Genomic DNA, 111,448 nt, shown 5'->3' on the forward strand with positions numbered 1-111,448 from the left:
TCGGGGTCGCGGAAGCAGGAGGGGTCGCGGTTGCCGGAGGCGAGCACGAGCGTGATCCGCGAGCCCTTCGGGATGACGGTGCCCGCGACCGTGAGGTCGCTGTACGCGGCCCGCCAGGGGATGAGCTGCACCGGGGGCTCGTAGCGCAGCAGTTCCTCGACCGTCCGGATGATCATTCCGGGGTCGTGGCGCAGGCGCTCCAGGACGTCGGGATGGCGCAGCAGCGTCAGCACGCCGTTGGTGATCAGGTTGACGGTCGTCTCGTGGCCCGCGATGAGCAGCAGGTTGGCGGTGCTGACGATCTCCTCGTCCGTCATGCGCCCGTCGGGCCCGTCGTCGTTCGCCAGCCGCGACAGCAGGTCCTCGCCCGCCGGACGGCCGCGGCGGCTCTCCAGGAGCCCGGCGAGGTACGCCCTGAGGTCGTCGCGGGCCCGGACCCCCTCCCGTACACGCTCCTCGGAGCCCGTCGCGGAGTCGACGTCGAGCATGGCGACGATCGCCTCGACCCACCCGTGGAACCGCGGCTCGTCCTCGCGGGGCACGCCGAGCAGGTGGCAGATCACGGTGACGGGGAAGGGATAGGCGAAGTCGTCGACGACGTCGATCTCGTCCTTGCTCACCAGGTCGTCGATCAGGCGCGTGACGATGGCGTTCAGGGCGGGCCGCATGTCGTCCACCAGCGTGGGCGAGTGCGGGGGACCGAAGTGCCGCATCGCCATGCGGCGCAGCCGGTCGTGGTCCGGGGGGTCGAGGCCGATGAACGCCGGCACCTCCCCGCGCATCGCGAGGGTGGGCCCCGGCTGGTCGAGGTTGTGCGCGTCGGAACTGAGGTGCGGGTCGTGCAGCAGCGCGGTGATCTCCCGGTAGGTGCTGACGACGTAGCCGCCGTCCTCCTGCCGGGCCACCGGCGTCCTGCGCAGCTCGGCGTAGAGCGGGTACGGATCGGCCCGGCTGGAGTGGTCGAGGATCCGCTGGAAGGTGCTGGACGCCTGGGTGACTGTCATGGCCGCTTCTCCCGTTTCTCCTAGGACGCGCCGCTTCTGGTTCGCGCTGTTTCCCGGCCTGTGCTGCTTCCTGGCTTGTGCTGCTTCTGACCTGTGCTGCTTCTGACCTGTGCTGTTTCCGGCTAGTGCCGCTTCCGGCTTGCGCTGTTTCCGGCCTATAGCGCCTCCGGCCTATGTCGCTTCCGATCGCCCGGAGTTCCACCGCCCCCGGTCGAGCCTTGTTGGGCCCTTCCGTACCTGGTCAGCCGCCCGGCCGTGCGAACGCCACGCGCCGCTCGCTCGGCTCGTGGCCGGTGACCACCACCGTGGCTCCCTGGGTGATGATCACCGGATCGGGGAAGTGGGCGGGGACGGGCCTCATGCCGGAGGGCCCGTCGGGGGTGGGGCAGGAGGGCGGGAAGGGCGCCGCCGTCTCGATCAGGTGCCGGTAGTGGTCGAGCCACTTGGCGTTGTCGAAGCTGACCGCCGCCGTGACCCGGCCTCGGTAGCCGTACGCGGCGACGAACCGGTACTCCTCCACCGAGCCCTGCGTCACGACCACCTCGTCCGACAGGACCGGGACACCGACGGACTTGATGTTGACGCCGAACTGCGTCGACCAGAACGTCGGCATGGACAGATGCGGCCAGCGGTCCGTCGGCGAACTGACCATGTTGTGTGCCGCGACCTGGGCCTGCTCCACCGCGTTGGCCCAGTGTTCCAGCGACAGGAACCGGTACTCGTAGACCGGGTGCGGGCAGCGGGCCACGTCCCCGGCGACGAAGACGTCGTCGGTGACCAGGCCGTTGACGTCGAACGCCCGGCAGCCCGAGTCGCAGGCCACCCCCCAGACACCGGCGGCCAGCCCCGAGTCCCGCAGCCACTCGGTGTTGCGCACGCCGCCGAGCGCGACCACCACCACGTCGGCGTCGACCGTGCCGCCGTCGGAGAGGTGGGCGCGGCGCACCCGCCCCCGCTCGTCCCCTTCCAGCCGGGTGACCTTGACACCGCAGCGCAGGTCGACGCCGTGGGCGCGCTGGAGGTTCGCGGCGACCGAGCCGATCATGTTTCCGAGCGCCCCCACCAGCGGGGCCTCGCCGACCTCGGCGACGGTCACCGGTATGCCGCGCTCGCGGCACACGGAGGCGATCTCGGAACCGGCGAAACCGGCCCCGATGACGAGCACCCGGCCGGGCCCGGCTGCCAGGCGCTCCCACAGGCGGCGGGAGTCGTCGCACGTGCGTACCACGAACACGCCGTCCAGGGCGGCCTCCGCCTCGTCGGCCCACCGTCTGGCGCGCACGCCGGTGGCGATCAGCAGTCTGTCGAATGGGATCTCCCGCCCGTCCGCGAGTTCCACCCGCTTGCCCGCGAGGTCCAGCCCGGAGGCGGGCACGCCGAGCAGCCACTCCGCGTCGATCTCGCGACGCCGGGGCAGCGCGGTGCCGTCCGCGGGCACCCAGCCGGTCAGGACCTGCTTGGACAGCGGGGGCCGGTCGTAGGGTTCGCGCGCCTCGTCCCCGACCAGGGTGAGCGAGCCGGTGAAGCCCTCGTCGCGCAGCGCCTCCGCGGCCCGCAGCCCCGCGAGGGAGGCGCCGACGATGACGACGCGGCCGTCGCGCCTGAACGTCTCCTCGCTCCGCTCGCTGGTCACACCGCCGCCGTTCCGGCCCTCGTCGCGGGCGTGGGCGGGGCCGCGTCCATCCGGTCGACGAGGATCGCCTGGACCGGGCAGGCGGCCGCCGCGCGCAGGACCTGGTCCCGTTGCGTCTCGTCCGGGCTGGAGTGGAAAATGAGCGCCTCCTCGCCCCGCATCCGGAACGTGTCCGGAGCCAGGAAGGCGCACTGCGCGTACCCCTGGCATCGCGCCAGGTCGACGACAACCCTCATACGGACCATCCCTTCCGAACCTTCGTACGGCTGAGTGAGACGGAGAACCGGGACGGCAGGGGCGGTTCCGGAGGCGGGCGGCTCGGGTTCTTGGGACTCGAACGGTCTCAGGGCTCCGGAAGGGTCCCGGAAGAAGCGGCGGATGAGCGGACACCGGGGGCCGGGTGTGATTCCGGGGCGAGACGATGCCTCGGTCAATCTCCGGAAAACATCAAACGGCCTCCCGAGACACCACCTCTAAGGCGCTGACCTGCCTAAATAAGCCTATCCCGGACATTTGGCCGGTACATCGTCCTTGCGCCAGCGGACGGTCAAGGATTGCGGACGGAGAGGTGGGAGTGGTGACGGAAAGATGACGCGTGGCGCTCTTCGCCATGACGAGGCCGGATGGCCGGGCACCACGGGCACCACGGGTATGCGTCACTCACGCCTCAGGACCGATCCCACGTCCGCCAGGTCCCAAGTGATCGGCATCGCCGAGGACGCCCGGAATCTTCCGATCTCTCAGAACGAGACCTGGAGCTCCCCCTGGCCGGGATCCTCCCGCGCGGAATCGACGGCACTCCTTACGGGATCGGCACCGCTCCGTACGGAATCAGGGGCATCTCGCACGGGATCGACAGTGCTCCGTACGGAATCAGGAGTGCTGCGTACGGAATCCGGGGTGCTTCGCACGGGATCGGGGGTGCCCCGCGTGGCGTCGGGCGTGTCGAGGTCGTCCTGCTCGGAGTCGGTCGAGCCTCCGGCCCCGCTCCGGGGCGCCGGGCGGCCGAGCCGCATGCGCAGGCGGACGCGAGACCCCTCCTCCACCTGCTTGATGGTGAACTCGTCACACAGCTGGTTCATCAGCCACAGGCCGAACCCCCGCACGGTGCCCGTGGGACGCTCGCTGGGGACGTGCCAGAGGGTCAGGAGGCCCATGGTGTCGGTGACGTCGACGGTCAGGAAGGCCTCGTTCTGCCAGATGGCCAGCGTTCCCTTGCCCCCGCCGTGCTCCAGGATGTTGATGACCGCCTCGTTCGTGACGAGAAGGAGGTCGTCCAGCCGTTCGCCCCGCATGCCGGCTCTGACGGCATGGCGTTGGAGACGATCCCGCAGAGCGCTGAGATCCTCGTCGATCGGCCATTGCTGGCCGTGGTCGCCGGTCACGACACCCCCTTGAGGTCGCCTTGTCTGGCAGTCACCGGGGGGCGAGCCGACTTGCTCCAGAATCAGGGCGTTGCTGACGAGTTACACGATGCTAGACACCTGCCCGCTCATTGCCAACTTACGACCGCCCGAGCCAACAGATGTTCGCTCGGTCGTCCCGGAGAGCGAAGGCGGATCGAGGGCCGGAATCGGCTACGACGGCCGGCTCGGCCGCAGCACCTTGAGGGCGTCGGCCACGGTGGGCTGGACGCCGAAGGCCTGGGCGAGACCGGTCAGGTGGAAGAGCCTTTCGAGGCGGGGGTGCAGGTTGACCAGGACGATGCTGCCGCCGCGGTCCTGGACGGTCTGCCGGGTGTTCAGGAAGCTCTGGATTCCCGTGGAGTCGCAGAAGGTCAGCTCGGTCAGATCGATGACGAGATCGCGCCTGCCCTGGCCGATGGCCTCCTGCAGGTCGTGATGGAACCGTTCGGCGTTGCTGTAGTCGAGCTCGCCGGCCAAGGACAGAAGAAGCATCTCCTGCTCAGCGGGGTCGGACACGTCGGTCACGCGGACGGCAGCGCTCACGGATATACCTCTGCAGACAGTCGGTGGGAGGAAGACGCGGCCGGGAGGCGGCCGCCGGGCATGACGCCCGGACCGGGACCGGAGAGCGGTGACCCGCTCACGACTCCCCCTGGACCGTAAGGCGTGGAGGGGGCCGATCTGATTACCCTCAGCGTACGATCCTCCGAATTCCTCTAGAGAACCCTTACGGTACAACTGAGGAGCAATCAGCCGTTATCCCACTGTGGTTACGGTGTCCGGACCCGCACCGAACACCTCTGTCCAGCCGCACAGCTCGACGATCCGCCGCGTGTGCGGGCGAAGGCCGTCGACGATCAACCTCCGGCCGCTCGCCATCCCGAACGCCGTCTCGGCCAGCACCCGCAGGCCGCCGACATCGACGAAGTCGACGCCGCGGAGATCGGCGTACAGATCGCCGTCGGTCCGTTCGGCGGCCATGGCGAGCGCCCTGGCCAGGACGCGCCGCGTACAGAGATCGATGTCCCCCTCGCAGCACACACCGGCGGGCCGGCCGGTGAAGAGGACGCGCAGTGAACCGTGGTCGACATCGCCTGTCATCGCGATCACCTTCTGGGTGCGCATGAAGGTCAGTCAACATCTGTCGTGTCGGCACAGATGGATCGGCTGATCGCCATGGGGTGCCGGACATGCCGGACGCCTCCTCCCATCATCCTTCAACCGGACGGCTTCCGATACGGTCCACCGCCCGCGAGTTTCAGGTGCCGGAAACCTGCTACAAAGGGTCCTTGTCCAGACACTCCGTGTGGCCGTCCCCGGGGAGGAAGCCCGGACCCGGTGGGGATACCCGGCACGGGAGCGGGTAGACAGGGCCCGGGAATGAACACCGCGCGGGATCGGCTGACCAAGGAACCGTCGTACGGCCGTACGGCGGCCTCGCGAAGGAGGACTTCCATGCAGGCGGACGTCAGGCTCTCCCCCGGCGGTGATTCCTTCGTGGCGGAGGTGGACGGCAGGCAGGCGGGGAAACTGGAGATCATCCGGCGTGACGGGGTCATCGTCTACCCCCACACCAAGGTCCAGCCGGAGTACGAGGGCAGGGGCGTGGGGTCCGCGCTCGTCCGTACGGCACTGGACGCGGCCCGCGCGGAGAACGCGAAGGTCGTCCCCCTGTGCTGGTTCGTGCGGGAGTGGATCGACCGTCACCCCGACTACGCCGATCTCGTCGAGAGCGCCTGACCCCTCCGGTCGCAGGAGCCCCATAGCGAGCGGGTTTGTGTCATTCGCGCTCCGCGTAATCGGGCCGGAGCCGGCGGACGCGCTGGTCGCGCACCTGTCGGACAGCACCATTCGCGTCCGGGGGCGGACCGGAATTTCCCGGAAGGCGAAGCGGGAGCGTCGCGGGGGTTATCGTGAGAAGCAGGACGGTTTCGCGACAAGACTCACGGCGGATTGTGATCGTCGGAACGCGTACCGTGCGGCATGATACTGAAAATCACCCGGTTGGTGTGGATCGGCCCTGGTGGCCTGTCGTGCGGACCGGATCATGGCCCGATCCCTTGCTAGGCTGCAGGGAACCGTTCGAACCGGGCGTTGTCTCACCCCGGCAGGTGAGACTTCTCAAGAAGTGGGGTCACACCGTGAAGAAGTTGCTCGTTCTGGCGCTCGTCGCCCTCGGGGGGCTGCTGGTCTGGCGCAAGGTGCAGGCCGACCGCGCCGAGCTCGACCTGTGGACCGAGGCCACCGGCAGCGAGAACTGACAGACGCGGCTACCGATTCGGGTGCTTTCATGGTCCTTGCCCAACGAGATGGAATAACACCCATCAGGCTTGTCTGCCTGGATCTGGCGGGCACCACGATCGGTGACGTCGCCATGGTCGAGCGGGCGTTCGCCGAGGCGATCGCCACGCAGGGCATCGTGCCCGGGACCGGTGCGTACGCTCGCGCCATGGTGCACGTGCACCGGTCCCGGGGATGCCCCACGATCGACGTCTTCCGGGGCATCTTCCCCGACAACGAGGCCCAGGCCCAGGCGGCCAACCTCACCTTCGAGCGCTCCTACGAGGGCGCCATCGCCCGCGCGGGCCTGACCCCGCTGCCCGGGGTCGTCGAGGCACTCGACAAGCTCCGCGGCGCCGACATCAAGATCTGCCTCATCACCGGCTTCAGCCGCGCCACGTTCAGCCGCGTGCTGAGCGCCCTGAGCTGGTCCGACAAGATCGACCTCGCCCTGTGCCCCGAGGACGCCGGACGTGGCCGCCCCCTGCCCAACATGATCCTCACCGCGGTCATGCGCCTCGGCGTCGAGGACGTCCGCCAGGTCGCGATCGCCGGTGACTCCGAGAACGACATGCTCTGCGGCCGCCGCGCGGGCGCCTCGACAATCGTCGGCATCCTGACCGGCGTCCACAGCAGGGAGCGTCTCCTCAACGGCGGAGCCACCCACCTCCTCGACTCCGTCGCGGACCTCCCCGAACTCCTCCTCGGCATCACACCGGCCGCACCCCCCGTCGCCGCCGTCCACTGAAGCCCGCCCTCCGCCCCCCGCCGGTCGCCCCTCCATCGCCACCGTCGCCGTCCACAGAAGCCCGCCCCGCCACGCGGATCCAAGTGGCGTAGAAGCGGGTCCTGTTGCTACGGTGTACGACTGAAGCAGGTCGCGTGCAAGGGCATCTCCCCAGGCCACCGGCTTGAATCTCGGGGCCTTAGCTCAGTTGGCAGAGCGCCTGCTTTGCAAGCAGGATGTCAGGAGTTCGAATCTCCTAGGCTCCACCTGCGGGAATGCTCAGTCTGTGATCATGAAAACCGGGCTTGAGTGACTAACCGGGTGACTAAGCTCCCCGGGCACCTCCGAAGAGATCGTCCATCGCCGTCGCGCCCTCCTGCATGACGGGCCGGATCTGGAGCCGGTAGACCGTCTCGGTGACCACGGTGTTGGCATGGCCGACCAGGCGCGAGATGTGCTCGATGGGGACGCCGGAGGTCGATGCGACCAGGCGCCTCCAGGCCCGGTAAGGTAGCGATCTTCGGCTGGCTCAGGCTCCCGGAGTACTTGAGGGCGAACACGCATGACGAACCTTGACCGGACGCCCGCTCGCCTTCGTCTCGACGCCGCACTGGACCGGGTGGCCGTCACTTTCCGCGGCATGACCGCCCATCCCGACGAGCAGAACTGCGAGTGCCACTGGGGCGGCGCGGAAGACCTGGCCCGGTTGAAGGTGCCGGATGTGGAGTTGAGTCCTGACCGTCTGCGTGCCGCCTGGCAGGCCAAGGACTGGGATGATCACGCATCCGTGCTGCGCCGCGTTCTGCCCCAGCTCTCCACGGCCCTCGTCAGCGGCCCCGTCGACTCCTTGTTCGGCATAGAGGAGGTCGGGTATTCACTTGCCTTGGGCCAGTGGCAGCAGTGGCCTGCCGAACAGGCCGCAGCAATACGGGAATTCCTGCACGCCTGGTGGGCCTATATTCTCACCGACCCGGATCCCGCTGTGCCCGCTCACGAGGTCCTCGCCCTGTGCGCGGAAGCCTCCACCACGCTCGGCCCCTGGCTGCGCATCTGGGAAGCACAGAGGCACGCCGTGGCCGACCAGCACCTGGCCGAAGCGGTGGCGCACTGGGAGTACCGCTTACTGGGGGATCGACTTCCCTGGGAAAGTTGGAACTGGGGGAACGAGGAGGAGACGTGTACCGAGTTGACGGCCTGGCTGATCCGACACGCTCCCGCTCGACTCCGCGCCCAGAACGCTCCCCCAGAACTGCTCCACCGAGTACGGCTGCTCGGCCTCACTGGCCTTGCCCGCTGGGAGGACCCGCACTGGCCCAACCACACCTACTGAGCCATCGTCTACCGTTGATTTCTGTACTCAGCCTCCCCGAAAGATCACCGTGCTGATCGAGGGTGGCTCAGAGTTTCTTTACTGGTTCAAGCCACCGCTGACGCGGTGGAGGTGCAGACAAAGTGTGGCCGAAAACCGTGGTCAGCGGTTGAACCAGACTCGGACGGTTGGCCGAGTTAGCCAAAAGATCACTGCGCCTCCCAGGAGTAGGCCGGGTAGCGCGCCGAGCCATGAGCTGAACAGAAATAAAAGTCCGGCGAGGTTCACGAAACCTTCGGTCGCAAGCGCAGTGATCCGTACCCACTTCTTTCGGGATGAGCATTTCGCGGCGAGCACGATCAGCAGCAGAAGAGGTGCAAGGATCAAGATGCTCGGCGGCGGCAGGAGTGAGAGCCACTGAGGGGCAGTCTGAGTGCTGATGAGGCTGATGTAGAGCACAAGTCCAAGGAGCCCTAGCGCCGCTTGAGCGTTTATGAGTAGTCGAGCTGTTTTTGCTTCTTGGGGCATCAGCTCAGTCTTATATGGCTCTGACATGTGAGCCTCTCAGGGAAGAAAGGTTAATGTTGGCTCAGCGTAGACGATCACTTGGCCGTACGTCCTTGTGACTGGAATCTGCATTACCAAGGCGTCAGCGCTCCGCGCCGCTGCACGGCGCGGCGCGCCCGCCCGCGCCGGACGGACATCGGGGCCGGGCATGCGGCCTGGAGGCCGGTCCCGTCCCGTGCCCGCCCGACGCGAACGCGCGGACCCCGCCGTCCGCCGCACCGAGCACCCGCCGCACCGAACGCACTCGCCGCCCCTGGTACGCGCTGCCGCCTGCCGCTGCGACCGCCGGCCCAACCGCTTCGCGGCCCCTACGGGGTGCCATTCGGCATTGCGCCGGCCGTCTCCACTCGGTGAGCTCAGGAACGCCTCCATAACGAGGATCAAGGACTCTGCCGCCCTGCTTTCGGTGCTAATGACGGTCGGGTGGTCACGTCCCGCCCGGTCAGTGATCAGTGGGATGCCTACTTCCGGTGCAAGATCCCTGAGATCTTCCGCGCGAGACCGGCGCCTTCGGCTGATTGGCCAGCGTGACGTGACCGCCTCTGATACAGCGTGATGAAGGCCGCTCGCGCAACCAGACCCCTCGTCAAGTCGTGAGCCGTGAGTTCTCAGCAAGACCGGGGCTGCGCAAGTCGCCGAAGTCGGAAGACGGCTCATCGGATGGAAGACCGCCAAGTCTTGTCATTAGCACGCCGCACGACCTCGGCATGGCCTGCGACCCGCACAGCGGACGGAGGACACCATGACGGTCTACTGCGGTATCGACTGGGCCGAGAAACACCACGACATCGCCTTAGTCGACGAGGCGGGGACAGTGATCGCCCAGCGTCGTATCACCGAGTCCAGCCAGGGCTATCAGCAACTGCTGGACATGCTCGCCGAGGCCGGCGACAGTCCCGAGGCCCCGATCCCGGTAGCCATCGAGACACCGCGCGGCCTGCTGGTCGCCTGTTTGCGCGCCTCCGGACGACAGGTGTTCGCCATCAGCCTGCTCAGCGCCTCGCGCTACCGCGCCCGGCACGCGGTCTCCCGTAAAAAGTCCGACCAGCAAGACGCCGTCGTGCTGGCCAACATCTTGCGCACCGACATGCCCATGCACCGGCCGCTGCCCAGCGACAGCCAGCAGGCCCAAGCCATCGCCGTCCTGGCCCGTGCCCACCAAGACGCCGTCTGGCGCGTTCATCGCCTCGGCAACGAGCTGCGCTCGATCCTGCGCGAATACTTTCCCGCTTTCCTCGCCCTGTTCGCTGGACAGGAAGGCGGCGTCACCTGCCGCGAAGCCCGCGCAGTGTTGAAGATCGCACCCACGCCTGCCATCGCACGCCCCCTGACCACCGCCGAACTGCATACCGCGCTCAAGGGCTGCGGCCGCATCTACCACCTGCACACCTGGGCCGAGCGGCTGCGCACCGGCTTCCAGACCGATCAGCTATGCCAATCGCACCTGGTCGAAGAAGCCATGGGACAGCAGGCACTCGCCTTACTGGCCGTCCTCGATGCCGCCTGCCAGGCCGCCGCGGACCTGCACCAGGCCACCGTCACCGCTTTTCGTGCCCACCCCGACTATGCCATCGTTACCAGCTTCCCCGGCCTGAGAGAACTGACCGGAGCACGACTGTTCGCCGAGATCGGCGATGACCACACCCGATTCGCCGACGCTCGTGCACTCAAGGCCTACGCCGGAGCCGCCCCCATCACCCGCGCCAGCGGACGCAGCCGAGCCGTTGTTCATCGCCGGGTGAAGAATCGGCGCCTGGCCGCTGTGGGCTACATCTGGACCTTCGCCGCCATAACCGCATCCCCCGGTGCCCGCGCCCACTACGACCGGCGAAAAGACCACGGCGACCGACACTCCTCAGCCTTGCGCAACCTCTACAACCGCTTCCTCGGCTGCCTGTTCCACTGCCTGGTCACCGGCCAGGCCTACGCCGAGCATGTCGCTTTCCCCACTGCAGAGCCTGAGGGCTCCGCCGCCCCCAGACCCCCGCGCGCCGCGGTGACCGCCGACGCCCAACGCTCCTGATCATACCTCGCCATAGGCGTCGACGGCCACCACGGACCGGCCTCCCTTGACACCCGCCGCCCATCGGATGTCTCGCGCCTGGCGGCACTGCGCTCCGGGTCAGGTTGCCACCGGACGACACGGTTACCTGATCACGGTCATTTCTGGTCGGGTACGGCAACGCGACCACGGGAGGTCTGTCGCCGCACCCGATCGGTGATCATTTGATGTCGTCGGTTTGCGGCGTGCGTTTTCCGTGACTTCCCGGAGTGCGGTGGTGACCCTGGAGGCGGGTCAGCGCGGCATCGACCAGGTGACCGAGGTTGCCCAGTTCGTACAGCATCCGGTGGTGCTCAGCGTCCTCCCACGCTCTGATGGCCGACCCGATGTCGCCCGACTTGCCGACCGTGACGATGACCTCCTGGCCGTTGGCTCTCTTGGTGGCCGCATCGCCCAAGATGACCCAGCCGTGCACGGTCACGTCCCCCGAGCAGCCACGATCAGGGCAACCACCTGTTCGGGATGCTCGCTTCGCACCGCCTGGAGGCCGGAGCCGCCGCGCAGGGAGACCAGGTAGCTGCTCGAGCGCGGACCCATGGTCACCGTGGCCATGCGCCAGCCCTGCGGACCCTTCACGGTCAGCTCCGGCGGGTGTCGCTCCATCCACGACCGAAGCGGCGGCTGATCGGGCCAGGCGGCCGCACTGTTGGCGAACAGCCCCAGGCTGATCGTGTGATGACGGTGAGCGCGGATTCCCCGCTCGGTGAGAAGCCGCTGAACGACGGCCAGCGCCTTGTCGTGGCTCTCCACCGTCGCCTCGTCAACGGCGGGTGGGACGGCTCTACAGTTGTCCATGGGTCGCACCTCCAGTGTGCGATCAAGGGACCCGTACGGCGTTACCGCGCCTGCGGGTCCCGTTTTTCCTGGTGCTCCCATGACATCGCCGGGTATCCCGCGCCGACAGTGCGAGTAGGGGAGACTGAGGGAGACAGGAGGACTCAGTCCCCCGAGGTGCACACAATGAATAACGTTCCGGCCTGGGCCGTACGGTTACGCGCCGCGAGGCGTGGCAAGTTGTGGACGCAGCGAGACATGGCCAGGCAGTTTGCCGAAGCCGCTGACTCACGCACTCGTGCCCGCCTGCCCGAGCGGGATTCCCTGATCCGCATGATCAAGGATTGGGAGGCGGGAAAGCACCAGCCCAAGGACCCGTACCGGCTGCTCTACTGCCGGGTGTTCGGTGCGGAAGAAGCCGAGCTGTTCAGCGAGGAGTCGGAGAGCACGACGCCGGGCGACTCTCACTTCGCCGAGGAGATCGAGGCGCTGGAGCTGGCCCGCCGTATCGCTGCCAGCGATGTGGGCACCGAAACGCTTGACCGGCTGGAGCTGGCCGTCGACGACCTCGCGATGGCCTATCAGGCGACACCACCGGCCGAGCTGCTGGAGCGGGTGCGTCGGCACCTGTCGTACGTCTCGCACCTGGTCGATGCCAAGAAGACGTTCGCCGAGCATCGACGCCTTCTTACGGCTGGTGGCTGGCTGTCGCTGCTGGCCTCCACCTGCCACATCGACCTTCGCCAGTTCGAGGCCGCCGGAACGTGGCTTCGAACGACCGCCCAGCTGGCCAAGCACGTCGAGCATCCCGAGATCGCCGCGTGGTGTCTGGAGACCGAGGCATGGCAGGCGGTCACCACCGGCGACTACCGCCGAGCCCTGACCCTCACCCAGGGAGCACAGGCCATCGCACCGCGCACCAGTTCGGCCTACATCCAGGCGACCGCGCAGGAAGGCCGGATCTGGGCACGGCTCGGGTCCGGTCCCGAGACGCGTGATGCGCTGAACCGCGTTGCCCGACTGGTCTCGCCGCTGTCGATGCCCGAGCATCCCGAGCACCATTACCGCTATGACCCCTCCAAGAGCGAGGCGTACGTGGCGACCACGCTGTCATGGCTGGGAGACCCGGCCGCCGAGCCGTACGCCCGCCAGGTTCTCGCCCGCCTGGAGTCGGCCGCGGACGGGTTGGTTCGCCCGCGTCGAGCGGCCTCCGCGCGTCTTGACCTCGCTCTGGCGCTTCTGGCCACCGATCAGCCCGACGAGGCGAGTCAGCTTGCCCTCACGACCATGACGAGCGGCGTGTTGGTGCCGTCCAACTACTGGAGGGCGCGCGAGGTGATCGGCGCCATCGAGACGCGCCGCATGCCGGAAGCCGCAGAACTACGCGAGGCGTACCGAGAGCTGAGCGGCCCTGCCTGAGAGCCGGGGAAGGCGCGCTCTACCGGCTCGGACAGGCGAATCGCTGAGTGACCAACTGGGTGACAACGACCACGGACGAGGCCGGACACCGATGGATCACCATGGATCGTAAGCCCAGGTGGGAGCGAGTATCGCCCATGGTCCCGCCTCCACCTGGGTTGCTTTGCAACCAGGATGTCAGGAGTTCGAATCTCCTAGGCTCCACTCCCTCTCGGACAGACAGAAGCCCAGGTCAGGCATGTTGCCGCAACCTGGGCTTTGATCTTCATTCGGCCTTCTTCCGCTCTCGTGCCCGTCGCGTGCCCGATCCCTTCGCCGAGGCCCTACGGGAGAGGCCGTCGAGCTTCCGCGCTACCTCACGTTGCCGCTCATCGGTCGAGTGCCGACAGACCATCGCGCCCAGCGCGCTGGAAGCCCATGCGCTCCATCAGCTTCCCGATCGACGTCATTTCCGCGTGCTCGTGTGACTGGATCTCTGAGCCATCCCATCAGGAGTCTGTAGGCTCTATGAGCAGGGAGAGGAGATTCCAGCATGACCGCACAACCGCAGGACTTCGTGCCTCCTAGCTCACCGATGCCTGAGAAGAGCCTGCGGGCTATCCGTTCCGTCCTGGTTGTGCCACAGGATCGCGAGGCGTTCGACGCGGGGCTCAAGGCAGTGCTCGACGAGGTTCGAGTGAGTTTGGACCTTGGTGCTTTGAACGCCTTCGTTCACCGCTGGTGGATCTCCGCGTGTGACTCGGTGCGGGATCCAGAGGGACGTCGCCGAATGCATGCCAGAGCCGAGCAGGTCCTTGCCGGTGAGCCGGTCTCTCCGGGAAGGCCGTGGCGTGAGGTTCTCGGCGCTCGTGGGGTCGACCTGTAGGTGTACCAAATCACACTCGACCCTCTCGCCGAGGAACAGATCGCGGCGATCCCCGTGGAGGCGCTACGCCCACTCGCCGAACTGCTCACCCTGCTGGAAGTCGCGCCGTGGAGCGGTCAGCCGTATAACCCGGCCAACCCCAAGGCCAACATGTTCACTCACGCGTTCGGCGAGCGAGGGCTCGCGACATATGTGGTTCTGGACGAGCAACGCGAGGTGTACCTCATCCGTGTTGAGTGGCCATGATCCTGCGCAGTACGACGGTGGTACAGCGACGCCCGATGGGCACCCACTGTTTCAGCATCTGAGTCCTACCGAAGGCCGGACCTCCGGGTGACCAACTGGGTGCAACGACCATCGACGAGGCCGGACGTCGATGGATCACCGTGGACCGTATGCTCAGGTGAGAGCGGGTATAGCCTGTGGTCCCGCCCCCGCCTGGGTTGCTTTGCAAGCAGGATGTCAGGAGTTCGAATCTCCTAGGCTCCACCAGCCAAAACACCTGTCCGCTGGTGCCGAAACGGCGATGCCCGTCCTTGTCGGCCATCAGGTGGCCTCTTCTCTCCTGGTGACAGTGATCGGCTCGGCGATCAAGTGGCGGCGCGGCGCGCCGCCGTACGCCCCGCGTCGGCGTCCTCTCACCGCGCTGCGGCCTGGGGCCGGTCGCGGCGCGGGCGCCGCGCGGGGCAGCCCCGCCGCACACCGCGAAGCCGCCGACCCAGCGCCGCACCGCCGCACCGCCGCACAAGGCCAGTCGCTCCAACTGTCCAATGTCGCTGGGGTGGGCGCTAAGGTGACGCCGTGATCAGCAAGCCGCCCGGGTTGCCCTTCGCGGTTGTTTTTTCAGCCGCGGCAGCCGTCGTCTTGATATGGGCCAGCTACCCGTACTGGTACGGGATCGAGATGTTCTTGTTCACGATCCCCGTTGGTGGGTTGCTGCTCGCTTACTGGGCCGTTCGAATGGTGTGGGCCGAGCGCAAGGGAACTTTGGAAGGCTCACGCAGCCGCCGCTGGATCATCCCGTGGTTCATCGCGGGCGGCGTCATGCTCGCCCTCATAACCGACGCGCCGTTCTGGATACGCTTCACGATCTCCGAACCCAGCATGGAGGCCTATGCCAAGGCCGTGGCTGAAAATCCTGACCGCGAAGAGCCCTGCCAGTGGGTGGGCCTGTACTACGTGTGCGACGGAGGGCAGCACCTGGATATCGATACCAGAGAAATGGTGCCCGGCAGCGCGGAGTTCAGCGCCCAGGACTGGTTCCTGCATGACAACAAGGGCTTTCTCTGGCTGCCCTCCGGCGAGCCGGTCGAGACCATCGACGACCACTACCGCTATTTGAAAGACCGCTGGTACGGCTACGAAGGCTGGGACAACTGGTAACCGGCCGACCGTGCCAACGAGACCCCGCTCAAAGTCCTGTACGCCGTGGCGGGGCATGAACACTCGGCGGCAATGCTGCTTCTCCCACGCTGCTTGGTCGCCCCTGGGCGACATGGCGGACGGCAGTGGCTGAACCTGCCCACCGACCGTCGCACCAGGGTCACGCCGCCGCCTGGGACTCCGCGATCAGCGACGGCGAAAAATGCAGGTCAACTGCGAAAGAACGTCTCCCACCAAACCTTCCGACGTATGGCTGAGTTGCCACCCTTCACGCTCGACACCCGCGATCAACTCAGCCACATCCGATGCAGCCCATGCGCGCCTCTTCCCATACTTGGATTGGATACGAGAGACAAAGATCTCTTGCCCCTCTTGATGCGCCTGCCGAGCCTCCGCGATGGTTTCCTGGATGTCTTGCGTATCGTCCCGGAACAGCGCCATGAGACATTGCCTTCCTTCTCGCGAGTTGACGGATCAAGGTCGCCTTGATGGGCAACGGCATTGAAGTGGGAAAGGTTCCCGCAAAATAAACGTTGCCCCCGGCGGCGGTGCTCAGGCTCCGGGATGATCGCGAGCTTCTTCGCGCGGTCCGTAGGTGGCTGAGGTAGGGGTCTGATCATCTCGTCTGCCATCGACTCGGAACAAGCCGAGCAGACCGGGGCCACATGGTCTTCTGTTCGGCGTTCCGGTAGGTCGCGCGGTCCGGTCGTTGCCGTGCTCCGTCTGCGCCTTGAAACTGAGCTCGTTCCCCCGGCTTTGTGGCCAGGAGACTCCAGCATGACCGCACAGCCGCAGGACTTCGTGCCCCCTACCTCACCGATGCCTGAGAAGAACTTGTGGGCTATCCGCTCCGTCCTGGTCGTGACCCCCGCCACGCGGGCACCGGCGGCGAACTGCTCCGGTGTCAGCTCTCCGCCGTCAGCTGTTTCGAGCTTCCGCGCGACCGTATCGATGTCAAAAGCGCGACACGGTAAGAGTCCAACGCTTACAGACGGCAGCCAGCAGCGTCACGCCGCCCGCCGCGATCAGTACGATCGCCGGAATCCTCACCAGGTTTCGAACGTCCTCGCAGGATCTCACCTGCTCCCACTGTGTGGCGAACATCTCGTCCTTGATCAGTGAGATTTCCTTGAACGCCGAGCCGCATTCCTCCCCTTGCGCGGTGACAGGAAGTATGCCGGTGAGAACCCCCGAACCGATCAGCAGGAAAGCAACGAACGCGATCGCCCTCGTGGACATGCACAGCCCTCATTACGCTAGGTCCGATCCATGAAAAAGGATCATTCCATGTCGTCATAAGGCTCAGTAAGTGTCGGCGTCACTCTCCGCGGGGCGGGCACGCACCGTGCACGTGCCGGTCGCCCGGCCCGCACCGGGGAACCGCAAAGAGCCGGAAAGCGGCCCTGAGGGGTGGGACGACCGCCGGGCCATCAGTGGCCGTTGAAGGCGGTCGGCAGCGGTCACTCGCGGGCAGTCCTCAGCCCGGCTCACGGCTCGTACGGCCCGAGGTCGGACCGATTCGCAAGCAGGATGTCAGGAGTTCGGATCTCCTGGGCTCCACCCAGTCGGAAACCCAGGTCAGGGATCGTTCTCCCTGCCTGGGTTTCGATTGTTACGTGACCCTCGTGTCCTTCAGTGTTCGTTGTGTGCCGATTCGTTCCTGAGTCGTTCTCGTGCGAGGGCATCGAATCGCTTCGCTACCCGGTGCTGACCGGCCCGTACCGTCCCCCGTTGGACGTGGTGCGGACCGCTCCAGCCGTGTCGTCCGGTCAGGTCCAGTTACGCAACCGGATCGAGAGCATGCAGTTGATGGCTGTGGACTCGAGCCTGTAGTAGTGACTGGCGTTGAGGTTGTTGACCTTGAACGTCGTGGTGCTGGCCACGACGTTCTTGGTGCCCGAGGCCGCCAGGCTCCAGTTGTTCGTGACGTCGTACAGCCACCAGTTGACCCGGCAGATCGCGGCACCGCTGGGGTTGAGCTTGACTTCGAGCCACCTCTGCGAGCTGTGCGGCTCCAGCGACCCCGTTGTGCACGAGACCAGCGGAGGGGCGTTGTTGCAGGTGCGGGTGCCGTACGGTTCCGCCGAGGCCGGCCCGGCGACCAGCATCGTCCCGAGGAAGGCCACCGCCATGGTGCCCGCCGCCGCCATCCGCCGGAACGGCATGGGTCTTCCGGTCCTGTGTGTGGTCATTGTGCCTCCTTGTTCTTGGTACGACAGTTCTTCGGACCCGCCCGGGCGTTGAACCCGTTTCATCGGACGCGCCTGTGGATCCAGGTGGTCCCGGTCGGAACGTTCGCGGGTGGACATCGAGTCGAATCCCGTTCGTCCCCCCAGTCGGTACGAGGCCGGGATCGGCTCGGGTCGAGCATTAGACAGGCCGGTATATGTGGGGTATAGGCCCTGATAGAACCCGCTTCGGTGTCTGTGGGACGGTCCGTTCAGGGCACGGTCTCCCACCATGACTGGGCGATTGACAAAGCGGACGGCGGTCCAGGATTCTTCATTTCGAAGTCCGATGAGGGCGGGATTGATTGGAATTTCACGTTCTGGGGCCGCTCAGCGTCTCCCGCGACGGCCAGTTGGTTCCTGTCAGTGGGGCACCCAAGCTTCAACTCACCCTCGCCGCGCTGTTGTCCAAGGCCGGCCAGCCGGTGTCGATCGACTGGCTGATCGCCGCGGTCTGGGGTGACCAGCCGCCCGTGTCCGCGCGGCGCAACATCCATCTCTACGTCCACCAGTTGCGGCGGGCGTTCGGCGCCCATGTCCTGCCTGGACGGCCGGGCGGATACGCGATCATCACCGACTCGCTCGACGCCGCGCGTTTCCGCAGTCTCGCCGCGCAGGGGAGCGCGGCCCTGGGCAGTGGGGACATCGAACTGGCCCGTGACCGGCTGCGCGGGGCGCTGGACCTGTGGCGGGGGCCGGCGTTCGCGGAGTTCCGCGATCACCCGCTCATCGCCGAGGAGGCCCGCCGACTGGAGGAGTCGCGGCTCATCGCCCACGAGCGGTTGGCGGAGACCGAGCTCGGTCTGGGACGGCACGTCGAGCTGGCCGCCGAGCTGGCCGATCTCACCCGGCGGCATCCGTACCGGGAGAGCCTGCGCGCTCATCTCATGCTCGCGCTGTACCGGTCCGGCCGGCAGGTCGAGGCGCTGGAGGTCTTCCGCGGGACCCGTGACCTGTTGAACGCGCAGCTCGGCATCGAACCCGGCCCTGTGCTCCAACGTCTGCACGAGACGATGCTCCGCGGTGACGAGGATCTCCTCCCCGCCCTGGGGCCGCCACCGCGGATGCCCGCCGCGCCGCAGGCGACGGAGGGATGGGCCGAGGACAACTGCCCGTACCGAGGTCTGGTGGCGTTCCAGCCGGAGGACGAGGAGTGGTTCTTCGGCCGCTCCCAGCTGGTCGACCGGCTCCGCGAGCTGGTCGACCGGCTTCCGGTGGTCGGCGTGTTCGGGGCGTCGGGAAGCGGAAAGTCATCCCTCCTGCGCGCCGGCCTGCTGGGGGCGGGCTCCGGCGAGCACGGTACGGCGGAGTCGCGACCGGGCCTGATCATGACGCCGGGCGAACACCCGCTGGACACGTTGGCCGACCTGGTGGCGAAGGTGTCCGGCGGCGACCCCGAGACGCTCCGCGCCGAACTCTCCGACGATCCCGGCGCCTTGAACGCCGCCCTGGACACGGCCTTGAACGCCGCCTTGGACACGGCCTCCGACACGGCCTCCGACACGGCCCCCGACACGGCCTCCGACACGGCCCCCGACACGGCCCCGCGCGGCACGCGGGAGACCCGCCTGCTGCTGGTGGTGGACCAGTTCGAGGAGACCTTCACCCTGTGCGCCGACGACGGAGAGCGACGCCGGTTCGTCGAGGCCCTGCTGGGCATGGCGCTCGGCGCGGACCGCCGCGCCGTTGTCGTGCTCGGCGTACGAGCCGACTTCCTCGCCCACCTGACCCAGCATCCCGGCCTGGTCGAGGCCCTGGGCGGCGAGGCCCAGCTGCTCGTGGGGCCGGTCTCGTCGGCGGACCTTCAGGAGATCGTCGTCCGGCCCGCCACCCGGGCGGGGCTCACCGTGGAACCCGACCTGCTGGCCACGGTCCTGGCCGACGCCGCCGAGGAGCCGGGCAGCCTGCCGCTGGTCTCGCACGCGCTGTTGGAGACCTGGCGGAATCGCACCGGCCCGAGTCTCACGCTGTCGGCCTACCAGGCGGCCGGCGGCGTGCGCGGGGCCATCGCGCAGAGCGCGGAACGGGTCTACGACGAGCTCGCCCGCGCGGAACAGCAGGCCGCACGCAGGATCTTCGTGAGACTGACCGCGCTGGGAGACGGCACGGAGGACACCCGGCGGCCCATCGCCCGGGTGGAGCTCGTCGGCCTGGCCGACCCCGAGGTCACCTCCGGCGTGCTGGGCCGGCTCGCCGCCGCACGGCTGGTCGTCCTCGCGGAGGAGACGGTGGACGTGGCGCACGAAGCGCTGATCCGGGCCTGGCCCCGGCTGCACCGCTGGCTCACCGACGACCGCGAGAACCTGTTCGTCCATCGGCGGCTCACCGATGCCGCGCAGACGTGGCGGGAACTGGAGCGCGACTCCGGAGCCCTGTACCGGGGCGTCCAGCTTCTCGCCGCCCGGACCTGGGCGGAGGATCACCCGCAGGAGCTGAACGACGTCGAAAGCGCCTTCCTGCGGGCCAGCCGCGTGCTGGAGGAGAGCGAGCGCGACGCGACGAGGCGCCGTACCCGGCTCCTGCAACGCCTCCTGGCCGGGATGGCCGCGCTCTTCCTGCTCGCCGTACTCGGCGGAGGCGTGGCCGTACGGCAGGGGCAGGAGGCCGGCCGTCAGCAGCTGGTCGCCCTGTCCCGGCAGCTGTCGCTGAAGGCCGGATCCCTCCTGGACACCGATCCGGATCTGGCCGGCCTGCTGGCGATCGCCGCGTTCCGTCTCAATCCGGAGACCGAGACGCGGGGCGGCCTCCTGAGCGTGTCGGCCGCGGCTCGCCGCCGTATCGAGTTCAACACCGAAGGGCCGGCGATCTTCGGGGTGGCGTTCAGCCCGGACGGCTCGCGGCTGGCCTCGGCCGGCACCGACGGGACGGTCGGTCTCTGGGACCCACGTGGCCGCGACCGCGTCGAGACCTTCTCCGAGCACGCGGAACTCGCGGGGGCGGGACACGTCTACGCGAGGGTGGCGGCCTTCAGCCGCGACGGCAGGCTGCTCGCCTCCACCGCCAGGGAGCCCGCCATCGCGGCGAGCAAGGGCTCGATCGTCGTGCGGGACCTGGTCTCCGGCCGGCCGGTGTTCCAGCGGCGGCGGGAGCTGCTCACCGACGCGATGGCGCTGAACCCCGACGGGACGAAGATGGCGGTCGGGGCCGGCAAGGGCGCGATCGAGCTGTGGGACCTGCCCGGCGGGAGCAGACGCACGTTGAAAGGACACAAAGAGGAGGTCGTGGCTCTCGCGTTCAGCCCCGACCGGCGATTTCTGGTGTCCGCCACGGACGGAGCGGAGAGACCGCTCGTGTGGGATGTCGCCTCCGGGGCAAGGGTCGCCGCGCTTCCCGCCGGACACATCCACAGGCTGGGCTTCGACTCCACCGACGGCACCCTCGCCACGGGCTCGTCGTATCACGGGGTGCGGTTCTGGCGAATCGCTCACGACGGTGTGACCGCCCTGTCCGCGCTGCCCAAGCAGTCGCCGTACATCTGGGACATGTCCGCTCCCGTCGCCGGCCGGATCGCCGTCGCCGACGAGAACGGCCTGATCACCGTCTGGGACATCGTGCGACGTCAGCCCGTCGAGACCTACCAGGACAGAAGCCGCGCCGAAGCGCTTTCCCTCGCCTTCAGCGCGGACGGCTCGATGCTCGCCTCGGCCGGCTTCGGCCGGACCATCATGATCCGCGAGCACCCCATCCCCCCGTTCAGCGGACACAGCCGGGCCGTGAACGACATCAAGATCAGCCCGGATGGCCGTGTCGTCGCGTCGGCGGGCAGCGACCGCACCGTCCGGCTGTGGGACGCGCGTGGAAACCCGGTCGCCACGCTCGACGACCATCCCGACGACGTCCGGGCCGTCGCCTTCAGCCCGGACGGCCACCGGCTCGCGACCGTCACCCGCAACCACACGATCACCGTCTGGGACGTCGGCAGCGGGCGGAAGCTCACCGCGATCACGTACAAGGGAGTGGGCGCCTCCACCGACCTTGGCTTCGATCCACACGGGCGCTTTCTCGTCGGGGCCGCGCTCGGCCGGTTCCGCTGGAACCTCCACGATCCGGGGAGCTCCGCCGAGCCGTTCCCGGGTGCTCCCTACATCGCCTCGGCGTTGGCGTTCAGCCCCCGCGATCCACTGCTCGCCACCGCCGGCCCCGCCGGAGACGTTCTCGTCTGGGACCTGGTCCAGGACCGGCAGGTCCGTGCCGTCAGGACGCGCCAGGGCTCGGTGCTCGACGTCGCCTACAGCCCGGACGGCAGGCTGCTCGCCACGGCCGGGGCCGACCGGACCGTCAAGCTGTGGGACGCGCGGACCGGAAGGCCGCATGCCACGCTCACCGGCCACACCGCCCCGATCCAGGTCCTCGCCTTCAGCCGGGACGGCCGTGCGCTCGCGTCCGCGGGCGATGATCGTACGATCACCGTCTGGGACCTCCCGTCCGGAAGGGCTATGGCCACGCTCACCGGTCACACGGCCCCGATCAAGGGCCTGGCCTTCGGCACCGACGGAGACCTGGTCTCCGGAGGAGACGACGGCAGGATCATTCGCTGGTCGCTCCGGCCCGATCCGCTCGTGAGGAAGCTCTGCCAGGAGATCGGCCGTGACCTCACCCGCGAGGAGTGGGCCACCTACCTCCCCTCCGTGGACTACCGGCCCACGTGCTGAAGGGGCGTACGTCGCTGTGCCCGCGCCGGTGCCGGGACCGGAGGTGTCGATGGCGCCTTTTAGGGTGGAGAGGTGAGGGATCTTCGCCTGCTGCCCAAGGCTCATCTGCACGTCCATCTGGAGAGCACCGTACGGCCGCGGACCGTGCGCGAGTGGGGAGGGCCACCCGAGCCGGAAGGGCCGTTCGCCGACTTCCGGGAGTTCGCCGACCAGCGGGCCCGGGTGCGGGCGTTGTTGCGCACGCCCGAGCGTTTTCGGAGGGTGGCGCTGGAGTTCTGCCAGGACGAGGCGGCCCAGGGCACCCGGTACGCCGAGGTGACCTTCACCGCCGCGTCCCACGGCGAGCGCGTGGGGGCGCTGGAGATGCCGCTGGAGGCGGTGCTGGACGGGCTGGCCGAGGGCAGGCGCTACGGGATCGAGTGCCGGGTGCTGCTCGACCATTCACGCCGCCGGCCGGTGGAACGGTTGTGGCGGACGCTCAAGCTGGCCAACCGGTACGACGAGGTGATCGGTGTCGGGCTGGCGGGTGACGAGAGCCACCCGCTGGCGCCGTTCGCCGAGGCGCTGGACGCGGCCAGGGACACCGGGCTGCGCCTGGTGCACCACGCGGGCGAGGCGGCCGGGCCGGCCAGCGTCCGCGAGGCCCTGGAGGTGGGCCACGCCGAGCGGCTCGGGCACGGTATCCGGGTGCTGGACGATCCGGCGCTGGTGGACGAGGTGCGCGAGCGGGGCGTCCCGCTGGAGGTGTGCCCCACCTCCAACGTCCTGCTCGGGCTCGTTCCCACGTTCGCCGAGCACCCGCTGCCGCGCCTGCGCGCGGCCGGGCTGGTCGTCACGGTCAACACCGACGGCGAGACGGCGTTGGCCGACGAGTACGCCCGGCTGCGCGAGGTCTTCGGCTTCACCGACGCCGACCTGGCCGGGCTGGCCGTCGCCGGGGCCGAGGCGTCCTTCGCCCCGCTCGCGGTGAAGGAGCGGATCAAGGCCGGGGTGACCGCTTGGCTCAGCCGTCCGTAGCGGTCATCGTCTCTTACCGGTGAGGTGATTTGCGTGACCTCTGCTTCCGGGCCGCGAAGAGGGAAGAGGAATGCCTCCGCCGGGTCATCCGGGCCCGGGTTCTTCACGACGCCACGTTGAACGTTCCCGGACCGGAACACCAGGTGCGCGAGTAGCGGTCGCGGCATGATCGCCGGGCCCCCGGTACGGCAGTGGGCCCGGCCCTCGATGGGCCGGGCCCGAACAAGCGTTTTCGCGTGACGCGGGTGATTCCCCGGCCGGTTCAACGGAACCGCGGACCTCCGGCCGGTTCAACGGAACCGCGGACCTCCGGCCGGTCCGTCCGGTGTCGTCGCCGTCCCGGGGTTTACGGTCACCGGGTCGGTCACCACCCCGCTTTCACCGTTCCGCCCGTCAGGCCGGCCGGGTGCGGGCAGCGTGCAGTCCGGACGGGACAGGTCCAGCACCGAGCCGGGCGCCAGGCAGGCGGGCACGGCCGCGACCTGCTGGCCGTAGCGGGCGCCTTTGCGTACCGTCACCTGGCCGGCCAGGTTGACCTCGCACGGATTGTTCTCCGTGCAGCTCTCCCCGTCGTCGTTGCCCGTGTTGTGCAGCCCGACCACGGTCTTCCCGTCCGGGGCGATCAGCGGTGACCCCGAGGTGCCGTGCCCCGGTTCGCAGGCGCCGGTGTACCTGACCGCGTTCTCCTGCTCGTACCCGCCCTCACGCAGCTTCGGCACCACCGCCTCCACCGCGCAGCTCCAGCGGCGGCCCCAGATGCCGGACAACAGGTCGACCCGGTCACCGGCCGCGGCCGGGGTGCCGGTGAGGTCGAAGACCTTGGCGCCGGCGGCGGCCAGCTCCGCGTAGGTCCGGTCCAGGCGGTACAGGGCGACGTCGGTGCCGGTCATGGTGGCGTAGACCAGCCGGGTCGTCCTGGCCTCGACCTTGGGGTAGCCCTCGTGGTCGACGATCGTGGCCGGTTGGGTGGCCGGCCGGTCTGCCAGCGCCGATCCGGGTGCGGGGCGGTTGCCCTCGACGCAGTGGCCGTTCGTGAGGAGCAGGGCCGGATCCTTCGCCCGGGAGGCCGCGGTGCGGACCACGACGCCGGAACAGCCGCCGAACCGCACGGCACCCTCCAAGGAGGGCATGGGCGATTCCGGCGGAACCGCGACGCCTGTGACGATGCCTCGGATCCACTTCCGGTACACCGACACGTCGCTGTACACCGTCGGTGTGTCGTTGCCGTTGCTGCCGCTGACCGCCCCGGCCAGCAACCAGCCGCCACCGCGGCGAACCAGCGCCGGGCCACCGGAGTCCATGTTGGTGGCCGAGACGCTTCCGTCCGGGCTGCCCACGCACAGCTCGCGCTCGCCGACGATGCCGCTCACCTTGCACTTCGAGTCCGGCTGCACCACGGTGTCGGCCTCGCGAAGGTGGTCCGGGTAGCACTTCGGCTCCCGCTCGTCACAGGTCACGCCCCAGCCGATGATGCGGGCGGGGGTGTGGCCGGCCGGTGTGGCCGGCGCGATCCGCACCGGCTTCGCCCGGACCGGGGTGCGCAGGTGCAGCAGCGCGAGATCCTTGCCGTACACCTCGGTGGAGTACCGGTAGAACTTGTCGACCTCGGCCAGCTCACCGCCGGAGGTCACCTTCAGCGAGCCGATACGCACCCGCCAGCCCCGGGGCGTGCCGGTCTGAGCCTGGTTGGGTGTGCGGGCGCAGTGGCTCGCGGTGACCACCCACTGCGGCGCGATCAGCGTGACCCCGCAGACGTGGCCGTCCGTGCGCGGGGATTCGGCGCGCTGCAACGAGCCCATGAACGAGTACGGCCGCGCCGACTCGACACCGCCACGCAGGGCGAGCGCCGGGGTCGCTGTCGCCGCCAGCAGCACGGAAACGACGAGGAGGAAGCCAAAACGCGCGGAGAAGCCCATGAGTGCGACGCGAGCACGAGGAGGGTGAAGTGTGTTGGGCATCGTTTCACTTTCGGTGGCCATGGCCGCCCGGCGATCGGGAGGGGTGGGCAGAGCACACGGGAGGTTCCGCTCCGGGAAGCCGGTAAGCCGCGTAGTGCACGTCGGCCACCCTGCGCGGCGCAGGTGTCCGCGTGATCGCGGTCGTGTATCGGCGGCCGCTTGGACGCGTATCGGGTGCGTATCAGCCCTCGGCGACGGCGAACTCGTCGCCGTCGCCGTCCTCGGTGACCACGGTGTCGGCGTGGCCGATCGGGCGAGAGATGTGCTTTCCGGGAACTCGGGTAGCGCTGCGGACAGTCCCTGTGTGTGGATATGTCGATACGTGCTCGGATACGTGGTGGGGATACAGAGGCGTTCGAGCAGCTCTTCGATGAGTTCGCCCGATCGGTGTACGGCCATGCCTTCCGGCTGACGGGAAACCGGTCGGTCGCCGAGGACGTGATGTCCCTGACCTTCCTGGAGGCCTGGCGACTGCGACACCGGATCGATGCCGACGGAGGTTCGCTGCGCCCGTGGTTGCTGGGCATCGCCACCAACGTCGCGCGCAATACCCGGCGGGCCGCCTACCGCTACGACGACGCCCTGGCCCGCATACCCAGAGCCGAGCAGGTTCCCGACCTCGCCGATGAGGTGGCGGGACGCGTCGACGACGCCGACCGGCTGGCCGCGATCCGACGGGCCTACGGCACGCTGCGCCGCCAGGAGCAGGAAGTGTTCGCGCTGGTCGTCGGGTCGGACCTCGGCTACGTCGAGGCGGCCGAGGCGCTGGGTATCTCGGTGGGCACGGTCCGGTCCCGGCTGTCCCGGGCGCGGAGGAAGCTGGAGAAGTTCGCGGCGGAGAGGGAACCGTCCCGGCCGTCACGACAGGTAAGAGGTGACCGCGACCTCGCGGCCCGGTTCACGAGGGAGGAGTACCGATGAACGAGGACGAGCTGGAAGGCCTTACCCGGCTGCTGCCGTACCAGGTGGAGCCCGAACTCCCGCGGAACCGGCACCGACAGCTCAAGGAGTTCGTGATGACCGAGATTCACCAGGACGCCCGGTCGGCCAAGCCGAAGCGGCTGCTGCTGCGCTCTGCCGTCCTGGCCCCGGTGCTGGCCGCCGCCGCTGCCGTGGCGATCGCCGTCCCGCTGGCCCTGGGCGGTGGCGCGGCCTACGCCGTCTCCAAGAATGACGACGGCACCATCTTCATCACCATCAACGAGGCCAAGGACCCCAAGGGTCTGCAGGCGGACCTGCGGGACATGGGGCTCAACGCGGTCGTCGACTACATCCCCAGAGGCAAGAAGTGCAGCCCGCAGCCTCGCAGCCAGAGCTTTCTGTCCAGGGAGGACGCTCCCCTCACCGTCTGGCCGGGACCGGAAAGGCGGGAATCCGGCTTCACGATCGACCCCAAGGTCGTGAGGGACGGCCAGGTGGCGGTGTTGGAGTTCAGCGTTTCCGAGCACCCGGAGAGGACGGTCGCCGGTATCTGGGCGAGCGTCTCCGACGGACCCGTGGCCGACTGCAAGCTGGTCGACAGCACCGAGGCTCCGCTCGGCCCGCCCGAGGGCAGCTGACCAATCCCCTCAAAGACGCGGCAGGTCGACCAGGGGAGGTCGCGTCGTGGGCGGCCTTGACAGGCAGCCGTACGGCTGCCTAAGTTAAAGGCAGCCGAAAGGCTGCATATCTACAGGCGGCAACCTGGGTACGGGGGCGGGCATGGACGAGGTGTTCAAGGCGCTGGCCGATCCGAGCCGGCGCGCGCTGCTCGACTCGCTCAACGCCCGCAACGGGCAGACGCTGCGCGAGCTGTGCGCCGGGCTCGACATGGCCAGGCAGTCCGTCAGCAAGCACCTCGCGGTGCTGGAGGAGGCCGGGCTCGTCACCACCGTGCGGCGGGGCCGGGAGAAGTTGCACTACCTCAACGCCGCGCCCGTGCACGAGATCGCCCACCGGTGGATCAGCCGCTACGACCGAGTCAGGGTCCAGGCCCTGGCGGACCTGAAACATGCTCTGGAGGAGACCTCGATGGACGCGCCGACCTTCGTCTACACCACCTACATCCGCACCACCCCGCAGAAGCTCTGGCAGGCGCTCACCGAGCCCGCCTTCACCCGCCGCTACTGGGCCACGGAGTTCACCACGGACTGGTCCGCGGGCTCGCCGATGACCTGGGACAACCACGGCGTGCTGATCGGTGACCCGGAGCAGGTCGTGCTGGAGGCCGAACCCTACAGCCGGCTCTCCTACACCTGGCACGCCATCACCCCCGAGCTCGCCAAGCGCTTCGACTGGGACGAGGAACTGTTCGCCCGGCTGTCCGGCGAGGCCCGCTCGAAGGTCACCTTCACGCTTGAGGAGGCCGCGCAGGTCGTGAAGCTCACCGTCGTGCACGACGGCTTCGAGCCCGGGTCGAGCCTGGCCGAGATGGTCAGCCACGGCTGGCCGAGCGTGGTGGCGAGCCTGAAGTCGCTGCTGGAGACCGGCGAACCGCTGCCGGACGATGCGTGACCTCCCGATCGGGGCTCGAAGACGTCGCGGGGGTGCGGCCGGGAGGGTTCGACGGCGTCGCGGGGGTGCGGCCGGGAGGGTTCGACGGCGTCACGAGGTGCGGCCTTGTGGGCCGGTGCCTCGCGTCGATGAGGTGCCGGGGTCGAGGGCCGGGCTCCTCACCCCTGTTTCCCGATGAACTCGCGCAGCCAGTGGTAGCTCGCCTTCTCGGTGCGGGCCTGGGTCTCGTAGTCGACGTGGACGAGCCCGAAGCGGGCGGCGTAGCCGCGGGCCCATTCGAAGTTGTCCAGCAGCGACCAGCAGAAGTAGCCGCGTACGTCCACGCCGTCGATCATCGCGGTGCGGATGGCGGCCAGATGGTCGCGCAGGAAGCCGACGCGACCGGTGTCGTCGAGGGTGCCGTCGTCGCCGTAGCCGTTCTCGGTGACGAGGATCGGCGGTAGCGCGGGGTAGCGCCGGGTCAGGCCGACGAGGGTCTGGTGGAGCCCCTGCGGCTCCATCGGCCAGCCCAGCCCGCTGGTCGCCGCGCCGTCCGGGGTGACGCTGCGCACCCCGAGGTCGAAGGCGGAGCGCAGCGCGGGGTCCGCCTGCTCGTACGGCGCCGCGGCGGCGTGGATGCGGTAGTAGTAGTTGACGCCCAGGAAGTCCAGCGGAGCGCCGATGACCTCCAGGTCGCCCTCGCGGCGGAAGGAGAAGTCGCTGATGGCGCCGAAGGTCTCCGCCATGTCGGACGCGTAGGCGCCGAGCAGCAGCGGGTCGGTGAACTGCCGGTTGACCAGCAGGTCCATCTTGCGCGCCGCGTCGGCGTCGGCCGCCGAGCCGGTCGCGGGCACCGTGGGCGACATGTTGAGCGTGATGCCGACCTGCTGCCCCGGCCGCGCCCGTGCCCGCAGCCTGGCCGTCGCGAGGCCGTGGCCCAGCAGCAGGTGGTGGGCGGCGGCGAGCGCGCCGTGACCCTCGCGCGCGCCGGGTGCGTGGCGGCCCTCGGCGTAGCCGACGATGGACGAGCAGTACGGCTCGTTCAGCGTGATCCAGTGCGACACCATGTCGCCCAGCGCCTCGTACGCGACCTCGGCGTAGTCGGCGAAGCGCTCGGCGGTGTCACGGGCGCGCCAGCCGCCGCGGTCCTCCAGCGCCTGGGGCAGGTCCCAGTGGTAGAGGGTGACGTACGGCTCGATGCCGCGTTCGCACAGGGTGTCGGCGAGCCGCCGGTAGAAGTCGAGGCCGCGCCGGTTCACCCGGCCGTCGCCGTCGGGCACGATCCTGGGCCAGGCCAGCGAGAAGCGGTAGGCGCCGGCGCCGAGCCGGTCCATCAGATCCACGTCCTCCCGCCAGCGGTGGTAGTGGTCGCAGGCGTGCTCGCCGCTCTCGCCCCTGGCCACCGCGCCGGGGACGCGGCAGAACGTGTCCCAGATCGAGGGCCCGCGCCCGTCGGCGTCCACGGCGCCTTCGATCTGGTAGGCGGCGGTGGCCGTCCCCCACACGAACCCGGCGGGAAAGGACATGTTTTCCCAGGTCATCCCTTGATCGCTCCTGACATGATTCCCCCAATGATCTGACGGCCCAGCGCGGCGAAGACCGCCACGATCGGCACGATCGCGAGCACGGTGCCGGTGAGCACGAGCGCGTAGTCGGTGGTGTAGCCGCTGGCCAGGCTGGAGAGCGCGACCTGGACGGTCGGGTTCTCCGGCGTGAGGACGACCAGCGGCCAGAAGAAGTCGTTCCAGGCCTGCATGAAGGTGAACAGGCCGAGCACGGCGGCGGCCGGGCGGGCGGCGGGCAGCACGACGTGCCAGAACAGCCGCAGCGTGCTGCACCCGTCGATGCGACCGGCCTCCAGCAGCTCGTCGGGGATGGCGCTGGAGAGGTACTGGGTCATGAGGAACACACCGAACGCGGTGACCAGGCCGGGCACGATCACCGCCTCCAGCCTGCCGGTCCAGCCGAATTCGGCCATGAGGATGTACAGCGGGATGATGCCGAGCTGCTGCGGCACGGTGGTGGTGGCGATGGCCATGACGAGCAGCACGTTGCGCCCGCGGAAGCGCAGCTTGGCGAAGGCGAAGCCGGCCAGCGTGGAGAACAGCACGACCGAGACGGTGACCGAGCCGGACACGAGGAAGGAGTTGAACATCGCCTGGCCGAACGCGGTGGTGTCGAAGACCCGGCTGATGTTCTCGAACAGGTGGCCGCCGGGGGTGAGGACCGGCGGGACGCTGGCGATGGCGTCGTTGTCGTGGGAGGCCACGATCAGCGACCAGTAGATGGGGAACAGCGAGCCGAGCAGCACGGCGACGAGCGCGGCGTAGGTCCAGAACCCCGCGCCCAGGGGGTTCAGTCCGCGCCGGAGGGTCCGGCGGTTCAGGCCGCGCCGGACGGCGGTGACGGTTGCCATGTCAGCTGCTCCTGATCCTGCGCGTGATGGCGAAGTTGACGAGCGCCATGACCACGATGATCATGCAGAGTGTCCAGGCGATCGCCGAGGCGTAGCCGAACTCGTACATGCTGAAGCCCTGCTCGTAGAGGTAGAGGCCGACGGTCTGGAACTGGCGGTCCGAGCCGCCGGTCGGGTTGCCGGTGCCGGCCTGGAACAGCAGCGGCTCGGCGATGATCTGGAAGCCGCCGATGGTGGACACGACGGCGGTGAAGATGATCGTGGGACGGAGCATCGGCACGGTGATCTTCCAGAACTGGGTGAACTGGCTCGCGCTGTCCAGCCGGGCCGCCTCGTACAGGTCCTCGGGGATGGTCTGCATGGCGGCCAGGTAGATGAGGGCGTTGTAGCCGGTCCACCGCCAGATGACGATCAGCGAGATCGCGACGTGCGAGGAGAGCGTGCCGGCCTGCCAGTCGATCGGGTCCAGGCCCACCAGGCCGAGGGCCCAGTTGACCATGCCGAAGTCGCGGCCGAAGAGCTGGGCGAAGATGATCGTGACCGCGACGATCGAGGTCACGTTCGGCAGCAGCACGCCCATCCGGAACAGCGTGCGGGCGCGCAGCCTGCGGTTGAGCATGTGCGCGATGAACAGCGCGGCCAGCAGCTGCGGCACGGTGGACAGCAGCCAGATGCTGACGGTGTTGAACAGCGCGTTCCAGAAGTAGTCGTCGGCCAGCAGCTCGGCGTAGTTGGCCAGCCCCACCCACTCGCGCGCCGGGTCCAGCAGGTTCCAGTCGGTGAGGGAGACGTAGGCGGTGTACAGCAGCGGGAACATGCCCACCGCGCCGAACAGCAGGAAGAACGGGGCGATGTAGAGGTACGGCGAGCCCTTGACGTCGAGCTGGTAGGCCCAGCGGCGCCGGGGGCCCGATCTGACGGAGGTCACGGTCGGCTCCAGGGAGGAAGGGGAGCGACGGGATAGACGGGGGTCATGGCCGGCTCCTGGAGGGGAGCGACGGGTTTGGCGGAGGTCACGGTCGGCTCCTCGGGGGAAGGGGGACGGCGGCGGGCCCTGACCTCCCGCCGCCGCCCGGCTCTCACGGATCGGCGCGCGTCACTTGCTGATGCGCTCGATGTCCCCGAGCACCTGCGTCCACGCCTCGGCGCCGTCCTGCTTGCCCTCCTCCACGCGGTTGATCGCGTCGCGGATGGCGGTCTGGATGTCGCCGGCCCTCGGGCCCTGGTACTGCGGCTTGAGGTTGCGGGCGGCGGTGGTGAAGATCTTTCCGATCGGCGCGTCGTTGAAGAACTCGTGCTTGAGCCCGGTCACCTCGGGCTTGTCGTAGGTGGCGACGGTGGAGGGCAGGATGCCGTGCTTGGTGAACACCTCGATCTGCTGTTCGGGTGCCGTCAGCCAGGCGATCAGCGCCACGGCCTCCTTCAGGTTCTTGCTCTGGGCCGGGACGGTCAGGTAGGAGCCGCCCCAGTTGCCGCCGCCACCGGGGATGGCGGCCACGTCCCACTGCCCGGCGAAGTCCTTGCCCTGGTCCTGGATCTTGGCGAGCATCCAGGCGGGGCAGGCGATGGTGGCGAACTGGCTCTTGGCGAAGCCGGTGTTCCAGGCGGGCGAGCTGCCGACGAGCTTGGCCGACTGGCCGTCGGCCACGGCCTTGAGCACCTCGTCGTAGGCGGAGCGGATGGCCGGGTTGGTGGCCACCACGACGTTGTCCTGGGTGTCGTAGTAGCCGGTCTCGGCCTGGCCGACCATCGCGTTGAAGACCTGGGGGCCGCCGTCGAAGAACGCGGCGCCCTCGGGCTTCTTGGCGGTGTAGCGCTTGCCGGTCTCGAAATAGGACGTCCAGTCGGGCCAGAGCTTGGCGACCTCGTCACGGTCGGTGGGCAGCCCGGCCTTCTCGAACAGGTCGCGGCGGTAGCACATGGCCAGGCCGCCGACGTCGGTGCCGTAGCCGATCTGGGCCCCAGACTTGGCCAGCGACGCCTCCCACTTCCACGGCAGCCAGCGGTCCTTGAGCTGGTCGGCGCCGTGCTGCCGCAGGTCGGCGAAGTGCTGGGGTTGGTTCCTGAACTGGGCGACGAAGCCGGTGTCGATCCCCTCGATGTCGGCGGTGCCGCTGCCGGTGGCCAGGTGCGCCGCGAGGTTGCGGTGGTGGTCGTTGTACGCCGACGTCCTCTCGACGATCTTGATGTTGGGGTGGGCGGCCTCGTACTTGGCGTAGAGCTCCTTGAAGCCCATGTTCCCGAACAGGTTGAGGGTCAGGGTGATCTTGCCGCCGGCCGATGTGGAGCCGGTGGAGCCGGTGGAGGGGGAGCCGCCGCAACCGGCGGCGAGCATGCCGACGGCCAGCACTCCGGCGGCGAGACGGGTTCGTCCAGCAGACACCTGGAACTCCTTCGAGGGGAGAGGAAGGGTGACTGCGAGATGCGACGAGAAGGCCGAGCCCCGCGGCAACGGTGCGGCATCGGCCTGTCAGTGGGACATTCCACAGAACGCCGCCGCCCCCCGTCAAGTCACAGAAACGTCACGCGCCGGAAATCCACCGGGATGGGTTGACATGACGTGGGCACTCACATAACTTCCATGCAACCGGTTACATGAAACCGGTTTCAGCGAGATGCGATACCGTACGCCCGTGGCAACGATTCGAGAGCTGGCGCGCCTTTGCGGGGTGTCGTCGGCGACTGTCTCCCGCGTGTTCAACAACCCCGAGGTGGTGAACGCCCAGACCCGCGAGCTCATTCTCAGCACCGCGGCACGCATCGGATACCTGCCCAACGAGTCGGCCCGCACCCTGGCCACCAAGAGATCCCACATGGTCGGCCTGATCTGGGACACCGACCACCGCCGCCCCGGCTGGCGGCACCCGTTCTTCCAGGAGATCCTCATCGGGCTGAAGACCGCGCTGAGCGAGCGCGGTTATCACCTGCTCATGCTCGCCACCAGCGAGGACGGCACGCCCGACAGCTTTCTCCGCGCCGTGCGCAGGCACAACCTCGACGGCGTGGTCTTCATAGACAACGGCAGGGCCGACCCCTCGCTCCAGCCGCTGGCGGCGTCGGAGGTGCCGTGCGTCTCCCTCGACCGGCCCGTCCAGGGGCCGCGGACCACCTACGTGACCTCCGACAACGCGGGCGGGGCGCGCGAGGCGGTCCGCCACCTGCACGCGACCGGGCGCCGGGTCATCGCCACCATCACCGGCCCGGCCCGCACCAGGCCGGGCGCGGAGCGGCTGCGCGGCTACCTGGAGGAACTGGCCGCGCTCGGCCTGGAGCACAGGCCGGAGCTGGTCGTCGAGGGCGACTTCTACCTGGCGAGCGGTCACGCCGCGATGCGTGCCCTGCTGGAGCTGGAGGAGCCGCCCGACGCGGTGTTCGCCGCGGGTGACGAGATGGCGATCGGCGCGCTGCGGGCCGTGACCGAGGCGGGGCTGAAGGTGCCCGAGGACATCGCGCTGGTCGGGTTCGACGACATCGAGCTGGCCGCGCTGGTGCCGCCGGGGCTGACGACGCTGGCCCAGGACAAGGCGGGCTTCGGTACGGCGGCGGCCGCGGCGGTCATCACGATGATCAACGAAGGCGTCACCCCTCTCCCGAGGATCCTGCCCACCCCGCTGGTCGTCCGCGGCTCCACCGGGTAGACCTCGGCCCGCGGTCACCCGTCCAGCCCTCCGGGGTCCGCGGCCCGCTCCGTCGCGGGATGTCGCGGGATGTCGCGGGATGTCGCGGAGCTTAGTAGCGGACGTCGCTCTGCAGCAGCGGTGGGTACACGGTGGACGTCTCACCGTCGACGGTGGTCCCCGCGAACTGCAGCATCGCCCGCAGCGCGCCGTGCATCGGCGCCGGGTAGTTCAGGGCCGGAGCCGAGACCTCGTCCAGCGTGCGGAGGTGTTCGGGGGTGAGCGTCACCTCCAGGGCGGCGAGGTTGTCGTCGAGGTGTTCCACGCGCCGGGCGCCGAGGATGGGCACCACGGTGCCCTCGCGGGCGCGCAGCCAGGCCAGCGACACCGCCGCGGACGTGGTTCCGAGCTCGTCGGCGACGGCGGCGACGGCGTCGATGACCGTGAACTCCTCCTCGCCGGGGCCGCCGACGAAGGCGGTGCGGGCGGAGTCGTCGACCCGGGTGCCGCGCCGGTACTTGCCGGACAGGAAGCCGTTCTTCAGCGGACTCCAGGGCACCAGCGCCATGCCCTGGTCGAGCGCGAGCGGGGCGAGCTCGCCCTCCACGGTGCGTGCCAGCAGCGAGTACTCGACCTGCAGCGCGATCAGCGGCGTCCACCCCTTCAGCAGGGCCGTGGTCTGGGCCTGGGCGGTGACCCAGGCCGGCGTGTTGGAGAACCCGATGTAGCGGATCTTCCCGGCCCGGACCAGGTCGTCGAGGGTGCGCAGCGTCTCCTCGATCGGTGTGTGCCGGTCCCAGTTGTGCAACCAGTACAGGTCCAGGTAGTCGGTGCGCATGCGGCGCAGGGTCTCGTCGAGCTGGGCGACGATCGACGAACGGCCCGCGCCGCCGCCGTTGGGGTCACCGGGGAAGAGGTTGGTGAAGAACTTCGACGCCAGCACCACGTGCCGGCGCAGTCCGGGACGGGCGGCGAAGAAGTCGCCGAGGATCTTCTCCGAGTGGCCGTTGGTGTAGAAGTTCGAGGTGTCGACGAAGTTCCCGCCGCGGTCCAGGTAGGTCGTCAGGATCTTCTCCGACTCCTCGACACCGCACCCGGCACCTCCAGGGTCCTCGCCGAAGGTCATCGCGCCGAGGGCGAACGGGCTGACCCGCAACCCGGACCGGCCGAGGGTGACGTAGTGATCGAGCGGCATGAGCGTGGCTCCGATGCGTGTGGGGACGGTCATCCCATCGAAGCGCGAGCCACGCGGTCAGCAGTAGACCGATCCGCGCCGGTCGTTGCACGATCCTCTCTCCGACCGTCCCGCCCGCGTGATTCGAGGTCTCGCGAGCGTGACAGGCCGGTTTCTCAGGCGACCCCCGGCTCGTGGCCGGTACGGCTCAGGCTCAGGCTCCGGCCGGTTCGCAAGCGGGATGTCAGGAATTCGAGGCTCTCGGATTCCACGGCGGAAATACCGGCTGGAAGGATTCAACGGGATGCGCATGAGCCGGTACGGCAGCCGCCGTTCTCGGCTGCGCCGGGCGCTTGCGACGCGAGGAAAGACCGGTCCGCGCGGGAGTCGGGGATTCCTTAAGATCACGGCATGGCCCTCGACTTGTACGCAGGAATTCCGGTCACCGAGTATGCGACGGCCCTGAAGTGGTACGAACAGCTTCTGGGCTCCCCGCCGACGTTCGTCGCGAGTGACACGGAGGCGGTGTGGGAACTCGCGGAACATCGGTCCGTGTTCATCGAGCAGCGGCCCGAGCACGCCGGTCACGCCATGCACACGATCTTCGTCGACGACTTCGACGCCCTCGTGGCGCGGATCGCCGAGCGAGGACTCGAACCCGTTGAGCGGGAGACTTACTCCAACGGCGTGCGCAAGGCCACCTACCGCGATCCCGACGGGAACGAGATCGGGTTCGGCGGCGCTCCCTGAGGGACATCACGCCAGGTCACCATGTTATCGATCATGAAAAGGGCGCTCGGCCGGCGGCTGGTGGTGGCCGCGCGTTTCCTGATCACGGTGCCGCCGTACCCCTGGTGGCGGGCCGTTATCTCCAGCGTGGTCGTGACGCCGGAACGCTCCCGCGTAGCCGGAAGCCGGCCAGTGCGAGGACGACCGCGGCGTAACCGCAGAGCACGGCGAGCCCGGCCCACCAGGTGAGCGGGTAGTAGCCCGCCGAGGGCGCGTAGTGGGCGACCGTCTGCGGATGTTCGTGGAGGGTCTGTTCGGCGGCGAAGCCTGCGGCGGGTGTGAGGCGGAGCAGCCACCTGGCCGTTTCGTCGGGCAGGAGCGGCAGGACCGCCAGGAGGTACGGCAGGACGACCACCGAGATCGTGACGAGGACCGCCGTCCAGGTTCGACGCAGCAGCGCGCCGACGGCGAGCGCGAGGACGGCGGCGAGCGCGAGCAGCGCCGCGACGCCGACGACGACCCGCAGTCCTGTGAGAGCCGGCACCGTGACGACGCCGAGACCGTTGGCACGAAGGACCTTCGGGCCGGCCGACACCACGACCGCCGCGGCGACCAGCCCGGCCAGGAAGGTGACCGCGCCGACCACGAGGGCCTTCGCCACCAGCGTCCGGCCGGTGAGCGGCGCGACACCGGGCGCGGCGCCAGGTGCGACATCCGGTACGACATCGGACGTGGCTCCAGGCGTAGCCATGAGCGAGGCATCGGGCGCGACGCCGGGCGTGGCATCGGACGTGACGTCGGGCGCGACTCCGGTCCCGCCCGGCCGGTACCCGGTGGTCACGAATCGTACGGCCACCACGAGCACGATGATCAGGCTGATGACCAGGCCGACGAGGCCGCTCTCCACGGGGTGGCCGCCCTCGGCGCCGCTCGGCCCGATGTCACCGGTTCCGGTGACGGTGAACACGCCGTCCGACTCGGCGAGCCCGGCTGCCCGGTGATACTTCTCCCAGTCGGTGTGCCCCATCTCGCCCACGCTGCCGCGGTCCCATTCGCCGGTGGACGTGCCGCCCTCCACGCTGACGCGGTCGAAGGTGGCGGTGGCCTGGGTGAAGCGCGATTCCGGGAGGCCCGCGCCGAGGGCTACGGGCCTGAGGGTCAGGTCACCCGGGGACGCGACGAAGAGGCCGACCCGTACGATCTCGGGCAGCGCGGTGAGGCGGGCGGTGCCGACCCTGGTCCATCGCGTGCCGTCCGCCGACTCGTGGCCGGTGATGGTGTCGCCGGAGCGGGTCAGGCGCAGCCAGCGCGGCGCCTTCGCCGAGACGCCGCCCGCGCGTCCGGCCGTGTCGTGGACGTAGTCGTGCTGCATCCGTACGCCGTGCGAGCCCGTGAGCATCAGCGCCGCGTAGGAGGAACCCTGTGCGGTGCCGTCCTTGATGATGACGCCGGCCTTCGCCCATGGCACGAGGCCGGGGACGATCTCGTCGTGGCCGGGCGGCGGATAGGTGATGATGCCGGTCATGGACGTCACGCGGACGGTGATGCTGCCGTTCTCGCCCAGGGGTTGGTGGACGAAGTAGAAGGTGTCGCTCACCGCCTGGCCGTGCGGCCCGACCGGAGCGGTGGGACAGGGGATCTCCACCGGGCCGTCGCTGCAGTGGGAGCCGCTGCCGAGCAGGATCGCGTGGAGCAGTCCGAGCAGGACGGTGACGAGGATCGCGGCCGCCATGGCGGTCATCCGGCCTCGGGTGCGGAACCTCGCCCACTCCTGCCGCACCCGTGCGGTCAGGGATGGTCCGGTGGTGACTTCGTGGGTCTCTCGCATGGGCCGGTTCTACGGTTCCGGCCCTAACACGGGCCGAACCGTCGCTGTCACACCGCTGTTAGGTCGGGTGCCGCATCCTGGAAGCCTTGAAGACCTGGAAGCCCTGAAGGTGCGTGCGCGAACGGGAGAGGACCGATGAGCGAGCCGCGAGGCCCCGCGCTACCGAGGCGGACGGTACGGCAGCGTTTCACCATCCTGTACGCCGTCCTGTTCCTCCTGTCCGGCCTGGGGCTGCTCACCCTCACCAACCTGCTGGCCGGCGCGGGCAGCACGGTGCCGGTACCCGGCCAGACCTCGCCCGTCCCGCGGCCCGGTCTCGCCCATGTGCAGGAACGCGTCCACCAGCTCGAAGCGCAGCTCTCGGAGGTCCACGCGGTCCAGTCGCGCCAGCTCCTGGTGGGCTCGGTGATCGCGCTGGTCGTGATGGCGGCGATCTCGTTCCCGCTGGGCAGGGCCGTGGCCGGTCGGGTGCTGCGCCCGCTGCGGACGATCACCGTGGCGACACGGCGGATCTCGGCCGAGAACCTGCACGAACGGCTGGCCGTGCCGGGTCCCGCCGACGAGGTCAAGGATCTCGCGGACACCGTCGACGGGCTGCTGGAACGCCTGGAGGCGTCCTTCGCCGCCCAGCGCCGGTTCGTCGCCAACGCCTCCCACGAGCTGCGGACACCGCTGACGACGATGCGGGCGTCGCTGGACGTGGCCGTGGCCAAGCCGGGGCCGGTACCGGCGCAGACGCTGGCGCTCGCCGACCGGCTGCGCACCGAACTCGACCGGGTCGACAGCCTTCTGGAAGGCTTCCTCGACCTCGCCCGCGCGCAACACGGCGAGCTCCACGACCGCGTCCCGGTCGCGTTCGGCACCCTGGTGTCCGAATCACTGGCCGCCCGCGCGACGGACATCGCGGAGAGGGAGCTGACCGTCGAGGCACACATCCAGGACACCGCGTGGACCCGGGGCAGCCCGCCCCTGCTGTCTCGCCTGGTGAACAACGTGATCGACAACGCGGTCGTCCACAACCGGCACGGCGGCTCGATCCGGCTCACGACCGGGACCACGACCGCAACCGGGACCTCGACCACGACCACGACTTCGACCAGGACCATGACCGGAGACGGGACCGGTAACGGCTCGGTGCGGCTGGTCGTGGAGACGGACGGGCCGGTGCTCGACCCGGCGCAGGTCGCCCGGCTCGCCGAGCCCTTCCGGCGGCTCGTCGCCGACCGGACCGGCTCGGAGACCGGCGCCGGTCTCGGCCTGTCGATCGTCGCGGCCGTCGTCAGCGCGCACGACGGCGTCCTGGCCCTGCACGCCCGGCCGGAAGGCGGCCTGCGCGTCACCGTCTCGCTGCCATCGGCCCCCGCGCCGGAAGGCGGTGCCGGGTGAGGGTCCTGGTGGTGGAGGACGCGCGCCCGCTCGCCGAGGTCCTGGCCGAGGGGCTGCGGGATCAGGGCATGGCCGTCGACGTCGCCCACGACGGCCTGGCCGCCGCGGCGAAGCTCGATCTCAACGCGTACGACGTGGTGGTGCTCGACCGTGACCTGCCCGGGATCCACGGCGACGTCCTGTGCCAGATGATCACCGAACGGGACGACCGCGGGATGGTCCTGATGCTGACCGCGGCCGGTGCTCCCGGGGACCGGGTCAGTGGTCTCGCCCTGGGAGCCGACGACTACCTCGCCAAGCCCTTCCACTTCCCCGAACTGGTCCTGCGCGTCCACGCCCTGGCCCGCCGCCGTCCGTTCGCCCGCGCGCGGACGCTGCGCGCGGCCGGGATCGAGCTCGACCCGGTACGCCGCACGGTCACCCGCGACAGCCGCCAGCTCGACCTCTCGGTCAAGGAGTTCGCGCTCCTCGAAGCCCTGCTGCGCGCCGGTCCCGGCTTCCTGAGCACCGAGGACCTCCTGGAGCAGGTCTGGGACGAGAACGCCGACCCGTTCACCAACACCGTCACCGTGACCATCGGGAGGCTGCGCCGCAAGCTGGGCAGCCCGTCGGTCATCACGACGACACCCGGGGTGGGGTACCGCATCGCCGCCCCCGCGGGCGAGGCGTAGCACGGAAGGCGCGGGGTCAGGCGCGGTGCACCTCGAACAGGAAACAGCCGAATTCCACCGCCCGCACATGCACCAGCGCCACGCCGGGGTCCGCGAACTGCTCGGCCAGGACGCTCTCCGCCGCGGTGGCGTCGCGGCTGACGTTCCGGTCCACCAGCCGCCCGCCGAGGATGGCGCCGCTCGCGTCGTAGGCGCGGAACACCCGCCGCTCACCGCACATGTCGACGGGGAAGCCCGTCCCGCCCGGCCCCTCGCACGGCTCGGCGTGCACGAACACCGGGCCCACCTCCTCGTACGGGCCGGGATCGCCCCCGGTCCGCGCCCCCCACCGGCGCAGCGGCGCGTACGCGAGCAGGGCGAGTCGCTCCCCCGGGAGGCTACGGCGCAGGCAGCACCGCAGCGGTGAGCCGCCCTCGGTGTCGGTGACCATCCGGGGCGGACGCCCGGCGTCGTCGCGGACGCGCAGCTCTGCGACGACCTCGGCCTCGATGGCGAACGTGCGGAAAGTGCTCATGGGTCCATGGTCGGCTGTACGCCTCCCGGCACGCTGGCGGGAATCGGCCCTGATTGTGAGCACGGACGGCGTCCTTCGCCGGGACGAACCCCTGCTCCCGGCCCGCTCGGGTGCCGCCCCCGAGCGGGTGGGTGTCATCGCCCGGTGGCCGGGGAGGAGACTTTCTGTCGGTGGGCGTGCCTACCGTGAGCGGGCACACGATTCCGGCGCGAGCAAGGGAAGACCATGACCACACTCGAGAACCGGCCGAACACCGCCCTCCTCGTCATCGACGTGCAGAACGGTGTCGTCGAGGGGGCCCACGAGCGCGACGTGGTCGTCGCGAACATCGGCGGCCTCGTCGAGAGGGCGCGGCGGGAGCGGGTGCCCGTCGTCTGGGTCCAGCACTCGGACGAGGACCTCGCGAGGGGGAGCGACGGCTGGCGGATCGTCCCCGAGCTGGTTCCGGACGGCGCCGAGCCGCTCGTCGAGAAGGGCTACGGCGACGCCTTCGAGGACACCACCCTTGAGAGCGTGCTGTCCGGCCTCGGCGTCGGGCGGCTTGTCGTCGTCGGCGCGCAGACCGACCAGTGTGTCCGCTCGACGCTCCACGGCGCGTTCGCCAGGGGATACGACGCGACCCTCGTCAGCGACGCCCACACGACGGAGGACCAGACGGAGTGGGGCGCCCCGTCGCCGGACCTGGTCATCACCCACACGAACCTGTACTGGACCTACCAGACGGCACCGGGCCGGACCGCCGGGACGGTCGAGACCAAGGACGTCGACTTCGGCCGCGAGTCCTGAAGCCCGGGTGACGTATTCGGGCGGCGGAGCCGGGTCACCACCGACCGCGCGGGTGGGAGCGGACGACCGCCTGCGATCCCGCTCCCACCCGCCCCGCCCAGTGCCGGAAGGGCCGGGGGAGAACGGTCAGCGGCGCTCGACGGCCACCACGTCGTACGGGGTCGTCGGGGTGGGAGTGGTGGTGAAGCGGGCGTTGGGGAGATAGAGGCGGTCGCGGAAGGAGGCGACGGTGGTGGGCACGTCGAAGCGGCCGTCGGTGAGCTTGCGGACGACCTTCCCCGAGGTGGCGCGGCGGTCCAGGGAGAGGGACGTCAGGGTGTTCAGGCGGTTCTGCACGACGTGGAGGACGCGGCCCTCCAGCAGCAGGCCGTCACCGTTGACCAGCGACTCGGCGCCGATGTCCACCAGGGTGGCGACACCGGTCGAGGGGTCGACCCGGAACAGCCTGCCGGTGTTCGACTGGACGACGAGCAGCGCCCTGCGGTCGGGGGTCTGGGCGATGCCGTTGGCGTTGATGCCGGTCGTGTAGGCGATGTCCCCGCTCAGCGGCACCTGCACCGCCTCGCCCGGCAGTGCTCCCCCACGCCCGAACGGCAGCTTGTACAGCACGGGATTGGTCGAGTCGGTGAAGTACGCCGCGTCGCGGGTGAGCACGACGTCGTTGACGAACGCGGCGCCGGTGGCGAGCCGGTAGCTCGCGAGCACCCTGCCGCTCCGGGTGTCGATCACGCGGGCGTCGCCGCCCGTGCCGCCCGCGACGAACAGCCTGCCGCGCGCGTCGACCTTGAGGCCGAGCGACGGGGTGCCCGGTCCGGGGTTGATGATCCGGCCCTTGCCCGTGCGCAGGTCGGCCTGGTAGATCGCGCCGGTCCCGCGTGAGCCGAAGTACGCGGCCGCTCCCGGGCCGATGGCGATCCCCTCCGGCTGGAAGCCGTCGGGAAGGGGGAACTCGGTGGGATAGGCCCGCTTCCCGAAGGAGGAAGAGGAGGCGGAGGGGGCGGAGGTCGTGGACGCGTCGGTCCCGGATCCGGTCCCGGCCGTCGCGGCCGAGGCCGAGACCGGGGCCGGGGCCGCCATGAGGACGGTGAGGAACCCTGCTAGGAGAAATGCCACCTTCATTGATGAACATCCCATCTGTCGCGAGTACGATGATTTACCCGAATGCCCGCTTGGGTAGTGGATCTACCGTATGACGGCCGGTTGTAGTGCTCCCGTAAAGCGCGCCTGACCAAGACGCCCCCCGGCCGGACGCCCCGCCGTTCTTGGGTAACGTCGGGTCATGCGGCTTCATGTGGGATGCGCGATGTGGTCTCTCACGTCATGGCAGGGACGCTTCCTGCCCCATCCGCTCCCTCCCGGGGAGCGCCTGCGGGCGTACGCGACCTGGTGCAACGCGGTGGAGGGCAACACGACCTTCTACGCGACACCGTCGAGGGGCACGGTGGAATCCTGGGCGCGGCAGACCGGCCCCGACTTCCGCCTGGTGGTCAAGCTGCCCAGGACGATCACGCACGAGGGCCGTCTCACCGGCGTCGACGAGGAGCTTCGCTCGTTCCTGGAGGCGATCGAACCGCTCGGACCGCGAGCTCAGACCCTCTGGATCCAGCTGCCGGGATCGTTCGGCCCGACCGACCTCGGCACCCTGGCCGGTTTCCTGCGCGGGCTGCCCCGCTCGCACCGGTACGCCGTCGAGGTCCGCCACCGCGCGTTCTTCGACGACCCGCGCTCCGTTCGGCTCCTCGAAGGGGTCCTCGCCGGGGCCGGTGCCGAGTGGGTGCCCTTCGACACCACCACCCTCTTCCGGAGCCCTCCGACCAGCGACGCCGAGCGGGAGGCGTGGTCGAAGAAGCCGCGCATGCCGCGCCGGTCGGTCGCGCTCACCGACCGCCCGATCGTCCGCTACCTGGGCAGGGACGACACGGCGAGCACGGTCGAGGGCTGGCGGGACTGGGCCGAGACGGTCGCCGGGTGGCTGCGCGAGGGCCGCTCGCCGACCGTGTTCGTCCACACCCCCGACAACGCCGAGGCGCCGGAGCTCGCCCGCCGCTTCCACGACGACGTACGGGCCCTGCTGCCCGGGATCGAGCCGCTCCCCGATCCCGTCCCCGCCGAGCCGCTGACCCTCTTCTGACCGCTACCCGTGGTGGCGGGCCCGGCCGTCCGGGGCGGCGGTGCCCGGTCCGGGCTGCCGCAGCACGACGAGCGCGACGGTGAAGGCGGCCAGGAGCAGCGCGGCGGCGATGCCGAAGGCCAGCCGGTAGCCGCCGGTCAGCGCGGCCGCCCCGCTCTCTCCCGCGGTCAGCAGCTCCCCGGTACGCCAGGCGGCCAGTGTGGACAGCACCGCGACGCCGGTCGCCATGCCGATCTGCTGGGTGGTGTTGAACAGCCCGGACGCCAGGCCCGCGTCGTCGGCCCCGGCGCCGGACATGCCGAGCGCGGTCAGCGCCGGGAGCACCAGCCCGGCGCCCGCGACGAGCAGCATCACCGGGAGCAGGTCGGTGACGTAGTCCGCGTCCACCGGTACGCGGGTGAGCCAGCCCATCGCCCCGAACAGGAGCACCAGGCCCGCCAGCAGGACGGCACGCTCGCCGAAGCGGGTGTTGAGCCGGGCGGAGAGGAACAGGGACACGCCGCCGATGGCCACCGCCGCGGGGAGCATCGCCAGGCCGGTGTCGAGCGCGCCGTACCCGAGGACCTTCTGCATGTGGAGCGCGACGATGATCTGGAAGGCGAACATGGCCGACAGCGTGAGGATCTGGACCAGGTTGGCGCCCGAGACGTTGCGCGACCGGAGGATCCGCAGGGGCATCAGCGGGGTCCTCGCGGTCGCCTGGCGGGCGACGAACGCGGCCAGCAGGGCGAGCGACACCGCGCCCAGGCCGAGGGTGTGCGCCGCGAGCCAGCCGTACTCCTCGATCTTGACCACCGTGTAGATGCCCAGCATCAGGCCGCCGGTGACCAGCACGGCGCCGATGACGTCGGCCCCGGAGGCGAGCCCGATCCCGCGCTCGCCCGGCAGCGCCCGGATCGCCAGCGCGATCGTGGCCAGGCCGATCGGCAGGTTGATGAAGAAGATCCAGTGCCAGCTGAGCGCGTCGGTGAGGACCCCGCCCAGGACCTGGCCGATGGAGGCCCCGGCGGCGCCGGTGAAGCTGAGGACGCCGAACGCCCTCGCGCGCTCGCCGGGCTCGGTGAACAGCGTCACCAGGATGCCCAGCACGACCGCGGAGGCCATGGCGCTGCCGACCCCCTGCAGGAACCGGGCGGCGATCAGCATGCCGGGCCCGGTGGACAGCCCGGCCAGCAGCGACGCGGCGGTGAAGACCGCGTTCCCGGCCAGGAACATGCTCTTGCGGCCGACGAGGTCGCCCAGCCGGCCGGCCAGGAGGAGCAGCCCGCCGAAGGCGATCAGGTAGGCGTTGACGGTCCAGCTGAGCCCGGCGGGCGAGAAGCCCAGGTCATCCTGGATGGCCGGCATCGCCACGGTCACGATGCTGCCGTCCAGGATCGTCATCAACATCGCGGTGGACAGCACGGCGAGCGCCGTCCGGCGCGACGGGGACGCACCGGCGCGGGGTGGCCGGGGGGAGGGTGCGGTGTGCGACATGGCCGTCTCCTGTTCGGAAGGGAACAGGGACGACCGTAGCAGATAGTTTTGTTGTAGACGATCCTCTATGGATTCACTTTGTGCGCTGCCGCGCCCGCCTGACCCCCTGCGGCGCCTCGACGGGAGCGGCCAGATGCCCCGTCACCAGGCGGTTCATCGCCCGTACGAGCACCTCGGCCTCGTCGTCGGGTAGCGCGCCCAGCGTCGCCCGGTGCACGCCGTCGACGATCTCCTGGCTCCGCCGCGCGGCCTCCGCGCCCTTCTCGGTGACCGCGATGATCCGGGCGCGCCGATCCGTGCCGGACGGGCGGCGCTCGGCGAGCCCGGCCTTCTCCAGGGCGTCGACCGTGACCACCATCGTCGTCTTGTCCATGTCGCCGAGCTCGGCGAGCTGGATCTGCGTGCGCTCCTCCTCCAGGGCGTGGACCAGCACGCAGTGCATGCGCGCCGTCAGCCCGATCTCGGCGAGCGCCGCCGCCATCCGGGTCCTCAGGACGTGGCCGGCGTGGTCCAGCAGGAACGACAGATCCGGTTCGGTGCGGGCGGGCGCCATGGCGGTCATGCCCCCCACCATAGCCAACCGGTACCGTTCCGGATTATCCGCAAGCGGAAGCACCTGGGCGGGGCCCCAAGCCGCTGACCGGCCCACCGACCCGCCGACCCGCCGACCGGCCGACCCACCGACCCACCGACCGGCCGCGCGTGCCCGTACGCGGATCTCGTCAGGTGGCGTTCTCGTGGTCGGCGAGAACCTCGCGGATCACGTGCCGCGCGTTCGCCGCGAACGCCGGGTTCGTGTCCCTGTAGTACGGGAGCGCGATGAGCGCGATGGACAGGGCCCGGCCGCGCCCGCGGGCCCAGGTCGCGTCGTCGACCCGCAGGGCCGCGCGGAAGTCGTCGCGCGCCCCGGCCGGGAGGAGGTTCCATGCGACGATCAGGTCGCAGGCGGGGTCTCCCACGCCCGCGGTGCCGAAGTCGATGACGGCGCCGAGCCGTCCACCGACGAGCAGCAGGTTCCCCGGCATCAGGTCGGAGTGGACCCAGACGGGCGGGCCCGTCCACCCGGGCGCCCCCAAGGCGGCCTCCCACGCCGCGGTCGCCGCGCCGGTGTCGATCGTCCCGCGCAGGTCGTCGAGCGCGGTGCGCGTCGGGGCGTCCAGCGCCGCCAGCGGCCCGCCCCGGTAGGCGGGCGGCCCGTCCGGGAGGCCGATCCCGCGGAACGCGGCGACGAACGCCGCCAGGTCTTCGGCGAGCGGGCCCGGCTCGGTCAGGCGACCGGCGACCGGGGTCTCACCGTCGAGCCAGCGGTGGACCGACCAGGGCAACGGGTATCCGCCGGCCGGCCTGCCCGCGCCGAGCGGGACGGGGACGGGCACCGGGAGCAGCGGGGCGAGCCTCGGCAGCCACCGCAGGTCCTTCTCCACCTGCGCCGCGGAACCGGCCCTGCGGGGCAGGCGCACGGCCATGTCGTCGCCGAGCCGGTAGATGGCGTTGTCGGTGCCGGAGGAGTCGAACGGTTCGACGGGAAGGTCCGCCCACCGCGGGAACTGCGTGGCGACCAGCCGGCGCACGAGGGGGACGTCGTGCTCCACCTCGTCGGCATGCATCCTGGCGGCACGCATGGGACACCTTCCCGGGCTCGGGCGGGGGCCACCGCGTGACACGGCGGAACCTCGTCGTTCTCCTCCCGCCGTACGCCGGGGGACCCGGTCGCCCCGCCCGCCGCACGCCGGCCGACGTCCATCGGACCGGATGCGGGACGCGCCCGTCAACTCATATACCGGCCCGTACGCCGGTGTCATTCGTGGACGGGAGGGGCGGCCGGCGGGGGTGGCTTCGCGGTCCGGTACCGGGCGGGCGGCTGGCCGGTGACGCGTTTGAAGGCGTTGCTGAAGGCGCTCTCCGAGGCGTACCCCCACTCGGCGGCCACCGACGAGACCGTACGGTCACCGGCGCGCAGCACCTCGGCCGCGGACCGGATGCGCCAGTGCAGCAGGTAGTCCAGCGGCGGCAGCCCGACGAGGGTCCTGAAGCGCAGGGCGAAGCTGGAGCGGGACATGTCCACCTCGGCGGCGAGACCGGCGACCGTCCAGCGGCGGGTGGCCTGCTGGTGCATCAGGGTGAGCGCGGCGCCGATCTGCGGGTCGCCCAGCGCCCCGAGCCAGCCCGGGATGCGCTCCTCGCCGGCCAGGTGGGCGCGCAGGGCCTGGACGAACATGATCTGGGTCAGATGCTCGATCATCACCGTCGCCCCGAGCGGCTCGGCCGAGGTCTCGTGGGTCAGCATCCCCAGCACCGGGCGCAGGGTCCGGGCCTGGGGGCTGTCGGCGGGGATGCGCACGGCCGGGGGCAGGCAGTCGAGCAGCAGCGTCGCGGTCATGTCGTCGAGGGTGATGCTGCCGCCGATGATGACGGTCGGCTCCGCGTCCGGGATGGTGGTCCCGTACCGCACGTTCCTGATGTTGGGGGCGTCGAGGTAGACGGCGTGGCCGTCCTCCGCCTCGACGTCCAGGTCGCTGGCGACCTCGTACGGCCGCCCGCCCGTGAGCAGGTAGCAGTCGCCCGCCGACAGCCGCAGCGCGGGCATGCCGTCGACGGTGAGCCAGCAGGCGCCGGACGTGATCGCGCCGATCTTGATGTGCCGGTAGCTCCGGAAGCGCAGCGCCCAGCGGCCGGCGGCCTCGAAGCGCGACGAGAGGGCGCCGCTGACGTTCAGCAGGGTCAGGACATCGGACAGGGGGTCCATGGTGACTCCGGACGATCGCGCATATATGTCGGACTCTTTCTTATGGATTGTCCATGTATGTCGGTTATAGCGTTCCAGCGCCCCCCTCAATCCGGAAGGAGCAGGACGATGAAATACGCACAGCTCGGCACCACCGGGGTCTTCGTCTCCAGCATCTCGCTCGGAGCGATGAGCTTCGGCGGCCGCGGTTCCCAGGTCTGGGAGGCGGTCGGCGCGCTGGACGTGAAGGACACCGACCGCCTGGTGGGCACCGCGCTCGACCACGGGGTGAACCTGATCGACACCGCCGACGTCTACGGCGGGGGCGAGTCGGAGGAGTTCCTCGGCCAGGTGCTCGGGGCACGCCGCCGCGACGTGGTGCTGGCCACCAAGATGACCGCGCGGACGGCCGGTGGCCCCAACGACGTCGGCCAGTCGCGGCTGCACATCATGCGGTCGCTGGAGGACAGCCTGCGCAGGCTCCGTACCGACCACATCGACCTCTACCAGATCCACAACATCGACCCGATCACGCCCTTCGAGGAGTCCCTGGCCGCCCTCGACGACGCCGTGCACCAGGGGAAGGTCCGCTACGTCGGCGCCTCGAACCTGACCGCCTGGCAGGCGATGAAGGCCCTGGGAGTCTCCGAGCGGCGAGGGTGGGCGCGGTTCGTCTCCCTGCAGGCCCAGTACTCGCTCGCGGCACGCGACATCGAACGCGAGATCCTCCCCCTGCTCCAGGACCAGGGGCTCGGCCTGCTGGTCTGGAGCCCGCTCGCCGCCGGCCTGCTGTCCGGGAAGTTCGACCGCACCGGCACGAGCGACGGCGCGGCCCGCCGCAACCAGTTCCAGTTCCCGCCGGTGAACCTGGAGCGCGCCTACGACGTGATCGACGTGCTGCGCGAGGTGGCGGCCCGCCACGAGGTCGAGGTGGCCCGCGTCGCGCTGGCCTGGGTGCTCTCGCGACCCGGCGTGAGCAGCGTCATCATCGGCGCCAAGCGCCCCGAGCAGCTCACCGGGAACCTCGCCGCCGTCGAGCTGGAGCTCACCGAGCGGGACCTCGCCGAGCTGGACGCCGCCAGCGCGCTCCCGGTCGAGTACCCCGGCTGGATCCAGGCCGACCACTCCGACCGCTTCCCCAAGCAGGGGGCGTGGGAATTCACCCCGCAGGGTTGACCCTGACACGGTGGCAGGGCGTAGAACAGGATCATGAACAGCGACGCCCTCGCCGACCGTCTCGCCCTCGCCGTGGAGCGGGGCCGGCTGCCCGGCCTCCACGCCGTGGTCGCCCTCCGCCACGGCCGGGTGATCCTTGAGCACTACGGCGAGGGCGAGGACTTCCGGCTGAACGAGCCGCTCGGCCGGGTGCGCTTCACGCCCGGCACGCTCCACGACGTCCGCTCGATCACCAAGAGCGTCGTCGGCCTCCTGTACGGCATCGCCCTCGCCGACGGCCGGGTGCCGGAGCCGCGCGAGCCGCTGCTACGGCACTTTCCCGAGTATCCGGACCTCGCCGAGGACCCCCGGCGCGCCGCGCTCACGGTCGAGCACGCGCTCACCATGACGCTCGGCCTGGAGTGGGACGAGAGCGCCCCCTACACGAGCGCGGCCAACAGCGAGATCGCGATGGAGCTCGCCCCCGATCGCGTCCGCTACGTCCTGGAGCGGCCGATCGTGGACGAGCCGGGCAGCCGGCGGTCCTACTGCGGGGGTGCCACCGCGCTGGTGGCGCGGCTCATCGAGAAGGGCACCGGGCGGGCGGTGCAGAACTACGCGCGTGCCAGGCTGTTCGAGCCGCTGGGGATCACGCGCTTCGAGTGGTCGACCGGCGAGGACGGGGTGGCCCTGGCCGCCTCCGGGCTGCGGCTCACCCCTCGCGACCTCCTCGCGATCGGGCGGCTCGTGCTCGACGGGGGCGGCGGCGTCGTCCCGTCGTCCTGGCTGGAGAGGGCGCTGCGCCCGCGCGTGCGGATCGACGAGAGATCCCACTACGGCTACCACTGGTACGTGGGTGACACGTGGACGGGCGGGTTCGGCAACGGCGGCCAGCGGATCCACGTGACGCCCGCACTGGACCTGGTGGTCGCCATCACGGCGGGACAGTACAACGAGCCCGACCAGTCGACCGCCTCGGTCGTGCTCGACGAGGTGATCCTGGCGGGGATCGGGCACTGAACCGCGCTCTTGCCGGGAACGCGGGAGGAAACTCCCGCCCGCGTTCCGCCGAGCCCTCGCCGAGCCGTCGCCGAGCCCTCGCCGCCCGGCGTCTCGCCGTTCTCGCCGCTCCTGTCGTCGCCGTCGCCCTGAGGGACGCCGTCGGGGACGCCGAGCACCCCGGCACGTGCGGTGGCCGTACGGCTAGAGGTTCTTCGCCCGTGGCCGCTGCGTGATCGTGTTCCTGACGATCCACAGGACGCTCTGGTGAATCGCCACCCCGGCGGCGACGTTGAGCACTCCCAGCGCGGCCGCCGTCACCAGTGAACCGTCGAATCCGATCACGTCGCCGGCCAGGAGCACGGCGGGCCAGAACACGGCGGCGGCGAGGAGGGAGGCCCGCCACCAGCGCCCGAAGACCAGACCGAACAGGATCATGGTTGGTATCACGGTTCACGCCCTTCGGAATGATCTGCCGACATCTTCATCATCACCTCGCGGCACCGGTTCTAAGCCCGCCGGATCGGTTCGATCGCCGTACCGGCCGGGATTTCTCGCCGGACCGCGTGGCGAGACCGCGCGGTGGGGTCTCGCCATGGGAACTCACGGTGGGACCTTGCGGCTCGCGCTGGGACCTCGCGGCGGGAGGGCCGCTTCTCGGCTCAACGGCCGCTCCTGTCGGCACGCACCGTCCGGTCGCCGGTGGGACGCCCGGGGCGTGGGGAGTGGCGGTGTGCGCGGTGCGGAGCCTCCGGGGGGCGTGCCTTGGGCAGCCGGGCCTGCTGTCCCCCGCGCGCCTTCGGACGGCGCCCGGGAACCTCCGGGCGGCGGACGTACACGGGGACGCCCGGCCGGAGGAACCGGTAGACGTCGAGGGCGTTGTGCAGCGGGACCCGGACGCAGCCGTGGGACGCGGGGTAGCGGGGGACGAGGGTGGAGCCGTGGATGGCGATGCCGCCGTTGAAGTAGACGGAGTAGAACATCGCCCCAAGGACTCCCGTGGACCAGTCGGGAACCCGCACCCCCGCCCGGTAGTCGCCGACCGGGGTCTCGGCGAACCCGCAGTGGCCCTTCTCGCAGTACGGCCTGCGGGCGCCGGTCGAGATATGGGTCACCAGCACGGGTTTCCCGTCCCTCCACGCCGTGAGGAGCTGGCGCCGCAGATCGATCTCGGCCCTTTCCGGCTCCCCGTCCGCCACCAGAGGTTTGACACGACGAGGGTGCAGGAGGGCCTGCCAGGTCGGCGAGTCGATCCTGTCGACGGGCTTCAACCCGTTGGCCTTCTGGAAGGCCCAAACGGTCATTCGCAGGGCGGAGTCATAGGTGGGGGTGAGATTTCCCGGGGGGAAACCCAATTCTTTAAGCCTTTTCTTCGCGTTATGCACCTCTATTCCCCTGCTGCCTGTTTTGAGAAGCGCGAATTGATCCGGCAGGGGAACGTGCCGGGAATCGGGGGCGGGGTCGGCCAGGACGGGCGCGACGTTGAAGGGAAGGGCGGTGACCAGGGCGAAGGCGGTGCTGCTGATCAGGGAGCGTCGAATGGTGCTTCGCATATGTGACGTCTATCCACCGACGGGGGCGATCAACCCTGTAATGCTACTTGCCGGTGAGTAAGACTTATACATCCGCGTGCGGTTCAAGGGTTATCTCGGGGGAATTTTCCCGAGAAAATCTGCATATATTTGCGGGCGGTGTTATATGGCGATATTCGGCAAATATTTCTGAAACCGATGAACGCGCTCACCGGGGTTCGCCAAAGCCTGGCGGGGCTCACCAGGGCTCACCAGGGCTCACCGGGACCTGTCGGTACTCACCGGGCACGCGAGTAGCGGACCGTCCGGTCGTGGGCGCGGAAGCCGAGTGCCTCGTACAGCCGTACGGGCACCGGATATCCCGCGTCCCCCCGGGGACGGACGACCGCGCCGGTCGCCCCCGCCTCCCGGAGCCGGTGCAGCGCGTACAGGCTGGCCGCACGGGCCAGCCCCATCCGCCGGAAGTCCCGGTGCGTGCCGACCGGCTCAAGTTCCCCGACGCCGTTGGCGTCGTCCAGCCAGATCAGGCAGTACGACACCGCGCGGCCGTCTGGCGCCTCGACGACGCAGTCCAGCTCGCGCCGGTAGGGCCACGCGCCCATGACGTTGCGGTAGCTCTCCTCGGTGACCGACGAGGGCGCGAACGCCGACCGGTGCACGGCCACCCGCTCGGGCACGTCCTCCTCACCGCGCACGTGGCGAACGACGAAACCGGGAGGCACCTCGGGCTCCGGCAGGTCGCGCAGGTCGCGCGACATGTGTGACAGGAAGGGCGCGTCCGCGGGCTCCCGCCGGTAGCCGTGCCGGGACAGGGCCGCGGCGAGACGCCTCTCGCCCTCCAGGATCGTCACCCCGAACTCGCCGCCGCCGGCCACGCCGCCGAACCAGTCGAGCACCTCGTCCGCCAGCTCGGGACGCTCCGGATGCACGTACATCTCCAGCTCGCCCGGGGGCATCGCCCACCCCCACGCGAGGGTGTCGCCGTCGCGCTCCCACAGCGCCGTCGGCCACTCCGCCTCCCGCCCCACGTGCTGGAACCTGCTCCAGGCGAGGCCCCCGACGTGCGGCCGGGTGGAGGGACCCCAGGTCGCCTGCACGAGTCCCTGCATCCTCCGCAGGTCGGCGGGGCCCTCGTAGGGGCGCACGGTGATGTCACCCATCGGTCTTCACATCCCTCCCATGGCGCCTCCACGACCGGACCCGGCGCTCTGTACGGCCTGTACGGCAGGACCAAGGACTCGCCGGACCGGCCAGCCGTCGAAGCACCCGAACCCCGGCACCCCGAACCACCGGCGCACGCGTCCGGATCGCGGGATCGCCGGATCGCGTATTCTTTCGCCGCTCCCCGCCGGACGCATCCGGATATTCCCGCTCCCTGAGCTCCCTGAGCTCCCTGAGCTCCCCGCGCTCCGCGAGGCGGGCGCGACCTCACCCTCTACCCCCGCGAAGCGCATTGATTCACGTGAAACCTTCACCGATCATCTGGCGGGTCTCGCGTGCATCGTGGGAGCGGCGCCGGTCGCTCAGCTCAGCCGGATGACTCCCTTGGAGACCCTGATCTTCTTGCGGGCCAGCGGCCGCTTGGCGGGGCCCTTGGCCACCGAGCCGTCGGTGATCCGGAACCTGCTGCCGTGGCAGGCGCAGTTGATGGTCCCGCCGCGGATGGTGGAGACCGGGCAGCCCTGGTGCGTGCACTTCGCGCTGAAGGCGCGGAAGGTGCCCTTCTTGGGCTGGGTCACCACCCACGTTCCCTTGATGATCCGGCCGCCGCCGACGGGAATGCTACTGGTCTTGGCGAGGATCGGGCCGGCGGCCTCCTCGGTGTTCTCGGCGGCCTCGGCGGGGCGTGCCCAGGCGGTGGCCGACGCGATCGCGGCGACGGCACCGCCCGCGAGACCTCGGAAGATCATGAAGCGGCGGGTGGGGGCGGACATGACGGGCCTCCTGGAGATTGAAGGGGTCCGTGAAAGATCACGTGTGTGGTTCATATCACAGGAAAACGGGCCTGTAGCCATGCTCCGCGATCTTTCCCTGCGACGCGCAGGCTGCCGCCGTGCCGTGTCGCGATGTCCCTGGCGATGGCCAGCCCGAGACCCGCGCCGCCCGCGTCCCTGTCCCTGGCCTCGTCCAGCCGGGTGAACCGGTCGAAGACCGCCTCGTGGTGCTCGGCGGGAATGCCCGGCCCGTCGTCGCGCACGTCGAGCACCGCCTCACCGTCCTCCGCGGCCAGCCGGACGGTGACCGCGGAACTCGCGTGGCGTACGGCGTTGTCCACCAGGTTGGCCACCAGGCGGCGCAGCTGCCCGGCGGAACCGAGGACCACGGTGTCGGCCGCCACCTCCAGCGTGACCCTGATCTCCGGCCTCGGCCGCGACCTGGCCGCCTCCTCGGCGGTGACCTGGCCGAGGTCCACCTCCTCGTGACAGGTGGGCTCACCGGCGTCCAGGCGGGCGAGCAGGAGGAGGTCGGAGGTGAGGGCCTGGATCCGCTCCACGTCGGTGAGCGCCTCGGCCGCCAGCGGCCCCGGCCGGGCCAGCTCCAGGCGGGTCCGCAGGATGGCGAGCGGGCTGCGGAGCTCGTGGGCCGCGTCGGCGACGAAGCGCTTGTGCCGGCTCACCGCCAGTTCGAGGCGGTCGAGCGTGCGGTTCATGGTCTCGGCGAGGCGGGCGATCTCGTCACGCGACCTCGGTACGGGGACCCGCCGGTGCAGGTCGCTGGCGGTGATGTCGGCCATCTCGGCGCGGATGGCCGAGACCGGCGCCAGCGCCCGGCCGACGGCGAGCCAGGTGAGGGCGGCGACCAGCAGGAGCAACGCGGGAATGCCGGGAAGCAGCAGGCCGCGCAGGGCCGTCAGGGCGTCCATCGTCGGTTCGAGCGACGCCCTGGCCTGTACCAACAGCGTGCCGTTGGCGGTGTTCACCGGCATCGTGGCCAGGGCGAAGGATTCGCCGGGAGCCCACCGCGCCACCTCGGCCGGCTGGAGCGCGGCTCCGCTCGCGGTGCCCCGCAGGGCCACCGCCGAGGGTTCCGCGACCCCGCCGGGCGACCGGAAGGCGGCCGGGGCCGGGGCGGAGCGCGTCGGAGCGGGCGGCACGGCATGCGTGAAGATCTTGATGTCGGGGTCGAGGAGGGCCGGCTCCGGGTGCCGGGAGGTCTCGCCCCGCGCCCCGGTGACGGTCACCACGTCGACCGACGGAGCGTCGATCGTGCACGCGGGGGACTTCGGCGCGGCGGCCGAGACGGCGGTCGAGGTGACGGCGATCGAGGCGGCTTCGGCCGAGGTGGCTTCGGCCGCCGGGACACCGATCGTCACCACGCCGCCGGGCAGCACACCGGCGGCGGCGTCGGCGAGCACGTCGGCGGTGGCGCCGGCGCGCCGGGCGGCCTCGTCGGAGGCGCTCCGCGTCAGGCTCCCCGTCAGCACGCCGACGAGCACCGAGGCCGCCACGCCCAGCGCGACCGCGACGATGGCGGTCGCCGCGAGGGTCGCCCGGAGCCGTACCGACAGGCGCGGCGCCATCTCAGGCCTCCAGCCGGTAGCCGGCGCCGCGTACGGTCACCAGAGACGAGCGTCCGAACGGGGAGTCGATCTTGCGGCGGAGCGCGCTGACGTAGACCTCGACGATGTTCGGGTCGCCGTCGTAGGAGAAGTCCCACGCCTGGGCCAGCAACTCGCTCTTGGAGACCACCTCGCCCTGCCTGCGCGCCAGGCCGTGCAGGACCGCGAACTCCTTGGGCGTGAGGGAGATCTCCACCTCGCCCCGGCGGCAGCGAAGCCCCGCCGGATCGACGGTCAGGTCGCCGACCGCGATGGACACCGGCCTCGCCCTGCCGCCCCTGCGTACCAGCGCGCGCAACCGGGCCAGCAGCACCACGTAGGAGAACGGCTTGGACAGGAAGTCGTCCGCGCCCGTGTCCAGGGCCTCGGCCTCGTCGTGCACCCCGTCCTTGGCGGTGAGCATCAGGATCGGCGTCCAGTTCTCCGCGTCACGGAGCCTGGCGCAGACGGTGTAGCCGTTCATCCGGGGCAGCATGACGTCGAGCACGATCACGTCATACGGGTTCTCGGTCGCCATCCACAGCCCGTCGCGCCCGTCGTACGCGACGTCGACGGCGAATCCCTCGCCCGCCAGCCCCTCCTTCAGGAGGTGGGCCAGGCGCTTCTCGTCATCAACCAGTAGCACGCGCATGCCGCCAGCCTGCCGTACCCCGCCTAAAGCCAACCTGAAGACGATTTCTGGCGCCTTCAGGCTGGGTTCAGGCAACGGGCGGGAGCCTGTGACCTCCAGAACCGCATGCCGGTCCGCTCACCAGCCACCTGCGATTCGTCCACCGATTCGCCCGCTGATCCGTCTGACCTCGCCTGACAAGGAGAACATCCATGCGCATCCGCATGCTCGCCGCCGCCGTGGTGACCGCGGGGGCTCTGATGGCCACGCTGACCGGAGCCGCCAGCGCCGACACACCCACCCCGGCTCCCGCCCCCCTGCCCAAGGAGGGCGTCGTGCTCATCCAGTGCGAGGGAGGCGGCCACGTGACCCTGACGACGCGCCGGCTCACCGACGCCGAGCGCGAGAAGCTGGAGAAGGAGGGGGCCGCTCTCGCGGTGCCCGCCATTCCCGCCGTGCCCGCTGTGCCTCCGGGAAAGGCCGGTGAAGCCGGTGAGTCGAAGAGGCCCGAGGTCGGCGAGCTCAGGGTCGACGAGTTCAGGAGAGCCGAGGCCGGAGGCGCCACGATCGCCGACGACATCCTGACGGCGCGGCCGGACTCGGCGCCGCCCGCCCCGCCCGAGGGCGTGACCCCGCCCAGGGCCGTCAGGATCATAGCCGCGTCCCCCCGTCCCGAGGGCGCTCCGAAGCCCGGGGAGGCGGCCACGCTCTCCACGGCCGTGTCCGCCCCCGACGGGACCGCGGTCACCGAGGTCAAGGTGACGGGCAAGCAGTCGGAGGGCGACGTGCCCGCCGTCACCTGCGTCAGCAAGGCCACGGAGGAGTGAGACCGCGGGGACGCCCCGGCGAGCCGAGGGGCGTCCCCGGAAAGACCTGCGAACCGGCCCGGGCATCCGTGCGGGAATGACCCGGGCCGGTTCGCAGCCGGCTCGAAGGGGCGCCGGGGATGAACGGGTCATGCGCGGTGGTCAGCCCTCGGGGAAGGACGGGTGCGGGCCCAGGGCCCAGTACTCGTACAACCCGTAGCCGATCCGGCCGTCGTACTCGAAGCGGCCGACCGCGTCGACCATGCCCCACATCCTGGGGGCGTCCTCGGGCAGCGTGTGGGTGACGCCCTGGACCACCGGGCCGGGGCCCTGGTACATGCCGTGCTTCCAATCCGATTCCAGGCCATATCCGGTGCCCACCATCAGGTGCACCGGGAGAATCGGGACGCAGTGCAGGTCGAAGGGCTTCCCGCCCGGCGGGGAGAAGGAGATCGTCGCCTCGCGCACCTCCCGGGTGCCGTCCACGTACGTCGGACGGTACTCGGGACGGCCGAGATACTCCTCCTCGCCCTCCCTCGGAGAGCCGAACCCCCACACGCGCACCGCCTCCTCCAGCAACCGGCGGCCTTTGTCGTCCTCCTGGACGATGCACAGGATCGCGTGGTCGTCGAACTGGACGGGCGCGTAGAGCCAGTAGAAGGTGCCCGTGTTGCGCGCCTGGATGCCGGGGGGCTCGGGCTCGCCGACCGGGCGGATGCCCCACGAGCGGTCGCGGGCGCCCTGCCAGCGGTCGGGGGTGACCTCGACGCGCTCGTCGCCGACCAGGATGTGACCGGTCCACCGGCCGGTCTGGGCCATCCGGGAGGAGTCGAACACCACGCGCTCCTGCCAGCGCAGGAAGTGCCGGGGCTCCAGGGTGGCCGGTACGGTGCCCTCCCAGGTGAGGTCGAAGGACAGGCCGTGTTCCGTGGCGTCGAGCACCACCCACAGCCGCCGGAGGCCCTCGATCACCTCGACCCTGAACGGGCCGACCCGCGTGTCCATCCGGTCGTCGCCGAGTTCCCGGGAGGCCCGCACCACGCGGTGCAGGTTCCGGTACCGCACGCAGGCGAACGCGTCGGTGACCCCGAGGTTGGGATACTGGCCGAGACCGACGATGAGCATCAGCTCGTCGGACCCGGCGTGGCAGTTGAAGTAGTACCGGTCGTAGAAGTTGCGGTCCGACGTCGTGACGTGCCGCATCACCTCGGGCGACTGGTGTACGGGATGGTCGTCGAGGGGCGACAGCGTCATCGGTGCTCCTTGGGTCCGGGAACACGTTCTAACAAGCGCTTGGTGATCGGTCAATGGGCTCCCGCACAGGAGTACGGCCCGCACCTTCGCGGTGCGGGCCGTACTCCTGGCGATCGCCGTACGCCGCCTTCGGCCGTACGCCGTGTTCGCGCCACCGGCCGGACTCGTGCGACCGACCGGCGCGCTCCGATCCCTAGGGCAGTTTCTTGGAGGCGTGCTCCGCCCTGGAATCGGCCTTGGCGCCGATCTCGTCGGTCTTCGTCGCGGCGTCGTCCGCCGTGCCGGAGACCTTTCCGGCCGCGGCCTCCGTCTTCTGCCCGACCCACTGGGACGCGTCGGAGGCGCTCTCCTTCAGGGTGTCCGCCCACTGGTCGGCGTTCCTGCGGTACAGGACATAGCCCGCCGCCGCGATCGCGACGCCCGCGAAGAGCAGGATCATCGGCGTTTTCCTGGACTTCGCGGGAGTGGGATCGATCCTCGCGGCGGCCTGGGACAGCGCGGCGCTGATCTTCGGCGCGAGCTGCTCCTCGAACGAGTGCGCGGCGGCGTCGAGCCTGGGTGCCGCCCACCCGCGTGCCACGATGATCTTCTCGCTGGCCACGTCACGAGCCTGACCGGCCACTTCACGGGCCTGGCCGGCCATCTCGCGGGCGTGCCCGGCCACGTCACGAGCCTGGATGGCCATGTCATGGGCATGAGTACTGGCCGCGTCACGGGCGTGGACGGCCATCGGGCCGACCCGGTCCGCGGCTCGGACGGCCTGAGCCTTCACGTGGCGCAGCCGCCTTTCCGGTGCCACGATCTTCATGTGGCGCTTTCCAAACAGTGCTAGAGGCACAACAACCTCCCCATTCGTTGGGGCCCCGTCGCCACCCCTTCCCGCTCGAAGGCGGCTCAATCATGACGGCCCGTGGGAGGATGCTTGGGGATGCGGCCACGGCCGAAATCGTCAAAATGCCACAAAAGCAATACGTTGCACGGGTATTCCTACGACCTGAAGGGGGCAGTCCGATCATGGCTGAGAAGTTGATCGCGAACCTCAACACCAACCGCGGTAGCGTGAAGGTCCAGCTCTTCCCGGATCACGCGCCCAAGACCGTGAAGAACTTCGTCGAGCTCGCCGAGGGCACCCGCGAGTGGGTGCACCCGGAGACCGGCCAGAAGTCCACCGCCAAGCTGTACGACGGCACGGTCTTCCACCGGGTCATCTCCGGATTCATGATCCAGGGTGGCGACCCGCTGGGTCAGGGCGTCGGCGGCCCCGGCTACAAGTTCGACGACGAGATCCACCCGGACCTCTACTTCAACCGCCCGTACCTGCTCGCCATGGCCAACGCCGGTGTCCAGTTCGGCCGCGGCACCAACGGCTCGCAGTTCTTCGTCACCGTGGTGCCCACGCCGCACCTCAACGGCAAGCACACCATCTTCGGTGAGGTGATCGAGGGCCAGGACGTCGTCGACGCCATCGCCAAGACCGACACCGACGCCCGCGACCGTCCCACGGAGCCCGTGGTCCTGGAGTCGGTGACCATCGAGCGCGTCCAGAGCTGATCTCCATCGCCCGGCGGCCTCCCTCGGAGGCCGCCGTTCGCGTTCCCGCTTCCGTCCCCGGCGGCGGGCATCCATGGGTGTACGGGCGCTCGGGATCGTGAATAGGCTGGCAGTCTGTGGATAACAGCACGCTCGAAGGGGCCAGCCACACACATGACCACCCAGCCGTCCAACGAGCCCACCGTTGTCCCCACCTGCTACCGGCATCCAGGACGTGAGACCTACGTCCGCTGCCAGCGCTGCGACCGTCCCATCTGCCCCGACTGCATGCGCGACGCCTCGGTGGGCTTCCAGTGCCCCGAGTGCGTGGCCGAGGGCAACAAGGGGATGCGGCAGGCGCAGTCCGTGTTCGGCGGCCGGGCGGTCACCACGCCCCGCGTCACCTGGGCGCTGCTGATCGTCAACGTCCTGGCGTACGCCGCCGAGACCGTGAGCACCGAGTGGGTGCTGACCAACTTCATGATGAACGCCTACGAGGTCGGCTACAACGGTGAGTGGTGGCGCCTGATCACCGGCGCCTTCCTGCACCAGCCGCTGTCGGGCGGTGGCTTCGCCCTGACCCACATCGTGTTCAACATGTGGGCGCTCTACGCCATCGGCCCCGAGCTGGAGCGGCGCCTCGGGTCGGCCAGGTTCCTGACGCTGTATCTCCTCGCCGCGCTCGGCGGGTCCGTCGCGGTCTACCTGTTCGGCATCGCCGCGGTCGGTGCCTCGGGCGCGATCTACGGCATGTTCGCCGCGCTGTTCGTACTCGCCAAGAAGCTCGGCTACAACGCCCAGGGCGTGCTCTGGCTGATCGGCGCCAACGCCGTGATCACCTTCGTGGTCCCCGGCATCAGCTGGCAGGGACACCTCGGCGGCCTGATCACCGGTGCGCTGGTCGCCGCGGTCTTCGCCTTCGCCCCGGCCAGGAACCGCAGCGCAATCCAGTGGGGAGGTTGCGCGGCGGTGCTGATCGTCCTGGTCGCGCTGGTGCTGGGGCTGCCGCCGTTCGCCGTCCAGGCCGAACTCGGGATCTTCGGTTGATCCACACCCTGATGCTTCCCCAGGGTGTGGACAGTGCCTGTGGAAAAGCTAGCGCCAGCGGGTGGAAAGGATCACCCCGAGGATGATGAACGCGAACCCGACCAGCAGGTTCCAGTTCTGTAGGGTGCCGAGGAGGGGAGCGGTGGGCGCCACGTAGTAGACGGCGATCCACAGGATGCCGACGATCCAGCAGGTCACCATGACCGGCGCCAGCCAGCGAGGGCTGACCTTGACCTGCTGTGTGGTCTGCGGCGGGGTGTAGACCGGCTTCTTGCGAGTCTTGGGCTTGGGCACTGGGGTTCTTCTCCTGCGTCAACCCTGCGCGATCTGGATCGTGCGCAGGCCGTGTCGATTAGCGTAATCGCTAGTGGGTGAAGTTCCGTGTAAGGATAGTCTGCGCAGGTGGACCATGGCGATTCCGTGGGGCACCATCCTGTGGCAAATGTTGCGCCGGACCCGTGATCCGGTCCGCTCCGAACGTGTTTTACGTCACTAACCTGATCCCATGAGAGCGGCGCTGAGGGCTCTGGGCGACCTGAGCGTCACCGCGGGGCTGGTCGTCCTCCTCTTCTGCGCCTACCTGCTGTGGGGCACCGGCTCCTACACCGCCGGGCAGCAGGCGCTGCTGCGCAGGGAGCTCCTGGAACAGGGCATCCCGCAGGCTGGAGGGGCCGGGAACCGGCGGGGCGAGCCGGTCGGGCCGATCCGGCTGGGCGGGGCGGTGGCGATGCTGGCGATCCCCAGGCTCGGGGACGACTACCGGTACGCCATCGTGGAGGGCGTCGACCAGGATCGGCTGCGGATGGGCCCCGGCCACTACCCCGGAACCGCCATGCCCGGAAAAATCGGTAATTTCGTTCTTTCGGGCCATCGGACCACCTACGCCGCTCCCTTCAACCGCATCGACGAGCTCCGCCGGGGCGACCTCATCGTGATCGACGCCCGCGAGGCCCGCTACACCTACCGCGTCACCGGCAAGCGCGTCGTCGACCCCACCGAGATCGGCGTCGTCGCCCCGGTTCCCGGCCTGCCGGGTCGCGAGCCGACCAGGGCGCTGATCACCCTGTCCACCTGCCACCCGGAGTACTCGGCCGCCCAGCGCCTCATCGTCTCCGGCGAGCTGGAAGGACGCGAGAAGCGTCTCGAACGGCCCGGGGAGACGCCCTGAACAGACCCGGGGGACGCCCCGGGCAGGAAAGGAGGTCCCGTGTACGGCTGGATCTGGCGGACGCTTCCCGGAAACCTCGCGGTCAGGGGGTTCACCGCCCTGGTGCTGGCCGGGCTGGTCGCGGCCGTACTCTGGTATGTCGTGTTCCCCTGGATCGAACCTCGCGTCTCCCTCGACCTGGCCACCGTGGGCCGATGAGCCGCGTCCTGGTCGTCGACAACCACGACAGCTTCGTCCACACCATCGTCCAGTATCTCCGCGAGCTGGGCGCCACCTGTGACGTGCGCCCGCGCGACCGGGTCACGGTCGAGGACACCCGTGGCTTCGACGGGGTCCTGATCAGCCCCGGCCCCGGCACCCCGGAGGACGCGGGGGTGAGCGTCCCGCTCGTCGGCCACTGCGAGGCCCACGACATCCCGCTGCTCGGCGTCTGCCTAGGGCACCAGGCCATCGCCGTCGCCCACGGGGCGACCGTGGGACGGGCACCCGAACTGGTGCACGGCCGTACGAGCGAGATCTCGCACGACGGGAGCGGCGTCTTCTCCGGCCTGCCGTCACCGGTGACCATGACGCGCTACCACTCGCTGGCGGTCCTGCCGGGGACGTTGCCCGAGGTCCTCAAGGTCACCGCGACCACCGGCGACGGTGTGATCATGGGCTTGCGGCACCGTACCGCGCCCGTCGAGGGCGTGCAGTTCCACCCCGAATCGGTGATCTCGGAGCACGGTCACCGGCTGCTCGGAAACTGGCTCAAAAGATTGTTGTAACGCGGGTCCCATCCTGAACGATTGACCAGTGAGAGCCCTTCCGCCATCGCCCCCGAGTGGCGGAAGGGCTCTTCCCCGTTTCCGGGCCTCCCGATCTCCGATCCCCCTGCGTCCGGTTCTCCGGGCAGGAGACAACGAAAGCAGGAGACAACGAAAGCGGGAGACAACGAAGGCGGGAACGACGAAGGCCCCCGCGTGGTCGCGAGGGCCTTCGTCAGGTGCTCAGATCAGTTCCCGTCGCCGGGCGGTGCCTCTTCGAAGATCGTGCCGTCGTCGGGCTGCGTGGGCGGGTCCTCCGTCGGCTCCTCGGGGAAGGTCTCCTGCTCCTCGGGGATGGTCGGCTGCTCGGTCGGCTCGGGCGGTGCCCCGCTCGACACGATCAGCGTGATGGTCGTCCCCTGCTGATACTTGCCGCCCGCCTCGGGAGACTGGCTCAGCACGGTGTCCTTGGGCAGGTCGCTCGGCTGCTCGACGACCTTCCACTTGAAGCCCGCCTCCTTGAGCGCGTTCTTGGCGTCCCCGACCGTGAGGTTCACCACGGCCGGGACCTCCACCGCCTCCTTGGGGACGTAGATCCGGACGGTGCTGCCCTTGTTGGCCTTCTTGCCCGCCGCGGGCACGGTCTCGAAGACGATGCCCTGCTTGCGGCTGGAGGGCTTGGTCTGCAGGTTGACCTCGAAGCCGGCGTCCTCAAGGGCCTTGGTGGCGTCCTCCGCGCTCATGTTGAGCACGGCGGGCACCTCGACCTTCTCGATCCCCTTGGAGACCTTGAGCGTCACCTCGGTGCCCTTGTCGACCTCGGCGTCGGCCGCCGGGTCGGTCTCGATCACCGAGCCCTTCGGGATCTCCTCGTCGAACTCCTCTTCGACCTTCACCTTCAGCTCGAGACTCTCGAGTCTCTTGCTCGCCGCCTCCACGGTCTGCGAGGCCAGCGACGGCACCTTCACCGTGCCGTCGGTGGTGGGCGTGCCCGGCGAGCTGAGGAACATGTAGCCGACGCCGATGAAGGCCCCGATGACCAGCAGCGGGATGAGGATCCACGCCGCGGTCTTGACCGCGGTGTTCCCGCCGCCCTGCTGCCGGCGCCGGCCGCCCCCACCGGTGCGCGGGCCGCCCTCCTCGCCGTACTCGTACGCGGGGACGGCGGTGGTGCGCTGGGTGGCCGGGCCGCCGGGACCGCCGGGGCCGGGGGCCTGCATCGTCCGGGTGGACGCGCCGTAGCTGTTGTTGGCGCTCAGCGCCATCGTCTGGGCGTCCGTCGGGATGCCGGACATCGCCCGCTGGATGTCGGCCCGCATCTCCCCGGCGCTCTGGTAGCGGTGCGCCGGGTCCTTGGCCATCGCCTTGAGCACGATGGCGTCGGCCCACTGGGGGATGTCACGGTCGATCTGCGACGGCGGGATCGGGTCCTCGCGCACGTGCTGGTACGCGATCGCGACCGGCGAGTCACCGGTGAACGGCGGCTGCCCGGTCAGCAGCTCGTACAGCACGCAGCCGGTGGAGTAGAGGTCGCTGCGGGCGTCGACCCGCTCGCCCCTCGCCTGCTCGGGCGAGAGGTACTGGGCGGTGCCGATCACCTGGGCGGTCTGCGTCATCGTCGCGGCCGAGTCGGCCATCGCGCGGGCGATGCCGAAGTCCATCACCTTCACGTCGCCGTTGCGAGTGATCATGATGTTCGCGGGCTTGATGTCGCGGTGGACGATGCCGCCGCGGTGGCTGTAGTCCAGCGCCCGCAGGATCCCGTCGACCAGCTCGGCGGCGCGCTCGGGCAGCAGCCGCCGGTCGGCCCGCAACAGGTCGCGCAGCGTGCGGCCGTCGACGTACTCCATCACGATGTAGGGCACCGGCGCGCCCTCGGAGACGTCCTCGCCGGTGTCGTAGACGGCGACGATGGACGGGTGGTTCAGTGACGCGGCGGACTGCGCCTCCCGGCGGAAACGCGCCTGGAAGATGTGGTCCCTGGCCAGGTCCGCGCGGAGGGTCTTGATGGCGACGATCCGATCCAGCCGGATGTCTCGGGCGCGATAGACCTCGGCCATGCCGCCACGCCCGACGACGCCGTCAAGCTCGTAGCGATCGCCGAGGCGTCGGGGCTGAGTCATTTCCTGCACTGTCCCTTACCGTTCATCTTGGGTGCCGGTGAGCTCTTGGGCCACCGGTGTCCATCATCGACCCGTTGCCGCATCACGTCTCCTCATTCGGCGGGTCCGTATCGCCGGGTTCAGGAGTCGTGCTCGGTGTGGGACTCGGTGTCACCGTCGGGGTGGTTGGTGTCGGGGTGGGCGTCGGGCTGGGGCTGGGCGGTGGCGACGTGCTCGGCGTTGCGGTGGGCGTGGCCGATGTGCTTACCGTAGCCGACGGCGTGACCGACGGGCGGGCCGACTTCGTCGGTGAGATCGGCGGTCTGCTCGTCGGAGGCTTGCTTTTCGTCGGCCGTGCCGTCGGCGACGTGGTGGCCGGGCTCGACCGTACGACCGGCTCTCCCGGCTCGCTGTCACCGGGCTGGTTCGTCAGCTCGTGGACCGCCAGCGCGCCCAGCCCGACCGCGGCGGCGCACCCCGCGACCGTGGCGACGATCACCGTCGTCCTGCGCAGGCCGCGACGCCCGCGACGTGCCGGCACGGCGCCCGGCGGGGTCGTGCTCGCGCCGGACCCCGCGCCGTGACCCGGACCCCTGCCGGAACCCCCACCCGCCCCGGGGCCCGTGCCCTGACCGGGACCCGGACCGGCCTCGGGCCGGAGGGGGGTGGCGATGGCGGAGGTGATCTCCTCGGGCCACTCGCTCGCGGGCTCCGCGCGCCAGCCCACCGGGTCGGTGAGCATGCCGAGACCGGTGGCACCGGTGGAGGTCAGCGCGTCGAGCAGCATGTCCGCCCGCTCCGACAGCTCCCTGGCACCGGCCGGACGCCGCAGCGGATCCTTGGCCAGGCACGACATGACCAGATCGCGGACCGCGGGCGGGATCCACTCGGGCAGCGGCGGCGGGGGCTCGCCGATGTGCATGAGGGCGATCGCCACCTGCGTCTCGGCGCGGAACGGCGCCTGCCCGGTCAGGCACTCGTAGGCGACCACCCCGAGCGAGTAGACGTCGGTGGCGGGCGTCAGCGGGTCGCCGGACGCCTGCTCGGGGCTGACGTACTGCGCGGTGCCCATCAGGATGCCCGTCTGGGTGACCGGCACCGCCTCCAGCGCCCTCGCGATGCCGAAGTCTGTGATCTTTATCACGCCCTCCTCGGTCACGAGGAGGTTCCCGGGCTTGATGTCCCGGTGGATGATCCCCGCGCGGTGCGCGGCGTGCAGGCCCATCGCGGTCTGGCGGACCACGTCGAGGGTGATCTCGGGGCTCAGCGCGCCGTCGCGGGCCAGGATGCCGGCCAGGGACTGGCCGGGCACCAGCTCCATCACCAGGTAGGCGACACCGCCGTCCTCGCCGTAGTCGAAGACCTGCGCGATGCCGGGATCGGACAGCCCGGCCGCGATGCGCGCCTCGGAGCGGAACCGCAGGCGGAAGGCCGGGTCCTCCGCCACGTGCGGGCGCAGCAGCTTCACCGCGACCTCGCGGCCGAGCAGCTCGTCCTTGGCCCGCCACACCTCACCCATGCCGCCCGACGCGATCCGCCCCAGCGGGCGGTACCGGCCCCCGAGCAACGCGGTCATCTACCCAGCACCGCTTCCATCACGCTCTTGGCGATCGGGGCCGCGGTCTGACCACCGGAGGCGTCGCTGCCGGCGCTCCCGGACTCGACGATCAGCGCGACGGCGACCTTGGGGTCCTCCGCGGGGGCGAAGGAGATGAACCACGCGTGCGGGTCGCGGCCCTCGGAGGTCTCCGCGGTGCCGGTCTTGCCGCCGACCGTCACGCCCGGGATCTGCGCCGCGCTCGCCGTGCCCTTGTTGACGACGTTGACCATCATCTCCTGGAGCTTGCGCGCGCTGTCCTCGCTCATCGCGGTGTCCAGCTCGTCGGGGTCGGCGCTCGCGACCTCGCCCCCCTCGGAGTCGGCGATCTTGTTCACCAGGTACGGCTTCATGACCACGCCGTTGTTGGCGATGCCGGCGGCGACCATGGCCATCTGCAGCGGGGTCATCTGGTTGCTGCGCTGGCCGATCGAGGCCTGGGCGAGGGCCGCCTGGTCCTCCTCGGGGCCGATGCCGCTGCCCGCGACCGGCAGGGGGATCTCGATCGGATCGCCGCCGATGCCGAACTTCACGGCCTGGTCGCGCAGGGCGTCGTAGCCGAGGTCCATCGCGATCTTGCCGAACGGGGTGTTGCAGGACTTCTCCAGCGCGAACGACAGCGTCACCCGCCCGGCGCCGCACGCCGCGCCGCCGTAGTTGGGCAGGTCGGCGGTGGTGTTGGGCAGGTCCAGCCGCTGCGGGGCGTCGACCTGGGTATCCGGGCCCACGGTGTCGTCGCTCTCCAGGTACGCGGCGGTGGTGACGACCTTGAAGGTCGAACCCGGCGGGTAGGTGCGCTCGATGGCCCGGTTGACCAGCGGCTTGTCCTCGTCCTTGTCCAGCTTGTTGTAGGCCTTGTTGACCTCCTCCTTGCTGGGTTTGGACAGCAGGTTGGGGTCGTAGGTGGGGATCGAGACCATCGCGAGGATCGCCCCGGTCTTCGGCTCGATCGCGACCAGCGCGCCCTTCTTGCCACTCTCGCCCAGCGCCTTGTACGCCGCCTCCTGCGCCCTGGGGTTGATCGTCAGGTCGACGTTGGCGCCCTTGCTCTGCTTGGCGGTGAACAGGTCGATGCTGCGCCGGATCAGCAGGTCGGCGCTGGTGCCGTTGAGGAGGCTGTTCTCGGCCCGCTCCATGTCGCGCTCGCTCTCGGGCGCGAAGAACCCGGTGATGGGCGCGTAGATCTTGCCCTCGGGGTAACGCCGCTCGAAGCGGAACTCGACGTCGCCGGTGTCGACCGACTCGGCGAGGATCTTGTCGCCCGCGGTGATGCGGCCGCGCTCGACCTCGTAGCGCGCGTAGAAGTTGCGGGTGTTGCGCGAGTCCTTGCGCAGGTCGTCCGCGCGCACGGCCTGCAGGTAGTTCACGTTGATCATGAGCAGACCGAACATGAGCAGGCAGGCCAGGGCGGCGCGCTTCAGGGGACCGTTCATCGCTGGAACACCTGCGTCATTCCTTCGTCCTGGATGGCCTGGGGCGGAGGCTTTCTCGCCGTGTCAGACATGCGTACCAGCAGCGCGATAAGGATCCAGTTAGCCAGCAGCGCCGATCCGCCCTGGGACATGAACGGGGTGACCAGGCCGGTCAGCGGGATCAGGTTGGTCACGCCGCCCACGATGATGAAGACCTGCCAGGCGAGGATGAACGACAGGCCGCCCGCCAGCAGCTTGGAGAACGGCTCGCGGGCCGCGATCGAGGTGCGCAGGCCGCGCTCCACCAGCAGGGCGTAGACCATCAGCAGGGCCATCAGCCCGGTCAGGCCGAGCTCCTCGCCGGCGGCGGTGAAGATGAAGTCGGAGAAGGCCAGCGGGATCAGGTCGGGGTGGCCCTGGCCGAGGCCGGTGCCGAGCACGCCGCCCTGCCCCATCGCGAACAGGCCCTGCATGAGCTGGAAGCTGCCGCCGAGCTCGCGGTCGTACAGCTCGGGGTTCTCCGGGTCGAGGAAGACCTCGAAGCGGGCCGCGACGTGGTCGAAGAGCAGGCCTGCCAGGACCGCTCCACCGACGAAGAGCAGGATGCCGATGAGCACCCACGAGGTGCGCTGGGTGGCGATGTAGAGCATCGCGATGAACGTGCCGAAGATGAGCAGCGAGGAGCCGAGGTCCTTCTGCAGGATCAGCACGCCCAGGCTGAGGCCCCAGGTGATGAGCACCGGGCCCAGGTCGCGGGCCCGGGGCAGGTCGATGAAGAGCAGCCGCCGCCCGGCCAGGGCGAGCACGTCGCGCTTGGCGACCAGGTAGCCGGCGAAGAAGACGACCAGGGCGAGCTTGGTGAACTCCGCGGGCTGCAGGGTGAAGCCGGCGATGCCGATCCAGATGCGGGCGCCGTTGATCTCCTGGCCGATGAACGGCAGCAGCGGCGAGACCAGCAACGCCAGGCCGACGGCGCCCATGGTGTAGGTCAGACGCTGCAGCGCGCGGTGGTCGCGCAGCACGATCAGCGTCACGGAGAACATGACGACCCCGACCGCGGTCCACAGCAGCTGGTTGGTGGCCGAGGCCCCCGGCATGCCGCCCGCCTCGAGGCGGTAGATGATCACCAGCCCGATGCCGTTGACCAGTGTCACCAGCGGCAGGATCAGCGGGTCGGCCCAGGGCGCGAACTTGGCCAGCACCAGGTAGGCGGCGAGCATCAGGCCACCCAGGCTGAGGCCGTAGGTGACCATTCCGGAGGGGATCTGCTTGTCGAGGGCCAACCCCACGTTGGCGTACGCCAGCATCACGATGGCGACCGCGAATGCGAGCATCGCCAACTGGGCCACCCGCCGTTTGGCGGGAAGCGGGACCGGCTCGGCGCTAGGGGTGCTCATGTGTCTACTGTGACCTTGTGGGTTCGGGAGCCCTGTCTGGCGTGGAGGACGCGGAGGCGCTCGGGGTTGCGGTTGGTTTGTCCTTCCCGTCGGCTTTGGCGGCGGACGTCTTCAGCTCTTCGATCTTCTTCAGGCCCGCCTCGACGGTGGGGACGGGAATGCCGTCGCGGACCTGGCCCTGCTGGAACGCGCCGAGAGTGGTGATCGACTCGGCGGTGCTCCGGGCGACGTCGAAGAGCTCGAAGGGGCCCAGGTTGGTCTTCACGCCCTGGAAGACCACGATCTCGTTGCCCTTGGCCCCCACGAAATACTGGTCCTCCAGCCACTGCCCGCCGAAGTACCAGCCTAAGCCGCCCCCGATGACGACGACGCCGCCCGCCACGGCCAGGAGAGGCCACAGCCGGCGGCGCTTGACCGGCCGGGCCGCGGCCCTGACGATCGGCTCGTCGGTGTCGTCGTCGTCATCGGTGATGACGGGCTGCGGCATGGTGACCGCGCTGGCACGGCCCGCCGGGGTGTCCGGCGGCTGCGACCGCGGCATGCTGGAACCGGCGGCGCCGACCACGGCCGCGTCGGTGCGCGGTACGTGGGTCTCGTCCACCTCCAGCACGTCGGCCAGGACGCAGGTGATGTTGTCGGGGCCACCGCCCCGGTTGGCCAGGTCGATGAGGGTGCGGACCACCCCGTCGGGATCCTCGATCGTGGAGAGCGTGTGGTGCAGGGTCTCCGCGCTCACCACCCCGGACAGGCCGTCGGAGCAGAGCAGGTAGCGGTCGCCGATCTGGGCCTCGCGCAGGGACAGGTCGGGGTCGACCTCGCCGCTGCCGTCGAGCGCCCGCAGCAGGATCGACCGCTGGGGGTGGGTGGCGGCCTCGTCCTGGGTGATCCGGCCGTCGTCCACCAGCGACTGCACGAGGGTGTGGTCGTGCGTGATCTGGTAGAGCTCCCCGGCGCGCAGCAGGTAGGCCCGTGAGTCGCCGACGTGCACCAGGGCGACCCTCGTCCCCGACCAGAGCATGGCGGTGAGGGTGGTGCCCATGCCCTTGAGACTGGGGTTGTGACTCACCATCTCGTGCAGCTTGCGGTTGGCGTCGCGTACGGCCGCCTCGATGGCGCTGAGCAGGTCACCTCCCTGGGCGTCCGTGTCGAGCGTGGACATCTCGGCGATGGCGACCGAACTGGCCACCTCGCCGTGTGCGTGGCCGCCCATGCCGTCCGCGACGGCGAGCAGGCGGCCGCTGGCGTAGGCGGAGTCCTCGTTGCCTTCGCGGAGGAGGCCGACGTCAGAGCGGGCGGCGTAACGGAGTGCGATGGTCATTTGCGCAATTCGATGACGGTCTTGCCAATGCGGATCGGAACACCGAGCGGCACCGGAGTCGGACGGGTGACTTTGGAGCGGTCAAGATACGTGCCGTTGGTGGAGCCGAGATCTTCCACGATCCACTGACCGTCCTGGGGGAAGAGCCGGGCGTGCCGGCTGGAGGCGTAGTCGTCGCTGACCACCAGCGTCGCGTCGTTCGCCCGGCCGATGGTGATGGGCGTCTCCGAGAGGGTAATGGTGGTGCCTTGCAGGGGGCCACCGGTGACGACCATCTCCCGTGGTTCCCCCTTCTTGGATTTGGCCGGGGTCTTCACCGGCTTGGGGGCCTTGCGCGCGGGGACGGCGGCGGCCGTGCGTGATCCGAACAAGTCTGTCCGGATCACACCGACCGCGGCAATCACGAAGAACCACAGCACCGCGAGGAAGGCGAGCCGGATCAGCAGCAGCGTGAGCTCGGACATGGACCGTCTGTTTACCTTTAATCGCGCCGGAAAACCAGAGTCGTTCGCCCCAGCGTCACGCGAGTGCCGTTCTGGAGCTCGACCCGGCGAACCGGCTGGCCGTTGACGAAGGTGCCGTTCGTGGAGCCGAGGTCGACGAGCGCGACCAGGGGACCCTCCACTCGCAGCTCGGCGTGGTGCCGGGACACACCCGGGTCCACCAGCCGCAGATCGCAGTCGGTGCCCCTGCCGAGCAGGGTCACCGGTGTTGTCAGGTCGAAGGACCGCTGGCCCTGCGGGTCGTCCTGGGTGGACACCAGCAGGCGGGGGCGGCCCCCGAAGGCGTGGGACTTCGCGGCGGGCACGTCGCTCACCGGCTGGCGGATCTCGTCCTGCTCGACCGTCGCGCCGCGGATCACGCCCGAGCGGATGCGGAACAGGCCGACCGCGAGGTCGTCGGCCGTCTCGAAGCGGACCCTGACCGGCCCCACGAAGGAGTAGCCCTGTTCCTTGGCGTACTCCCTGGCGAGGTTGGCCAGCTCGTGGCTGATGCTGTCGGAGTAGACCTCCAACCGCTCGTTGTCGGTCGTGGACAGCTCGACCACGAAGTCGTTGGGCACGAGCGTGCGTCCCTGGGCGACGATCGCCGCCCGCTCGTCCATCTCCCGTTGGACCGCACTGGCGACCTCTACCGGCTGAAGGTCAGATTTGAACGCCCGTGCAAAGGCCCCTTCAACCAAACCTTCGAGCCTCCGCTCGAAACGCTGAAGGACTCCCACCGGGTACCTCCCCTCCTCCGTCTATGTGGTCGCGGCCGCTTGGGGGCTCGTTGGCTCGTTCCTCGCTCTCTCGCACCCAGCTGCTCCGCTTTCGCATCTAGGAGGATCGTATCCGGGTTCATGGGTACCGGCTGATCCGTGCTAATGTTTCGACCGCACCCAACAAGGGCGGGTGGCGGAACGGCAGACGCGCACGGTTCAGGTCCGTGTGTCCGAAAGGACGTGAGGGTTCAAATCCCTCCTCGCCCACAAGCTCATCACCCCGGTCGCGCGAACGGCGCGACCGGGGTTTTGTCGTTTCCTGGGAAACCACGCATCCATCTGAGCCATCCGTAAGGTCTCGTGGCAGGCCGAGTCGATCATCGATCAAGGTAGTCGCTCGCTCCGTTATAGAGAAGTCCCAGGGGTTACGCATGGGTCTTGTGGTTTTTGGACCGCTACGACATGCCTATCGGTTCTACCCGGCCACGCTTGCTGATCACTTTCGGATGACTTGCACGGGTTCGCGGGTATCCGATTACGCCGACAGAGAACACGGGCCGGGGAAAAGAATCTTTCCCCGGCCCGTGTCGCCCTTCCATCGATCTTGCGACCGGTCCGGTGATCGGCGGTGACCGGTCCTGTGATCGGTCGCCGCCGGTCCGGAGATCGGTCCCGTCGGTTCCGTGATCGGTCCGGCGGCCCGGTGATCGGTCCGGCCGGTCCCGTGATCGGTCAGGCTCCGGCTGGATCCTCGCCGGTCCCTCGCCGGTTCCTCGCCGGTCCCGTCGCTCTCCGGTCGCCCTCCCGGACGCCGGGAGGGCGAGGACCGTTAGCGGGTCGCGGGCATCCGTACGTCCAGGATCTCGCCGAGCAGGTCCGTGAGGCTCACCATGCCGACCACCTCGCCGCCGCCGTCCGTGACCAGGCCCAGGTGCGCGTGGGCGTCCTGGAGCGCGGAGACCGCGTCGGGGATCGTGGTCGCCTTGGTCAGGCGTGGCACCGGGCGGGCGAGCTCGGCGGGGCTCGCCTCCGGCCGGACGAGCATGTCCCTGACGTGCACCACGCCCAGGACGTCGCCCGGCCTGCCGGAGGTGACCAGCATGCGCAGGTGCCCGTCGCGCGCGGCGACCCGGCGCATCTGGTCGCCCGTCGCGTCAGCGGGCACCGAGGTGGCCTTCTCCAGCGGCAGCATCAGCCGCTCCACCGGCTGCTGGTGGACCCGCAGGGCCCGGGTGAGCAGGTCGTGCTCGTCGCGGTCGAGCAGGCCCATCCGGCCCGACTCGCCGACCAGCATCGCCAGCTGGACCGGGGTCCTGGTGGTGGCCAGCTCGTCCTTGGGGTGTACCCCGAACAGCTTCAGTATCCAGTTCGTCAGCCCGTTGAGCGCGGCGAGCACCGGCCGGACGAGCCAGGTGAAGCCGCGGAACGGCAGGGCCAGGCCCATCGCCGCGGTCTCCGGGTGGGTGAGCGCCCACGACTTGGGGGCCATCTCGCCGATCACCATGTGCAGGAAGGTGACGAACGCCAGCGCGATCACGAGCGAGACGGCGACCCGCAGCGACTCGGGCAGGCCGATCGCGCCGAAGACCGGCTCCAGCAGGTGCTCGATGGCCGGTTCGGTCACCATGCCCAGGCCGAGCGAGCACAGCGTGATGCCCAGCTGGGCCCCGGCCAGCATCAGGGAGAGCTCCCTGCCGCCGCGTACGGCGGCGCGGGCGGCGATCCGGGTGAACCGGCCTCCCCTGCCCCCGAGCTCCTCCAGGCGGTGCCTGCGGGCCGAGATCACCGCGAACTCGGCGGCGACGAAGAAGGCGTTGCCGATCAGCAGGGCCACGCCGAGCAGCAGGGCGGAGGTGGTGCTCATCGTCGCCTCGCCCCGCCCCGCTCGATCATGGGTGCCTCGGGGCCACGCTCGATCATCCACGGCCCGGTCATCGCCGGTTCGTCCTCTTTCTCGGTTCTCTCGGTCCTCGCCCCGGGGACGTCCCCGGGGCCGGCCTCCTGCGGCGCGGTGAGCGACAGCCGCACCCACTCGGGGACCCTGCGGTGCACCGAGAGCACGGTGAGCGCCGCCTCCCTCTCGTCGGCGCCGTCGTCCTCCAGGGGGTCGTTCCGCGACGTGAGCGTGACGGTCACCTGGTCGGAGGGCTCGGCCATCCGGCCGAGGGTGGCGAGCACGAGGCCCGCGACGGTGTCGTAGTCGTCGCTCTCGGGGAGCTGCAGCCCGATGGCCCGCTCGATCTCGTCCAGCCGGAGCGTGCCCGGCAGGTCCCAGGTGCCCTCGTCGCCCGCGACGACCCCGGCGGGCTCCGGGTCGTTCTCGTCGACGAGCTCGCCGACGAGCTCTTCCGCGAGGTCCTCGATGGTGACCACTCCGGCCAGGCCGCCGTACTCGTCGATGACGCACGCCAGGTCGTCGTGGGCGGTGCGCATGCGCTCCAGGACCTGGGGCAGCGGCGAGGAGGTGGGCACCAGGAGCGCGGGACGGGTGATCTTCTCCAGCGTGCCGTCGGTCAGTCCCGACCTGAGCAGCTCGCGTACGCCGGTGACGCCGACGACGTCGTCGCCGTTCTGGTTGCAGAGCACCGGGTAGCGGGAGTGGCCGTGCCTGCGGACGGCGTCGACCAGGTCGGAGATGGGGCGGTCGTCCCTCAGCAGCACCACGCGGGGGCGCGGCACCATGACGTCCTCGGCGGTGCGGTCGCCGAACTCCAGGGCGCGGCCCAGCAGCTCCGACAGCCTCGGCGGCAGGTCGCCCGCGGTGGCGGACTCGGAGATGATCCGGGACAGCTCCTCGGGGCTGGCGCCGTGCTCGATCTCCTCCACCGGCTCCACGCCGACCCGGCGCAGCAGGCCGGTTGCGGCGGAGTCGAACAGGCGGATGACCGGCCCGGCGATCCGCAGGTAGATCATCGTCGAGCGGGCGAGGAACTTCGCCACCGGCTCGGGACGGGCGATGCCCAGGTTCTTGGGGGCCAGCTCACCGAAGACCATCTGGATGACGGTGGCCACCGCGACGGCCAGCGCCACGGCGATGCCGGGCACGGCCCCGGCGGGCACTCCCGCGGTCTCCAGCCAGGGACGGAGGACCGTGGCGATGGCGGGTTCCGAGATGAAGCCGACGAGCAGGGCGGTCACGGTGATGCCGAGTTGCGCACCGGAGAGCATGAACGACAGGCGTCCCGTCACCTCCAGCGCCCGTGCCGCGGCCGCGTCGCCGGAGTCGGCCTGTTCGCGCAGCACGCCCCGGTCCGCGGCGACGAAGGCGAACTCCTGGGCGACGAAATAGCCGGTGGCGAGAGTGAGCAGGAGGATGGCCAGCAGGCCCAGAGCCGTGTTCACCGGGCGGCTCTCCCGGGCGGTTCAGTGGTGCCCGTGCGTTCGCACGGGCAGGTATTCCACGGGTCCGGAGTGGACACGATCATCCTTTCGAGCAGAGGTAGTCCTCTACCGTAACGATGCGGATGGGGGTCGATGTTTCCGGATCGGCCGACGATCGCATTGTTGGTCGCTAACAACCTGTCTGAGTACTTTTACATAGGGAAACCTTGGGCACCTGGCGGCAGGCGCTCCAGCCACGACGTAGCGTCGATAATGACGTTTTCACCATGAGATCAAGAAGTGGCGGGACAAGACGTGGCTGACAGGCCCGAAGACGACGATCGCACTCGCGCGCTGCGATCGCCCACGCCGGGGCCCGTGCCGCCGAGAGCGGCCGGGCAGCCCGCCTACCCCTCGCCTGGCGGCCCGGGAACGCCCGTCCGGCAGTCGGCGTCCTCGCGCCGGGAGGCCCCCGCCCGCGAGGAGGCGTCGCGTGAGGTGCCGCCCCCCCGGGGCGGGCGGGTGTACGGCAAGGCCAGGTCGGGCTCCAGCCCGGTCAAGCCGCTGAACGCGCCCCCGGCACCGCCGGGGGACTCCGGCGGCCGGGGCGGCGGGAGCGCGTCGCGCATGCCCGGCTGGCGGCCGAAGCGCCCCGGCAGGCTCGCGGTACGGATCCTCGCCGGGCTGGTCGTCGTGCTGCTCGTCCTGGCCGTCGGCGGATATTTCGTGATCAACTCGCGGCTGACCAAGATCGAGGCGCTCACCGACTACGAGGGCCGTCCCGCCGACACCCCCGGCACCAACTGGCTGCTGGTCGGCTCCGACAGCCGCGCGGGCCTGACCGCGGCCCAGCGCAAGAAGCTCGCCACGGGCAAGGCCGTGGGCCGCAGGACCGACACGATGATGCTGCTGCACATCCCCGAGGGCGACGGCCGGCCGACCCTGGTCAGCCTCCCCCGCGACTCGTACGTGCCGATCGACGGCCACGGCAGCAACAAGCTCAACGCCGCCTACGCCTTCGAGGGCGGCCAGCAGCTGCTCCCCAAGACCGTGGAGCAGGTCACCGGGCTGCGCCTCGACAACTACATGGAGATCGGCTTCGGCGGCTTCGTGGGGATCGTCGACGCCATCGGCGGGGTCGAGATCGACGTCAAGCAGGCGATCAAGGACCCCAAGGCCGGGATCAACCTGAAGAAGGGCCTGCAGACCATGGACGGGGGGACGGCCCTCGGCTACGTCCGCACCCGCGCCACCGGAGCGATCCCCGACCTCGACAGGACCCAGCGCCAGCGCCAGTTCTTCTCCGCGGTGGTGAAGAAGGCGGCCAGCCCCGGCGTCCTGATCAACCCCTTCACATCCGTCCCGCTCGCGCTGAGCGCGGCCGACTCGGTGTCCGTCGGCGAGGAGACCGGCGCCTTCGACCTGCTCTCCCTCGGCCTCGCCATGGGCGGTAACCCGGTCACCACGGTCGTGCCCATCGGCTCCCTGCCCACCATCGACGGCCAGTCCGTCGTCAAGTGGGACCGGGAGAAGGCCCTGCGCATGTTCGAGGCGCTGGCCCAGGACAAGCCCGTCCCCAAGGACGCCCTCGGCAAGTGACGGCCCGCCCCGGCCCTCGGGCCGGGGCGAGCCCTCTCGCCCGACCTTCCCGCCGGCCCTGCCCCTTCGGCCCGGCTTCTCCGGCCTGGCTCCTTCACCCCGGAGCGAGGGACGGGTTCACCTCGGAGTGAGGGACGAGCGCGGGACCTGACGTGCTTGTGACAGCGCCCGCCCGGCGAGGGCCCTTGTGACAGCCTGTCCGGCGGGCGCCTTGTGACGGTGCCTGTCCGACGGGCGTGCTCGTGACAGCGCCCGCCCGGCGAGGGCCCGCGGGTCTCAGCCGCTGCCGCCCGCACTGGCGCCGGCGACGGCCCCGCCTATCACGGCCGCCATGACGGCGGCGTTGACGGCGGCGATGGTCTGGGCGACCGCCTTGCCGGCCCACTCGCCCTCGGTGATCTCCTTGATCCGCTCCTTGCTCGCGCCGGGGAACGCCTTACGGTCGATCTTGGCCGCGTGCAGGATCGCGATCAACACCGCGGCCCGCTCGTCGGGGGTGGCACCGGACAGCACGTCCTGGACCCGCCGGCGGATCTCCAGCTCGACGCCCGGCTCGCGCTCGGGGTAGCGGGTGCTCGGGAAGATCCCCAGGATCTTGTGCCGCTCCTCGTCCAGCACGCCCCGCTCCGCCAGGCGGGACAGCAGGCGCCTGCGGAGCTTGCCGGAGTGGAGCCGCTGCACCCACCACTCGGGCTTGCGCGCCTTGGACTCCGCCGCGATCCTGGCCAGCGCCGCGTCGAGCTCCTCGTCCCCGACCGGGGTCGCGTCGAGAACGGCGACTTTCTTGTCCGCGAGGTCGATCCGGCCGTTGACGGTCAGTTCCGCCAGCAGGGCGCCGCCGAGCGCGGCGTCCAGCTCGGTGGAGCTGATGAGTTGCCTGCCCTCCTTCTCGTCGTACGCGAGCAGGAGCACTTCCTCAGCGATCGTCGTCATCGTTCGACACTACGTCGCGGGCGCTTCACGGTCGCCTCACCGGTGCTTCGCGGTCATCTCAAGGTCGTCTCAAGGTCGTCTCGCGGTCGTAAGCACTCCGTAAGCGATCGAGGACGGTGTCGCCGGTAGCGTCGGCACCGAGACCAGAGAGATCTCGACGTCCCCCCGTCACCGGAGGCCGGAGGTATCCGATGAGAGTCAAGAGGTTGCTCCGACATCCCGTCACCTGGGGCGTCCTGGCGTTCGGCGCCGTCGCGCTGGGTGTCGCGCTGTATCTGTTCCAGCCGTGGCGCCTGTTCACCACCGTCGAGGTGAACGAGGCGCTGCCCGCCGTAGCGGCGTCCCCGGCGTCCCCGGCGTCCCCCGGCCCGGAGGCCACCGGAACCACGGAGCCCGCCGCGTCCGCCACCCCCGCCGCGCCGACCACGCCCGCCCGGGAGCCGAAGGTCCTGGCCACGGGCACGTTCGTCTCCCACGAGCACGAGACCGAGGGCAGGGCGAGGATGCTGGAGCTGCCCGACGGGAGCCGGGTCCTGCGGATCGAGAACCTGGACACCTCCGACGGCCCGGACCTGCGGGTCTGGCTCAGTGACCAGCCCGTCAAGGAGGGCAGGGCCGGATGGTTCAACCTGGACGACGGCGAGCACCTCGAACTCGGCGAGCTGAAGGGCAACAGGGGCAACGCCAACTACGCCGTCCCCGCCGGGGCCGACCTCGACAGCCTGAGGTCCGTCACCATCTGGTGCAAGCGCTTCGGCGTCTCCTTCGGGGCCGCCACCCTGACCTGACACAATCTCCGACCCATGAGCGTTTCTGAGGAACTCCACGCCATCGGCCGCCCGCTCGTCGAGGCGCAGCTCGCCCACCCGACGGTCGCGGGCATCGCGCGGGGGGACCTGCCCGAGCCGGTGTTCCGGTCGTGGCTGGAGCAGGACTACCTGTTCCTGCTCGACTACGTCCGCGTCTTCTCGCGGCTCGCCTGGCAGGCCCCTGACGGGCATCTGGGCGACCTGGTGGACCTGGCGCACGCCACCTTCCACGAGGAGCTGAGCCTGCACCGGTCGCTGTCGGCCGAGTTCGGCGCCGACCTCGGCGGGGCGAGGAAGGGCCCGGCCTGCGCGGCGTACACCTCGTTCCTGCTCGACTCCGCGGCCGTCTACGCCGACGGCCTGGCCGCGCTCTACCCCTGCATGTGGGGCTACTCCACGCTCGGCCGCGCGCTGGCGGAGAACCCGCCGGACGAGCCCCGCTACCGGGCCTGGATCGACACCTACGCCCACCCGGCCTTCGCCGAGCTGACCGGGCGCATCGCGGTGATGATCGACGAGGCGGCGCCGGACCCGGACAGGGCGGGGAAGCTGTTCACCGAGGGAATGGCCCACGAACTCGCCTTCTGGGACGTGCCCTGACCTCGCCGTCGTACGGCCGCCCGAGCCGGGCGATCTGGTAGGGGCGGACGTACCGAATTAGCCCCCTATCAGGGGAAATTGAAGGTCCGGATGAGGGCATCCACGGGGCTTTGCGCTCCATCCGGTGGAGGAGTTGGAAACAATGGGCGCATGAGTGTTCCTGAGGTCGAGGCACAGGCCGTGCCGGATGACGCGTTCCTGCTCGACGTACGAGAGAACGACGAGTGGCGTGCCGGGCACGCGCCCGGTGCCGTCCACATCCCGCTGGGCGAGCTGCAGTCCCGGGTCGACGAGGTGCCCAAGGGGGCGCCCGTCTACGTGATCTGCCGGGTCGGCGGCCGTTCCGCGAACGCCGCCGCCTGGCTCAACCACGTCGGCTGGGACGCGATCAACGTCGGCGGCGGCATGCAGTCCTGGGACGGCGCGGGGCGTCCGATGGTCGCCGAGAGCGGCCAGGACCCCTTCGTCGCCTGAGCCGTCCGGACCGCGTGAGGGGACGTCCTCGGCGGCGGCACCGCCGGCCGGGGCGCCCGTGGACGGGGGCCGTGCGGCGCGCGAGGAGGTCCTCGCCAAGACGAGAGGGCCCTTGCCAAGAAAGGAATGGATGGCATAATCAGGGCGAATGTCTACCGCGGGAGCTCGGGCGTGACCGGGCTGAGAGGGCGGAACCACGCGGAGGGTCTTTGACCCTCGGACGCACCGCCGACCGCATGAACCTGTCCGGGTAATGCCGGCGTAGGGAGTGTGCGTGATGACGTCTGCCACCGTTGATTCCAAGGGTTCCGGCGACTCCGGGAGCCCCGGGGCGGTCGAGGCGCCCCTCACCCTCGGTGAGGCTCCCCCCAAGGCCCTCGGCGTGCTCGACCAGGGCGCGCTCTGGGCCAACCTGGGGGTGAGCCTGCTCGGGTTCTCCGGCGCGATCACGCTGATCAACCCGCTCGGGGACCGGCCGCTGAGCTTCGTGGCCGCGATCCTGGCCGCCGTCGTGGGCAGCGTCATCGGCACCGCGATGGTCGGCCTGGCCGCGATTCCCGGGCAGCGGACCGGCGCTCCGGCGATGGTCCTGCTGCGCGGGCTGTTCGGGGCCAGGCTCTCCTACCTGCCGACCGTGCTGAACATCGTCCAGATGCTGGGCTGGGGGGCCTTCGAGCTGTGGGTCATCGCCCAGGGGGCCCAGGCCATCGCCGGGTCGTTCGGCGTCGAGGTGCCCTACGCGGTCTGGGTGGTGGTCGCGGGGGTGATCACCACCGCGCTGACCATCCGGCCGCTGGGAGCGGTCCGCCTGCTCCGCAGGTACGTCACCGCCGGCGTGGTGATCTCGATGATCTGGTTCATGGTCGCCCTGTTCCAGCGGGGACCGGCGATCGGCGGCGGGTCCTGGGAGGCGTTCGCCCCCTCGGTCGACTACGTGATCGCGCTGTCGGTCTCGTGGGTGCCGGTCGCGGCGGACTTCGCCCGCTTCTCCCGCTCGGGCCGGGCCGCCTTCACCGGGGTCGTCGGCGGCTACACGATCGCCCAGGTGGCCTGCCTCACCCTCGGCATCGCGGCGCTCGCGCTGGTCGGCAACGACCCGAACCAGGTCTGGGACCCGTTCGTGGCCGCGGCCCTCGGCCCGCTGTTCTTCGGCATCCTGGTGCTGCGCGAGACCGACCAGTCGTTCGTGAACGTCTACTCCACCGCGATGTCGCTGCAGAACCTGCTGCCCAGGCTGGACCGCCGGGTCATCTCCGCGGTCATCGGCGCGCTGGTCACCCTGCTCGCGATCTTCGTCAGCGCCGACACCTACACCGGCTTCCTCGGCCTCATCGGGGCGGTCTTCGTGCCGATGTTCGCGGTGCTCGCCGTGGACTACTTCCTGCTCGGCGGCGACAGGCGCTGGGACACCTCGGAGACCGCACCCTCGCGCCCGCTCATGGTGCTTCCGTGGGTGCTGGGCTTCGTGACCTGGTGGATGCTCGCCGCGCTGCCGGCCGGCTCGCAACTCGCGTGGTGGACCTCGTTCTGGCAGGGGGCCCGCGACGCGCTCGGCTTCGTCCCGCAGCCGTGGATGAGCGCGTCCGTCGGCGCGTTCCTCGTCGCGGGTCTCGTCACCTTGGGGCTCGGCGCGCTCCGGCGCCGCTCCTGACAGTTTCCTGGCGCGGAAGAGGCCTACGCGCCGCCGGGGCCGCGGAGCAGGGCGGCGGACTCGATGCGCAGCAGGCGTTCCTTGGCGGCCGGGCCCCCGGCGTACCCGCCGAGGACGGCCTCGCTCTCGACCACCCGGTGGCACGGCACGATGACGCACACCGGGTTGCTGCCCAGCGCGTTGCCGACGGCGCGCAGCGCGCGCGGCCTGCCGATCCGCTCGGCGATCTCCAGGTAGGTCGTCACCGTCCCGTACGGCACCGCGAGCATCATCTGCAGCACGGTCCTGGAGAACTGGGTGGCCAGGCGCAGGTCGACGGCGATGGTGAAGGCGCGGAGCCGGGCGGAGAAGTAGGCGTCCAGCTCCCGGCGCACCGGGTCGAGCCGCCGGGCGTCGGGGCCGATGAACGTGCCGACCTCCCTGCTGACGCGCTCGAAGACGACGTTCTCGTCCTCGTAGCTGCAGGCCACCACACCCCTGCCCGTCACGGCGAGGGTGAGGCGCCCCAGCGGGCCGTCGAGCGTGCCGAACGCGATGTCGGGATGGCTCTTGCCGACGTAGTCGGGCGAGGTCACCCGTAGCAATGCATCGATGTCGCCGGATGACATGGCCCCACCCTTTCGTATCCAGGTGTGTGGTGACCGCAGAGTATCGGACGGATCGCCCGGCCAGTGGCAACACGTGCGGGACGAAAGTGCCAAGATCAGGCCGGTCGAGACGGCACTATGGGTGTGTGGTGGACTACAGGGCCGACAGTGACGGGGGCATCGGCCGCGGGGTCGTCGCCGCGGCGCCCAACGCGATCGTCGCCATCGATCGCGAGCAGACGGTTCTCACCTGGAATCCCGCCGCAGAACGCCTTTTCGGCTGGTCGGCCGACGAGACGGTCGGCCGCCGGGTGCCGGTGGTTCCCGAGGAGCTGACGGCCGAGCACAACGCGGTCCTGGAGAAGGTGCGCACCGGCGGCCAGGTCTCGCTGCGGACCAAGCGGTTCCACCGCGACGGCGGCCTGCTCGACGTACGGGTCGACACCGGCGCGATGTCCGCGCCGGACGGCGCCTTCCTCGGCTACGTCAGCGTCTACCACCTGGCCCAGGACGACGAGACCGCCAACGACCGCAACGCCCGCCGGGCACAGCTCGTCCGCAGGCTCACCGACGTGGTCGCCGACATCAACGCCGAGCTGGAGCTGCCCGCTGTGCTCGACCGGATCGCGGCGAGCCTCACCGACCTGACCGGGGCCGACGCGGGCGGGTTCGTGATGATCGAGGGTGACCGGCTCCGCCTCGTGGCCTGCCACAACCTTCCCGACCCGATGCGCGACTCCACCGCCGACCTGCGCACCAGCCTGGTCGGCAAGTTGCTGCGCGAGGGCAGGACCGTCCTGCTGGAGACCGGCGACCAGGACCGCCTGGACCGGCTGATCTGGTCGCAACTGCCCGGCCTGCACACCATCGCGCTCGGCCTCGCGGCGATGGGCGGGCGGTCGTACGGCGCGCTGTACGCCCTGTTCGCCAAGCGCAAGGCGGGCCACCTGGAGCTGGAGCTGCTGGAGCTGCTCGCCGGTCACGCGGGTATCGCCCTGGGCAACGCGATGGCCTACCAGGAGGCCGTACGCCAGCGCGCCCACGAGCGGGCGGTGTTCGACGCCAGCGCCGACGGCATCGCGGTCCTCGACGACACGGGACGGGTCGTCCGGTGGAACCCGGCCGCCAGCGAGCTGACGGGCTTCCACGCGGCCGAGGTGATCGGCGGGCCGCCGCCGTTCCAGCTGCCGGGCCCGGGGGACAAGCTCAGCATCCAGCTGCCCTCGGGCACCTGGCTGGACGTGCTCTGCGCGGAGATCGTGGAGACGGGCGAGATCGTGGTCGACTTCCGCGACGTCACCCGCGCGAAGGAGCTGGAGGAGGCGAAGGACCTCTTCTTGGCCACCACCAGCCACGAGCTCCGCACGCCGATCACCGTGGTCCGCGGTTTCGCCAGCACGCTCGACAGCCGCTGGGACAGCATGGCCGACACCGAGCGCCGCGCCGCCGTGCACACCATCGCCGAGCGTGCCCGCTCCCTGGGCCAGCTCATGGACCACCTGCTGCTCGGCTCGCGCGCGGGGGCCGGCGAGCTCACGCTCAGGATCGAGAGCTTCGACCTGGCCGAGCTGGTCCGGGGCGCGACGCTGGGCCTGCCGATCCTGTCGGACCTGCACCGGGTCGAGGTCGACGTCCCCGAGGACCTCCCCCCGGTCTCCGGCGACGCGCTGGCCACCGACATCCTGCTCGCCCAGCTGCTGGAGAACGCCTTCAAGTACTCACCGGACGGCGGCCTGATCAGGGTCGAGGCGTGGGCCGAGGGCGACAGGGTCGTGCTGGTGGTGGACGACGAGGGGGTCGGCATCGCCCACGCCAGCAGGGAGCGGGTCTTCGAGCGCTTCGTCCAGGCCGAGAGCGGTGACCGCCGCAGGTTCGGCGGCGTCGGCCTCGGCCTCTACATCGTGCGGAGCCTCGCGCGGGCCCAGGGCGGGGAGGTCTCGGCGCATCCGCGCCCCTCCGGCGGCACCCGGATGAGGCTCGCTCTCCGTATCGCCGACACGCCGGGCGCCCTTACCTGATCGACACGCCGAGGCGGTAACGAGTCGGTAACGGATGTGCTGATCTATTGTCGAATGTGCACAAGCTGTAATTGGTGCGCGGTTTCCAAGACTATCTAACGGGGCATTTCGGTCGTACTGGGGTGAGTTCCTCAGGGGGAACAGGCATACGGGGAGGTGAGTGCGTCGAGCGTCGTTCTGTTGCCGTATGCACCGTCCAGCGTCGCTGTCGCACGCCAACGCCTCTGCTCTGACCTGCAGGAACGGGGTGTGTACGAGACCGCTATCGAGGACGCGGTGCTCGTGGTCAGCGAGCTGCTGAGCAACGCGCTGCGTCACGCCCACCCGTTGCCGTCAGGACAGATCAGGGTGTCATGGCGCTGGACCGAGGAGCATGTCGAGGTCGCTGTGAGTGACGGTGGCGCGGCCACCGAACCGCGGGCGGGACGCCCGACGCTCTCCTCCCTGGGAGGGCGAGGTCTGGGAATCGTCGAGTATCTGGCCTCCACGTGGGGGGTCAGGCATGAGGGGGACATCACCACGGTGTGGGCGGTGGTGACCGCGGTCGACACGGTAGGTAACGGCCATGTTTCCGCCCCCGAACCCGCTCTTAGGGAGTGCGGATAAGCCTCTTCCCGGGTCCTGTCCCGCTTCACACGCCGTGAAGCGGGACAGGACCCTTCACACGCCGTGAAGCGGGACGGACCCGGCGTCTTTCGGCCGGGCGACGTTCACCTCCCGGCGAGCGCCGGGCGGTGCAGAACCGCCTTCTCCCCGGCCGTCCAGGCCGTCGAGGCGAGGAGATAGATCCCGGCCGCGAGCGGCAGCACCGCGGCGACCAGGACGGTCCCGTACGGCAGCAGGGGCAGCATCCGGCGCAGCGCCGCGGGCTGGAGGTCCTCGCTCATCGTGCGCCGCATCCGGCGGGAGGTGATCCACGCCACGGCGAGGAGCAGCAGGAAGAGCCCGGCGAAGACCAGGGTGGGGCCGCTGATCAGCCCGAACCCGGCCACCGTGCCCGCGAACTGCTGGCCGAGCGGCACCCCGAGGAGCCCGTGGGTCAGCAGCGCGTTGGCCTGCCCGGCGATCGTCGAGGAGATGAACACCTGGTACGTCACCATCATGAACGGCATCTGCGCCACGGACGGCAGGCACCCGGCCAGCGGTGAGGTCCTCTCCCTGGCGTAGAGGGCGGCGAGCTCCCGCTGGAGCCGCTCGGGGTTGCGGCCGTGGCGCTTCTTGAGCCTCTGGAGCTCCGGCGCGAGGCGGACCCTGGCCCGCTCGCCCCTGGCCTGCATGACGCTGAGCGGGAGCAGCAGCAGCCGGACGAGGACGGTGAACACGACGATCGCCAGGGCGGTGGAGCCCAGCGGCCCGGCGAGCGCGGCGATGAGGCCGGCGGTGAACGAGATGACGGGGTCGAACATGGAGGGGCCCTTCTGAGCGGAGTGGAGACGGCACAGAGGGCGCCCGCGGACCGCGAGGTCGTCCCGGGACGCGTGCGCGCGGCACACGGCGGCCGGAGTCTCCGGAGCACGTGCGCGCGGCGCACGGCGGCCGGGGGCCTCCGAGGCGCGTGGCGCACGGTGGCCGGAGCTTTCCGGGGCGCGTGGTGCGGCGGCCGGAGGTTTCCGGGGCACGTGCGCGTGGCGCGCGACGGCCGGGGGCCTCCGGGACGCGGCGAATCACGTGCGTACACGGTGATCACGCGCGTTACGGGGCATGCCTGCCACGCGTCACGTGCGCGTGTGGCACGGGGATCGCGGCAGGTCGCGGAGAGCTACGCGGGCGCCGGGCCCGCGGAGGGTGCTCTGGGCCGGGACCTCCCGGCCGCGTCGGGATCGCGCTGGCGGACGAACATCGTCCGCCTGGCCCGGTCGCGCCGGGACATGGGCGAGCGCGACTCAGCGCCCGAGGTGACGGGCGCCGGGCGCAGCGCCCAGACGAGCAGGAGCACGCCCAGCCCGACCACGGCGGCGGCCGTCAGGACACCGCCGCCGTCGAACATCCAGACCGCCAGGGTCTGGACGGTGAGCAGCAGGTTCACCGCTTGGACCTGGCCACCGCGGTGACCAGCGCGACGACCACGAAGGCGATCAGCGCCAGGACGAGCGCGAACTTCAGCAGGCCGAAGAGGGCAGGCAGCACGAACCCGAACACCACGTACAGCGCGAGCAGGACGCCCAGGACCCCCAGCACGATACGACTCATGCGATCTACCGTACGCCGGACGGGGCGGCACCGGGCGTCCCGGCCGTAACGACGGTCATAACGATCGGGTGCTTACGGACCGATGACATGGCTCAGCGATCCTTCCCCCGGGGCCTACCGTGGGGGCATGAGCGCGCGGATTCTGGTGGTCGACGACGATTCGATGGTGGCCGAGGTCGTGGCCCGCTATCTGGAACGCGACGGTCACGTGGTCGAGTGCGTCGGAGACGGCGCCGAGGCGCTCAGGCGCGCGCTGGCCGACCCGCCCGACCTGATGGTGCTCGACCTGATGCTCCCCAAGATGGACGGGCTCCAGGTCTGCAGGAAGCTCAGGGAGCGGTGGCCGGTCCCGGTGATCATGTTGACCGCGCTCGGCGACGAGATGGACAGGGTCGTCGGCCTGGAGACCGGCGCCGACGACTACGTCACGAAGCCTTTCAGCCCCCGGGAGCTGGCGCTGCGCGTGCAGTCCGTGCTGCGGCGGGCGCGCGGGGCCTCCCTGCCGGCCGGCACCGGCGTGCTCAGGGACGGCGAGCTCACGGTCGACGTCGGCGCCCACGAGGTGCGGCTCCGCGGTGACGAGATCATGCTGACCGCCCGCGAGTTCGACCTCCTCGCCCACCTGATGCGCAACCCCCGCCAGGCCTTCAGCCGCTCCGCCCTGCTCGACCAGGTCTGGGGGTGGTCCTTCGGCGACTCGTCCACGGTGACCGTCCACGTCCGCCGCCTCCGCGAGAAGATCGAGCCCGACCCGACCGATCCCCGGCGCATCGTCACCGTGTGGGGCGTCGGCTACCGCTACGAGCCGCTGGCGGAGCCGTGATCCCCGAGATGCTGGTGATCGTCGCGGTCACCGCCGGGCTCGGCCTGCTGGTCGCGCTGGCGGGGCTGGGCGCGATGCGGCTGCTGCGCGAGCGGTCGATCGGCGTGATGCTCGCGGTGGTCGTCGTGGTGACCGTCGTGGCGACGGTCGGCGGCATGACGGCCCTCACCCTGAAAATGATCATCGAGGGGACGTCGAGGGACATCGTGCTCAGCGTGGTCGTCGTGGGCGGCCTGGTCGGGCTGGGCGTCGCGACGGTGCTCTCGCGCCGGGTCGTGGCGGCCAGCCGCAGGCTCGTCGACGCCGTGCACGCCGTACCGGCCTCGGGGGAGTTCGCGCCTCCCGCCGGGCTGCCCGCGGAGCTCGGCACGATCGCCGGGAGCCTGGACCGGGCGTACCGGCGGCTGCGTCTCGGTCACGAGCGCGAGCGCGCCCTGGAGAGCGCCCGCCGCGAGCTCGTCGCCTGGGTCAGCCACGACCTGCGCACCCCGCTGGCGGGCATGCGGGCCATGGCCGAGGCCCTGGAGGACGGGGTGGTCGCCGATCCGGAGACCGTCGGCCGCTATCACCGGCAGATCCGCCTGGAGGTGGACCGGCTGTCGGGCATGGTCGACGGCCTGTTCGAGCTGTCCAGGATCCACGCGGGGACGCTGCGCCTGTCGCTCGGCCGGATCGCCCTCGACGAGCTGGTCGCCGACGCGCTGGCCGGGGTGGAGGAGCTGGCCAGGGGCAAGGGGGTACGGCTGACCGGCGAGGCCGGCCCGATGGTCCCCGTCCAGGCCGACGCGGCCCAGCTCTCCCGGGCGCTGCGCAACCTGGTGGTCAACGCGATCAGGCACACGCCGGGCGACGGCACGGTCGTGGTGCGGGCCTCGGTCGAGGACGGCGTCGCCCGCCTGTCCGTCGCCGACGGCTGCGGTGGCATCCCGGCCGACGACCTGCCCCGCGTCTTCGACGTCGCCTTCCGCGGCGAGGCGGCCCGTACCCCCAGCGCGTACGGCGCAGGGGCGGGTCTCGGCCTGGCGATCGCGCGCGGCATCGTCGAGGCCCACGAGGGAACGATCGGCGTCGTCAACTCCGGTCCCGGCTGCCGTTTCGAGATCTGTCTGCCGCTCTCCGCCTGAGGGACCTGTGCCCGGTCCGGCCCGGGTCGAGTGGGCGTCGGCGGGCGGCGGGGAACGCGAGCGGGTGCCCGGCGGGCGGGGCGGGGGGAGCGCCCGGTGGAGGGTCGTGCGGAGGGCCCGGTGGAGGGTCGCGCGGAGGGCCGGGCGGCCGGTGAGCGGTCAGGTCGCGCCGGAGCCGCCGGAGCCGCCGGAACCGCCGGAACCGTTGGGGCCGCCGGAACCGTTGGGGCCGCTGGAGCCGTTGGTGTTGGCGGATCCGTTGGCCGCTCCGTTGGCCGCTCCGTTGGCGGCCGGCGCGGGCGTGACCGGGCCCGGGGTGTCCTGCGGGCCCTCGGGTCTCACGGAGACCATGAGGGTCATCTGGGCGCACTCGCCGCCCTCGGTGTCGGGCTCGACGTGCTGGCAGGAGGTCAGCCTCCTGGTGGTGCCGAGAGACTCCACCATCGCCCGGAACGTCGGGCACGGCCAGCGCCACATGCAGCTGCGGCAGCGCAGGATCGGATGCGCGGCGTCGCTGGTGATGCCGCCCGCGTCGCGCGGCTGGTGCAGGTCGAGCAGCCTGACGCCGAGCGTGGCGAAGTCGAGGAGCTCTTCGCGCGCTCCTTCGAGGAAGTCGAGGTCCTCGATCGACAGGCGGGTTCTGATCGGGACGTGTCCCTCGTGGTTCACCAGGCCCCGCAGTGAACTCGCCGCGTCGCGCCACGAGGTGGCCTTGTCGGTACGAGTGATCATGGACTCCAGGTGCTCCCGGAGCCGCTGTCGCTGGAGGTCCTCAGGTAGGTCGGTGTTCATGGATGCGTTCGAGCCCGTTTCTTGTAACTCAACGGCCGCCACTGACGTGGCGCAGCGACGAACGGGAGGCGCCGGGTCTCCTCCCCTTTCCGGCCAAGCCGGTGTTGCTTAGTGTCAAGCTTCGCGCACTCAGGGTTTCCGTGAGGCGGAAACGGGGGACAAAGGGCGGACGACTCGGGTTGTTCAAGAGAACGTGACCAGCGGCTCTCGCGCCGCTAGTGTGCCCGCTGTGGAGCTAAAAGTCTCAAGTCGATCTCATGCCGGGCACACCGTCGTGACCATCGTTGGCGAAATCGACCTATACACCGCGCCTCGTTTGCAGGCCGAGTTCACCCGGCTGCTTGGGCAGAGCCAGACCATGCTTGTCGTCCTCGACATGTCCGCCGTGGAGTTCTGCGACTCCACCGGCATGAACGTGCTGCTCTCCGCGCTCAAGCGACTGCGCGAGCGGGGCGGCACACTGGAGGTGGCGGCGCCCCGGCCCGCCGTACGCAAGATCCTGCAGGTCACCGGTCTCGACTCCGTCTTCGTCGTGCACGAGACCGTGCCGGAGAAGCTGCTGACCTCCGATTCCCAAGGATGACGTCCTCCCTGTGGCTGATGCCCGGGGTCTCCACACTGGAGGTGTTCGATGACCGGCACGGCGGCGATCATTCCCGCCAAGGACGAGGGCGACAGGATCGGGGCCACCGTGGCCGCGGTCCTGGCGCTGCCCGGCGTCGATCTCGTCGTGGTCGTCGACGACGGCTCCGTCGACCAGACGGGGCGGGTGGCCAAGGCCGCCGGGGCCCGGGTCGTGCGGCACAGCCACAACCGGGGCAAGGCCGCCGCCATGGAGAGCGGCGCCCACGCCGTGCGCCTGCTCGACGGCGAGGAGCCCCGGCACCTGCTGTTCCTCGACGCGGACCTGGGCGAGACCGCCCGTACGGCCGCGCCGCTGATCGAGCCGGTCGTGTCGGGTGAGGCCGACATGACGATCGCCGTCTTCGTCACCCGAGTGAAGCTCGGCGGCCACGGGTTCGTCGTGAGGCTCGCGCGCGAGGGGGTCGAGCGAGCCACCGGCTGGGCGCCCGCCCAGCCGCTCAACGGGCAGCGTTGCCTGACCAGGGCCGCCTTCGAGGCCGCCCGGCCGCTGGCGCGCGGCTTCGGCGTGGAGACCGGTCTCACGATCGACCTGCTCAGGAAGGGCTTTCGCGTGCGCGAGGTCCCGGTCGAGATGGCGCACCGGGCCACCGGCACCGACTGGAAGGCCCAGATCCACCGGGCCAGGCAGTTCCGCGACGTCGCCCGAGCCCTCCTGGCACGCCGCTGACCAGCGCTCCTGACCAGCGCTCCTGACCAGCGCTCCTGAGCAGCGCTCCCCACCCCGCACGGTCGATCTGGATCGGGTCCGCACCGCTGTTCCGGACCGCCGGCACCTACCACTGCCCGGATCGCAGCCCCGGTCCGCCGGTACGTACCGGCGGTGCACACCGCTGCCCGGATCGCCGATCCGGGCAGCCGGGCACCGGGTGGCTCGGCGGGCAGCGCACCGGGCACCGTGCCGGGTGTGCTGGAATTTGCGGGTGACTCGGGATGCGTCGGTCGTCGACGAGAGGCGGAGTCCCGCCGGCGATACGCCGCGCGGGCTCGACGTCGCCGCGTTCGGAGCCGTGGGGCTCTCGGTGGCGGCCACGGTCCTGATCGGGCTGCTGGGCCCCTCGGCCATGGTCCCGAGGCTGCCGGGCCCCTCCTGGCACCCTCCGTACTCGCTGGAGGCCCACCCCGGCGCCCATCTGGTCATCGCCATGGGCGCCTTCGCGATCGTGCTGGGCGGGCTCGGGCTCGCCGCCGCGCTCAGGTCCCGGTGGAAGCCCGACCCGCGCTGGCTGCTCGCCGCCGGATGCGCCGTGGCGGGCCTGCTCGCCTTCCTGCCGCCCTCCGGTTCGGCCGACCACCTCAACTACGCCGCGTACGGCCGCCTGGTCACGCTCGGCCAGGACCCGTACGCGATCACCCCCGCCACCCTGCCCGGTGACCCGGTCACCGGCGCGGTGGAGGAGTGGGGCGGTGTGACCAGCGTCTACGGTCCGGTCGCCACCGCCGTGCAGGCGCTGGCCAGTCTCGTGGGCGGCGACTCGGTCAGGCTGACGGTGTTCGCGATGGCCGTCGTCAACGCGGCGGCGTTCGCCGGTACGGCGCTGCTGCTGCACCGCTTCGCCAGGGGGAACGCGGACCTCCAGCGACGGGCGGCGCTGCTGTGGACGGTCAACCCGCTGATGATCTACCACCTGGCCGCGGGGATGCACGTCGACACCCTGGCCATCGCCTGCATGGTCGCCGCGCTCACGGTCCGCGGGGCCGCCTCGGGGCTGCTGCTCGGGGTGGGCATCGGCGTCAAGCTCAACGCCGGGCTCGTCGCCCTCGGACCGGCGTGGGAGCTGCGCCGCTCGCCCGGCAGGCTCGCCGTGGTGGCGGGGACCGCGACGGCCACCGTGGTGGCGGTCTACGCCGTCGCCGGGCCGCACGTGCTCGACCAGGTGAGCGCCGCCAGCAAGAAGGTCTCCCTCGCCACGCCCTGGCAGCTCGTCAAGGCGGGGCTCCAGTCGCTCTTCGGGCCGGGCGCTTACTCGGCCTGGATCCAGGTCGGGTCCCTGCTCCTGATGGCCTGCCTGGCCTGGCTGGTGCTGCGGGTTTTAAGACCGCAGGGAGCGTCAGGAACATTGGGCACATCGCCCGCCGACACCGCGCCCGCCGTCGCCGCCGCGATGGTGGTCGCCTGGCTGTTCGCCGCGCCGTACGCGCTGCCCTGGTACGACGGGCTGGCCTTCGCGCTGCTGGCCATGGCCTCCTGGCCCGCGCTGGAGGCGTTCATGGTGGCCAGGGTCGTCGTGCTGTCGCTGGGCTATCTCCCGGCCAGGGAGGCGCTGCGGCCCGACGACCTGCTCTGGACGAAGACCCTGCTCAGGGAGACGGTGGTGCCGTGGACGCTGCTGGCACTGACGGCCGCCCTGGCGTGGTGGGCGGCGAGAGCCGGACGGCGCGCACGCAGGCGGCCAGCGTCAGCGGCACCGCGACCGTGAGCGCCATGGCCGGGATCGCGATGCCCGAGTCGTTCATCAGGAACCCGATCAGCGCGCAGGCCAGCGCCCCGAGCAGCCCGGCGCGCAGCGCGGGCGCGAGCGCGTAGGCCCGGCCCAGGGCCGACGCGCCCCACCGCGACGGGCGGTCGAGCACCAGGAACAGGAACGCCAGCGCGACCAGCGAGAGCAGCGACAGCGACCAGTTGCCGACCGTGACCCCGATCATCGCGCCGAACTTGCGGCCGACCACGGTCCAGGCCTCCCCGTCCAGCACCTGCTGCACGAAGGCGCCCAGGTGGGTGCGCTGCTCGGTGGGCCGCAGCCAGTCGACCACAGCTATGGCGCCGATCAGCAGGCCGCCCGCGAGGCCGACCAGTACCAGCTTGACCAGCGAGATCCGCCCGCCGGACAGCAGGATCAGGAAGACCGCCACCCCCACCAGGAACGCCGGGACCCCGCCGAAGTCGGCACCCCACGCGGGCCAGCCGTCGGCGAACACCGCCAGCCCGCCGTACGCCGAGCACACCGCGAGCGCGAGCGCCCGGCGGTTACGCGAGATCAGCCACTGGGCGATCCCGGCGAGGGCGAGGATCGTGCCCGCGGAGTAGACGGCGAAGGCGATGTTGCTGAAACCGTAGAAGCGCCCGCCGGTGACCGGCTCGTAGCCGGTGACCGCGTTCACCTGCAGCGCCGAGCCGGTCATCACGTCGGCCAGCAGCGCCACCGAGGTGACGGCGGCGACCACCGTCAGCGGGCCGAGCGGGTGGGCCCGCCACGGCCCGGCGAGCGCCACCCCGGCGATCGCGCAGGCGAGGCCGAGGATGGTCACGATCACCCAGACCATCGGCGCGGGCAGGCTCCACCAGGGGACCAGCTGCGCCAGGAAGGTGGAGATCGCGATCGCCCCGCTGACCACGGCGACGACCCGGACGGCCGCCAGGGCGCGGGAACCGCCCCAGCCGCGGCGGATCGCGACGGCGGCCAGCAGGTAGAACAGGATCTGCACCGCCACGAACACCGCGAAGAACGGCCCCCTCACCTCGCGCAGCACCTGGCTCGCCAGGTCGTCGTCGGCCAGCTTCCCGGCCCTCGCCGCGACCTGCTCCCCGCTCGGCACGTCGCCCAGCCAGGCGCGTCCCACGACCCCGTGGGGGACCTTCATGCCCAGCAGGCCGATCGCGGTGGCGGTCAGGTCGGTGTTCGTGACCAGGCCGTCCTGGCGGGTGGAGGTGGCGGTGAGGTAGCCGCGCGCGTACGTCCCCCCGTCGGGGGACGGGCCCCGGGCGATCGCCACGTGCAGGTGGGGCGCCGCCGAGGTGTCGGCCAGGCCCCCGACCAGGACCGTGGTCCCCGTCACCGGGTTCCCCGTCACCGGTGACGGGGTCAGTCGGTCGAGCACCGCGCCCACCACGCGGTCGGCCCCGGCCGCGGCCTCCCGTCTGACCTGGGCGGTCATGTCGTCGGGAAAGCCGCCTGCGGCGCCGTCCGGGGTGTTGGTGGGGGTGTCGGCCGAAGTGCTGTTCGGGGTGTTGGTGGGGGTGCCGGTCGGAGTGCTGTTCGGGGTGCCGGGCAGGGGGAGGCCGCCGGTGGTCCAGGCCCCGGTGAGGTCGCCGGCCTCGACCACGATCAGCCCGTACGGGGACAGGTCGCCCAGGTCCTCGATGCTCGCCGCATATTTCCCGATTTTTCCTGACCTGTTGGCGGCGGCGAGCGCGGCTCCCGGCCCGACGGCGGCCACCTTCAGGCCCGCTCCGGTCGCGAGCTCGCCCAGCTGCCCGAGAACCGGCCGGTAGGAGGTCGCGGCGTTGAAAGCGGACAGCTCGGCCCAGCCAGGCACGCTCGCCCCGCCGCCGGGGGCCGCCTCAGGTGCGCGCGGGGGCTCGCAGCCCGTGCCGGGCGCGCCCGCCCGCTGGCCCGCCGACACCGTCAGCCAGCCCGCCACCGGGCAGGTGATCCCCCGCTCCGGCGGCGGGACCGCCCGGGTGGACATGGACGCGGACCCGCCCTCGTCCGCCAGCCTCCACAGGTTCGGGGTCCGTCGCGGGTCCAGGTCGCTCCACTCCAGGCCCGGTATCCCGATGATCACAACCTTCGCGGGAAGCTTCCTCGCCGGGGCGCCCGCCGTACCGGCGCCGGAGGCCCCCGGAGCGCCCGGAGCCTTCGCGACCCCTGGTGTGTCGGAGGCGGCGAAGGCCTGCGAGGCGCCGGGGACGCCGAGAAGCACGCAGAGCAGGGCAAGCAGCAGAACCAGCGGCAGGGTCGGCAGGGCCGACGACAGGGCCGGCAGCGGGGACGCGGCGGCCGGGGCGGTCCCGGCGGGCCGGTGCAGCGCCGGTCGCGTCGAGATCCCGCCGGTGGCGGGGCCCACGTCCCCGTGACCGCGGTGTGTCGAAGCCATCCGGTTCCCCTGTCCGTATCCGTCGGGCGGCCGTTTCCCCGGGCCCCACGGTAACCTGCCTGCTCGTGAGGACTGGCGAGGTGACCACGACCGACCGGCGCCCCCGGGTGTGGCTGTCGCGGCTGGCATGGCTGCCCGCGTTGCTGCTCGTCGCCGCCGCGGTGGCCCCGCTGGTGCTCCACTGGCTGGGCAACGTGGACGACCAGCGCCTGGTCGACCTGGACGTTTACCGTACCGGCGGGGCGGCGGTCCTGGAGGGGCGGCCCGTCTACGGGTTCGTCACCCCCGCGCCGCAGCTGCTGCCCTTCACCTACCCGCCGGTGGCGGCGCTGCTGGCCACCCCGCTGGCGGCGATGTCCTGGACGGCGGCGCAGTGGGCCTGGACCGCGCTGATCTTCCTCACCCTGGCGATCACCGTCTGGCTCTCCTTCCGCGCGGTGCTCTCCTTCCGCGCGGCGCTCGGCGGGACGGGCTCCGTGCCGGGTACGCCGAACGGGAGGGACGGCACGCCGAACGGGAGGGACGGCACGCCGGGCGAGGAGCGCAGCACGCCGGGCGAGGGAAGCAGCATGCCGGGTGGGGCGGGCATGCCGGGTGGGGCGGGCCGCCTGTGGACGCCGCTGCTGTTCGCCGCCCTGATGATCGCCTGCACCTACCTGATGCCGATCAGGGACCAGGTCCGCTTCGGCCAGGTGGACATCCTGCTCGTCGCGATCTGCCTGGCCGACTGCGTGGCCCGGCGCCCGGTGTGGCCGCGCGGCATGCTGATCGGCCTGGCCACCGCGGTCAAGCTCACCCCCGGCGTCTTCCTGATCTACCTGCTCATCGCCGGTTTCGGGCCCGGCGCGAGGCGGGAGCACCGCGGCGCCTTCCTCGTGGCCGCGCTCACGGCCGGGCTGCTGACCCTGTTGCCGTTCCTGGTGATCCCGGCGGACGCCGCCGACTTCTGGTTCCGGGCGCTGCTCGATCCCGAGCGGCTCGGCGCCAACGCCGCGACCACCAACCAGTCGATGCGCGGCATGCTCATCCGGCTCTACCTGCCCGACGTGCTGACGAGCCTGCTCTGGATGGCGCTGGTCGCCGTGGTCGCCTGGTACGGCTTCCGCCACGCCCGCAGGGCCCTGCTCGACGGACACCTCGTGGCCGGGGTCGCCCTGGTCGGGCTGATGGCCGTGTTGCTGTCACCGGTCGCCTGGATCCACCACCTCGCCTGGGTGGTCGTGGTGCTCGGCGCGCTGGCCGGTGACGGGCGCGACCCGGTCAGGCTCCGGGTGGCCGCCGGGGTCTGGCTCTACTACGTGCTGCCCATCCCCTGGTGGGGGGTGACGATCAAGGCCGCGGAGATCCCGGTGCTCAGTCCCGTGCTCGGCAAGATCGTGCAGAACGGGTTCGGCCTGGGCGCGCTGGCCCTGGTCTGGTTGCTGGGGGTATGGCTGCCAAGACGGAGAGAGACCTTCCGGGCCCTCTCCTGACTCTCTGTCTCCTGGCGGTTCCGGTCGCCTCTCCGGCGGAATACGGCCCCGTACGCGGGACGGCCAGAAGGGACGGCGGCGCCGGGCGGGACGTGGCCGTCGAAAAGAACGATCCAGCGGAAACGGCCCCTGACGTGGAAAGACTTCGAGTGGTCACGCTGAGATCGGCCGCGTCGGTATGTAATCCTCCGCACATTTTCTAACAATCGCCGGATAACCTGGGGGCATGTCGAAACTCGCTTACCTGGGACCGGAGGGGACCTTCACCGAGGAAGCCCTGCGCATCCTGGCGCCCGAGGCCGAGCGCCTGCCGAGCCCGAACGTCACCGCGGCCCTGGACGCCGCCCGGCGAGGCGAGGCCGACGGAGCCGTCGTCCCGATGGAGAACTCGCTCGAAGGCGCCATCACCACCACCCTCGACGAGCTCGCCCGGGGCGAGTCGCTGCTCATCACCGCCGAGCTGCTGCTCCCCGTCGAGTTCTCGCTCCTGGCGCGTCCCGACACCGAGATCGGCCACATCAAGCGGGTCTTCACCCACCCCGCGGCCATCACCCAATGCCGCAACTTCATCGCCCGCGAGCTGCCCGACGCCGTGGTGGTCGCCGCCCCGTCGACCGCCGCCGCGGCGCAGGAGGTCGCGCTTCCCGGCTCGCCGTACGACGCGGCCATCGCCGCGCGCATCGCCGGTGAGCACTACGGCCTGGTCGAGCTCGCGGCCAGGATCGGCGACCGCACCGACACCGTCACCCGGTTCGTCCAGGTGTCGCGTCCCGGCCCGCTGCCCGAGCCGACGGGGGCCGACCGCACCTCGCTGGTCGTCTTCCTCGCCGACGACCACCCGGGCGCGCTGCTGGAGATGCTGACCGAGTTCTCCGTCCGCGGCGTCAACCTCTCCCGCATCGAGTCGCGGCCCACCGGCGACGGCATCGGCCGCTACTTCTTCCACTTCGACTTCGAGGGCCACGTCGCCGACGCCCGCGTCGGGGAGGCGATCTCGGGTCTGCACCGGATCTCCGCCGAGGTCCGCTTCCTGGGCAGCTACCCGCGCGCCGACGGTCTCTTCCCGCAGATCAAGCACGGCACGAACGACGACGACTTCTCCGGGGCCGCGAGCTGGCTCAGCAGGGTCCGCACCGGCCAGGTCTGACCGTCACCCGCCCCCGCGAGCCGGCCCCCGCCGGAGAGTGTCCGCCAAAGGCGTCCCGGCAAGCGGGGAACCAGCCGGAAACGGGCGCCGCGGGGGACGGGACGGTTAATCCGGGCGCGGGTGCGAGCCGTACATCGGTAGCCTTGTGGCTGTGATTGACCTGCGTACCCTTCGTGAGGATCCCGACCGGCTACGGGCGTCGCAGCGTGCCCGCGGTGAGGACGACTCTGTCGTCGACACGCTGCTCGACCTCGACGAGCGGCGGCGCGGCGCGCTGAGTCGCTTCGAGACGCTCCGCGCCGAGCAGAAAACCGTCGGCAAGTCGGTCTCCCGTGCCTCCGGGGAGGAGAAGGCCGCCCTGCTGGGCCGGGCGAAGGACCTCTCCTCGCAGGTCAAGTCCGCCGAGACCGAGGCCGAGGGGCTCGGCGCCGAGCTCGACGAGCTGCTCTACACGGTCCCCAACCTCGTGGAGGAGGGGGCTCCCCCCGGCGGCGAGGACGACTACGTCGTGCTGGAGGAGATCGGCGAGAAGCCGTCCTTCGGCTTCGAGCCCAAGGACCACCTGGCGCTGGGCGAGCTGCTCGGCGCGATCGACATGGAGCGCGGCGCGAAGGTCTCGGGCTCGCGGTTCTTCTTCCTGAGGGGTGTCGGCGCGCGGCTGCAGCTCGGGCTGCTCAACATGGCCATGCAGCAGGCGATCGAGGCGGGCTTCGTCCCGATGATCACGCCCGTGCTGGTCAAGCCGGAGTCGATGAAGGGCACCGGTTTCCTCGGCGCCCACGCCAGCGAGGTCTACCACCTGCCCGACGACGACCTGTTCCTGGTCGGTACGAGCGAGGTGCCGATGGCGGCCTACCACGGTGACGAGATCCTGGACGGCTCCGCGCTCCCGCACCGCTACGCGGGATGGTCCTCGTGCTTCCGCCGCGAGGCGGGCTCGTACGGCAAGGACACCCGGGGCATCATCCGGGTCCACCAGTTCGACAAGGTCGAGATGTTCTCCTACGTGCGTCCCGAGGACGCGCACGCCGAGCACCTGCGCCTGCTCGACTGGGAGAAGGAGATGCTGGCCAAGGTCGAGCTCCCCTACCGGGTGATCGACACCGCGGCCGGAGACCTGGGGTCCTCGGCGGCGCGGAAGTTCGACTGCGAGGCGTGGGTGCCCAGCCAGGGCCGCTACCGCGAGCTCACCTCGACCTCCAACTGCACCGACTTCCAGGCCCGCCGCCTCGGCGTCCGCTTCCGCGACTCGGGCGGCAAACCCCAGCACGTGGCCACCCTGAACGGCACGCTGGCCACCACCCGCTGGATCGTCGCCATCCTGGAGAACCACCAGCAGGCCGACGGCTCCGTCGTGCTCCCCAAGGCCCTGCGGCCGTACGTCGGCCTCGACGTGCTCGAACCCGTCAAGTAGACCGTTCGGGCCCGCTCAAGACCGTTCAGGCCCGCTCGGGGCCGCTTGTGAGGAGGGCCCCGCCGCGCGGCGGGGCCCTCCTCGCGTTCACGCCGGACGTCCCTCCATCTCCCCCGTCTCCCCCGCCCCTTCCGCTCCCGCCGGGCCCGCCCAGCCGACCAGGACGGACGCCCCCACTCCGGCACCGCCGACGAGCCAGGCGAGGAACCCCACCGTCGAGTAGTCGTCGATGACGCCCGACTCCCAGCCGGTGAAGAGCATCCACATCGACAGCGGCGTACAGGAGGCGATGACGACCAGCGCCAGCCAGGTCCGCGCCGGTACGCGCGCGATGATCGCCGCCAGCGCGACGAGGAGCGTCGCGACGAGGGCGCAGAAACCACCGAGCGCGGCCACCAGAACGCCGAAGTCGATGAGGTCGTGGGAACGCCCGCCGGACGGCAGGGCGAGCACGAAACCGACCGCGGCGAGAACGTGCGCGAACACGGTCATGCCGGGGTTCCGCCTCACGTGACGGCGCGCCACGGCCATGCCGGACATGAAGCCGAGCAGGCCGACGAACAGGCCGATGCGGTGCTCGGTCGCCAGTCCGACACCCGGCGCGTCGAGCGGGATCGCCGCGTTCGCGGAGAAACCCCCGTCGGACAGGCCCATCCGCCGCCAGTTTCCCCGCGCGTCCCGTACGACGATGCCGTCGTCGCCGTTGGCCGCCACCACCACGTGCCCGTCCGGTACGCGTTGCACCGCGATGGCCGAGGAACCCTGCCACGACCGTGACCACCGCTCCTCCGTACGCCGCTGGAGAGCCCCCTGGCGTCCTTCGGAGACCGCCCACACGGTGTCCCAGCCGGCCCCGCCGTCCCGGGACTCGTCCACCGCCAGCCGGGGAGGGACGACGCGGTAGCAGTGCGCGGGCTCGTCGGGCAGGCAGGCCCGGGTCACCCGATCGGGGACGGACGAGGACCCGGGTTCCGCGAGCCCCGGGCTCGGCGAGGGGGACGCCACGTCCGGCAGGGGGGAGGATTCCGGCGGGTCCGAGGGCGGGAGGCTTCGGGGACCCTGCTCCCGGACGGGAAGGGCGGCCCACGTACGGCCGCCGTCGCTGGAGACGATCTCGGTCTCATGGTCCATGACCACGGTGATGGCCTCGCCACGTACGAAGACCTGGGTCGCGGCGGGCGGCCCCGGTTCGGCCGAGGTCGCGGTCACCCCGACGAGGGCGACCGGGACGATGACCAGCGCGCGGACCCGCCGTGCCGGGTGACCGGCACCGCACCGGCGCCAGACCAGCCACGCGGCGCCCAGCGCGGGCAGGGCCACCAGGTCGGTCGGGTCGGCCAGGACGAGCGAGGGGCCGGCGACCAGGGTCCACGCCCGTGAGGCGAGTTCCGCGCCCGCCTCCGTGGTCTTGACCAGGGTGAAGCCGACGCCGGTGGCGGCGATCGCGACCAGGGCGACGAGCCGGGCGCGAACAGGGGAGGAACCGGTCCGGGAGAGGGCGAGGCCCGGCGAGAGGACGAGGGCGAGCACGGGCGGGGCGACCAGCAGCCCCGCGACGTCGCTCAGCTTGCCGGTGACGAGCCCCGGCCACAGGGCCTTGAGGAGATGGTCGTTGATCAGCAGTACGAAGGTGGCGACCACGGTCGCCGGATGACCGAACCAGGCGAGGAGGGGCGCTCGCGAAGTTTCCATGACCGGGTAGATCCGCCGCGACGAGCCCCGGTTCGGGGCTGGCGGCCTTCGTGACCGAGGCGTGTCCCGGATGGCCGAGGCGTGTCCCGGATAGGCGAGGTGTCTCCCGGATAGGCGAGGCGTGTCCCGGAGCCCGGGTGGCGCGCGCGGTCCCGCCCCGGGCGGAGCGTGCTCGCCGGTGACGCCCGGCACGTCCACAGGCACATGGGAGGGCGGGAAGTGGTCCTTCCCGCCACAGTCCTGGCCGGAGCCCTCAGGGGCGCTCTCAGAGGCGGGAAGGGGGCCGGGCCGCTACGCCCCGCCCCCGGATCTTCCAGGGCTACGTCCGCCCTCGGATCTCCCGGAGGGTCGGGGCCCGGGAAACCGAAAGGCGGGGTCCGCCAGAAGCGAACCCCGCCTTCCCGTTCAACCAAGAGGTCTATGCGTCAGACGGCGCGGACCTGCGAGGCCTGCGGGCCCTTCTGGCCCTGGGTGATCTCGAACTCGACCCGCTGGCCGTCTTCGAGGCTACGGTAGCCGTTGCCCTGGATCTCGGAGAAGTGCACGAACACGTCCGGTGCACCGCCGTCCGGTGCGATGAAGCCGAAGCCCTTTTCAGCGTTGAACCACTTGACGGTTCCCTGAGCCATTAAAGCTCTCCCTCAGGATTTGAAACTTTGGGATTCACACCTCATGAACCCCATGTGTCGTACAGCGGGCCCCGGGGTGGCTCAGTCAAACTGGTTTTCACAACGGGATTCAGCTAATACAACGCCATCACATCTAACACTATCCGGCGCAGGCGTGTTCCCGCCATGAGGAAGATTCCTGACCGGATCCCGGGGCCGACAGGTCGGCCATCACAGTGCACACTGGGACGTGTTATGCAAAGCCCCAGGCTGGTCGCCACCGACCTCGACGGCACCGCGCTGCGCTCGGACGGCACCGTCTCCCCCCGTACGGCAGCCGCTTTTGCGCTTGTGGAGAACGCCGGGGCCACGCTGGTCTTCGTGACCGGCCGGCCGCCTCGCTGGATGCACATGGTCGCGGGAGCCGTACGCCATCGGGGGCTGGCCATATGCGCCAACGGAGCCCTCGTCTACGACCTGCACAGTGAGCAGATCGTCAAATCCCACCTCATCCACCCGGACGTGCTTGAAGAGGTCGTGAGGCGCCTTCGCGAAAAGGTTCCCGACCTTGCGTTCTCTGTGGAATACGAGGGCGGATTCGCCCACGAATCGGACTTCCGTCTCGGAGGATGGGACAGTAAGTCGGTTACCGGACTCCGCGTCGGAACGGACACGCTTACCTCGCGGCCCTGCGCCAAACTCCTGGCGCTGCATCCCACGATGGATCCCGACATCCTCCAGGCGGCGGTCTGCGGGCTGGTCGGCGACCTGGTCACCCCCACCCACTCCAGCGGCCGGGCGCTGATCGAGATGAGCGCGCACGGTGTGACGAAGGCCTCGGCGCTGTCCCACCTGGCCATGTCGCTCGGGATCACGGCCGAAGAGGTGATCGCCTTCGGCGACATGCCCAACGATCTTCCGATGCTCCGGTGGGCCGGCGTCTCGTACGCCGTCGCGAACGCCCACCCGGAGGTGCTGGCCGCGGTCGATCACGTGACCGCGGCCAACAACGACGACGGGGTCGCCGGAGTCCTTGAGGAGTTCTACGGAGCGTGACGCCGTGCCCTCCCGCCGCGTGCGGCGCGCTCCCCGCGAGCGCGGAGCCGTGCGGCCTCAAAGCCTTACAGGCCTACAGGTAGAGGCCCGCGAGCCTTACAGGTTCACAGGTAGAGGCCCGCGTTCAGCCTTACAGGCTCACAGGTAGGGGCCCGCGTTGCCGCCCGGAGGGCCCTCCTGCTGCTGGAGGGACATGCCGCCGGGCAGGGCCCTGCGCATGTTCTCCAGCTGGGCGCGAGCCGCCATCTGCTGGGCGAACAGCGTGGTCTGTATGCCGTGGAACAGCCCTTCGAGCCAGCCGACCAGCTGCGCGTGGGCGACCCGGAGCTCCGCCTCGCTGGGCGGGGTGCCGTTGACGTCCTCGGTGAACGGCAGCGAGAGCCGTTCCAGCTCCTCGACCAGCTCCGGCGCGAGACCGTCCTCGAGCTCCTTGATGGAACTCTGGTGGATCTCCTTGAGCCGCTTGCGGCTGGCCTCGTCCAGCGGGGCCGCCCGGACCTCCTCGAGGAGCTGACGGATCATGCTGCCGATGCGCATCACCTTGGCGGGCTGCTCGACGAGGTCGGCGATGGACCGGCTCTCGCCCTCCTCCTCCGCCTGGGAGCCCTGGGGCCCCACGACCACGATGTGCGGAGTGCTCTCCTCAGCGTTCATAGCCTCAACTTACTAGCAGGATTTTCCCGATGTGTTCTCCGGACTCCAGGATGCGGTGAGCCTCGGCCGCGTCGTTCATCGGCACCCGGGCGTGCACCACGGGCCGGATGGCCCCGGCGTCGAGCAGGGGCCAGACGTTGTCCACGACCCCGCGTACGATCGCCCCCTTCTCGTCGACGGGCCGGGAGCGCAGCGCGGTGGCGTGCACCGAGGCCCGCTTCGCGAGCAGGGCCCCCAGGTTCAGCTCGCCCTTCGTGCCGCCCTGCAGGCCGATCACCACCAGCCGGCCGCCCGTCTTGAGGACCTTGACGTTCCCCGGCAGGTACTTGCCGCCCATGATGTCGAGGATCACGTCGGCCTTCACGCTCTCGGAGAAGTCCTCCCGCCGGTAGTCGATCCCCTCGTCGGCGCCCAGCTCCAGGCAGCGGGCGATCTTCTCGGGGGACCCGGCGGTGACGACCACGCGCGAGCCGAACGCCTTCGCCAGCTGTACGGCCATCGTGCCGATCCCGCTGGCGCCGCCGTGGACGAGGAGGGTCTCGCCCTTCCGCAGGCGCGCGGTCATGAAGACGTTGGACCAGACCGTGCAGGCCACCTCGGGCAGCCCGGCGGCGTCGACCAGGTCGACGCCCTCCGGCACCCGCATGAGCTGCTGCCAGGGAACGGCGACCTTCTCGGCGTACCCGCCGCCGCTGAGCAACGCGCACACCCGGTCGCCCGGCGCGAACCCCTCGACGTCCGATCCCACCGCCTCGACCACGCCGGAGCACTCCAGGCCCGGGTACGGGGAGGCACCGGGGGGCGGGTCGTAGAATCCCTGACGCTGCAGCGCGTCGGCCCTGTTGACCGCGGAGGCGGCCACGTCGATGATGACTTCGCCACGCTGGGGCAGCGGATCGGGAACCTCCCGCCACGTCAGAACTTCCGGTCCACCTGGTTTATCGATCACGATGGCGCGCATGTGAGCAAAGGTATCCGCTGAGCCCCAACTTGGTGGTTGCTCACGTTGACAGGAACACAGGGCGTTAACCTGCTATGTGTTTGCTGCCCTTTTATGCCCATCCCGAGGGGGAACACGGTGGCAAGACACGATCGTGAGGAATCTCTCGAGGAACAGCTCGCGTGGCTCGACGCCATCAAGGAGCAGGAGGAGGAGGCGCCCGCCCTGGCGGTGAAGGCCACCGCGGTGGACGACGCCGTCGTCTCGCCGTACCCGCAGGACCCCTGGAGCCTGGTCCCGGCCGAGCCCGACGCGACGTCCTCGCCGCTGTTCCGCGCGGCCGTCGACTCGGCCCACCCGGTCGCCGACCCGCCGGTGGAGGACGCCGACGCGGCCGACTGGATGGAGGCCTCCGACACGGTGAGTTCCTTCACCGTGCCCGCCCCGGCGTCCGGCAAGCAGGACAACGACGGCTTCCTCGCGCCGCTCAAGCCACTGCCGCGCCAGGAACAGGCCGACACCGGTGACTACGGCCCCGCCGACTACACCGAGCCGCACATCCGCACCCCGTTCGCGGCGCCCGCGCAGGAGCCGACCCGCGGGCTGTTCGAGCAGCCCCAGCGTTCGGCGGAACCGGCGGCCTCGGCCCCCGCCTCGGCCGACGCTCCCGACGCGGAGCCGTCGAAGCCGTCGTCCTCGGACACCGAGCGGTTCACCTTCGGCAGCACGGAGTTCGGCGGTGACTCCGACCGCTTCTCCTTCGGAAGCGGCGGCACGCGTTCCACCCAGGGCGGCGGGGACTTCTCCTCGACCAGCGGAGAGCTCTCCGCCGGGACCTCCAGGACCTCCGGGACCTCCGAGGCCGGCCGGTCCGCGTCCGGCGCGTCCGAGTCCGGTAAGTCCGGCGGGTCCGACGGTGGCGACCGATTCTCGCCGGATGCCGTGGAGGCCGACTCCTCCACCGCCGACGCCGAGCACGACCGCGACCGTACGACCTTCGGTTCCTTCGAGCCCTTCGAGCCCGCGGCGACGTCGGTGATCAAGGAGCCGCCCAGGCAGGCACCCGAGCGCTTCGAACCGGCCTCGGACCGCTTCGAGCCCGTCGCGGACCGCTTCGAGTCCACCTCGGACCGCTTCGAGCCCGTCGCGGCGCCCGTTCCCTCGTCCGGTCCCGAGCCCGAGCCCGCCGACTCGTTCCGGGCCCCCGAGTCCTTCGGCACCGACAGGCCCGAGGCGGCCGCGCCACCGGAGCGTCCCGCCACCTCGGGCGCGTTCGGCCCGGAGCCCTCCTCGGGCTCCTTCGGCGCGGAGACCGCTCCCGGTTCCCGCGGCTCATTCGGTACGGAGCGTTCCAGCTCGTCCTTCGGGACGGAGCGTTCCAGCTCGGCTCCGCCCCCTCCATCCGGCTCTTCCGGCTCCTCTGGTTTCGCGGCCTTCTCCGGCCCCACGGCCTTCGCGCCGGGCCGGGACGCTCCCGCCCCCGAGCGGGACCCGTCCCAGGAGCGCACGGAACGGGAGAGCCCATTCGCACCCGGACGGGACGCGGCCGAACCGGTGCGGGAGCCGTACCAGGCACGCCGCCGCCAGACCACCCCGGCACCCGCCTTCGGCGCACCGGCCAGGCAGCAGCAGCCTCCGGGCACCGCCGCCCGGCAGTCCGCCGACAGCCTGGACCCGGAGTCGCTGCTGAGGGGCCGTCGCAACGCGCCCGCCGGTGGCTGGCGGAAGCTGGTCTACAAGGCGTCGGCCGGGCTGATCAAGCCCGGCGAGTCCCCGGAGGTCCGCCGCCGCAGGGAGCTGGTCGGCCGCGCACGCACCCCGGTGGCCACCGGCCACCACCGGGTCGCCGTGCTCAGCCTCAAGGGCGGTGTCGGCAAGACCACGACCACGGTCGGCCTCGGCGCCACGCTGGCGCAGGTACGCGGCGACCGGGTCATCGCGGTCGACGCCAACCCCGACCGGGGCACCCTGTCGGACAAGGTCGAGCTCGAAACCTCCGCGACCGTCCGCGACCTGCTCAACGAGCGGCAGCAGATCAAGAGGTACGTCGACATCCGGGCCTTCACCTCCCAGGCCCCGTCGCGCCTGGAGATCCTCGCCTCCGACCGTGACCCGTCGGTGTCGGAGGCCTTCAGCGCGGCCGACTACCAGTCGGTCTCCCAGGTCCTGGAGAACTTCTACTCGATCTGCATCACCGACTGCGGCACCGGCCTGCTCCACTCGGCCATGTCCGGCGTGCTCGGCCTGGCCGACCAGCTCGTCCTGGTCAGCTCCCCATCCGTGGACGGCGCCCGTGCCGCCTCGGCGACCCTCGACTGGCTGGAGGCCCACCACTACGAGGAGCTCGTCCGCTCCGCGACCGTGGTGCTGTGCAGCGTCCGCCCGCGCTCGAAGTCGACCGTCGACCTCGACCGCCTGGAAGCGCACTTCGCGGCCCGCTGCCGCGCCGTCATCCGCGTCCCCTACGACCCGCACCTCGAGGAGGGCGCGGAGATCGACCTGGAAAGGCTGCAGCCCGGCACCCGCGAGTCCTACCTCCGCCTGGCCGCTTCGGTCGGCGACGGTTTCGCCGGAATCCAGTCCTGATCCACCCCCGGCAGGCGCCTCGCCCCCGAATCGGCGACGAGGCGCCCGCCGGGTCCGGGCACGCTCGGGCCAATGAGAGACTAGGGTGCAATCTGACACGTTCTCCGGACGTGTCGCCAGGAGAGCTCGCCTAGTGGACGATGGCGGCGGTCTTGAAAACCGCTAGGCCGGGTGACCGGTCTCGTGGGTTCGAATCCCACGCTCTCCGCTGAGCATCGCAAACGGCGTCTGACCAGGCACTTGGCCTCGGTGAGGCGCCGTTGATCGTTTCCGGGGTGTGCAGCCGTGTGCCGCTCTGAGCGGCCCCGAGTCGGTGTTCGCGGAATATACGCGGAATGATGTTGGTCGCATCCGCGCAGGTCGCGTTGCAAGAATCACTGCGGGACGCCTTCGAGGAGCGACGGTGGAGATGGTGGACTGGAGCCGGATACCCGGCCCGCGTTGGTACCGTCCCGGGGATGCTCAAGTCGCGGTGGAGGCGTTGGCGCACTTCGTCTCCGCTGGACAAGCCGTCCGCGCGCTGGCCGATCTGCGGTCCGCGGTCAGCAACGATCACGCCGGCACTCTCTACCCGGCCGCCGTCCCGGCTACAGGCGTTTTCCTGCGGGTCATCGGCGACCGGCCAGGCCCGCCCCGGCAGGAGGCTCTCAACACGCTGCTGGACTGGTGGGGCTGCTTCCAGCCCGAGCCGGGTTTCGAGACCTACGAAGATCCCTCATCTGGATCCGTCGCCCTGATCGAAGGCATCACGAGTCGCGTTCGTAGCGCCACAGATGTCCTCCACCGCGTCATGGATAATCCATCCGAAGGGGGAGGCCACCGGCCCGGCGCCAGGCTTCTGTTGGCCAAGCTCGATATGGGTTGGACCACCGCTGGCGCTTGACTCAAGCGAATGAGGCTGCTTGAGATCACTGGGAGAAAGCAAAGAGGCCCCGGGGGTTCCGGAGCCTCTTCAGTGCATGACCGATCATGCGGCCAATGCGTCGTCGATCCTGCGATTGGCGATCTCCGCGCCCCCGTCGATGCACTTGGCGTAGACCTTGAGTAGCACGTCCACCCCGTGTCCCGCCCGCTCCGCCACGTCGGGAGCCGCTACCCCGGCATTGAGCCACAGGGACACCGCCGCGTGCCGCAGGTCGTACGGCCGGGCAGCCAGGGGTGAGACCTGCTGTTCGGGAGTCAACGCGAAGGCCCGAGCCGCCTTCCACACCTCGCAGTAGGTCCCGATGGAGATCACGCCACCGCGAGAACTACGGAACAGTCGGCCGTCCTCGTGGACACCGAACTCCTCGATGTGTTCGCGCAGAATGGCCACCAACTCGGGCGGGATCGGCACGGGACGGCCCTCGTCCTCGGCCCGGTGCTTCAGGCCCCGATCGTCGTGACCCTCACCACTGTCGGTCCACTTCTTGTTCGTTTGCGGCTTGGACTTGGCCAGGACGAACCGCCCCCAGCCGGTCGCCGGAAGGTAGCAGTCCTGCTTGCGGAGCCCGAGTGCTTCGGCCGGGCGCAGACCCGCGAAGTAGAGGCAGGCGAAGAAGCCGCGCAGGTGCCGGCCACGGTCGAGACGGCTCACGTAGGTCACCGCGGTGAGCAGCTCCCGAGCCTGGGCCGGGTTGACCACCACGCGCCGATCCACGACCTCCCGGACCTTCGGAGGCTTCCACGCCTTCACCTTGTCGATCGGGTTGGAGGGCAGTTCTTCCAGGTCCACCGCGTACTGAAGGGCGTTGTAGAAGACCGACCGCTTACGGGCGATCGTGGTGGCAGCGGCGGCCCCACCATCGAGCCGGAGCGTCAGCGCGTCCAAGCCGAGCCGTACGTTCCGGACCTTGGCCAGGTCGGAGATGGAAAGGGAATGCCGTTCGAGCCAGGCCAGAGCCGTACGGATCTCCGGAGGTTGGGCGAGTTGACGAGCGGCCGGCGGAAGCGAGAACTGCCGCAGCACCTCCCTCAGAAGCAACGCGTCCGGCTTGCCAGGAGCGTCCTGGTCGACGAGGGCGGGTGTGATGGTCGCCAGAGCATCGGTGAGGCTGTCGCGCGTCTTGGCCGCCGCGTGAGGCCACTTCATATCCACATAGGCCAGAGCGAAGCTGAACCAGGTTGCCGCGCTCTTCACAGCCAGCAGGGACAACGGGAGGCCGGTCTCCATATCGAATGCCTCACCCCGCCTGGCCGCCTGCCTTAGGTCCGACAGGAAGCTTTCAGCGAGAGCCTTGGTTCGCAGGGTCTTGGACTTCTCTCGGCCTCCGACTTTCCAACGAATGACGTAAGACGGTGTCTTACTGGTCGCGTTCCGGCGAATCTCCCAGAACTTCACGTCGTAGGAGGTGTTCACGCCGCCTCCCGGAGGGTTTCAAGCCAGGCGGTGAAGTCGCTGCGGTAGATGCGGATCTCGCCGTTCGGGAGCTTGAGGCCCTGTGGAGCGTGGCCGATCTCTCGCCAGCGGTAGAAGGTGCGTCGAGACACCCCGCCGAGTTCGTCGAGGACTTCCGGAACGGTCATGAGCTGGTCGCGGTTCTTGCTCACGCTGCCTCCCGAATCTCGACTGCCGAAACGTTCTGTCCTTCTGCTCTGTCTTGGAGTTCGGCCAGGCGTGCTTTGGTGCGGTGGCGGTCGGCGATCCCGCGCAGCAGCCGTTTGGCCAGCGGAGTGCGAGTCGGATCCTTGGAGGAGACCGGCCGCCAGACGTAGCGGTGGGAGTCGGTCACGGTCTCATCGGGCAGGCCGAGCATGTCGAGGACCCAGGCCCGGCGGTCGGCCTTGTGCTCGCGCAGGGTCTTGTTCGACCACTTGCGCGAGACCAGCACGCGACGGCCCGCATAGCCGAGGTGTTCGGCCTTGTGCGCCTTGCCCTTGCACCGGCCCGGCAGCATGCCCGCCTTGGCGCCCTTGGGTTGCACGCCGTACCTCAGCCAGTTCGGGCAGGTGGCCGAGCACGGTTCGTAGCGCAGCGCCTCGACCATCCGGGTGGCGTGGTCACGGCGTGCGGGGTTCTCGGTGGCGGGGTCGTCAGGGTCGAGGGGATCACCCAAGCTTTTGGTCAGGTACTTGGTGAGGTAGCCGATGCGCTTGTGCGCGTCCGGCGATCCGGCCACGAGGCCCTGAACATCGACCTGGGCACCGAAGCGGACCACGTGCAGCGGTTCGGCCGCCTCGTCGGCGTCGAGCTGGTCGAGGGCCTCGTCCCAGGTGGGCAGCAGTTCTCCCGTGGCGGGGTCGAGGTAGTCGCCGGCCTGGCCGTCCGGGTAGGTGGCGCCGTCACCCAGGTCGGCCCGTTCCGCCCAGATGGGCAGGTGCTCACCGTCGAAGCGGACCTCAGTGACCGATGGCCACCACACCTGGTGGTAGGTCGCCGCAGCGATCGCCTTGATCTCCGCGCGCGGCATGGTCCCGCGGATTGCCATGTGCAGGTGCGGGGCGAGCCGCTTTTGTGGTTCGACGGTGGCGAAGTACTGCACGTCATAGCCCGCCACCCGGCGCAGGTTCTGCACGAACCGATCGACGAGCTTGGAGAAGTGCAGCGCATCGCGAGCAGCCGCCGCGTAGTCGTAGGTGCTCGGATCGACCGGCACACCCAGCCCGGAGCGGACACGGCCGTAGGAGGGCAGGGTGAGGGTGACGAACAGCGATGGGCGGTAGACCCTGCCATCGGGGGCGATGAAGGTCCGGCCGAGGGTGGTGTCCTGCTTGGCCCGCTTGGGCAGGTCCGGCGCGTCCTGGCGGCGCCTCGTCGACCGCGAGCGCTTGGGAGCCGTCCGCCCACCGAGGACATTGCCCCGCATCCCGGCGGCATTGATCTCCGCATCAATGCCCGCGATGGCCTCGTCCCAGTCGGCGACCTCTTCGCCGTTCCTCTCGGCCTCGTCCCGCTTGGCTTCCACGTCGGCCCGGAACTCGATCAGCCATTTCTGATCATCGGTGGAGGGGTGGGGTTCGGCGACGGGTTCGTGGTCGAGGTGCCAGCCCTCCCGGCACTGCGCCCGGCGCAGCTGCTGATTGCGTTTGGCGCACGGCGGGCACTTGGCTTCCTGCGTGGTGCCGCAGGGGATGTCGAAGGGTTCGCTCTGGCCGGTGTGGGTGTCCAGGCGTCGCATCTCGATGGGACGGATACAGACGCCGTTGAGCTTGGCCACCTCGATGGCCACGTCCAGAGCGACGGGCAGGGTGTCACGGACGAGACGGGGAAGGGTGCGATCAGCACCGTTCGGCGGGGTGTCGGTCGAAGGGGTGTCGTTCGGGGAGGGAGTGAGGGTGTCGGTCACATGGCCCCCTTCGGGTCGACGAGATCGGCGCAGATCCGGTAGGTGTCGCGGTAGGGGTGTTTGCGCAACCGGGCGGAGTCGAGGTCGACGATCACCGTCACTTCGGCGAGGTCGGAGCCGTCAACGGTGTGCAACCGCTGGAAGGGAAGGCTCGCGATCTGGGCCGGGGTGGCGTGCAGGATGATGCGCATCAGGCCGCCCCCTCCATCTCGATCGGCAGCGTGTCACTCGTGACCAGAGCCGCCATGTCTCTGATGTCGGCATCGGAGACGTAGGCCGCGCGCACCCGAATGGGATCGGGGGAGGTCTCCAAGCGGACGTAGGCGACGCCCGCGCCCTGCTCGGGGATCGGGGAGATGTGATCGGCCAGCGCTCCCCGATCACGGGCACCGTCGCCGAGAACCATGTCCACCTGTTCCGACTCATCCAGGCGGAGCGCGATCTTGTCGGGGAACAGGTTGCGGATGTTCATGACCTCCTTGCGCGGGTCCTGGAGCGCGGCCATCACGCCGAACCCAACCGCACGGCCCTGGGTGGTCAGCGTCGCCAGCGCGGCGGAGATACGGAGCTTGAGGCCCTTGTCGGACTGGTAGGCGGTGAGGAACGCCACCTCGTCGACGAGCACCAGGACGAACGGGTCATCGAGGGTGGGGGTGTGGGAGCGCTGGAGTCCGGTGTAACGGTCGGCCCGCTCCTGCATGATCTTCACGGCTGCTTCCAGCAGATCGGCGCACGCGGCTGGATCGGCGGCGTAGCGGTCTTCGAAGATCTCGCGTCCGTAGGACAGTTCCATCCGCTTGGGATCCAGCGCCCACACCTCAGCGACACCGGCCCGGACCGCCGGGAGGAGACCACGGATGGCCGACCACAGGAACGAGCCCTTGCCCGCACCCGTCGCGCCCGCGATGAGTACGTGCGTGCCGTGCACCTTGAGCAGGTACGGGTGACCGTCCTCGCACTTACCGATCTCGACCGGCCCCACCGAGGCAGTCGCTGGGAGGGGAACCGCCGGCAGAGGGAGGGCCAGCGGGTCATGGCGGGGAAAGGTCAGTTGGAGGCGACCGGCTCGCACGATGGCCACCCGGCAGGAGGAGGCGCCGAAGCCGTGGGCGAGGTGGTCGATGCGGTCGGACCAGTCCTTGACTGACTGCCCGCTGATCATCTTCACCGTGACCACATCGGCCCAGGACGTGCAGGAGACGCGGACGAGGTGGGGAAGGTAGTCGCGGCCCTGGAGGTGACGACCGAGGCCGGAGATGATCATTACCGGTTGCCAGTGACGGCGGTAGATCCACACCAGGCGCCACCAGGCCAGCAGGCGCCAGCCCACCCAGCGCAGGAACGAGGCTCGATCCAGCAGCGCCCAGATGGTCAGATTCAGGACGAGCACGGCGAGCGGGGTGACGGCGAATTCCCAGCCGTACAGGAGGCCGAGCATAGCGGGAACGACGAGCACGGTCACGATGACCGGGTGGCGCCAGATGAGCCGGATCACCCCGACCAGCAGAGGCCACAGGAAGATGGTGATGGTGAGGATGGCCGGGGTACGGACCACGGCCGGGCGGAACACTACAGCAGTGTCGGGGGTCGTCGTGACGAGGGTGCGTGCCTCGTCACCGGGCAGTTTTTTGAACATTAGGCTTGAGCCCTCTCTTGATTCGCGTCTGGGGAGAACCGAGGGGCCGCCGGAATGCCAGTTCCAGCGGCCCCGCTTGCATGTCAGGCAGCGACCTCGTCCAAGCCGGGCAGCATCGGGGTAGCCGCCTGGTCGGTGTAGAGCTGTTCGCAGTTGGCGAGGTAGCGCGCGGCGGCATCGGCGATCTTTCGGGCGAGGTTCACGTCCCGCTCGGTGACCGGTCCGGCGCCGGTGGTGGAGACCGTCACGTGTGCCTCACGAGAGGACAGGGTCAGGAAGGGGCGGTCGCGCCCACCTCCGAGCGCCATGACCGACACGTCCGGCGTGTAGAAAGAGACGTCGAGCCGGGTGCCGTCCTCATCGACCGACAGCGAGGCGCGGGTGTAGGGGATGTGCTCGCTCACGCCGCCATCTCCTTACCGGCCGAAGCCTTGACCGCACCCGAGCCGGACCGAGGAGCGCGCATCGCGGTTGCCCGCAGGGACCAGGCCAGACGGCCCGTCTTCTCGGCGACGTAGGCGGTGGCGGTCATGCCGTCGAACTCCACCGGGACGAACGGCATGTTGGGCAGCGGGGGCGGGGGAACCGGCTGGACCGGGGACAAGATCTTGACCGCCACCGTCTTCTGAGTGGCCTTGAGGGTGGGGTCGGCGTCCATGACGGCGACCTGCCAGACGAGTTCGCCGGTGGTCTTGTCCTTGGCGTAGACGGTGCGTCCGCCGGTGGAGGCGGTGAAGTCCTTGACCTGCTCGACCTCGCCGACGATGTAGCAGCCGTGCGGGAAGACCTGGTCGAAGCTGACGGGGATGGAGCCTTGGATGGCCATGATGTGTTCTCCTATTGTCTAGTCGCTCTGTCGCTAACTCGTACTGTCGAGTTGAAGTTAACTGATGAACGTATACTCGACAAGTCGAGTTTCCATCTGAATGTGTGGTCTACATCACACTACAGA

Annotated in this window: 106 protein-coding genes, 3 tRNA genes, 1 pseudogene and 1 riboswitch (2 of these 111 only partly in view); of the genes and pseudogenes, 49 read left to right on the forward strand and 61 right to left on the reverse strand. The window is 70.3% G+C overall.

The window, feature by feature from the left end; all coding sequences use genetic code 11:
• The 6 genes from ACFYWM_RS05610 to ACFYWM_RS05635 form a co-directional block, all read right to left on the reverse strand.
• Positions 1-1,004 carry the 5' portion of a cytochrome P450 gene (locus ACFYWM_RS05610; protein WP_389908996.1) on the reverse strand. The gene continues 217 nt to the left of window position 1, outside the view, so only the first 1,004 of its 1,221 coding nucleotides appear in the window; it begins with the start codon at positions 1,002-1,004; the stop codon falls past the left edge of the window.
• A gap of 241 nt (positions 1,005-1,245) precedes the next feature.
• On the reverse strand, positions 1,246-2,637 hold the full coding sequence (locus tag ACFYWM_RS05615) for an NAD(P)/FAD-dependent oxidoreductase (RefSeq protein WP_389908999.1): 1,392 nt from the start codon (positions 2,635-2,637) through the stop codon (positions 1,246-1,248).
• Positions 2,634-2,873 carry a ferredoxin gene (locus ACFYWM_RS05620; protein WP_389909002.1) on the reverse strand — a complete coding sequence of 80 codons (240 nt, stop codon included), beginning with the start codon at positions 2,871-2,873 and terminating at the stop codon, positions 2,634-2,636. Before ACFYWM_RS05620 ends, ACFYWM_RS05615 begins: the two co-directional genes overlap by 4 nt.
• A 504-nt stretch (positions 2,874-3,377) precedes the next feature.
• Positions 3,378-4,022, reverse strand: a complete 645-nt coding sequence (locus tag ACFYWM_RS05625) for an ATP-binding protein (RefSeq protein WP_389909005.1) — start codon at positions 4,020-4,022, stop codon at positions 3,378-3,380.
• 192 nt (positions 4,023-4,214) lie between these two features.
• Entirely contained in the window at positions 4,215-4,586 is a 372-nt protein-coding gene (locus ACFYWM_RS05630; RefSeq protein WP_389909008.1) for an STAS domain-containing protein, read from the reverse strand.
• Between the two features lie 213 nt (positions 4,587-4,799).
• Positions 4,800-5,168, reverse strand: a complete 369-nt coding sequence (locus ACFYWM_RS05635) for an STAS domain-containing protein (RefSeq protein WP_389909012.1) — start codon at positions 5,166-5,168, stop codon at positions 4,800-4,802.
• 330 nt (positions 5,169-5,498) lie between these two features.
• On the opposite strand from ACFYWM_RS05635, the gene ACFYWM_RS05640 reads away from it, so the two are divergent.
• From ACFYWM_RS05640 to ACFYWM_RS05665, 6 genes are all read left to right on the forward strand, one after another.
• Positions 5,499-5,783, forward strand: coding sequence for a GNAT family N-acetyltransferase (locus tag ACFYWM_RS05640; protein ID WP_389909015.1), 285 nt, complete (start codon positions 5,499-5,501; stop codon positions 5,781-5,783).
• 401 nt (positions 5,784-6,184) lie between these two features.
• Positions 6,185-6,304 carry a DLW-39 family protein gene (locus ACFYWM_RS05645; RefSeq protein WP_211264163.1) on the forward strand — a complete coding sequence of 40 codons (120 nt, stop codon included), beginning with the start codon at positions 6,185-6,187 and terminating at the stop codon, positions 6,302-6,304.
• Between the two features lie 29 nt (positions 6,305-6,333).
• Positions 6,334-7,071, forward strand: a complete 738-nt coding sequence (locus ACFYWM_RS05650) for an HAD family hydrolase (RefSeq protein ID WP_389909018.1) — start codon at positions 6,334-6,336, stop codon at positions 7,069-7,071.
• A 172-nt stretch (positions 7,072-7,243) separates the two neighbouring features.
• A tRNA-Ala gene (locus ACFYWM_RS05655) sits at positions 7,244-7,316 on the forward strand.
• Positions 7,317-7,612: 296 nt separating this feature from the next.
• Positions 7,613-8,380 carry a hypothetical protein gene (locus ACFYWM_RS05660; protein ID WP_389909021.1) on the forward strand — a complete coding sequence of 256 codons (768 nt, stop codon included), beginning with the start codon at positions 7,613-7,615 and terminating at the stop codon, positions 8,378-8,380.
• 1,288 nt (positions 8,381-9,668) lie between these two features.
• Positions 9,669-10,949 (forward strand): IS110 family transposase, encoded by a 1,281-nt coding sequence (locus ACFYWM_RS05665; protein ID WP_389909023.1) that lies wholly within the window; start codon positions 9,669-9,671, stop codon positions 10,947-10,949.
• 199 nt (positions 10,950-11,148) lie between these two features.
• Here ACFYWM_RS05665 and ACFYWM_RS05670 read toward each other — a convergent pair whose 3' ends face one another.
• Both ACFYWM_RS05670 and ACFYWM_RS05675 read right to left on the reverse strand, forming a co-directional pair.
• Complete coding sequence (locus tag ACFYWM_RS05670; RefSeq protein ID WP_389909026.1) at positions 11,149-11,403, reverse strand: hypothetical protein; 255 nt, start codon at positions 11,401-11,403, stop codon at positions 11,149-11,151.
• 2 nt (positions 11,404-11,405) lie between these two features.
• Positions 11,406-11,783, reverse strand: coding sequence for a hypothetical protein (locus ACFYWM_RS05675; RefSeq protein ID WP_389909029.1), 378 nt, complete (start codon positions 11,781-11,783; stop codon positions 11,406-11,408).
• A gap of 237 nt (positions 11,784-12,020) precedes the next feature.
• Between ACFYWM_RS05675 and ACFYWM_RS05680 the strand changes: the two genes are divergently transcribed.
• From ACFYWM_RS05680 to ACFYWM_RS05695, 4 genes are all read left to right on the forward strand, one after another.
• Entirely contained in the window at positions 12,021-13,181 is a 1,161-nt protein-coding gene (locus tag ACFYWM_RS05680; RefSeq protein ID WP_389909032.1) for a hypothetical protein, read from the forward strand.
• Positions 13,182-13,755: 574 nt separating this feature from the next.
• Positions 13,756-14,046, forward strand: coding sequence for a DUF6247 family protein (locus ACFYWM_RS05685; protein ID WP_389909339.1), 291 nt, complete (start codon positions 13,756-13,758; stop codon positions 14,044-14,046).
• Positions 14,047-14,292, forward strand: a complete 246-nt coding sequence (locus ACFYWM_RS05690) for a hypothetical protein (RefSeq protein WP_389909035.1) — start codon at positions 14,047-14,049, stop codon at positions 14,290-14,292.
• A 555-nt stretch (positions 14,293-14,847) separates the two neighbouring features.
• Positions 14,848-15,429 carry a hypothetical protein gene (locus tag ACFYWM_RS05695; protein WP_389909038.1) on the forward strand — a complete coding sequence of 194 codons (582 nt, stop codon included), beginning with the start codon at positions 14,848-14,850 and terminating at the stop codon, positions 15,427-15,429.
• 186 nt (positions 15,430-15,615) lie between these two features.
• Here the strand turns inward: ACFYWM_RS05695 and ACFYWM_RS05700 are convergent, their stop codons facing one another.
• The 3 genes from ACFYWM_RS05700 to ACFYWM_RS05710 form a co-directional block, all read right to left on the reverse strand.
• Positions 15,616-15,870, reverse strand: a complete 255-nt coding sequence (locus ACFYWM_RS05700) for a hypothetical protein (protein ID WP_389909041.1) — start codon at positions 15,868-15,870, stop codon at positions 15,616-15,618.
• A gap of 513 nt (positions 15,871-16,383) precedes the next feature.
• Positions 16,384-16,668, reverse strand: coding sequence for a hypothetical protein (locus tag ACFYWM_RS05705; RefSeq protein ID WP_389909044.1), 285 nt, complete (start codon positions 16,666-16,668; stop codon positions 16,384-16,386).
• A gap of 530 nt (positions 16,669-17,198) precedes the next feature.
• Entirely contained in the window at positions 17,199-17,621 is a 423-nt protein-coding gene (locus ACFYWM_RS05710; protein WP_389909046.1) for a hypothetical protein, read from the reverse strand.
• A gap of 341 nt (positions 17,622-17,962) precedes the next feature.
• Here ACFYWM_RS05710 and ACFYWM_RS05715 point away from each other — a divergent pair, with 341 nt between their 5' ends.
• Positions 17,963-22,309 (forward strand): BTAD domain-containing putative transcriptional regulator, encoded by a 4,347-nt coding sequence (locus tag ACFYWM_RS05715; protein WP_389909049.1) that lies wholly within the window; start codon positions 17,963-17,965, stop codon positions 22,307-22,309.
• A gap of 72 nt (positions 22,310-22,381) precedes the next feature.
• Positions 22,382-23,326, forward strand: a complete 945-nt coding sequence (gene add, locus ACFYWM_RS05720; RefSeq protein WP_389909052.1) for an adenosine deaminase — start codon at positions 22,382-22,384, stop codon at positions 23,324-23,326.
• A gap of 290 nt (positions 23,327-23,616) precedes the next feature.
• On the opposite strand, the gene ACFYWM_RS05725 is transcribed toward add, so the two are convergent.
• Complete coding sequence (locus tag ACFYWM_RS05725) at positions 23,617-25,284, reverse strand: trypsin-like serine protease (protein WP_389909056.1); 1,668 nt, start codon at positions 25,282-25,284, stop codon at positions 23,617-23,619.
• A 312-nt stretch (positions 25,285-25,596) separates the two neighbouring features.
• On the opposite strand from ACFYWM_RS05725, the gene ACFYWM_RS05730 reads away from it, so the two are divergent.
• The 3 genes from ACFYWM_RS05730 to ACFYWM_RS05740 all read left to right on the forward strand — a co-directional run bounded on the left by ACFYWM_RS05730 (position 25,597) and on the right by ACFYWM_RS05740 (position 27,777).
• Entirely contained in the window at positions 25,597-26,205 is a 609-nt protein-coding gene (locus ACFYWM_RS05730; RefSeq protein ID WP_389909059.1) for an RNA polymerase sigma factor, read from the forward strand.
• Positions 26,202-26,843 (forward strand): hypothetical protein, encoded by a 642-nt coding sequence (locus ACFYWM_RS05735; protein WP_389909062.1) that lies wholly within the window; start codon positions 26,202-26,204, stop codon positions 26,841-26,843. Before ACFYWM_RS05730 ends, ACFYWM_RS05735 begins: the two co-directional genes overlap by 4 nt.
• A 142-nt stretch (positions 26,844-26,985) precedes the next feature.
• Complete coding sequence (locus tag ACFYWM_RS05740) at positions 26,986-27,777, forward strand: ArsR/SmtB family transcription factor (protein WP_389909066.1); 792 nt, start codon at positions 26,986-26,988, stop codon at positions 27,775-27,777.
• A 158-nt stretch (positions 27,778-27,935) separates the two neighbouring features.
• Here the strand turns inward: ACFYWM_RS05740 and ACFYWM_RS05745 are convergent, their stop codons facing one another.
• The 4 genes from ACFYWM_RS05745 to ACFYWM_RS05760 all read right to left on the reverse strand — a co-directional run bounded on the left by ACFYWM_RS05745 (position 27,936) and on the right by ACFYWM_RS05760 (position 32,555).
• Positions 27,936-29,297, reverse strand: coding sequence for a GH1 family beta-glucosidase (locus tag ACFYWM_RS05745; protein WP_389909069.1), 1,362 nt, complete (start codon positions 29,295-29,297; stop codon positions 27,936-27,938).
• Positions 29,294-30,172: a carbohydrate ABC transporter permease gene (locus ACFYWM_RS05750; RefSeq protein ID WP_389909073.1), complete on the reverse strand. Its 879-nt coding sequence runs from the start codon at positions 30,170-30,172 to the stop codon at positions 29,294-29,296. The genes ACFYWM_RS05745 and ACFYWM_RS05750 overlap by 4 nt, the downstream gene beginning before the upstream one ends.
• Position 30,173: 1 nt before the next feature.
• The gene (locus ACFYWM_RS05755; RefSeq protein ID WP_389909077.1) at positions 30,174-31,100 is read right to left on the reverse strand and encodes a carbohydrate ABC transporter permease; all 927 of its coding nucleotides are present in this window, start codon (positions 31,098-31,100) and stop codon (positions 30,174-30,176) included.
• Positions 31,101-31,268: 168 nt separating this feature from the next.
• Entirely contained in the window at positions 31,269-32,555 is a 1,287-nt protein-coding gene (locus ACFYWM_RS05760; protein ID WP_389909080.1) for an ABC transporter substrate-binding protein, read from the reverse strand.
• 250 nt (positions 32,556-32,805) lie between these two features.
• Between ACFYWM_RS05760 and ACFYWM_RS05765 the strand changes: the two genes are divergently transcribed.
• Positions 32,806-33,810, forward strand: a complete 1,005-nt coding sequence (locus ACFYWM_RS05765) for a LacI family DNA-binding transcriptional regulator (RefSeq protein WP_389909083.1) — start codon at positions 32,806-32,808, stop codon at positions 33,808-33,810.
• 91 nt (positions 33,811-33,901) lie between these two features.
• Here ACFYWM_RS05765 and ACFYWM_RS05770 read toward each other — a convergent pair whose 3' ends face one another.
• Positions 33,902-35,017, reverse strand: a complete 1,116-nt coding sequence (locus tag ACFYWM_RS05770) for an aldo/keto reductase (RefSeq protein ID WP_389909087.1) — start codon at positions 35,015-35,017, stop codon at positions 33,902-33,904.
• Between the two features lie 357 nt (positions 35,018-35,374).
• Between ACFYWM_RS05770 and ACFYWM_RS05775 the strand changes: the two genes are divergently transcribed.
• Positions 35,375-35,713, forward strand: a complete 339-nt coding sequence (locus tag ACFYWM_RS05775) for a VOC family protein (RefSeq protein ID WP_389909090.1) — start codon at positions 35,375-35,377, stop codon at positions 35,711-35,713.
• 115 nt (positions 35,714-35,828) lie between these two features.
• Here ACFYWM_RS05775 and ACFYWM_RS05780 read toward each other — a convergent pair whose 3' ends face one another.
• Positions 35,829-37,520 (reverse strand): hypothetical protein, encoded by a 1,692-nt coding sequence (locus tag ACFYWM_RS05780; RefSeq protein ID WP_389909092.1) that lies wholly within the window; start codon positions 37,518-37,520, stop codon positions 35,829-35,831.
• Positions 37,521-37,655: 135 nt separating this feature from the next.
• Between ACFYWM_RS05780 and ACFYWM_RS05785 the strand changes: the two genes are divergently transcribed.
• A complete protein-coding gene (locus ACFYWM_RS05785) occupies positions 37,656-38,906 on the forward strand; it encodes an ATP-binding protein (RefSeq protein WP_389909095.1) in 1,251 nt (416 codons plus the stop codon).
• Positions 38,903-39,577 carry a response regulator transcription factor gene (locus ACFYWM_RS05790; protein WP_389909097.1) on the forward strand — a complete coding sequence of 225 codons (675 nt, stop codon included), beginning with the start codon at positions 38,903-38,905 and terminating at the stop codon, positions 39,575-39,577. Before ACFYWM_RS05785 ends, ACFYWM_RS05790 begins: the two co-directional genes overlap by 4 nt.
• Positions 39,578-39,593: 16 nt before the next feature.
• On the opposite strand, the gene ACFYWM_RS05795 is transcribed toward ACFYWM_RS05790, so the two are convergent.
• Positions 39,594-40,091 carry a DUF1203 domain-containing protein gene (locus ACFYWM_RS05795; RefSeq protein WP_389909100.1) on the reverse strand — a complete coding sequence of 166 codons (498 nt, stop codon included), beginning with the start codon at positions 40,089-40,091 and terminating at the stop codon, positions 39,594-39,596.
• A 225-nt stretch (positions 40,092-40,316) separates the two neighbouring features.
• On the opposite strand from ACFYWM_RS05795, the gene ACFYWM_RS05800 reads away from it, so the two are divergent.
• Positions 40,317-40,877: a cysteine hydrolase family protein gene (locus ACFYWM_RS05800; protein ID WP_389909103.1), complete on the forward strand. Its 561-nt coding sequence runs from the start codon at positions 40,317-40,319 to the stop codon at positions 40,875-40,877.
• A gap of 126 nt (positions 40,878-41,003) precedes the next feature.
• Here ACFYWM_RS05800 and ACFYWM_RS05805 read toward each other — a convergent pair whose 3' ends face one another.
• A complete protein-coding gene (locus ACFYWM_RS05805; protein ID WP_389909107.1) occupies positions 41,004-41,996 on the reverse strand; it encodes a superoxide dismutase in 993 nt (330 codons plus the stop codon).
• A 160-nt stretch (positions 41,997-42,156) separates the two neighbouring features.
• On the opposite strand from ACFYWM_RS05805, the gene ACFYWM_RS05810 reads away from it, so the two are divergent.
• The gene (locus tag ACFYWM_RS05810; RefSeq protein WP_389909110.1) at positions 42,157-43,008 is read left to right on the forward strand and encodes a DUF72 domain-containing protein; all 852 of its coding nucleotides are present in this window, start codon (positions 42,157-42,159) and stop codon (positions 43,006-43,008) included.
• A gap of 3 nt (positions 43,009-43,011) precedes the next feature.
• Here the strand turns inward: ACFYWM_RS05810 and ACFYWM_RS05815 are convergent, their stop codons facing one another.
• From ACFYWM_RS05815 to ACFYWM_RS05830, 4 genes are all read right to left on the reverse strand, one after another.
• Positions 43,012-44,484, reverse strand: coding sequence for an MFS transporter (locus ACFYWM_RS05815; protein WP_389909113.1), 1,473 nt, complete (start codon positions 44,482-44,484; stop codon positions 43,012-43,014).
• Between the two features lie 73 nt (positions 44,485-44,557).
• Positions 44,558-45,046, reverse strand: a complete 489-nt coding sequence (locus tag ACFYWM_RS05820; protein ID WP_389909115.1) for a MarR family winged helix-turn-helix transcriptional regulator — start codon at positions 45,044-45,046, stop codon at positions 44,558-44,560.
• Positions 45,047-45,206: 160 nt separating this feature from the next.
• Positions 45,207-46,106 carry an aminoglycoside phosphotransferase family protein gene (locus ACFYWM_RS05825; protein WP_389909118.1) on the reverse strand — a complete coding sequence of 300 codons (900 nt, stop codon included), beginning with the start codon at positions 46,104-46,106 and terminating at the stop codon, positions 45,207-45,209.
• Between the two features lie 176 nt (positions 46,107-46,282).
• Positions 46,283-47,230: an AraC family transcriptional regulator gene (locus tag ACFYWM_RS05830; protein ID WP_389909121.1), complete on the reverse strand. Its 948-nt coding sequence runs from the start codon at positions 47,228-47,230 to the stop codon at positions 46,283-46,285.
• A gap of 108 nt (positions 47,231-47,338) precedes the next feature.
• On the opposite strand from ACFYWM_RS05830, the gene ACFYWM_RS05835 reads away from it, so the two are divergent.
• The gene (locus ACFYWM_RS05835) at positions 47,339-48,385 is read left to right on the forward strand and encodes an aldo/keto reductase (RefSeq protein ID WP_389909124.1); all 1,047 of its coding nucleotides are present in this window, start codon (positions 47,339-47,341) and stop codon (positions 48,383-48,385) included.
• Positions 48,386-48,418: 33 nt separating this feature from the next.
• Positions 48,419-49,384 carry a serine hydrolase domain-containing protein gene (locus tag ACFYWM_RS05840; RefSeq protein ID WP_389909126.1) on the forward strand — a complete coding sequence of 322 codons (966 nt, stop codon included), beginning with the start codon at positions 48,419-48,421 and terminating at the stop codon, positions 49,382-49,384.
• 183 nt (positions 49,385-49,567) lie between these two features.
• Here the strand turns inward: ACFYWM_RS05840 and ACFYWM_RS05845 are convergent, their stop codons facing one another.
• The 6 genes from ACFYWM_RS05845 to ACFYWM_RS05870 all read right to left on the reverse strand — a co-directional run bounded on the left by ACFYWM_RS05845 (position 49,568) and on the right by ACFYWM_RS05870 (position 55,085).
• Positions 49,568-49,801, reverse strand: coding sequence for a hypothetical protein (locus tag ACFYWM_RS05845; protein WP_389909130.1), 234 nt, complete (start codon positions 49,799-49,801; stop codon positions 49,568-49,570).
• 224 nt (positions 49,802-50,025) lie between these two features.
• Positions 50,026-50,916: a L,D-transpeptidase family protein gene (locus ACFYWM_RS05850; protein ID WP_389909133.1), complete on the reverse strand. Its 891-nt coding sequence runs from the start codon at positions 50,914-50,916 to the stop codon at positions 50,026-50,028.
• A 257-nt stretch (positions 50,917-51,173) separates the two neighbouring features.
• Complete coding sequence (locus tag ACFYWM_RS05855; protein ID WP_389909136.1) at positions 51,174-52,055, reverse strand: GNAT family N-acetyltransferase; 882 nt, start codon at positions 52,053-52,055, stop codon at positions 51,174-51,176.
• Positions 52,056-52,418: 363 nt separating this feature from the next.
• Positions 52,419-52,829: a Rieske (2Fe-2S) protein gene (locus ACFYWM_RS05860; protein WP_389909139.1), complete on the reverse strand. Its 411-nt coding sequence runs from the start codon at positions 52,827-52,829 to the stop codon at positions 52,419-52,421.
• Positions 52,830-52,879: 50 nt separating this feature from the next.
• Complete coding sequence (locus ACFYWM_RS05865; RefSeq protein WP_389909142.1) at positions 52,880-54,415, reverse strand: ATP-binding protein; 1,536 nt, start codon at positions 54,413-54,415, stop codon at positions 52,880-52,882.
• A gap of 1 nt (position 54,416) precedes the next feature.
• On the reverse strand, positions 54,417-55,085 hold the full coding sequence (locus tag ACFYWM_RS05870; protein WP_389909145.1) for a response regulator transcription factor: 669 nt from the start codon (positions 55,083-55,085) through the stop codon (positions 54,417-54,419).
• Positions 55,086-55,276: 191 nt separating this feature from the next.
• Here ACFYWM_RS05870 and ACFYWM_RS05875 point away from each other — a divergent pair, with 191 nt between their 5' ends.
• A complete protein-coding gene (locus ACFYWM_RS05875) occupies positions 55,277-55,891 on the forward strand; it encodes a hypothetical protein (protein ID WP_389909147.1) in 615 nt (204 codons plus the stop codon).
• Positions 55,892-56,032: 141 nt separating this feature from the next.
• Here the strand turns inward: ACFYWM_RS05875 and ACFYWM_RS05880 are convergent, their stop codons facing one another.
• The gene (locus tag ACFYWM_RS05880; protein WP_389909150.1) at positions 56,033-57,124 is read right to left on the reverse strand and encodes a hypothetical protein; all 1,092 of its coding nucleotides are present in this window, start codon (positions 57,122-57,124) and stop codon (positions 56,033-56,035) included.
• 193 nt (positions 57,125-57,317) lie between these two features.
• Positions 57,318-57,932, reverse strand: a complete 615-nt coding sequence (locus ACFYWM_RS05885) for a hypothetical protein (RefSeq protein WP_389909153.1) — start codon at positions 57,930-57,932, stop codon at positions 57,318-57,320.
• 206 nt (positions 57,933-58,138) lie between these two features.
• Between ACFYWM_RS05885 and ACFYWM_RS05890 the strand changes: the two genes are divergently transcribed.
• Positions 58,139-58,675 (forward strand): peptidylprolyl isomerase, encoded by a 537-nt coding sequence (locus ACFYWM_RS05890; RefSeq protein ID WP_389909156.1) that lies wholly within the window; start codon positions 58,139-58,141, stop codon positions 58,673-58,675.
• A gap of 153 nt (positions 58,676-58,828) precedes the next feature.
• Positions 58,829-59,701 (forward strand): rhomboid family intramembrane serine protease, encoded by an 873-nt coding sequence (locus tag ACFYWM_RS05895; RefSeq protein WP_389909159.1) that lies wholly within the window; start codon positions 58,829-58,831, stop codon positions 59,699-59,701.
• 48 nt (positions 59,702-59,749) lie between these two features.
• On the opposite strand, the gene ACFYWM_RS05900 is transcribed toward ACFYWM_RS05895, so the two are convergent.
• Positions 59,750-59,995, reverse strand: coding sequence for a cell division protein CrgA (locus ACFYWM_RS05900; RefSeq protein ID WP_389909162.1), 246 nt, complete (start codon positions 59,993-59,995; stop codon positions 59,750-59,752).
• 211 nt (positions 59,996-60,206) lie between these two features.
• On the opposite strand from ACFYWM_RS05900, the gene ACFYWM_RS05905 reads away from it, so the two are divergent.
• The 3 genes from ACFYWM_RS05905 to ACFYWM_RS05915 are packed head-to-tail and all read left to right on the forward strand — an operon-like array spanning position 60,207 to position 61,636.
• Complete coding sequence (locus ACFYWM_RS05905; RefSeq protein WP_389909165.1) at positions 60,207-60,869, forward strand: class E sortase; 663 nt, start codon at positions 60,207-60,209, stop codon at positions 60,867-60,869.
• 39 nt (positions 60,870-60,908) lie between these two features.
• Complete coding sequence (locus tag ACFYWM_RS05910; protein WP_389909168.1) at positions 60,909-61,067, forward strand: hypothetical protein; 159 nt, start codon at positions 60,909-60,911, stop codon at positions 61,065-61,067.
• A complete protein-coding gene (locus ACFYWM_RS05915) occupies positions 61,064-61,636 on the forward strand; it encodes an anthranilate synthase component II (protein WP_389909171.1) in 573 nt (190 codons plus the stop codon). The genes ACFYWM_RS05910 and ACFYWM_RS05915 overlap by 4 nt, the downstream gene beginning before the upstream one ends.
• Before the next feature lie 227 nt (positions 61,637-61,863).
• On the opposite strand, the gene pknB is transcribed toward ACFYWM_RS05915, so the two are convergent.
• The 7 genes and pseudogenes from pknB to ACFYWM_RS05950 all read right to left on the reverse strand — a co-directional run bounded on the left by pknB (position 61,864) and on the right by ACFYWM_RS05950 (position 70,663).
• Complete coding sequence (gene pknB, locus ACFYWM_RS05920) at positions 61,864-63,738, reverse strand: Stk1 family PASTA domain-containing Ser/Thr kinase (protein WP_389909174.1); 1,875 nt, start codon at positions 63,736-63,738, stop codon at positions 61,864-61,866.
• A gap of 856 nt (positions 63,739-64,594) precedes the next feature.
• Positions 64,595-65,293 (reverse strand): annotated as a pseudogene (locus ACFYWM_RS05925) (protein kinase); the annotation flags it as partial.
• Positions 65,290-66,747 carry a peptidoglycan D,D-transpeptidase FtsI family protein gene (locus ACFYWM_RS05930; RefSeq protein WP_389909177.1) on the reverse strand — a complete coding sequence of 486 codons (1,458 nt, stop codon included), beginning with the start codon at positions 66,745-66,747 and terminating at the stop codon, positions 65,290-65,292. The gene ACFYWM_RS05930 and the pseudogene ACFYWM_RS05925, both read right to left, overlap by 4 nt.
• Positions 66,744-68,123: an FtsW/RodA/SpoVE family cell cycle protein gene (locus ACFYWM_RS05935; RefSeq protein WP_389909180.1), complete on the reverse strand. Its 1,380-nt coding sequence runs from the start codon at positions 68,121-68,123 to the stop codon at positions 66,744-66,746. The genes ACFYWM_RS05930 and ACFYWM_RS05935 overlap by 4 nt, the downstream gene beginning before the upstream one ends.
• Positions 68,124-68,127: 4 nt before the next feature.
• Complete coding sequence (locus ACFYWM_RS05940; RefSeq protein WP_389909183.1) at positions 68,128-69,441, reverse strand: Stp1/IreP family PP2C-type Ser/Thr phosphatase; 1,314 nt, start codon at positions 69,439-69,441, stop codon at positions 68,128-68,130.
• Positions 69,438-69,905, reverse strand: coding sequence for an FHA domain-containing protein (locus tag ACFYWM_RS05945; protein WP_362688484.1), 468 nt, complete (start codon positions 69,903-69,905; stop codon positions 69,438-69,440). The genes ACFYWM_RS05940 and ACFYWM_RS05945 overlap by 4 nt, the downstream gene beginning before the upstream one ends.
• Positions 69,906-69,922: 17 nt before the next feature.
• A complete protein-coding gene (locus ACFYWM_RS05950; RefSeq protein WP_329088344.1) occupies positions 69,923-70,663 on the reverse strand; it encodes a DUF3662 and FHA domain-containing protein in 741 nt (246 codons plus the stop codon).
• Positions 70,664-70,829: 166 nt separating this feature from the next.
• On the opposite strand from ACFYWM_RS05950, the gene ACFYWM_RS05955 reads away from it, so the two are divergent.
• A tRNA-Leu gene (locus ACFYWM_RS05955) sits at positions 70,830-70,912 on the forward strand.
• 562 nt (positions 70,913-71,474) lie between these two features.
• Here ACFYWM_RS05955 and ACFYWM_RS05960 read toward each other — a convergent pair.
• Together ACFYWM_RS05960 and ACFYWM_RS05965 are read right to left on the reverse strand one after the other, a co-directional pair.
• Positions 71,475-72,509, reverse strand: a complete 1,035-nt coding sequence (locus ACFYWM_RS05960) for a hemolysin family protein (RefSeq protein WP_389909188.1) — start codon at positions 72,507-72,509, stop codon at positions 71,475-71,477.
• Positions 72,506-73,987 (reverse strand): hemolysin family protein, encoded by a 1,482-nt coding sequence (locus ACFYWM_RS05965; RefSeq protein ID WP_389909192.1) that lies wholly within the window; start codon positions 73,985-73,987, stop codon positions 72,506-72,508. The genes ACFYWM_RS05960 and ACFYWM_RS05965 overlap by 4 nt, the downstream gene beginning before the upstream one ends.
• A gap of 357 nt (positions 73,988-74,344) precedes the next feature.
• Between ACFYWM_RS05965 and ACFYWM_RS05970 the strand changes: the two genes are divergently transcribed.
• The gene (locus tag ACFYWM_RS05970; RefSeq protein ID WP_389909195.1) at positions 74,345-75,565 is read left to right on the forward strand and encodes an LCP family protein; all 1,221 of its coding nucleotides are present in this window, start codon (positions 74,345-74,347) and stop codon (positions 75,563-75,565) included.
• A 276-nt stretch (positions 75,566-75,841) separates the two neighbouring features.
• On the opposite strand, the gene ACFYWM_RS05975 is transcribed toward ACFYWM_RS05970, so the two are convergent.
• The gene (locus ACFYWM_RS05975) at positions 75,842-76,498 is read right to left on the reverse strand and encodes a GPP34 family phosphoprotein (protein WP_389909198.1); all 657 of its coding nucleotides are present in this window, start codon (positions 76,496-76,498) and stop codon (positions 75,842-75,844) included.
• 191 nt (positions 76,499-76,689) lie between these two features.
• Here ACFYWM_RS05975 and ACFYWM_RS05980 point away from each other — a divergent pair, with 191 nt between their 5' ends.
• The 4 genes from ACFYWM_RS05980 to ACFYWM_RS05995 all read left to right on the forward strand — a co-directional run bounded on the left by ACFYWM_RS05980 (position 76,690) and on the right by ACFYWM_RS05995 (position 80,032).
• On the forward strand, positions 76,690-77,286 hold the full coding sequence (locus tag ACFYWM_RS05980; protein ID WP_389909201.1) for a DM13 domain-containing protein: 597 nt from the start codon (positions 76,690-76,692) through the stop codon (positions 77,284-77,286).
• A 15-nt stretch (positions 77,287-77,301) separates the two neighbouring features.
• The gene (locus ACFYWM_RS05985) at positions 77,302-77,907 is read left to right on the forward strand and encodes a TenA family protein (protein ID WP_389909204.1); all 606 of its coding nucleotides are present in this window, start codon (positions 77,302-77,304) and stop codon (positions 77,905-77,907) included.
• Between the two features lie 150 nt (positions 77,908-78,057).
• Entirely contained in the window at positions 78,058-78,381 is a 324-nt protein-coding gene (locus ACFYWM_RS05990) for a rhodanese-like domain-containing protein (RefSeq protein ID WP_389909207.1), read from the forward strand.
• A gap of 147 nt (positions 78,382-78,528) precedes the next feature.
• A riboswitch (TPP riboswitch) is annotated at positions 78,529-78,667 on the forward strand.
• Complete coding sequence (locus ACFYWM_RS05995; protein ID WP_389909209.1) at positions 78,659-80,032, forward strand: purine-cytosine permease family protein; 1,374 nt, start codon at positions 78,659-78,661, stop codon at positions 80,030-80,032. Its footprint overlaps the riboswitch before it by 9 nt.
• 23 nt (positions 80,033-80,055) lie before the next feature.
• Here ACFYWM_RS05995 and ACFYWM_RS06000 read toward each other — a convergent pair whose 3' ends face one another.
• Positions 80,056-80,640, reverse strand: coding sequence for a methylated-DNA--[protein]-cysteine S-methyltransferase (locus ACFYWM_RS06000; RefSeq protein WP_389909211.1), 585 nt, complete (start codon positions 80,638-80,640; stop codon positions 80,056-80,058).
• A 125-nt stretch (positions 80,641-80,765) separates the two neighbouring features.
• Between ACFYWM_RS06000 and ACFYWM_RS06005 the strand changes: the two genes are divergently transcribed.
• Both ACFYWM_RS06005 and ACFYWM_RS06010 read left to right on the forward strand, forming a co-directional pair.
• Positions 80,766-82,637, forward strand: coding sequence for a PAS domain S-box protein (locus ACFYWM_RS06005; protein WP_389909213.1), 1,872 nt, complete (start codon positions 80,766-80,768; stop codon positions 82,635-82,637).
• A 156-nt stretch (positions 82,638-82,793) separates the two neighbouring features.
• Positions 82,794-83,243, forward strand: coding sequence for an ATP-binding protein (locus ACFYWM_RS06010; protein ID WP_389909215.1), 450 nt, complete (start codon positions 82,794-82,796; stop codon positions 83,241-83,243).
• 104 nt (positions 83,244-83,347) lie between these two features.
• Here the strand turns inward: ACFYWM_RS06010 and ACFYWM_RS06015 are convergent, their stop codons facing one another.
• The 3 genes from ACFYWM_RS06015 to ACFYWM_RS06025 all read right to left on the reverse strand — a co-directional run bounded on the left by ACFYWM_RS06015 (position 83,348) and on the right by ACFYWM_RS06025 (position 84,827).
• A complete protein-coding gene (locus ACFYWM_RS06015) occupies positions 83,348-84,043 on the reverse strand; it encodes a YidC/Oxa1 family membrane protein insertase (RefSeq protein ID WP_389909219.1) in 696 nt (231 codons plus the stop codon).
• Positions 84,044-84,396: 353 nt separating this feature from the next.
• Positions 84,397-84,663, reverse strand: a complete 267-nt coding sequence (locus tag ACFYWM_RS06020; RefSeq protein WP_389909222.1) for a DUF6412 domain-containing protein — start codon at positions 84,661-84,663, stop codon at positions 84,397-84,399.
• Complete coding sequence (locus ACFYWM_RS06025; RefSeq protein WP_389909225.1) at positions 84,660-84,827, reverse strand: hypothetical protein; 168 nt, start codon at positions 84,825-84,827, stop codon at positions 84,660-84,662. Before ACFYWM_RS06025 ends, ACFYWM_RS06020 begins: the two co-directional genes overlap by 4 nt.
• A gap of 127 nt (positions 84,828-84,954) precedes the next feature.
• On the opposite strand from ACFYWM_RS06025, the gene ACFYWM_RS06030 reads away from it, so the two are divergent.
• Together ACFYWM_RS06030 and ACFYWM_RS06035 are read left to right on the forward strand one after the other, a co-directional pair.
• Complete coding sequence (locus tag ACFYWM_RS06030; RefSeq protein WP_389909230.1) at positions 84,955-85,650, forward strand: response regulator transcription factor; 696 nt, start codon at positions 84,955-84,957, stop codon at positions 85,648-85,650.
• Positions 85,647-86,774, forward strand: coding sequence for a sensor histidine kinase (locus ACFYWM_RS06035; RefSeq protein ID WP_389909233.1), 1,128 nt, complete (start codon positions 85,647-85,649; stop codon positions 86,772-86,774). Before ACFYWM_RS06030 ends, ACFYWM_RS06035 begins: the two co-directional genes overlap by 4 nt.
• Positions 86,775-86,933: 159 nt before the next feature.
• Here ACFYWM_RS06035 and ACFYWM_RS06040 read toward each other — a convergent pair whose 3' ends face one another.
• Complete coding sequence (locus ACFYWM_RS06040; protein WP_389909236.1) at positions 86,934-87,566, reverse strand: hypothetical protein; 633 nt, start codon at positions 87,564-87,566, stop codon at positions 86,934-86,936.
• A 229-nt stretch (positions 87,567-87,795) separates the two neighbouring features.
• Between ACFYWM_RS06040 and ACFYWM_RS06045 the strand changes: the two genes are divergently transcribed.
• The 3 genes from ACFYWM_RS06045 to mptB all read left to right on the forward strand — a co-directional run bounded on the left by ACFYWM_RS06045 (position 87,796) and on the right by mptB (position 90,628).
• Positions 87,796-88,149 carry an STAS domain-containing protein gene (locus tag ACFYWM_RS06045; RefSeq protein WP_389909239.1) on the forward strand — a complete coding sequence of 118 codons (354 nt, stop codon included), beginning with the start codon at positions 87,796-87,798 and terminating at the stop codon, positions 88,147-88,149.
• A gap of 48 nt (positions 88,150-88,197) precedes the next feature.
• Entirely contained in the window at positions 88,198-88,878 is a 681-nt protein-coding gene (locus ACFYWM_RS06050) for a glycosyltransferase family 2 protein (protein WP_389909242.1), read from the forward strand.
• 253 nt (positions 88,879-89,131) lie between these two features.
• Complete coding sequence (mptB, locus tag ACFYWM_RS06055) at positions 89,132-90,628, forward strand: polyprenol phosphomannose-dependent alpha 1,6 mannosyltransferase MptB (protein WP_389909245.1); 1,497 nt, start codon at positions 89,132-89,134, stop codon at positions 90,626-90,628.
• Here the strand turns inward: mptB and ACFYWM_RS06060 are convergent.
• A complete protein-coding gene (locus ACFYWM_RS06060; protein ID WP_389909248.1) occupies positions 90,510-93,026 on the reverse strand; it encodes a hypothetical protein in 2,517 nt (838 codons plus the stop codon). The two genes, mptB and ACFYWM_RS06060, sit on opposite strands and share 119 nt — an antisense overlap.
• A 65-nt stretch (positions 93,027-93,091) precedes the next feature.
• Here ACFYWM_RS06060 and ACFYWM_RS06065 point away from each other — a divergent pair, with 65 nt between their 5' ends.
• The 3 genes from ACFYWM_RS06065 to serS all read left to right on the forward strand — a co-directional run bounded on the left by ACFYWM_RS06065 (position 93,092) and on the right by serS (position 97,059).
• Positions 93,092-94,498 (forward strand): glycosyltransferase 87 family protein, encoded by a 1,407-nt coding sequence (locus tag ACFYWM_RS06065; protein ID WP_389909251.1) that lies wholly within the window; start codon positions 93,092-93,094, stop codon positions 94,496-94,498.
• 226 nt (positions 94,499-94,724) lie between these two features.
• Positions 94,725-95,645 (forward strand): prephenate dehydratase, encoded by a 921-nt coding sequence (gene pheA, locus ACFYWM_RS06070; protein ID WP_389909254.1) that lies wholly within the window; start codon positions 94,725-94,727, stop codon positions 95,643-95,645.
• A gap of 151 nt (positions 95,646-95,796) precedes the next feature.
• Positions 95,797-97,059: a serine--tRNA ligase gene (gene serS / locus ACFYWM_RS06075; RefSeq protein WP_389909257.1), complete on the forward strand. Its 1,263-nt coding sequence runs from the start codon at positions 95,797-95,799 to the stop codon at positions 97,057-97,059.
• Between the two features lie 87 nt (positions 97,060-97,146).
• On the opposite strand, the gene ACFYWM_RS06080 is transcribed toward serS, so the two are convergent.
• Positions 97,147-98,751 (reverse strand): hypothetical protein, encoded by a 1,605-nt coding sequence (locus ACFYWM_RS06080; RefSeq protein WP_389909260.1) that lies wholly within the window; start codon positions 98,749-98,751, stop codon positions 97,147-97,149.
• A 425-nt stretch (positions 98,752-99,176) separates the two neighbouring features.
• Positions 99,177-99,380 carry a cold-shock protein gene (locus tag ACFYWM_RS06085; RefSeq protein ID WP_012886943.1) on the reverse strand — a complete coding sequence of 68 codons (204 nt, stop codon included), beginning with the start codon at positions 99,378-99,380 and terminating at the stop codon, positions 99,177-99,179.
• 234 nt (positions 99,381-99,614) lie between these two features.
• Between ACFYWM_RS06085 and ACFYWM_RS06090 the strand changes: the two genes are divergently transcribed.
• The gene (locus ACFYWM_RS06090) at positions 99,615-100,415 is read left to right on the forward strand and encodes an HAD family hydrolase (RefSeq protein WP_389909263.1); all 801 of its coding nucleotides are present in this window, start codon (positions 99,615-99,617) and stop codon (positions 100,413-100,415) included.
• A gap of 138 nt (positions 100,416-100,553) precedes the next feature.
• Here the strand turns inward: ACFYWM_RS06090 and ACFYWM_RS06095 are convergent, their stop codons facing one another.
• Both ACFYWM_RS06095 and ACFYWM_RS06100 read right to left on the reverse strand, forming a co-directional pair.
• Complete coding sequence (locus ACFYWM_RS06095; RefSeq protein WP_389909266.1) at positions 100,554-101,069, reverse strand: bacterial proteasome activator family protein; 516 nt, start codon at positions 101,067-101,069, stop codon at positions 100,554-100,556.
• A gap of 4 nt (positions 101,070-101,073) precedes the next feature.
• The gene (locus tag ACFYWM_RS06100) at positions 101,074-102,030 is read right to left on the reverse strand and encodes an NAD(P)H-quinone oxidoreductase (RefSeq protein WP_389909269.1); all 957 of its coding nucleotides are present in this window, start codon (positions 102,028-102,030) and stop codon (positions 101,074-101,076) included.
• A 117-nt stretch (positions 102,031-102,147) separates the two neighbouring features.
• On the opposite strand from ACFYWM_RS06100, the gene ACFYWM_RS06105 reads away from it, so the two are divergent.
• From ACFYWM_RS06105 to ACFYWM_RS06115, 3 genes are all read left to right on the forward strand, one after another.
• Positions 102,148-104,595, forward strand: coding sequence for an AAA family ATPase (locus ACFYWM_RS06105; RefSeq protein WP_389909272.1), 2,448 nt, complete (start codon positions 102,148-102,150; stop codon positions 104,593-104,595).
• A gap of 119 nt (positions 104,596-104,714) precedes the next feature.
• Positions 104,715-104,803: transfer RNA gene (locus ACFYWM_RS06110), tRNA-Ser, on the forward strand.
• Positions 104,804-104,998: 195 nt separating this feature from the next.
• Positions 104,999-105,478, forward strand: a complete 480-nt coding sequence (locus ACFYWM_RS06115; RefSeq protein ID WP_389909275.1) for a hypothetical protein — start codon at positions 104,999-105,001, stop codon at positions 105,476-105,478.
• Between the two features lie 84 nt (positions 105,479-105,562).
• Here the strand turns inward: ACFYWM_RS06115 and ACFYWM_RS06120 are convergent, their stop codons facing one another.
• The 8 genes from ACFYWM_RS06120 to ACFYWM_RS06155 form a co-directional block, all read right to left on the reverse strand.
• Positions 105,563-106,933 (reverse strand): tyrosine-type recombinase/integrase, encoded by a 1,371-nt coding sequence (locus tag ACFYWM_RS06120; protein ID WP_389909278.1) that lies wholly within the window; start codon positions 106,931-106,933, stop codon positions 105,563-105,565.
• Complete coding sequence (locus tag ACFYWM_RS06125; protein WP_364231741.1) at positions 106,930-107,124, reverse strand: helix-turn-helix domain-containing protein; 195 nt, start codon at positions 107,122-107,124, stop codon at positions 106,930-106,932. Before ACFYWM_RS06125 ends, ACFYWM_RS06120 begins: the two co-directional genes overlap by 4 nt.
• Complete coding sequence (locus ACFYWM_RS06130; protein WP_389909281.1) at positions 107,121-108,860, reverse strand: replication initiator; 1,740 nt, start codon at positions 108,858-108,860, stop codon at positions 107,121-107,123. Before ACFYWM_RS06130 ends, ACFYWM_RS06125 begins: the two co-directional genes overlap by 4 nt.
• Positions 108,857-109,051 carry a hypothetical protein gene (locus ACFYWM_RS06135; protein ID WP_389909284.1) on the reverse strand — a complete coding sequence of 65 codons (195 nt, stop codon included), beginning with the start codon at positions 109,049-109,051 and terminating at the stop codon, positions 108,857-108,859. The genes ACFYWM_RS06130 and ACFYWM_RS06135 overlap by 4 nt, the downstream gene beginning before the upstream one ends.
• On the reverse strand, positions 109,051-110,496 hold the full coding sequence (locus tag ACFYWM_RS06140) for an FtsK/SpoIIIE domain-containing protein (RefSeq protein WP_389909287.1): 1,446 nt from the start codon (positions 110,494-110,496) through the stop codon (positions 109,051-109,053). The genes ACFYWM_RS06135 and ACFYWM_RS06140 overlap by 1 nt, the downstream gene beginning before the upstream one ends.
• Positions 110,497-110,579: 83 nt before the next feature.
• On the reverse strand, positions 110,580-110,900 hold the full coding sequence (locus tag ACFYWM_RS06145) for a hypothetical protein (RefSeq protein WP_389909290.1): 321 nt from the start codon (positions 110,898-110,900) through the stop codon (positions 110,580-110,582).
• Positions 110,897-111,322 (reverse strand): plasmid replication, integration and excision activator, encoded by a 426-nt coding sequence (locus ACFYWM_RS06150; protein ID WP_389909292.1) that lies wholly within the window; start codon positions 111,320-111,322, stop codon positions 110,897-110,899. Before ACFYWM_RS06150 ends, ACFYWM_RS06145 begins: the two co-directional genes overlap by 4 nt.
• Before the next feature lie 119 nt (positions 111,323-111,441).
• Positions 111,442-111,448 carry the end of a GntR family transcriptional regulator gene (locus tag ACFYWM_RS06155; RefSeq protein ID WP_389909295.1) on the reverse strand. Its footprint extends 728 nt past the window's final position, so the window shows 7 of its 735 coding nt (coding positions 729-735); its start codon lies beyond the right edge, outside the window; the stop codon is at positions 111,442-111,444.

Origin of the sequence: Streptosporangium sp. NPDC002721, assembly GCF_042888905.1 — a bacterium.
In the GTDB taxonomy this organism is placed as follows: domain Bacteria; phylum Actinomycetota; class Actinomycetes; order Streptosporangiales; family Streptosporangiaceae; genus Streptosporangium.

Excerpts from the sequence above, each read along its gene's own strand:
- ACFYWM_RS05620 (WP_389909002.1), bottom strand. The coding sequence starts at position 2,873 with ATGAGGGTTGTCGTCGACCTGGCGCGATGCCAGGGGTACGCGCAGTGC.
- ACFYWM_RS05635 (WP_389909012.1), bottom strand. The coding sequence starts at position 5,168 with ATGCGCACCCAGAAGGTGATCGCGATGACAGGCGATGTCGACCACGGT.
- ACFYWM_RS05640 (WP_389909015.1), top strand. The coding sequence starts at position 5,499 with ATGCAGGCGGACGTCAGGCTCTCCCCCGGCGGTGATTCCTTCGTGGCG.
- ACFYWM_RS05650 (WP_389909018.1), top strand. The coding sequence starts at position 6,334 with ATGGTCCTTGCCCAACGAGATGGAATAACACCCATCAGGCTTGTCTGC.
- ACFYWM_RS05660 (WP_389909021.1), top strand. The coding sequence starts at position 7,613 with ATGACGAACCTTGACCGGACGCCCGCTCGCCTTCGTCTCGACGCCGCA.
- ACFYWM_RS05665 (WP_389909023.1), top strand. The coding sequence starts at position 9,669 with ATGACGGTCTACTGCGGTATCGACTGGGCCGAGAAACACCACGACATC.
- ACFYWM_RS05675 (WP_389909029.1), bottom strand. The coding sequence starts at position 11,783 with ATGGACAACTGTAGAGCCGTCCCACCCGCCGTTGACGAGGCGACGGTG.
- ACFYWM_RS05680 (WP_389909032.1), top strand. The coding sequence starts at position 12,021 with ATGGCCAGGCAGTTTGCCGAAGCCGCTGACTCACGCACTCGTGCCCGC.
- ACFYWM_RS05685 (WP_389909339.1), top strand. The coding sequence starts at position 13,756 with ATGCCTGAGAAGAGCCTGCGGGCTATCCGTTCCGTCCTGGTTGTGCCA.
- ACFYWM_RS05700 (WP_389909041.1), bottom strand. The coding sequence starts at position 15,870 with ATGGCGCTGTTCCGGGACGATACGCAAGACATCCAGGAAACCATCGCG.
- ACFYWM_RS05705 (WP_389909044.1), bottom strand. The coding sequence starts at position 16,668 with ATGTCCACGAGGGCGATCGCGTTCGTTGCTTTCCTGCTGATCGGTTCG.
- ACFYWM_RS05710 (WP_389909046.1), bottom strand. The coding sequence starts at position 17,621 with ATGACCACACACAGGACCGGAAGACCCATGCCGTTCCGGCGGATGGCG.
- ACFYWM_RS05725 (WP_389909056.1), bottom strand. The coding sequence starts at position 25,284 with ATGCCCAACACACTTCACCCTCCTCGTGCTCGCGTCGCACTCATGGGC.
- ACFYWM_RS05730 (WP_389909059.1), top strand. The coding sequence starts at position 25,597 with ATGTCGATACGTGCTCGGATACGTGGTGGGGATACAGAGGCGTTCGAG.
- ACFYWM_RS05735 (WP_389909062.1), top strand. The coding sequence starts at position 26,202 with ATGAACGAGGACGAGCTGGAAGGCCTTACCCGGCTGCTGCCGTACCAG.
- ACFYWM_RS05740 (WP_389909066.1), top strand. The coding sequence starts at position 26,986 with ATGGACGAGGTGTTCAAGGCGCTGGCCGATCCGAGCCGGCGCGCGCTG.
- ACFYWM_RS05745 (WP_389909069.1), bottom strand. The coding sequence starts at position 29,297 with ATGACCTGGGAAAACATGTCCTTTCCCGCCGGGTTCGTGTGGGGGACG.
- ACFYWM_RS05750 (WP_389909073.1), bottom strand. The coding sequence starts at position 30,172 with ATGGCAACCGTCACCGCCGTCCGGCGCGGCCTGAACCGCCGGACCCTC.
- ACFYWM_RS05770 (WP_389909087.1), bottom strand. The coding sequence starts at position 35,017 with ATGACCGTCCCCACACGCATCGGAGCCACGCTCATGCCGCTCGATCAC.
- ACFYWM_RS05775 (WP_389909090.1), top strand. The coding sequence starts at position 35,375 with ATGGCCCTCGACTTGTACGCAGGAATTCCGGTCACCGAGTATGCGACG.
- ACFYWM_RS05780 (WP_389909092.1), bottom strand. The coding sequence starts at position 37,520 with ATGCGAGAGACCCACGAAGTCACCACCGGACCATCCCTGACCGCACGG.
- ACFYWM_RS05785 (WP_389909095.1), top strand. The coding sequence starts at position 37,656 with ATGAGCGAGCCGCGAGGCCCCGCGCTACCGAGGCGGACGGTACGGCAG.
- ACFYWM_RS05795 (WP_389909100.1), bottom strand. The coding sequence starts at position 40,091 with ATGAGCACTTTCCGCACGTTCGCCATCGAGGCCGAGGTCGTCGCAGAG.
- ACFYWM_RS05800 (WP_389909103.1), top strand. The coding sequence starts at position 40,317 with ATGACCACACTCGAGAACCGGCCGAACACCGCCCTCCTCGTCATCGAC.
- ACFYWM_RS05805 (WP_389909107.1), bottom strand. The coding sequence starts at position 41,996 with ATGAAGGTGGCATTTCTCCTAGCAGGGTTCCTCACCGTCCTCATGGCG.
- ACFYWM_RS05810 (WP_389909110.1), top strand. The coding sequence starts at position 42,157 with ATGCGGCTTCATGTGGGATGCGCGATGTGGTCTCTCACGTCATGGCAG.
- ACFYWM_RS05815 (WP_389909113.1), bottom strand. The coding sequence starts at position 44,484 with ATGTCGCACACCGCACCCTCCCCCCGGCCACCCCGCGCCGGTGCGTCC.
- ACFYWM_RS05820 (WP_389909115.1), bottom strand. The coding sequence starts at position 45,046 with ATGACCGCCATGGCGCCCGCCCGCACCGAACCGGATCTGTCGTTCCTG.
- ACFYWM_RS05825 (WP_389909118.1), bottom strand. The coding sequence starts at position 46,106 with ATGCGTGCCGCCAGGATGCATGCCGACGAGGTGGAGCACGACGTCCCC.
- ACFYWM_RS05830 (WP_389909121.1), bottom strand. The coding sequence starts at position 47,230 with ATGGACCCCCTGTCCGATGTCCTGACCCTGCTGAACGTCAGCGGCGCC.
- ACFYWM_RS05835 (WP_389909124.1), top strand. The coding sequence starts at position 47,339 with ATGAAATACGCACAGCTCGGCACCACCGGGGTCTTCGTCTCCAGCATC.
- ACFYWM_RS05840 (WP_389909126.1), top strand. The coding sequence starts at position 48,419 with ATGAACAGCGACGCCCTCGCCGACCGTCTCGCCCTCGCCGTGGAGCGG.
- ACFYWM_RS05845 (WP_389909130.1), bottom strand. The coding sequence starts at position 49,801 with ATGATCCTGTTCGGTCTGGTCTTCGGGCGCTGGTGGCGGGCCTCCCTC.
- ACFYWM_RS05850 (WP_389909133.1), bottom strand. The coding sequence starts at position 50,916 with ATGCGAAGCACCATTCGACGCTCCCTGATCAGCAGCACCGCCTTCGCC.
- ACFYWM_RS05855 (WP_389909136.1), bottom strand. The coding sequence starts at position 52,055 with ATGGGTGACATCACCGTGCGCCCCTACGAGGGCCCCGCCGACCTGCGG.
- ACFYWM_RS05860 (WP_389909139.1), bottom strand. The coding sequence starts at position 52,829 with ATGTCCGCCCCCACCCGCCGCTTCATGATCTTCCGAGGTCTCGCGGGC.
- ACFYWM_RS05865 (WP_389909142.1), bottom strand. The coding sequence starts at position 54,415 with ATGGCGCCGCGCCTGTCGGTACGGCTCCGGGCGACCCTCGCGGCGACC.
- ACFYWM_RS05870 (WP_389909145.1), bottom strand. The coding sequence starts at position 55,085 with ATGCGCGTGCTACTGGTTGATGACGAGAAGCGCCTGGCCCACCTCCTG.
- ACFYWM_RS05875 (WP_389909147.1), top strand. The coding sequence starts at position 55,277 with ATGCGCATCCGCATGCTCGCCGCCGCCGTGGTGACCGCGGGGGCTCTG.
- ACFYWM_RS05880 (WP_389909150.1), bottom strand. The coding sequence starts at position 57,124 with ATGACGCTGTCGCCCCTCGACGACCATCCCGTACACCAGTCGCCCGAG.
- ACFYWM_RS05885 (WP_389909153.1), bottom strand. The coding sequence starts at position 57,932 with ATGAAGATCGTGGCACCGGAAAGGCGGCTGCGCCACGTGAAGGCTCAG.
- ACFYWM_RS05890 (WP_389909156.1), top strand. The coding sequence starts at position 58,139 with ATGGCTGAGAAGTTGATCGCGAACCTCAACACCAACCGCGGTAGCGTG.
- ACFYWM_RS05895 (WP_389909159.1), top strand. The coding sequence starts at position 58,829 with ATGACCACCCAGCCGTCCAACGAGCCCACCGTTGTCCCCACCTGCTAC.
- ACFYWM_RS05905 (WP_389909165.1), top strand. The coding sequence starts at position 60,207 with ATGAGAGCGGCGCTGAGGGCTCTGGGCGACCTGAGCGTCACCGCGGGG.
- ACFYWM_RS05915 (WP_389909171.1), top strand. The coding sequence starts at position 61,064 with ATGAGCCGCGTCCTGGTCGTCGACAACCACGACAGCTTCGTCCACACC.
- pknB (WP_389909174.1), bottom strand. The coding sequence starts at position 63,738 with ATGACTCAGCCCCGACGCCTCGGCGATCGCTACGAGCTTGACGGCGTC.
- ACFYWM_RS05930 (WP_389909177.1), bottom strand. The coding sequence starts at position 66,747 with ATGAACGGTCCCCTGAAGCGCGCCGCCCTGGCCTGCCTGCTCATGTTC.
- ACFYWM_RS05935 (WP_389909180.1), bottom strand. The coding sequence starts at position 68,123 with ATGAGCACCCCTAGCGCCGAGCCGGTCCCGCTTCCCGCCAAACGGCGG.
- ACFYWM_RS05940 (WP_389909183.1), bottom strand. The coding sequence starts at position 69,441 with ATGACCATCGCACTCCGTTACGCCGCCCGCTCTGACGTCGGCCTCCTC.
- ACFYWM_RS05945 (WP_362688484.1), bottom strand. The coding sequence starts at position 69,905 with ATGTCCGAGCTCACGCTGCTGCTGATCCGGCTCGCCTTCCTCGCGGTG.
- ACFYWM_RS05960 (WP_389909188.1), bottom strand. The coding sequence starts at position 72,509 with ATGAGCACCACCTCCGCCCTGCTGCTCGGCGTGGCCCTGCTGATCGGC.
- ACFYWM_RS05975 (WP_389909198.1), bottom strand. The coding sequence starts at position 76,498 with ATGACGACGATCGCTGAGGAAGTGCTCCTGCTCGCGTACGACGAGAAG.
- ACFYWM_RS05980 (WP_389909201.1), top strand. The coding sequence starts at position 76,690 with ATGAGAGTCAAGAGGTTGCTCCGACATCCCGTCACCTGGGGCGTCCTG.
- ACFYWM_RS05985 (WP_389909204.1), top strand. The coding sequence starts at position 77,302 with ATGAGCGTTTCTGAGGAACTCCACGCCATCGGCCGCCCGCTCGTCGAG.
- ACFYWM_RS05990 (WP_389909207.1), top strand. The coding sequence starts at position 78,058 with ATGAGTGTTCCTGAGGTCGAGGCACAGGCCGTGCCGGATGACGCGTTC.
- ACFYWM_RS05995 (WP_389909209.1), top strand. The coding sequence starts at position 78,659 with ATGACGTCTGCCACCGTTGATTCCAAGGGTTCCGGCGACTCCGGGAGC.
- ACFYWM_RS06000 (WP_389909211.1), bottom strand. The coding sequence starts at position 80,640 with ATGTCATCCGGCGACATCGATGCATTGCTACGGGTGACCTCGCCCGAC.
- ACFYWM_RS06015 (WP_389909219.1), bottom strand. The coding sequence starts at position 84,043 with ATGTTCGACCCCGTCATCTCGTTCACCGCCGGCCTCATCGCCGCGCTC.
- ACFYWM_RS06025 (WP_389909225.1), bottom strand. The coding sequence starts at position 84,827 with ATGAGTCGTATCGTGCTGGGGGTCCTGGGCGTCCTGCTCGCGCTGTAC.
- ACFYWM_RS06030 (WP_389909230.1), top strand. The coding sequence starts at position 84,955 with ATGAGCGCGCGGATTCTGGTGGTCGACGACGATTCGATGGTGGCCGAG.
- ACFYWM_RS06040 (WP_389909236.1), bottom strand. The coding sequence starts at position 87,566 with ATGAACACCGACCTACCTGAGGACCTCCAGCGACAGCGGCTCCGGGAG.
- ACFYWM_RS06050 (WP_389909242.1), top strand. The coding sequence starts at position 88,198 with ATGACCGGCACGGCGGCGATCATTCCCGCCAAGGACGAGGGCGACAGG.
- ACFYWM_RS06060 (WP_389909248.1), bottom strand. The coding sequence starts at position 93,026 with ATGGCTTCGACACACCGCGGTCACGGGGACGTGGGCCCCGCCACCGGC.
- pheA (WP_389909254.1), top strand. The coding sequence starts at position 94,725 with ATGTCGAAACTCGCTTACCTGGGACCGGAGGGGACCTTCACCGAGGAA.
- ACFYWM_RS06080 (WP_389909260.1), bottom strand. The coding sequence starts at position 98,751 with ATGGAAACTTCGCGAGCGCCCCTCCTCGCCTGGTTCGGTCATCCGGCG.
- ACFYWM_RS06085 (WP_012886943.1), bottom strand. The coding sequence starts at position 99,380 with ATGGCTCAGGGAACCGTCAAGTGGTTCAACGCTGAAAAGGGCTTCGGC.
- ACFYWM_RS06090 (WP_389909263.1), top strand. The coding sequence starts at position 99,615 with ATGCAAAGCCCCAGGCTGGTCGCCACCGACCTCGACGGCACCGCGCTG.
- ACFYWM_RS06095 (WP_389909266.1), bottom strand. The coding sequence starts at position 101,069 with ATGAACGCTGAGGAGAGCACTCCGCACATCGTGGTCGTGGGGCCCCAG.
- ACFYWM_RS06100 (WP_389909269.1), bottom strand. The coding sequence starts at position 102,030 with ATGCGCGCCATCGTGATCGATAAACCAGGTGGACCGGAAGTTCTGACG.
- ACFYWM_RS06135 (WP_389909284.1), bottom strand. The coding sequence starts at position 109,051 with ATGCGCATCATCCTGCACGCCACCCCGGCCCAGATCGCGAGCCTTCCC.
- ACFYWM_RS06140 (WP_389909287.1), bottom strand. The coding sequence starts at position 110,496 with ATGTTCAAAAAACTGCCCGGTGACGAGGCACGCACCCTCGTCACGACG.
- ACFYWM_RS06150 (WP_389909292.1), bottom strand. The coding sequence starts at position 111,322 with ATGGCCATCCAAGGCTCCATCCCCGTCAGCTTCGACCAGGTCTTCCCG.